The sequence below is a fragment of the Variovorax sp. MPBD4-3 genome, from assembly GCF_058809745.1.
Genome location: NZ_JBXASW010000018.1, coordinates 1 through 109,483, shown reverse-complemented (window position 1 = coordinate 109,483; position 109,483 = coordinate 1). Strand labels below are relative to the sequence as shown.

Below are 109,483 nucleotides of genomic sequence, written 5' to 3'. Positions count from 1 at the left end.
GAAAAGTTCCGGATAGAGCATCAATGTCTTTCTATGGCCGTCGATTTTAGTCGGCCCGTTTGGCGCGACCATGACAGACGCGCGATGATGCGTATACGCGCGCCCTCGCGGCGCGGATGCGCATTCCCCCTTTTTGACCAGGAGTCCGCCATGCGAACCCGTTCCCCATTGTCGGCTCTAGTCGGCCTCGTACCGGCTATCTCCCTGCTGGCGAGCCTGTTTACCGCCGTTCCGGCCAGTGCGCAGACACCGCCGGCAGCCATCGCCCCGGCGGAGGCTGCAGGATGCCCCGCCATCCTCCAGCACACCTTCCCGCGGCTGCAGGATGAAAAACCCCAGACCTTGTGCCAGTACTCCGGCAAGGTGGTCCTGGTGGTCAACACGGCCAGCTTCTGCGGATTCACGCCGCAATACAAGGGCCTGGAGGCGCTGGACATGAAATACCGCTCGCGCGGCCTCGTGGTGCTGGGCTTCCCATCGAACGACTTCTCCCAGGAATCGGGCTCGAACAAGGAAATCGCGGACTTCTGCGAGAGCACCTTCGGGGTGAAATTCCCGATGTTCGCCAAGTCGTCGGTGCGCGGCACCGAGGCCAATCCGCTGTTCAAGCAGCTCGCGCAGGCCTCGGGCACCACGCCCAAGTGGAATTTCTACAAGTATCTGATCGGGCGCGACGGCAAGGTCGTGCAGGCGTGGTCGAGCATGACCGCGCCGGACGAAAACGGTTTCGTGAGCGTCATCGAGAAGCAGCTCGGACCAAATTGAGACTGCACAGTTCACAGAAAGACGGATCGGTAATATTATTTACCGATGCGTCCAAATCAATGTGAACTGCGCGAAACAAACGTTTACCACTGCGGTGGGAACCGTCCCGCAGCCGCTTCGCTCCTAACTTGCGTGGGCAGTGATTGCCCACCAGTTTTCATGTTGCGAGGTCTTCCGGACGCCTGCCGTCCGGTCGAAATCCCGAGGCGATTCTTCTCCTCCTCCCTCCCTCCCTCCTTCGCGTCGGGGCGCCTCGCAGCATTTTTGTCTTCTGGCCGGGCGGGGGTTGTGCGATGACGCAGCCCACCCGCATCGCCGTCATCGGCGCCGGCATCTCGGGACTGGCCGCGGCGCATACGTTGCGTGACGCGGCCGCCGTCACCCTCTTCGAAGCCAGTGACTACTTCGGTGGCCACGCCCACACGGCGACGATCGAGCTTGCGCGCTCGCCCGCCGATGCCACCCGCGTCGCGCACGGCGTGGACACCGGCTTCCTGGTCTACAACGACCGCACCTATCCCCACCTGATCCGGCTTTTCTCCGATCTAGGCGTCGAGACCGCCGAGTCGGACATGTCGTTCTCGGTCCAGGCCACGCGCGACGACGGCCGCCCGCTCGAATGGAGCGGCAACAACCTCAACACCGTGTTCGCGCAACGCCGCAACCTGTTCGACGCCCGCTTCCTGGGCATGCTGCGCGACCTGCTGCGCTTCAACCGCCTGACCACCCGCATCGCCGAGGCCGGCACCGAGGGCGAGCTGGCCCAGCCGCTCGGCGAATTCCTCGATGCCAACCGCTTCGGCGCGGCGTTCCGCGACTGGTATTTCCTGCCGATGATGGGCTGCATCTGGAGCTGCTCGACCACGCAGATGCTGGCGTTCCCGGTGGCCACCATGATCCGGTTCTGCCATAACCACGGCCTGATCCAGATCGCCAACCGGCCGCAGTGGCGCACAGTGCGCGGCGGTTCGCGCAACTACGTCGAGAAAATCGTCGCCGGCCTGCCCGACAAGCGCCTGAACACCCCCGTGCGGCGCATCACCCGCACCGAGAACGGCGTGCTGCTGGCGACCGACGCCGGCACCGAGCGCTTCGACCACGTCGTGCTGGCCACCCATTCCGACCAGTCGCTGGCAATGCTGGGCGACGCCAGCCCGGCCGAGTCCGCCGTGCTCGGCGCGATCCGCTACCAGCCGAACCACGCCGTGCTCCACACCGACGCGGCCGTGCTGCCGCGGCACCGCTCGGCCTGGGCCGCCTGGAACTACGAGCGGGCCGCCGTCGGCGAGCGCGAATCGGGCCGGGTCTGCCTGCACTACCTGCTGAACAAGCTGCAGCCGCTGCCCTGGGAGCAGCCGGTCGTCGTTTCGTTGAATCCGGTTCGCGAGATCCAGCGTAGTCAGGTCATGGCGGAATACGACTACGACCACCCGGTGCTCGACCTTGCCGCGATCCGCGCGCAGGCCGAGGTGCCGGCCCTCCAAGGCCAGCGCAACACCTGGTTCGCGGGCGCCTGGATGGGCTACGGTTTCCACGAGGACGGCCTGAAGGCCGGCCTGGCCGCCGCCGCGGGCCTGCGCGCGCGGCTGTCCCCCGGCAGCGACGCGACCGCGAGGCGCGCAGCATGACACCGACGCAGGCCGTGCCGCTGATGGGCTTCGGGGAAGTCCGCCATGCACGCCTGCGCCCGGCGCGCAACGCCTTCGCCTATCCGACCTATTTCCTGATGCTGCCGATGCGCACGCTGCGCGCGCATGGCAGCGAGGCCGTGGCGCTCAATCGCCGGGCCGCGATTTCCTTCCACGACGTCGACCACGGCGACGGCCGAGCGCCGCAGCAAGGCGGCGCGCTGGCCTGGCTCGACGAACTGCTGGCCGCCCACCGCATCCACGACGCCACCGGCGAAGCCTGGCTGCACTGCTACCCACGCGTGTTCGGCTACACCTTCAAGCCGGTGAGCTTCTGGTATTGCCACACGCCTGAAGGCGTGCTGCGGGCGATCGTGGTCGAGGTGAACAACACCTTCGGCGAGCGCCACTGCTACCTGCTCGACCGCCCGGTGTACGGCGCCGAGCTCAAGGCCGCGAAGGCTTTCCACGTCTCGCCGTTCTGCCAGGTCAGCGGCGGCTACCGGTTCCGCTTCTTCGTCGATGCCGAGCTGACGCGGACCGTGGTGCGCATCGACCACGACGACGCCGAAGGCCCGCTGCTGCAGACCAGCGTGAGCGGCCAGCTCGCCCCCATGGACGCGGCCAGCGTGCGGCGCGCGCTGTGGCGCTACCCGGCGATGACCTTCGGGCTGATCGCGCGCATCCACTGGCAGGCCGCCAGGCTCTGGCTCAAGCGCGTGCCGTTCGTCGCCAAGCCGGCGCCGCCCACCCATTTCGTTTCACGCGACAACCAGCAGCAGGCGAATCCATGAGCGCCGCGCCGGGCCGCCCCAAGCAAGCTCGCACCGCAGTGCGCAGCATGAAGGTACTTCAATGACTTCCTCCCTCACCACTGCCTCCCGCTTCTCGCTGCCCCAGGATGCGCCCGGCGCCGCACGCACCGTGCTCGGCCTGCTGCAGCGGCTGGCTTACGGCTCGCTCACCGTGCGCCTGCCCGACGACTCCGTGCGGCACTTCGGCGCCACGCCCGGCAGCGGCCCCACCGCCTCGCTCACGCTGCGCAACTGGAACGTGTGCAAGGCCGCGCTCAAGTCGGGCGACATCGGCTTTGCCGAGAGCTACATCGCGGGCGACTGGACCACGCCCAACCTCACCGAGCTGATCAAGGTGTTCATCGCCAACCGCCGCGCGATCGAAGACGTGGTGTACGGCAACTGGTTCGGCCGCCTGGTGTACCGGGTGCGGCATCTCATGAACCGCAACAGCAAGGCCGGCAGCTCGCGCAACATCCATGCGCACTACGACCTGGGCAACGCGTTCTACAAGCTCTGGCTCGACGAGACGATGAACTACTCGTCGGCCTGGTTCGAGGGCGACCTCTCCAAGCCGATGCCCGGGGCGCAGCGCGCCAAGGTGCGCCGCGCGCTCGAACTCGCGGCCGTGAAACCCGGCGACCGCGTGCTCGAGATCGGCTGCGGCTGGGGCGCGCTGGCCGAGATGGCCGCCGTCGACTTCGGCGCCTCGGTGACGGGCGTGACGCTCTCGACCGAGCAACTGGCCTTCGCGCAGCAGCGCACCGCCGGCCTGCGCGCGGACCTGCGCCTGCAGGACTACCGCGACATCTCGGACGCGCCCTTCGACGCGGTCTGCTCCATCGAGATGGTGGAGGCCGTGGGCCGCGAGTACTGGCCGACCTACTTCCGCAGCGTGAGCCGGCTGCTCAAGCCGGGCGGCCGCGCCTGCGTGCAGAGCATCGTGATCGACGACGAACTGTTCGACCGCTACATCGACTCGACCGACTTCATCCAGCAGTACATCTTCCCGGGCGGCTGCCTGCCGTGCCCGCGCGAGTTCCGCCGCGAGGCCGAGGCCGCGGGGCTGGAGGTGGTGGACGAGTTCGCCTTCGGCGCCGACTACGCCGAGACGCTGCGCCGCTGGCGCGAGAGCTTCCTGGGACAGCGCGCGCAGATCCTGCAGCTGGGCTTCGACGAGCGTTTCATGCGCATCTGGGAGTTCTACCTGGCCTACTGCGAGGCCGCGTTCTCGCAGGCCAACATCGACGTGGTGCAGTACACGCTGCGCAAGCGCTAGATCGCGCGGACCTTGGTGTCGTCTTCCTTCGGACCCCTGGCCGGCTTGCGCTACGGCCTTCTCGGGCTGCCGCTCGCCTTTGTCGCGCTGCCGCTCTACGTGCTGCTGCCCAACCACTACGCGCGCGCCTTCGGCGTGCCGCTGGCCACGCTGGGCGCCGTGCTGCTGGGCGCGCGGCTGCTCGATGCGCTGATCGACCCGCTGCTCGGGCGGCTCAGCGACCGGCTGCACGCGCGCTCGGCGCACGCGGTGCTGGGCGGCGGCGCCGTCGCGGCCGGCGTGCTGCTGCTGGGCTTCGGGCTGCTGTTCTTTCCGCAGGCGCTGGTCGATCCGTCGAGCCATGGCGCGCTGCTGGTGGCGGCGGCCGTGCTGCTGGCGCTGACCTACGCGGGCTACAGCATGCTGAGCATCGCGCACCAGTCGTGGGGCGCGATGCTCGGCGGCGACGCCCTGCAGCGCGGGCGCATCGTCGGCTGGCGAGAAGGCCTGGGGCTGGTGGGCGTGGTGCTCGCCTCGGTGATCCCGACGCTGGCGGGGCTGCCCGCGATGGTGGCGCTGTTCGGCGTGCTGCTGGTGATCGGCTGGGTGCTCTGGACGCGGGCGCCACGGCCCGTGCGTGGCAGCGCTGCGCATCAAGAGGTCGACCTGCGGCTGCCGCTGCGCCGCCCGGCATTCCGCCGGCTGCTGGCGGTGTTCGTGCTCAACGGCATCGCGAGCGCGGTGCCGGCCACGCTGGTGCTGTTCTTCGTGCAGGACCGGCTGCGCGCCCCGGCCGCGCTGGAGCCGGCCTTCCTGGGCCTGTACTTCGTGATGGCGGCGGCGTCGATTCCGGCGTGGCTGCGCATCGTGAAACGCTTCGGGCTGGCGCGTTCGTGGCTCGGCGGCATGTGCATGTCGGTGGCGGTGTTCGCCTGGGCCGGCGCGATGGGCGCGGGCGACGCTGTGCCGTTCCTGGTGGTGTGCGCGCTGTCGGGCTTCGCGATCGGCTCCGACCTGGTGCTGCCGAGCGCCCTGCTGGCCGGGATCATTGCCGACGCCGGCGACCAGCCGCACGCCGGCGCCTACTTCGGCTGGTGGAATTTCGCGACCAAGCTCAACCTGGCGCTGGCGGCGGGACTGGCGCTGCCGCTGCTCGGACTGGCCGGCTACGTGCCCGGCGCGCGCGAGGCAGGCGCGCTGCAGGCGCTGTCGCTGGCCTATTGCCTGCTGCCCTGCGTACTCAAGGTGCTTGCGGGCGCCTCGCTGTGGGCACTGGTGATTCGCCCGGCGGCGGCGGCATCGCAGCAGCCCATGCCGGTCTCGAAGGCCGCGCCTTGAAGCCGCTGAATCCTCCGCTCGCCGACTGGCAGGGCAAGACCGCGTGGATCGTCGGCGCGTCCACGGGCATCGGCCGGGCGACGGTGCTGGCGCTGCTGGAGCGCGGCGCGCGGGTCGGGGTGTCGGCGCGCAACGTCGAGGCGCTCGAAGAACTGGCGCTGCTGCACAACCATGCCGGCCAGCCGCCGCGCGTGATCGTGCTGCCGCTCGACGTGCGCGACAGCGCCGCGGTGGCCGCCGCGCATGCGCAGCTGCTGGCGGCCGCGGGCGCCATCGATTTCGTGCTCTTCAACGCCGCCACCTATGGCGCGCTGCGCGCCGATGCGTTCTCGCTCGAGCAGATGCTGGCGCACCAGCAGGTCAACTATGTCGGCGCGCTCAATGTGCTGGCGGCGGTGCTGCCCGGCTTCGTGGCGGGCGGTGCGGGGCATGTGTCGATCACCGGCAGCGTGGCCGGCTTTCGCGGGCTGCCCAAGAGCCTGGCCTACGGTCCGACCAAGGCGGCGCTCACCAACCTGGCCGAGGTGCTGTACGTCGACCTGCATGCGCGCGGCATCGGCGTGAGCGTGGTGCAGCCGGGCTTCGTCGACACCCCGCTCACGGCGAAGAACGATTTCAGGATGCCGGCGCTGATCACCCCCGCCCAGGCGGCCGAGGCCATGCTGGAGGGCTGGCGCCGGGGCGATTTCGAGATCCACTTCCCGCGCCGCTTCACCTTCTGGATGAAGCTCATGCGGCTGTTGCCCTATCGGCTGTACTTCCCGGCGGTGGCGCGGTTCACCGGCTTGTGACGGTAGCGGAAGGATTCTTCGCGAGGCACCGTGGAACCGGCTTCGCCGGGCCACCGGTGTCGCCCCCGGCGAGGGGGAAGGAGAAGCGACACGCAGTGCGCGAAGCCTGGGGGAGAGTCAAGGCTTGGTGTCGATGAAGCTGGGGCGCAGCATCAGCTTGTCGTACAGCTTGGCGAGGTTGGCGTGGTCGGCGCGCCACTCGATCTCTGGGAAGCGCAGGTCCAGCCAGCCGAGCGTGCAGCCGACCGCGATGTCCGACAGGCTCAGGTGGATGCCGCTGCAGAAGGGCTTGTCGCCCAGCCCCTTGGCCATGGCCGCGACGCCGTCCAGCACCTTGGTGCGCTGGCGCTCGATCCATGCCGCGCTGCGTTCGCCGTCGTTGCGGCCGGACCAGGTGGCTTCCAGGCGCCAGAGCACGCCGGCGTCCATGACGCCGTCGGCCAGAGCTTCCCAGGTCTTGACCTCGGCGCGCTCGCGGCCTTGCTGGGGAATCAGCTTGCCGACCGGAGACAGGGTGTCGAGGTATTCGACGATCACGCGCGAGTCGAACATCGCCTCGCCGCCTTCCATGATCAGGCAGGGCACCTTCCCCAGGGGATTGGAGCTGGCGATGGTGGTTTCGGCAGCCCAGACGTCTTCGATCAGGAACTGGTAATCGAGCCGTTTCTCGGCCAGCACCACACGCACCTTGCGCACATACGGGCTGGCGGCCGATCCGATCAGTTTCATGAAGGCTCTCTCCCCAAACTATGACAACATTAGTTAATAGTCATTTTAGGTGAATGGGAAAACCGGAGGTCCGAATCGGCCCCGATGTGTCGGGCCGGCCCCACGGACCGCCGGCCGCCTAAAATTGAGGCATGAGCTTTTCCACCGTTTCCGCCCTTTCCCCCCTTGATGGCCGTTACGCGGCCAAACTCGCGGCGTTGCGCCCGCTGATGAGCGAACAGGGCTATATGCACCGGCGCGTGCAAGTCGAGGTGGCGTGGTTCATTGCGCTGTCCGACTGCGGCTTCGCCGAATTCAAGCCCCTGACGGGCGGCGCCCGCAAGTACCTGCTGGGCCTGGTGTCCCACTTTTCCGAAGCCGACGCGCTGGCCATCAAGGAAATCGAGAAAACCACCAACCACGACGTGAAGGCCGTCGAATACTGGATCAAGTCCAAATTCGAGGCCCGGCCCGAGCTGCTGGCCGCCGCCGAGTTCGTGCACTTCGCCTGCACCAGCGAAGACATCAACAACACCAGCCACGCCCTGCAGATCCAGGCCGCGCGCGACAAGGTCATGCTGCCGGCCATCGACGGGCTGATCGCCAAGCTGCGCGAAATGGCGCACCAGTTCGCCGATGTGTCGATGCTCTCGCGCACGCACGGCCAGACCGCCAGCCCGACCACCGTGGGCAAGGAAATCGCCAACGTGGCGGTGCGCCTGTCGAAGGCGCGCGCGCAGATCGCCTCGGTGCAGCTGCTGGGCAAGATGAACGGCGCCGTGGGCAACTACAACGCCCACCTCGCCGCCTGGCCGGAGTTCGACTGGGAAGCCTTCAGCCGCAAGGTCATCGAGACGCCCGCGCCGCTGGGCCTGGGCCTGAGCTTCCAGCCCTACAGCATCCAGATCGAGCCGCACGACTACATGGCCGAGCTGTTCGACGCGGTGGCGCGTGCCAACACCATCCTGATCGACTTCTCGCGCGACATCTGGGGCTACGTGAGCCTGGGTTACTTCAAGCAGCGCCTGAAGAAAGGCGAGATCGGCTCCTCGACCATGCCGCACAAGGTCAACCCGATCGACTTCGAGAACGCCGAAGGCAACCTGGGCCTGGCCAACGCGGTGCTGCGCCACCTGAGCGAGAAGCTGCCCATCAGCCGCTGGCAGCGCGACCTGACCGACAGCACGGTGCTGCGCAACATCGGCGTGGCCTTCGGCTACGCCACGCTGGCCTATGCCAGCCTGGCAACCGGCCTGGGCAAGCTCGAACTCAACGAGGAAGCGCTGGCCGAAGACCTCGATGCCTCGTGGGAAGTGCTGGCCGAGCCGATCCAGACCGTGATGCGCCGCTTCGGCGTGCAGGGCGCCTACGAGCAGCTCAAGGAAGTGACGCGCGGCAAGACCGTGACGGCCGAGGCGCTGCACGGGCTGATCCGCTCGCTGGAAATTCCGGAAGAGGAAAAGACCCGCCTGCTGGCGATGACGCCGGCCAGCTACGTCGGCAAGGCTGCCGAGCTGGCCAAGCGCATCTGATGGCACTCAAGTCCACCATCTTCAAGGCCACTCTCGCGGTGGCCGACATCGACCACGGCTACTACGCCGACCATGCGCTGACGCTGGCGCGCCACCCGAGCGAAACCGACGAGCGGATGATGATCCGGCTGGTAGCGCTCGCGCTCAACGCGCACCAGCTGCAGGACATCTGCAACGGCGACGGCACGCTGGCCTTCGGCGCCGGCCTGTCGAACGTCGACGAGCCCGACGTGTGGCTGCGCGACTTCACCGGCGAGGTGAAGATCTGGATCGAGGTCGGCCAGCCGGAAGACAAGCCCATCATCAAGGCCTGCGGCAAGGCGGACGAAGTGATCGTCTATTGCTTCAACCACGCGGCCGAGATCTGGTGGCGCGGCATAGAGAACAAGCTGACGCGGCCGCAGAACCTCAAGGTCTACCGCGTGCCGACCGCTGCCTCGCAGGCACTGGCCGCGCTCGCGCAGCGCAGCATGCAGCTGCAGGCGACGATCCAGGAAAACACGCTGACGCTGGGCGACGGCACGAACAGCATCGACGTCGAGCTGCTGCGCTGGAAGTAGCGCCGCGCGGCTAGACCGCCGGCATCATCTCGCCGCACTGCCAGCACTGCTCGAAGCCGCCTTCGACGTGCTCGCCGCACACGCACTGCCAGCTGCGCTGCGGACGATGCTGCAGCTCGTGCAGCAGGCGCCTGGCAAGGTCGAACTGGGTCTCGTCGTCGATCCAGATCTCGGGCAGGCACTGGTCGGGCGGCAGCTGGCCCATGACCGCGCCAAGGAACTCGCGCTGCACGGTGGCGGCCACGCCCTCTTCGCGCAATGCGTGCGCCCACACGGTCGCGATGGCGAGGTTGGGGGCTTGCGCGAGGCGGCGCATCGTCAGGGCGCCCAGTTCTGCTCGTTGTCGGGGTCGAACCCGGGCTCGGCGGCGGACGGCGGCGGATCTGCCTCGCGCGCGCGCTCCGCATAGCGGTTGAAGCGCCAGGCCGAGTCTTCCATGGTGATGCGGCGCCAGGTGGCGCGCTTCTCTACCGGCGTCATGGCGGGCCAGAGCTGCACTTCGTCGAAACTGCGGCCGCAGCCCTTGCATTCGTCGTCGCCCTGGCTGGTGGAGCAGATCGCGATGCAGGGGGTGTCGGGCGTGCTTTCGTACCAGGCCATCCATGCGGCCCAGGCCTTGGGCGGAAAGCCGACCTCGTCGACCTCCTCCTCGTGATGAAAGACCATGAGCGCGTAGACCTCGGCCAGCGCCCGCAGCTCGGGGCCCAGCGTGACCCCGTCGGGCGAGGGCGATTTCTCGCGCCAGTGATTGATGGCGGCCTCGATGTCGGTGATGTGTATGGCGGCCATGAAGAATGAAGAATCCAGCGAGCGGGGATCATAGACCGGCAATGCCCCGAGGCCGTGAAGGGCCATGATTGCTACAAAACAAGGAGCGTCGGAGCCCCTGTTCATGCGCATTTTCAGCGCATTCTTTTTAAACCCCTGAAAACTTTCGGTTGCGCCGCCGATGTCTTCGATGCTCTAATCCCGCCCACGAAGGGGAGTAGCTCCCGACCGCCGTCCACGACGGCGCGAATCGTCAGGTCGTCAATACGAAGCAAAACACTTCCGGCCTGCCGGGCAGCGTACGCGCATTGTTTTTTGCGCGCGCGCCGTCGAGCAAGACCTTCGATTTGAACCTGTGCAGGTTTGGTCGAAGCGTTCGCGAGTCCCCGGTATCACCCGGCCTTTCTTCCTCGCTTTCGACCATCCGCCCAGGATGAATCGAAACGCATCGCCATGCGCCTTCGTCGTCGCCCTTTGGGGGGCGAGGCTGGGGCGCGACAACCAAGAGGAACCTATGGAACTGTTCATGGCCCCGGAATTCTGGGTCGCTGTCGGTCAGATCATCATGATCGACATCCTGCTCGGCGGCGACAACGCCGTCGTGATCGCACTGGCCTGCCGCAAGCTGCCGCCGCACCAACGCACCAAGGGCATCCTCTGGGGCACCGCCGGCGCCATCATCCTGCGCGTCATCCTGATCTTCTTCGCGCTCACGCTGCTGGCCATTCCGTTCCTGAAGCTGGTCGGCGCCATCCTGCTGGTGTGGATCGGCGTGAAGCTGCTGGCACCCGAGCATGACGACGCGCACGGCAACATCACCGGCAGCGACAAGCTGTGGGGCGCGGTCAAGACCGTGATCATTGCCGACCTCGTGATGAGCGTGGACAACGTGATCGCCATCGCCGGCGCCGCGCAAGGCGCGGGCGAAGGCCACCAGATGCCGCTCGTGATCTTCGGCCTGCTCGTGAGCATCCCGATCATCGTCTGGGGCAGCCAGCTCGTCATCAAGCTGATGGACAAGTTCCCGATGATCATCACCGCCGGCGGCATGCTGCTCGGCTGGATCGCCGGCACGATGGCCGTGTCCGACCCCGCGCTCGCCAATGCCGCTGCCTGGACCTGGGTGCCGAAGGTGCCGCAGACCGACACCATCAAGTACGCGGCCGGCGTTGGCGGCGCACTGCTGGTGCTGGTGATCGGCAAGTGGATTGCCGCCCGCCAGGCCCGCAACAAGCCGCAGACCCCGGTGACCACCGGCTGAGCATCGCTCGCAGCCACCGGACATCGATACCGCGAACTTCCGTCACAAGCCAGCCTCTGTCACTCTAACTATCTGAAGGAGCACGCCATGGAAAAGATCATTCTTTATATCGACGACGTCACCTACGCATGTGAACAGTTCGCCGAACTCGCGCCCGACGCGAACAACGTCGTGGCGCGCCATTGGGTGCTGGTGGCCTGCGCGCCGCGCATGACGCATCGCATCAGCAAGTGGGTGAGCCACAGCGCGCGCGAGAACTGGCGCGCCAAGTGGTTCAGCAAGGTGCAGGCACAGATGCTGCCCCTGCTGGAGCGCAACGGCGGGCAGGTGACGCCGGTGCTGGCCAAGGGCCCGCTGGCCGAGCTGACCGCGCAGCTGAAGCGCGAGCACGGTGCCGCGCACGTGGTCGATGCGCGCCGTCCGAAGATCGGCGTCGACCTGGAGCCGGTGACGCCGGACCAGAAGCCGGCACACCAGTCGGGCTGGGCCTTCCCGGGCGCGGTGATGGGCATGGGCGCACTGCTGGTGCTGGCGAACGAGCTGGCCGAGTAAGCGGCTCGCGTTCTCTTCTTCCACGAGCCCCGGCGCGGCAACGCACCGGGGCTCGTTTGTTTTGTCCGGGCACCCTGGGGTATCCTGCGCCGCATGCGCATCATCATCAAATGGCTGCTCAGCGCCGTCGCGCTGCTGGCGGTGGCTTATCTCTACAGCGGCGTCCAGGTCAACAGCTTCGGCTCCGCGCTGATTGCCGCGGCCGTCATCGGACTGCTCAACATGATCGTGCGGCCGGTGCTGGTGGTGCTGACGCTTCCCGTCACCATCGTCACGCTCGGGCTGTTCCTGTTCGTGATCAACGCGCTGCTGTTCTGGGCCGCCTCGGGGCTGCTCGCCGGATTCCACGTGAACGGCTTCCTGGCCGCGCTGATCGGCTCGCTGCTTTACTCGCTGCTGGGCCTGCTGATCGAATCCGCGCTGGGCGGGCTGCTGTCCAGGCGCTGAAGCAACAGCCCTGCGCGGGCTACTTCAGCGGCGGCTCGGCCGCCTGTTCTTTCACCAGCACGTCCACCGCCCGCGCACGGGTGTCGATGATCGACGCCTCGTAGTGATCGACCGGCTTGCCGGACTGGCGGATCAGCTCCTGCGCTGCCTTGAAACGGTCTCGCGCGGCCGGATAGTCGAGGATCGCGACGTTGGCCTCGGCATCGGCGCGCACCGCGCGCAGCGTGTCGTTCTCCGCTCCGTAGAGGTTGGCCAGCGTGTGCCATGCCGTCGCATCGCGCGGGTTCGCCGCGACCCAGTCGCGCAGCACGGGAATCATCGGTGCGGGCTGGCGCAGGGCGGTCGCGGCTTCGGCGGCGAGCATCATCTCCGGCCGCTCCTTCGACTTGGCGTCGAGCAGCGCGGCGGCCTTGGCCGGGGCGCCCGCGGCGAGTTCGATCTCGGCGCCGAGCCAGCGCGCCTGCTTGGCTGCGGCAGGGTCATCGGCCGTGCGAGCCGTCAGCCGTTCGGACAGCGCGCGCGCCGCCTTGTAGTCCCGCAGCTCCTTCGCCGACAACGCCGCCGCGTAGAGCGTGCCGGCCTGCTGTGCCGGCGAGCTTTTCGCGAATTCGCCGGAGGACGCGGAATCGACCCACAGCCGCAGCACGTCGACACCCGGCCGCGTCAGCACGCGGGCGCGCGAAGCGATCATCGCGTGGTCCATGACGAGCGGCAGCGGCGGCGTGGCGTCCATGCGGAACTGGAAGCGGCCCTGCATGTCGGAGATGCGCTCCGTGGTCAACGGATGGCTGCGCAGGTAGGGGTACGAGCCGTTGTCGTTCAGGCGCGAGGCGTACTGCAGTTTCTCGAACATCGCGGCCGCGCCCTGTGGCGCGAAGCCCGCCTGCGTCATCACGCCGAAGCCGACGCGGTCGGCCTCGCGCTCCATGTCGCGCGAGAAGTTCAGCTGGTTCTGCGCAAAGAGCGCCTGGCTGCCCATCATCACGGCCTGGCCGGCATCGCCGTTGCGGCTCTTGCCGGCCGCGATCATCCCGAGGATCAGGCCCGCGATCATCAGCGGCATCTGCTTGCCTTGCTTGCTCATGATGCGCGAGATGTGGCGCTGCGTGACGTGCGAGAGCTCGTGCCCCAGCACCGTCGCCAGCTCGTCGCGGCTGCCGACCGCGGCGACGAGGCCCAGGTTCAGGCCCAGATAACCGCCGGGCAGCGCGAACGCGTTGATGTTGCGGTCGCGGCCCAGCAGGATGGTCCAGGCAAAGCGCTCGTCGAGCTCGGGCGTGAGTTCGCCGCGCGCGCGGGCCGCCGCCAGCAGGCGCTGCCAGATGTCCTGCACATAGGCCGCGACCACGGGGTCGTCGATGTAGTCGGTGTCGCGATAGAGCTCGCGGGCGATCTGGTCGCCGAGGTGGCGCTCGGCGCTGGCGGTCATCTCGCCGCCGTCGCCCAGGCCGGGCAGGACCTGCATCTGCATCTGCGCCAGCGCGGGGGCCGGCAGCAGGGCCTGGGACGCTATCAAGAAAGTAGCGCAGAACGTCCGCAGGGCGGGTGTCAGGCGGCGTCTTCTGAAGGGAGTGGGAGTCAAGCGCGGCATTCCTCGTCTGTGGCTCGGGCTCGTATGATGCATCTTCAAAACGAACGTTCACCATGAGCACTCTCACCCATTTTGACGCCCAGGGCCAGGCCCACATGGTCGACGTGGCCGGCAAGGCCTCCACCCACCGCGTGGCCGTGGCGACGGGCCGCATCGAGATGCAGGCGGCGACGCTGGCGCTGATCGAATCGGGAACGGCGAAAAAGGGCGACGTGCTGGGCATCGCCCGCATCGCGGGCATCCAGGCGGCGAAGAAGACGAGCGACCTGATTCCGCTGTGCCATCCGCTGGCGCTGACGCGGGTGGCGGTGGCGTTTGCCCTTGCCGAATCGGGCAACGCGCCGCAGGTGGCCTGCACGGCCACCGTCGAGACCGTGGGGCCGACCGGGGTGGAGATGGAGGCGCTGACGGCTGTGCAGGTGGCGCTACTGACGATCTACGACATGTGCAAGGCGGTGGACCGGGGAATGCGGATCACCGATGTGCATGTGCTGGAGAAGCATGGGGGGAAGTCGGGCAGTTGGGTGGCGGGGTAGCGCGGCTCAGTTCCAGCACGCGCTTGCAGCCGCCAGTGCCGCGCTGAAGCCCGTGTAGTTCTCGACGGATTTCCGGCCCGTGTGCGTGACGACATAGTCGCCGCAGCGGTCGCCTCCCATGGAACCCGTGCGCACTGCCTTCAGGGTGTAGCCGGTGCCCTTGTCGTTTGGCGTCAGCGCGATGTTGTAGTTCGCGGCGCCTTCGCCCGGCAAGGGTGAGGTGCTGAACTGGGTCTTGAACACGCCGCCGTTCGCGTTGATGTCCGTTCCGTCCGCCGTCTTGGCGTAGCTGTAGTTTTCGCTGTAGTGCCGCTCCAGCCATTGCTGGGCCTGCGCGAGCGAGGCCTTCGCCTGGGCGCGCTTGCCTCTGGCGATGTGCTCGCGGTAGTTCGGGTACGCGATGGCGCTGAGGATCGCGATGATGACCACGGTGATCATCATCTCTATCAACGTGAAGCCCCGCGCGCGTGCTTGTCCGGCGCTCATCGGTGCTTCTCCACGGTCGTCTTCAGGCCGGGGATCTCGCGCCAGAAGATGCGCGCCTGCACGGTGTTCTTCTTCATCGTGATGTCGGTGTTCGGCCCCACGATCCGGGCGCAGGACAGGCCGGCCGCGCACCGGGTGGTCGAGTCTTCCGGAATGGCGAAGCGCTGGTCGAGGCCGACGATGCCGATCACCTCGCCAGCGGCACCGGCAATGCCGAAGAGATTCGGTGTCGTGGCAACGCCCGCGACCCCGTCCACCTGCACGTCGGCCCCGGCGCCGCTGTCGGCGCACATGACCTCCGCCGCCGCCTTCTTGTAGACGATGGGAATATTGACGTCCTTGCCCATGGCCTTCGGATTGCCCAGCACCATGCCCGAAGCCAACGAACCCGGAATGTTCACGTACCAGCCCTTCTTGCGGCTCCAGTCGATCGCGCCGGTGGCGCTCTGGACGATCGCCTCGGGCTTGTTCGTGTCGAGGCTCCACGTGCGCTGCTCGAGTTCGGTCACGCCCGACGGAATGGTGGCGGGGTCTGCCGCATAGCTCGGCTTGTCCCAGATCCCGAAGACGCGATGCTGCCGCGCCTTGTCGGGAAAGTCGCCGGAAAAGATCGATTGCCCCGTCCCGAAGACCACGACCTGCCCGCCGCCGGGATGGAAGCGCGTGACCGGCGCTGTCGTGATCGGGAGCATGTTCGACAAGGCGTCCATGGCGACGTACAGCGGCTTGCCGTAGGCCTCTGCCCAGCGGCTCGCGTCATCACTGGAAACATCGAACTTCCACATGTTGCCCTTGAGGTCGCCGGCATATATGGCGTCCGCGATGCCGTCATCGTTCGTGTCGAGCCAGGTCGGCTGCATCAAGCCGCCGCCACCCGCCGTGCCGACTTCGATGCGCTTGTAGTGGGTGTTGTGCACCCATCTGCCGTCGGCGCCCGGCCCGTCGACGAAGAGGATGTAGAGCACGGTCTTGCCCGACGCGCTCGACACGCCGTTGCCGAACAGCACGGCGAACTTGCCGTTGGCCATTCGCGCGACCTGCGCGGCCTGGTTGCTTGCCGGGTGCACGCCGCCGTCCGAAATGACATGGCCCAGGTCGGCGTCGTCCGCGGTGGTGAACTGCCACTTGAAGACGCTGGCGGCATTGGCTTCGGTCAGCGTTGCCGGCGACGTCACGTCCAGCGCGAAGATCGCCTTGGCGCCGCGCCCCAGGCTGGAGAAAAGGTACGTGCGCCACGCGGCCGTGGCGGCGGAGGTTTTCACATCCGCGGTGAATGGAGAGCCGTCCATGTAGGCGCGCAGATCGGTGACCGTGGGATCCGGAATTTCCTTGAGGCGCGAGGAGAGCGCCTGCGGCACATAGGACATGACAGGCGTCAGCGCGTCTGCGGTGAACGCGTGCAGCATGCCGTCCGCGGCGCCCACCCATACCAGCCTGGCGCGCGACTTCTGGGCGGTCTTGAATGTGCCGTAGCCGCCGAAGACGGCGCCGAAGAAGTTGGCCGAGGGCCGGTCCTGCAGCCAGGGGTTGGCGTTCACCACGCCGCCCATGATCGAATCCGAGTTCCGGTCACGGAAGGTGCCGCCGTACAGCTTCTCGTGGGTGCGGGTGCCGCGCAGGTAGCCGATGACGTCCTGCTGCACGCTCGTGGAAGCGCCGAGGCCGGCCAGGTACGTGGCGCCCGCGGGGACGTTCAGGCCCGCATGTGTGAACGGCACCCCGGTGGTTCCGAGGTTCGTGATGATCGCGCGCGTCGCTGCGCTGGTCAGGTTGGCATGCCCCTTCGCGGAAGGCGTGGCGCCGAAATTGCCGGCCGCGTCGAGCCGGTAGGCCAGCAGTTCGCCGTGCAGGTCGGACGCGGAGAAGTTGGCGACGTACTTGTAGTCGCCGGCGCGCAGGTCGGGCCGCGACACCGCCGGCGCGGAGTTCGAAGTTCCGGTGATGTCCGCGAAGACCTGCCGCAGCGATTCCTCGAGCAGGTCCGGACGCCGTGCGAGGAAATAGTTGTCCGGAATGCCGTCGCTGCAGTCGGGCTGGCCGGCGGCCCCGCAGGCGGCACCGTCGGCCCGCCTGGTGTCCCACTTGGAAACGGCGTCGGGGAATCCGGTCGGGGTCTTCTCGGAGTCCTTGAAGCCGCCGTATTTGGCAACGTACCAGAGCGGGTCCTGGATCGCTGCCTCGCTGGAGCCGAGCATCTGGTAGTCGAGCCGGGTCTCGCCCTTGACGAAGACATTGCCGAACTTCACGCACAGGCGCGGCGCCACCTTGTGGTCCCACCCCTTCGGCTTGCTTCCGTTGTCGTTCAGGTAGCACTTGGCTGCGGTTGGCCGGTCTTCGCGCTGCACGTTCGATGCGGCATAGGACGCGGTCAACTCGCTGGAGGCGTAGTTGTTGATGCCGCTGTGGAAGTGGCTTCCATCCCTGTTGCTGCCCACCACCGTGTAGCCGAAGGCGAACGGCCCGGCGTTGCCGGTGTTCGACTCCAGGGTCTGCGTGAACACGCGCAATGTGGGCGGCGTGGTGCTCGCATCGGTCTCGTACCGGATGGAGCCGAGCATGTCCTGGTCCTGGTCTTCACCGAGCGCCTGGTGCTGCCAGAGCACGAGAAAGGTCCCGGATTCGCCGTTCGCTGCGCGCTTCAGGACCTTGAAGTCCACCATGTTGCCTGGAAGCGGAGTCGTGCCGTTCCAGTCGATGCTGGCGGGGGTGATGAAGACATAGCGCTTCGGGCTGGACCCCGGAACCGGAATGCGGATGGAGGCGGACCCGCCCGACATCGTTACCGCGTACTGGCGGACCTTCAGCACGTTGGCGTTCGCGTCCTTGGGCACGGTCAGTTTGGGGCGGATGCGGTTCACGTGGGCGTAGTAGGCGGCTCCGGCGCCGAGGTAGGTGCCCCGCATGTTCGGCGCCTCGGGGCACAGGCCCGACACCATGCTCAGGTCTCCGATGAGCTTGCCGGTGCAGATGCCCTTGGTGCCTTCGCCCTCGGTTGCGGCTCCCACGGACCCAGCCAGGCGGATCGTGTCCGAAATACCTTCATCCGCGGACTCGCCGATCAGCTTCGTGTAGTACGCCGCGCTGTGCGGAGCGCCAATGCCCAATTCGCTGTGGTCGAGAGCGCCCATGCTGTCGCCATCGAACGTGCCCACGCCGCTGGAGATGGTGACCATGTTGAGCGGTCGGCAGATGCTCTTTCCGTAGAGCGACTCGCGCGACTTTCCAGAACCCGCGTACTGCGGATTTGCCTCGAGCGGATCGATCCAGGCGGGGGACGGCAGGCCCAGCGTTGCGTCTTTTTCTCCGCCACGGTAGAGAGCCTTTTTGAAAGCGTAGTAACGCAGCCCCTCCAGAATGATTTCTCCGATGGGATTGCCCCATGACGGGCAATCTCCGTTCTTGATGGTGTCGGAAGTGCAGCTCGTCGAATATCTTCCCAAGGAAGGGTCGTATCCGAAAAGCCTCAGCCGATTCAGCGAATAGATGATGCCGCGATCGTTTGCATTGGAGAAAACCTTGAACACCCCCGTTTGCGCATCGATTTCATCGTTGATCTCGGACATGTTCTTGCGAAGCACGCCGCCATCGAGATTGGTGTCGAAGGAGCCGAGGAACATCGCAAATTCAGCCTTGGCTGCGCTGTGCCCGTAATTGCTGCTTTCTCCGAATTCATTCAGCAGGCCGATCGGCTTCAGATTTGAATTCGGATATTGCTTGCAACGCTCTTCCCCGATCAGATCTTTTCGGCAGACCTCCACTCGGGCCATGTATTCATTGGCCTTCGCCGGATTGCTGCCCTGGTGCGCCGATGCGCCACCAGCGCCCACATAATTCGCAGTCATGAATGCGACGGTCGAATCCTGCCAATCGTATTTTTCCTCGTTCAACCAGTTGCAGCTGCGGACTTCCGTCATGTTCCATAGAACGTAGTTGCCTTCGGCCGCACGAATCACCGGGTTCAGCTTCGATATCTGCGATTCTTCGGCATTGGTCGGATTCTCGTGCCGACGGCACAGCGTGAGCCCCGTGGCGTATGAAAACGGCGTGAGGCGAATCAGGTCGGGGCCGTTGTAGTACTTGGCGTAGGCCTGGCTGTTGCGCGGGACGAAAGCCATTTCGAGCACGGTTTTTCCAGGATTCTGCGAAGACCCGGCTTCATCGGTGGAGCGCAATCCACCGTAAAGAATCTTGCGAAGCACGTCCATGCGGGACATGGTGGCCCAATTCAGGAAATTGCCGCTCCAGAGGCTGGATGACCTGGCACCCGCTTCGGCGCAGTAGTATCTCGGCGAACCTGCCGGGTCTCCGGCCACAGTCACCTTTTCGGCCAATTTCTCCGGAACGAAATTGCCGGCTGCTCCGGTGCCGCCATAGCTGTAGCATTTCGTCGGATCGAAATATCCGTAGTATTTGAAATACGGCAGAAAATAGTAATCGATGCTGCCGTCGAAATTCAGATCCTCGTAATCCGTATAGGCGCGGCTGAACATGCTGTAGTCCTTGGACACATTCAACACCACCATGGGCAGATTCGGATCCGGATTCACGTTGGGCGGAACCGCCTGGATCTGGGCATTGGCAGCACCCGCCACGGCCAGAAACAACATTGCCGCAAATTCGATGATTGCTTTTTTCATTTTCAGCTTCGCTTGAAATAGCTTTGCAGCACGACTTCCGTATTCGGGTCGAGCCCCCAGCCGCGCGCGGTGTTCCTGAAATAGATTTCTTCGCCGCGCTGCATGTACTCGATCAGGTATTCAGGCTGGCGAGACACCCCCTTGACGCCCGGCGTACCGGTGAAGGTGCCCAGCGGGACGCCCCCGCTGAAAGCACAGCCGGAAGGCGGGCTCGCCTTCCAGCCGACGCCGCCGCTGTCCGCGGGCCACCACGGTTCGGGGTTGGTCTTCGACTTGGCGTTGCTGTCCGCGTAGTAGGAAGCGGGCGTCTGCTCGCCGAAGCGGCACTGCCCGCGGGGGCAGTCGGTGCCGAAGTTCGGCTCGCTGTAGGCCGACTTGATGGGGCGGTCGTCCCCGCGTGGGCAGGCGGCGCCCGTCACGTCGTCCGCCAGCGAAATGTCTCGCTCCGCATCGCGCAAGGCGGCCTCGGCGGCCTGCCTGGCAACTTCCATGTCGAGCACGTTGCGTGCGATGTGCTCGCCGAACATCACGCGCCGCACGGCAAAGGCGGCCACGCCGGACAGGATCACGATGAACACCAGCACGATGACCAATGCGAGTCCGCGCTGGGCGGCGGGGCGGTGCAAGCTGCTCAAAACGTCCTCGTGAGGTTGTTGCGGACGCCGAAGATGCGGGTCTGCTGCTTGTAGATCGCGCGATCGGCGCCGGAGAAGCTGCGGGAGACGCCGTCGCAGTCCACATAGCTGCCGCTCGAGGTCTGCCTCACCGATGCATCGAGCGTCTTGGTCACGATGCACACCTGCACGGCGACCACGCGCTGCCAGGCGGTCTTGCTCTGCCCGTCGATGGTGGCTGCCGGCTGTGCGCTGACTTCCGTTGCGGTGAAGAAGCGCGCGGGCGACTCGAGCGTGTTCGCCTCGGCGACCCCGTAGCGAAACCTCAGTTCGACGACGCCGGGGACGATGGGCTGGTGGGGCTTGGTGTTGGGCCCGTTCCCCGCGCAGCGAAAGCTGCGGGTGGTGATGGACCTGCCGTCCTGCGTGTAGGTGTAGCTGTCGCCCAGGCCGTAGACGTTGCTGATGAACAGCGGCAAGACCACGGTTCCGGTGCCTTTGTCGCCCGAGCCGGCGCGGTCCTTGTTGTATTCGGCGCCGCCGAAAGTGGCCAGTTCCACGTCCTGGCGCAGGCAATCCTTCCGCGTGCCGACGCCTTCTATCCCGAAGTTGTCCGCGGAAAAGTAATTGACCACGAGCGAATCAGGCGCCGAGGTGCCGGCTGCCGGGCAGGTGCCGCTGGCCACGTCGAACAGCGCCGCGCTGCAGCCGAAGATGCCCTGGTCGAACGCGTTCTTCGAGCTCGACACGATGTTCGAGTAGGCGCCGGGCAAGCGCGAAGAGCCGGCCGAGGCCGCGAAGCTGGCCGGATAGAAGCCCGCGTTCTTCAGGTCGCGGCCGATGATGTCCAGCACGATGTTGGCGGCTTCCTGCTGCTCTGCGCGGGCGTCGATGGCCCTTGCCACCCGGTTCGTCGAAACGAGCAGATAGCCGGCCACGGCCGCCAGCAGCAGCCCGAGCGCGATCGCAACCAGCAGCTCGACCAATGTGAGGCCGCGCGACCTGTGGGCACGCGCCTTCATGGCAGAACGCTCGTGGTGTAGCAACGCACGCCGGCAGGCGCCGAGGCTCCCTCAGGGCAGCAGAAGCGGGCCGACGCCGTCTGCCGGTCGTCGGCCTCGTCGGTGCAGACGGCCGGTTCGATCGCATCGCCGGCCTTGTCCGTCGCGCTCTTGTCGAACCACATCACGCTGACGACGAAGCCGGACGAGATGTTGCCGGTGATGTAGCCCGCCCCGCCCGGGAAAGCCGTGCGAAGAATGTTTTTCCAGGCCGCGAGGTCGTAGGCCGCCAGTTCCGCCGGGGTGCAGACCGCTGCCAGGCAATTCTTCGACGGTACGGTCACCGCCTCGGCGGCCTGCGTCGAATAGTCGTCGGTCAGCTGATAGCCCGACCCGGAAGCGGCGACACCGCCGACCAGGCCCGAATAGCCGTTTGCCCCGGGTACGTTGATGCGGATCCTTTCGGACAGGTCGTCGATGACCGCTGAAACATTCAGCCGGGCCTCGTTGCCGGTCTGGTATCTCGTCGCCGCGGCCATCAGGCCGGCGGTGCCCAGCAGCCCGAACGAGAAGATCAGTAGAGCCGCCAGCGCCTCGATCAGCGCCACACCCGATTGCCGAGCGCGATTCATCATTCGCCGTCCCGCCTAGTTTTGATTGCTGTCGTCGCAGCTGATGCCGCCGACGTTGCCGACGCGGGCGCGGCCCATCACGTCCAGGCACACCACCTTGGTGGCGGAGGCGCCCACAGGCGCGAGCCCCAGCGACTGCTGGGCGGTGAGGCTCGAGCGCCCGCGCGCGTCGAAGCGCAGCGCCGCGACCTTGCCGGTGGGCGCGGTCAGCGTGGGACCGTTGGCCTTGCCGATGTAGAACTTCAGCAGCCGCGCCGTGTCGTCGTCGGCAACGCTGTCGCACTTGGGGTTGGAGAACACGATCCACCCGCCGCTCCATTCGGCCCCTCTGCCGGCGCAGGTGGGATCGGCGACGGTGATGTCCGCCGGCACGCAGACGGTGACGCACTTGTTCGTCGCGATGGCTTTGGCACGCGCGAAGCCCACCGCCATGACGAACTCATTGCCGAGCGTCGCCGCCGCCGAGTTCCGCTGCATCGCGACAAAACCCGGCACGGCCAGCGCCAGCAGTATCCCGAGCATCGCGACGACGACCACCATTTCGACGAGCGTGAACCCGCCGCACCGCAATGCTTTGCGCCTCCAGGCCATGTGTGGCACCTCTCCCTTGCATCACTGTTTCTATATGTGTCCTGGATGCTAGGTGAGTTTGAAAGTACTCAATTGCCGTTTGTCGCCTGAATGTGACCGCTTGACGCTTTCGCATTACTTCCAACGCTACCGAGAAAAATCAGGTTGCAGTCCACGTGTCCTCGGAATTGGCCATCCTCAGCAAATGCCTTCGCAGTTGCTTGCCCTTCAAATGACCGGCAAAAGTTATTAACGCGATGCGGCAGTAGAGCAATGCAGCACAGGACATCAACCAGTCCCAGGTGCCGGGCGGTTTGCCGACGAATGGTCATCGACGGGGGACGAGAGGTTTTGCAGATGTAAACACTCAAGAACAACAATTAACAGAATTTGTTAATTGTTTACAACCTGTGTCCGGCGCTGCCGGTCAGGGGATGAAAGGCGTCTTCTGATGAAACAGCAATCTGCTCGAAGCCGGATCGTCCGCTCCCGGTCGCATGGCTTCACGCTGATCGAAGTGATGATTACGGTGGCGATCATCGGCGTGCTCGCAGCGATCGCCATTCCGAGCTATCAGGACTATGTGCGGCGCGGGTACGTGGTGGATGGCACAAATGGTCTGGCCACCATGCGCGCGAACATGGAGAGGTATTTTCAGGACAACCGCACGTACAAGAAGATCAGCGCCACCATCCTTCCGCCTTGCGACGCCGGCATCACTGCCAGCCAGCGCACTTTCGGCAACTTCGTGATCAGTTGCGCGACCGTTGTGCCGACCGATACGACGTTCACGCTTACCGCCACGGGGAGCGGACCAGCCAACGGTGTCGTCTACACCATCACCGAGCAGAACATCCGCGCCACGACAGGCATGCCTTCAGGGTGGTCGGGTTGGACAACGTCCTGTGCCACTGACTGGATCGTCAAGAAGGGGCAAGCATGCCCCTCGTCATGACCGGTCGCCGTCACCCTGCGCGGCACAAGGGATTCACACTGGTTGAAATGATCGTGGTGGTGGCGATCATGGCGCTGCTCGCCGCGCTCGCCACGCCATCCATGCTCGGCTGGGTACGCAACAACAAGATCCGCACGGTCAGCGATGCGCTGCAAAACGGGTTGCGGCAGGCGCAAACGGAAGCCACCCGGCGCAGCCGTCAAGTGGTTTTCTCCTTGACCGACGGCAGCCCTACCAATACCAGCTATACGGCCAAGGCCAACGGTAGCAACTGGGCCATCAGCACAGTGGTACCGGCCGACTCCGATGCGACAGCGGCGTTTGTCGAAGCAGGCATCCTGCGAGATGTCGGCTCCAACGTGGCGATCTCCGGCCCCATATCCATCTGCTTCAGTTCGATAGGCCGTCTCGTGGCAAACGACACGCCCGGCCCCACCAGCGCCAAATGCACGGCAGCAGCCGTCCAATACGACATCGCGATGAGCGACAGCAAGACTGGCGACCGACCACTGCGCGTGCTCGTCGCGCTCGGCGGGCAAGTCCGCATGTGCGACCCGGCGCGAACCCTTTCAGACACTCAGCCCGACGGCTGCCCCTAGTGATGAAAAACCCAAGCGAAATAACTCGCCGCCGCAACCAGGGCGGTATCGCTCTGCTTGAAGTCCTGGTGTCGGTGCTGCTCTTTTCCCTGGGCCTGTTGGGCCTGATCGGCCTGCAGGCACGTGCCGTGAGCTTCTCGGTGGACGCCGAAGACCGCAACCGTGCAGCGCTGCTTGCAAACGAAGTGGTCGCGTTGATGTGGCTCAACCAATCGACCACAGTTCCAGCTGCGGCGCTGGATGCCTGGAAGCTGCGTGTCGCCGCGCCGCAAACCGGCGGCTTGCCGAACGGAGTCGGAAAAGTGGCCGTTGCCGGAACAGGCAAGGCGGCCGACGTGACCATCACCTGGCAAGCCCCGTCGCGCAGCACGGGCAGTCAACTCACAACCCATGTGGAGCTGCCCTGATGAGCATTCAGCAAGCCCGCCGCGCGATGCGCGAACGCGGCCTCACCCTGATCGAGCTACTGGTTGCCATGGTCATCGCATTGGTGGTGACGCTGGCAGTGACCAGCGCCGTGATCTTCGGCGAATCGACAAAGCGAACGACCACGTCCGTCAACGACATCAATCAATCCGGGTCCTACGCCGCTTATCTGCTGGACCGTGCGGTGCGCAGCGCCGGCTCCGGCTTCATCCAATCGTGGGACCTGGGCGTGTTCGGGTGCAAGCTGCAGGCCAAGCGCAGCAACACAGCGATCCTGCCGCGCACCACGGTTTTCCCCGTGCCGTTCGAGAAATTCCTCGGCAACGCCACCGGGGTCGCCGATCTGCGTATCGCACCGCTGCTGATCGGCAAGGGGCAGTCGTCAGACGGCAAGTCCGACGTGCTGATGGTGATGGGCGGGAACGCCGCAGCTGGTGACGTACCACGCCCGATCATTTCGGCAGGTGCCAGCGACAACATCGTTCGACTGGACAACACCGTACAGTTGAAGAAGAACGACATCGCGCTGGTCAGCCAGGTCGGCAGCACGGACTGTCTGCTCGAGCAGGTCGACTCTTCATTCGTGGACAGTGCGAACAACGAACTCGCCACGCTCAACGGCACCTACTACACCGCAGGCGTCGGCACCACGCTGGCCTCGCTGGCGGCCAGCGGCAGCGCCTACCTCACGCCGCTGGGCAGCGGTACGGCCAACAACGTGCAGTTTCAGCTTTTCGGCATCGGTGCAAACAACACGCTGGTCAGCTACGACTTGCTGCGCAGCGATGGCACCGACACCCCTCAGACCCTGGCCGACGGCGTCATGGAAATGCATGCGCTCTATGGGCTGGACACCAACACGGACGGCATCATCGACACCTGGAAGGCACCTGACGCTACGGGCTTCGACATCAAGACCATGATGACGGACGGGAAGCTCAGCAGACAGGTGGTTGCCGTGCGCGTGGGACTGATCCTGCGCAGCGCGACCCTCGAACGCGATCCCGTATCGCAGACCATCCCTGAAATGTTCAGCGACACGGGCATCAAGCGCGACGCCGTGACCCTCACGAATGACGACCGCCGCTACCGCTACCGCGTCGTCGAATTCACCATCCCGCTGCGCAACACCCTGTTGCTGCCCAAATCATGATTACTTCCTTGCACCGGCAGCGCCGGGAGCGCGGCGTCGTGCTGCTGATCTGCCTGATCGTTCTCGTCATCCTGCTCGCAGGCGGCGTTGCCGTGATGCGCTCGATGAACACGACTCTCTCCAGTGCCGGCAATCTGGCTTTCAAGCGCGACCTCGTCAATCAGGGCGAGCAGGCGGCAGTCAAGGCACTGGCACTGTTCAACACCGGCGGCACCTTGTCCGCCGTTGGCGCCGACTACAACGACGCGACCGCATCGAACTACAGCGCGGTCAGGCTGGACACCAATGATCGCGGCATTCCGCTCGCGCTCCTGAAAGACGACCTCTACAACGCCAAGGCGGCCGACACCATCGTGCGGACGGACGCGGTAAAGATCCGCTACCTCATCGACCGCCTCTGCAACACCAGCGGTGCCGCGAGCAAGAGCACGTGCGTGTACGCCCCGTCCACCAGCGACGTGCGCGGTGGCAGCGTCCAGGAATCGGGGCGTCCACCGCCGCCCAAGGCGCTGGTCTACCGGTTGAGCGTGCGCGTCGACGGTCCTCGCGACACGCAGGTCTTTCTGCAATCCTCCTTCACGAAGCCCGAGTAACGCATCGCGGAAGAACAATGAACAACATATCCATCCTTGGCACGCGCGTGACCTGCGCGATAGCGCTCGTCGGCGCGCTCTTTGGCGTTCAGGCACCAGCCGATGCAGCCAGCCTCGCCGACCAGCCCGTCTTCGCCACGTCGAACGTGCCCGGCAACCTGGCGCTGACGCTGTCTGTGGAATGGCCCACAGCATCGCGCACCGCACACACCGCCGCCTACGCCAGCACCAGCACGTTTCTGGGCTACTTCGACCCCGGCAAGTGCTACTCGTACGTGGTGGATACCACGCCCAACGAGACCAACACCGGCGACAAGAGCTTCTTCAACCCTACAGCCGTAGCCACCAACCGCAAATGCGACGGCACGAAGTGGAGCGGCAACTTCCTGAACTGGGCTGCCACGGCGACCATCGACCCGTTCCGCTGGGCAATGACCGGCGGCCGGCGCGTGGTGGACACTGCGACCGACACCATCCTGGAGAAGGGCTATCACGCAGGACAAGGCCTGTTCGACGACCGCAACCTTCCCACCGCCGAGATTGCGGGCGCCACGCCATTCAGCAACGCAACAAGCCTCGGCATCTCCGTCAACGGCCGCAAATATGCAATGCGCATCACGGCCTCCGGCGCTTCACTCAAGGGCGAGTACTACAACAACGCCAACAAGACGCTCACCGGCTCGGCGACCGTCACGGTTGCACAGGACACCGTCGACCACGACTGGGGCTCCGGCGCGCCCGTGACGGGCATCGGCGCAGACAACTTCGCGGCGCGCTTCACGGGCAGCTTCGTCGCCCCCACGACCGGCACCTATACTTTCCGCGTCCGCGCGGACGACGGTGTGCGTCTGTGGATTTCCGGACTGCTGGTCATCGACAAGTGGATCGATCAGGGCCCGACCAACTACGACGCCACGGTCGTCTTGGTCGCGGGGCAAAGCTTCGACGTGAAGATCGAGTACTACGAGAACTCGGGTGGTGCCGTGATGCAGTTCCTGTGGAAAAAACCCACGGACAGCGGCTTCAGCACCTTCACCAGCGACATCGGTGCCGCGGTCACCAACGACTACACGATGCGCAACAGGGTGTGCAACCCCAATGCTCCCGGCGGCGTGGAAAGCAACTGCAAACAGTACGGCAACAACTGGAAGCCCGAGGGCCTGATCCAGCAGTATGCGCGCCGCATGCGCTTCAGCGCCTTCGGCTACCTCAACGAGGACGGCAACGGCCGCGATGGCGGCGTGATGCGCGCACGCCAGAAGTTCGTGGGACCACAGCAACCGGTGCCCGGGCTTCCCGACACCACCAATTCCAACAAGGAGTGGGACGAAAACACCGGCGTGTTCGTTCGCAACCCCAACCCGGCCGACGCCACGGCCACCTCCGCCAACGGCGTGACCATTGCCGACAGCGGAGTGATCAACTACCTCAACAAGTTCGGCCAGATCATTCCCGGCAACTACAAGTCCAACGACCCGGTCAGCGAGCTCTACTACGCGGCGCTTCGCTACTACCGTAACCTGGGCAACGTGCCGGAATGGAGCAACCTCAACACCACCGACACCAACACGACGGCGAAACGCCTCGATGGCTTTCCGGTCATCACCAATTGGGACGACCCCATCCAGTACTCGTGCCAACGCAACTTCGTGCTCGGTATCGGCGACATCTATACGCACGCCGACAAGAACGTGCCCGGCAACACGAACAACGCCAACGAACCCGCGATGCCGGCGGCGGTCACGGCCGACAAGACAGTCAATGCGGTGACGGCAACCAACAAGGTCGGCCAGCTTCAGGGGATGGGAAACGACCTCGGCACGCGCACCAACATCTCGAACGGCTGCTGCAGCAACAACTCGGCGCTCATGGCCGGCCTAGCCTACGACGCCAACACCAAGGACATCCGGCCCGACGACGCAAACAAGCCGAACTCCATCGGCAAGCAGACCGTGCAGACCTATTGGGTCGACGTGCTCGAACAGGCTTTCCAGGCCAATAACCAGTTCTACCTGGCCGCAAAGTTCGGTGGTCTCAAGATACCCGCCGGCATGCAGAGCACATTCGACCCGTACACGTTCACCGGCACCATCCCGCAAACCTGGTGGGCGACCAGCGGCGACATGCTCACCGACACGCGCAATGGCGGCACGACCCAGCCACGGCCCGACAACTACTTCACCGCGGGCCGGCCCGACTCGATGGTGGATGGCCTGACGAAGGCATTCGCGAGCATTGCCAACGCCATCAAGTCGTTCACCACGTCGTTCTCGCTGTCCAGCCCGCAGGTGTCGTCCTCCGGCGCGGCGTCTTACGCGTCGCAGTACGACTCGAACGGATGGACCGGCGTGCTCTCCGGCAGCCAGCTCACGTTCCCGGCCGGCGTACCGACCCTCGCGGAGATGTGGAACACTTCCACCACGCTGGAAAACCAACTTGCCGGTACCGGCTGGGATACCTCACGCCGAGTGGTTACCTGGAACGGGACCGCAGGCGTGCCCTTCCGCAAGGCAAACCTGACCTCGGACCAAGTCACCGCCCTCGATACGCCATGGGTGACAGGCGATGACAGCAGCGATTTCCTGAACTACCTGCGTGGTGACCGGAGCAAGGAAAAGACGACCACCGACGACACCAAGCCTTATCGCCGCCGTGCCTTGCTGCTCGGCGACATCGTGAATGCGAAAGTCACACCGGTAGGCCCTCCCTCGGGCCAGTTCTCGAACACGGTCAACCCCGGCTATGCGAAGTTCAAGACGGACTACGCCTCCCGACCGACCATCGTCTACGCGGGTGCCAACGACGGCATGATGCACGCATTCAACGGCGCATTGACCGGAACCACCGCCGGCCAGGAACTGTTCGCGTACGTGCCGAGCATGCTGTTCTCGGGCCCCAGCAGCCCCGCCACACCGGCGCTCAACGGCCTGGGACAACTCGGCAACCCGGACTACGAACACCGGTACTACGTCGACGCATCGCCCAAGACCTTCGACATCGACTTCAATACTGCCGGCGGCGTCTTCACCACTACCGCCACCGGCAACAACTCGGACTGGCACACCGTGCTGATCGGTGGCCTTGGCAAGGGTGGCAAGGGCTTCTACGCCATCGACGTCACCGACCCCGCGAACATGACCACCGAGGCCAACATCAAGGGCAAGGTGCTTTGGGAATTCTCCAGCGCTACCACAGGCGTCGGCAATACCCTGGGCTACAGCTTTGGTGCGCCGGTCGTTCTGAAGACCAAGAAATACGGCTGGGTCGTGGTCCTCACCTCGGGCTACAACAACACCGATGGCTACGGCTATGTGTACTTCGTGAACCCGAAAACCGGAGCGCTGCTGGAGAAAGTGCAAACGGGCAACGCGTCGGCAGGCCTGACGCAACTGACCGCCTACATAACCGACTTCACGGATGGCACAGCCGACGCGCTCTACGCTGGCGACCTGAACGGGCAGCTCTGGCGCTTCGACGTGACGGCGGCGAAGGGCAGCACCGGCTCTTACCCTGCCCCGTTGAAGCTTGCGACCCTGGCGGATGCCAGCGGTACAGCCCAACCGATCACCACGCAGCCGCTGATTGAAATCGATCCCAAGAGCAAGAAGCGCTATGTGCTGTTCGGCACAGGCCAGCTGCTCGACACCGTGGACATCAATTCGACAGCGGGTCAGTCGTTCTACGCGATCATCGACGGCAACGCGACGAGCTTCGGCACCGGCGGCACTTATCCGATCACTCGCAGCAACCTGGGTGCGCTCACCGAGGCCAACCTGACAGGCACCAACGCGTTCAACCTGGGAACCCAGCTGGGCTGGTATCTCGACCTGGGCAAGGATGCGACTTCGGGGATCACTTGGCGCGTGACGCTGGGGGCGACCTCTTTCAACGGGATCGTGGTGTTCTCCACGCTGCTGACTACCGGCGATGCTTGCAGCCCCTCCGGTCAAAGCCGCATCTACGCCGTGAACTACGGGTCCGGCACGACGGCGCTGACGACGGGGGCGGCATACGTCAGCTACAGCAGCGCGATCACGGACATTCAGATCATCAACAACAACGGCCGAATGCAGGGCATCGCGGGCAACGTGAAGGGTGAAGTGAACCAACCGCCGATCGATTTCGGCAAGGGGACGGGAGTGAGGTTGTTGAACTGGCGGGAAGTGCCGACGATTGATTGAGCGCGCGTTCCCTGTTCGGAAATCCGATTCAGATAGCTCGCAAAGCTATGAGTGGGCGGCAAATTCAGATCTTGGAAAATGATTGCCGCCGCTCAGGCTTGTCGTGAGACAAGTTTCATCGTCTCCGGCCCATCCGACCTGCAGATCGAGGCCCAACGATTACTCGTTGGGCACGCCGCAGTTTGGGCTATGGCTTGATCTCACATGAATCTCGTGCGGCGGACTTGTCGAAGTCGGTCCATCCTTGTGCAGAGTAGACCTTTCGAGGTCCATGCTCTTGATCAAACCAACTGGGCGTTCTCGCCTCTGAGGGCGTTGCCACCCCGACGAGATCGAGCAGTGTCTGGGGCACGCTATTGGCAACCTTGGGCTGGGTTCGCGAATCGGAGAGCGCGGACAGTCGGTCACCAATCCGCTGCCTGGCTTTGGCGCTCGACCAGATCAATGCTGGCACGATGAACGAATGACTTGATGCTCGCGTGATGCTCTTCGCCTTGCATTGCTCGTCGAACACATCCTGCCCGTGATCAGAGATGTACATCACCACTGCCGCATCCCCCTTGTGATCGACGGCTTCGATGACTTGCGACAGAAGCGAGTCTGTGTACTGGATGCTGTTGTCGTAGGCGTTGCTGATCTGTGCCGCGAGCGAGGTGTTTTGCTTGATGCCGTCCTGTGCGGGAACGGTCGTCAACGAGGGGCGGTAAATGTCGAAGGAAGACGGGTAGCGATGCGAAAAATCAAAATGGCTGCCAAGCGTATGCAACACGATGAATTTTCTACCCTCGGTATCCAGCCTTCGGCGCAATGGCGCAAGCAACGCTTCGTCGTAGGTTCCACGAGCGTCGTAGCTTGTCGGGTTGAGGTAGATCGCCTCGTCCGCATCGCCAGCGTACATCGCGATAGGGCTCTCGTAGAAGCCTCCCACACCTTGATTCGACAACCAGGAGGTTCGGTAGCCTACCTGTTTCATCGCCGCCAGGATAGACGGCTCCACAATGAGAGCAACTTTGCCATCGCTCGTCAGCAACGGCCGCCGTGAGATGAGGTTAGGCACGGCATATCGTGTAGCCACCGATTGCGTAGCCACATCGGGAAAAAGGATCAGGTCGCTCATCGCGGACAGCCTTGGCGTGGTCCTGCGCCCGTAGCCGAAAAGCCGCCATCGATCAGAGCGTGAGGACTCTCCAATCACTAGAACAACCGTATCCGGATGCACATCGGAAAGCTTCGCCTTGAAGTTGAAGTCTCTCAGTTCTGCTCTAAGCTGCCGAATGACCGAAGCATCCTGATGTATCCAGATTGCCGAGAGCGGCAGGTCAAGCGGGTAGACCGTTGCCAAGACTGCCGCCATGCTGCCAGCCCTGTTTGCGAAAGGTTCCCCCGCAGCGCTTGCATCGCCTATATCTACATGAGACAGCATCAATGTGGTCAAGATAGTCGGAACAGCGAACAAGACCCATCGGCGCGAACGGTGTGTCCATTTAGAGCTCCTGCGATACAGATGACGTCCCAAGACAAAGGCAACGCTGACAAACAGTACGGCCGGAAGCAAAGCTGTCCATCCTGCCGACACCAAGAACTCAGACGCTTCACGTACGTCCGTATCCAGTGCCATGCCGACGAAAGTCGGCGTCACTGGCTGCGCAAAGTTCAAGCGCAAAAAGACTTCGGCCGGCCACCAAAGCGAACATACAGCCGCCACGACAAGGCCCATCCAAAGGCGGGGCACGACAGCGAAAACCAGCGCCCAGAAGCAGATTGCATAGGCAATGCTCTCTGCGTAAGACGCTTCCAGGATGTTGGCGGCGCTAAGTACCGCGATGAAGTTCGGGGCGATCAGAGCCAGTGCAAACAAAAGAAGAAGCGAGTGCGCAACCCACTTCCCACTTTTTAATTCCACTGGCTTTGTAAGCCATCGCGATCGCCAACTCATCGTCTCATCGTGGGGATGCAGCGCTCACAGACTTGGGCTCAATTTGGACGACGCGCAAATCCAAGCTTTCGTTGGTCTGCTTAGTCCAAGTGAACGCGCTGGGATTTTGCGCGTACAAAGGCCGAAGTGCGCCATTGCCAAAGGTTGTTGCGATGTTGGTCGGGCCAGTTGGGGAACGTGCGGCTTGGGAACGTTCATGCCGGCGGAATTCCAAATTGTTGAGATAGACGGCGCGGCGGTTCCGCTCATGGCCTGCAGATCTAGCCCGATTGTCTGCGGGTCGAAATTTCTGGTATGGATCAGTTGCCAGCGGAGGCCTGGTGCTCTCGAAAAAAATTTCACGGCGGGTGAAAAATTAATGGCCTCGCCAAACATGAGCCTGCTTTTTGATAAAAATCTGATTCTCATAGATGGAATTGCGATAGCCGCAAGTATTCCAATGATTGCAGCAAAGATCGCTAACCCAATCAGTGTGAAGCCCAAACACTGAGCGCGGCATAGCCTTTTGCCACCAAATAAAAAAGCCGCCCGCAGGCGGCTTCGATCAGCAGATCTATTTAAGAAGTGGAGCTGGTCGGGCAAGCGACTTGCTCGTACTTCTTCAGGACGTCCGATGCGCAGGTCCAGGTGCCATCAGTAGTACGGGTCCAAACGATCTTTTTCCCTGCAATAACTGCTGCAGCGTTGTTTCCAAACGCCGAAGTGAGAGTTGCCGAGCCGTCTGTCTTGCCGCCAAAAGAGAGAATAGGTGCACCCAGACCCGTACCCGGAGCACCACCGTTGACGGTGTTACTGCCCGTCGTAACGATAAGGTTCGAGCCAGTGGCCGTACCAGCGCAGCCCGTTGCACCTTCCGTCATCTTTCCATTGTTGACGCAATCTTCAACAGCAGTCTTTTGTGAACCCGTTTCGCCGATCACGCGCGAAACTTGCGACTTTGCAATGTAAGTTTGGTATTGCGGGATCGCAATAGCAGCCAAGATACCAATGATCGCCACAACGATCATCAATTCGATAAGGGTAAAGCCGGCCTGTGCGCGGCGGGCGAGAGTACGACGGTTCATTGAACTAACTCCAGGTTGGTTGGTTGTCACGCCCGGGAACCTGCCCGGAGCGGGAGAACTTCCGCAGCATCTGTGCCACCCTCCAAACCAACCTTCTGTCGACCGAACACGTCACCTTTGTTTACCAACGTGTAACACGATGCGACACATTTTGTGTCCAGATGCTTCTTGCATGACAAATATGTCAACCGGCACAGGCTGCCGATGCATCAGAAAGTCAACACCCCATCCGCCTTCAACCACCGGATATCCCGCTGCGCCACCCCCGCCACCTGATGCTCTCCCAGCGCCTCGATCTGGTTCATGATCTCGTCGGTTTCCGCCGGCTTGGTATGGGTGATGTAGATCGGAAACTGCTTCGCCGGGTCGATCCGCGCCAGCTCGCCCGCCAGCATCACCGGTGACAAATGCAAGCTGCGCTCGGCCAGCGCCTGCTCCCTGTTGCTGAAGGCCGTCTCTATCACCAGCATCGCCACATCCAGCGCGTTGACCCGGTCCCAGAACGGCGGGTTGCGCTCGGTGTCACCGCTGAAAACCCAGTTCGCTCCGCCGGAAGCTCGCCGCACGGCAAAGCCGCAGGCCGGCACGGTGTGCACGGCCGGCAGCACCTCGATCGACTTGGGCGCACAGCTGCCCAGCTGCAGCATCTGCCCCACCTCGATGTCGTGAAAGCTCACGAACGGCGCTTCAGGGCTGGGAATGCTCTCGAAATCGGGCCAGATGACGTTGTTGAACACGTGAGCGCGCAGCGCCTCGATGGTGGCGCGCAGCGCATGCACGCGCAGCGGTCTGGAGCGGCGGCTGCCGATGGCGTCGAGCATCAGGGGCAGGGCGGCGATGTGGTCGAGGTGGCAGTGCGTCAGAACCACGTCGTCGATGGCGGCCATTTCTTCGAGCGAGAGGTCGCCCACGCCGGTGCCCGCATCGACGAGCAGGTCGGTGTCGACCAGGAACGAGGTGGTGCGGCAGTCTTTGGCAATGGCGCCTGAGCAACCCAGCACACGAACCTGCATTGTGAAAGACCCCTTGTGTGTGTCTGTCGTCATTTGGTTTCGAACCGGGTTGCGCCGTCCCAGTTCGGATCCTGGGGTCGCAACGCCATGGAGGCTAAACGCTGGGCGTAGAGCTGGTAAAGGACTTTTTTGGCATCCGCGGCGAGCAAGGGGGCCAGCAAGTTCCGGCCCACGGCCCAGTCCTGGCGGCGGTAGGCGGCGAGCACGGCGCCCCAGCGCTCAAGCATCGGCTGGGCCTGTTTTTCGGCTTCGGGCGTGCGCTCGGCCAGGGGGGTGAACACGGCCACGGCCTGCGCCTTGCCCTTGACGCGCACGCTGTCGAGCTCCTGCCAGACGTAGCCGGGCGCCAGTTCCTGGGTGGCGCCGCTGGCGACGATCTCCACCCCGTAGTGGCCGCTCAGGCCTTCGAGGCGCGACGCGAGATTGACCGCGTCGCCGACGACGGTGTAGCTGCGCCGCGCGGCCGAGCCCATGTCGCCCACGCTCATGACGCCGCTGTTGATGCCGATGCCCACGCTGATCTCCGGGCGGCCGCCGGCGCGGTTGGCGCTGTTGATGTCGCGCACGGCGTCGGCCATGCCGAGCGCGGCGCGCACGGCCAATGCGGCGTGGTCGGGCGCGTCGATGGGCGCGCCCCAGAAGGCCATGACGCAGTCGCCCATGTATTTGTCGACGGTGCCGCGGTGCGCGCTGATCACGTCGGTGAGCCGGCTGAACACGGTGTTGAGGAAGGCCTGGAGCTGCGCCGGGGTCATCTGCTCCGACAGGCGGGTGAAGTCGCGCATGTCGCAGAACATCACGGTCATCTGCTTGCTTTCGGCGCGCATGCTGTAGCGGTCCGGCTGGACCAGCATTTCGTCGACCAGCTGCGGCGGAACATAGGTGCCGAAGAGCCGCACCAGCCCGCGCCGCGCGCGCGATTCGACGAAGTAGCCCCAGCTCATGCTGAGCACGAAAGCGAGCGTGGTCATGGCAAGGGCCGACGCCAGCGGCAGCACGAGGCCGTACCCCACGAAGAGCCAGGAATTGAGCCCGACCAGCCCGGCGATGGTTGCCGCGACCAGCAGCACCGCGCGCGGCGCCGACAGCAGCGACAGGCCGAAGGCCAGCAGCAGCCCCGTCACCAGCACGCTCAGCACTTCGTAGCCCGGAGCATAGTCCGGCACGCTGAACAGCCGCTGGTCGAGCAGGCCGGAGACGACGTTGGCGTGCACTTCCACGCCCGGGAACGCGGCTTCGACGGGGGTGGCGCGCAGGTCCTGCAGGCCCGGCGCGGTGGCGCCGACGAGCACGATCTTTCCTTTCAGCTCGCCGGGGGCGAGGCGTCCTTCGAGCACATCGGCGGCCGGGATGTAGCGGAACGATCCGCCGCCAGCGCCGCCCGGGCCACGAAACGGCACCTCCATGCTTGCGCTCTGGTCGACCGGCACGCGCAACTGGCCGATCCGCAGCGATTCGAGCCGCGGCACGGCGCCGCCGGAGGCAAAGGCCGGACGCACGGGCGGCAAGCCGTTCGCCAGCCGGTAGACCGCGAGCGCGAGCGACTCGTAGTAGCCGGGCTGGGCCTGGTCGCCCTGATAGCGGGCAATGAGGGGCACGCTGCGGATCACGCCGTCGCCTTGTGCGCCGACCAGTGTGTTCAGGAAGCCCGCGGTGGGTGCGGCCTTGGCGAGCGCCGGCAGGCTGGCGCCGAAGCCGTTCCAGCTGGAAGCGTAGATGCCGCCGGCGGGAAACGCGTCGGCCGGCAGCAGGGGCGCGTCGGGCAATTGCCCCTTGGTGCCGGGCTTGCCGGTCCGCGTGAAGTAGTAGCCGAGCGCCACCGGCCGGCCTTCCAGCGACCTGGCGAGGGTGGCGTCGTGATCCAGCGCGGGGGCGAGCCGCTCGATCTCGTCAGCGAGCCCCTGCATGCCGCGAAGGGGGCCGGCTGCCATTGCCCGCAGCCTATCGAGGCCGGAACTCCGGTCGGGCTCGAGGAACATGACGTCGAAGCCCAGCACCGCCGCCTGCTGGCGGTCCAGCAGCTCGGTGGTGAGGCCGGCGATCTTGTCGCGCGCCCAGGGCCACTGCCCCTGGCGCGCGAGGCTGGCGTCGTCGACATCGACGATCACCACGCGCGGGTCGAGCGTGCGCGGCATGGTCGCGCGCAGGCGGATGTCGTAGATCAGGCGGTCGAGGCGCTCGAGCGCGCTGAGCGGCCAGGCGCCGGTGGCGTGCGCCAGCGCCAGCAGCACCGGCAGCAGGCTGATGACGATGCGCGGCCAATGCCGCCGCAGCACGCTCACGGCGCGCCGTCCGTACGGTTCACGCCGCCACGAAACCCGGGGGGAAAGGAATCAGACCCGCACGAACTGCATGCGCGCGGTGCCGCCAAGCTCGAGCACGTCGCGCTCCTGCAGGGCGACTGCCTCGGTGCCCAGTTGCAGGCCGTTGAGCGTGACGTTGCCTTCGACGCCCGCCGCCACGTAGCCTTGCCGCCGGCGCGTGACGACGGCCACCGCGACACCGGGCTTGCCGATGGTGGTGACGACCTTTTGCAGTGCGACGTCCTGGCCTTCGTTGGGACCGGCCAGCACCCGCAGCACCGGGATGCCAAGCTCGACGAGCGCGCCCGATTCCGTGGGCGCCGAAGAAAGCGGCGTGGCCGGCGAATATTCACCCACGGGATTGCGCACGGAACCGGGGCCGACGGCCAGGTTGCTGCGGGCACGGAAATGGATGCGGCAGCCTCCGACCTCGATGACGTCGTTGTCCTTGAGCGCCTGCTTCTGGATGGCGAGCGCATTGACGTAGGTGCCGTTGGTGCTGTTGAGATCTTCAATTTCGACGTCGCCATCGCTCATGTGCAGCACGGCGTGCTCGCCGCTGACTGCCAGGTTGTCGATCACGATGTCGTTGTAGGCGCGACGTCCCAGCGTCGTGCGTTCCTTGGCGAGCGCCACTTGCCCGATGACAACGCCATCGACCGAAATGATCATCTTCGGCATTGCCGACTCCCCGATTGCAAAGCTTGAATGACTGCAAGCGCAGCGGTGGGGTACCGCTGGGGCCTGCTACTTGGCTGCGCGAGGCGCTTGCGCAACGCCTGCTCTTGCCAGAACAACCGAAATATTGTCCCTGCCGCCATTCTCGTTGGCAATTGCAACCAAAAGCGAAGCTTTTTTCTGAAGCCCGACATCGTGTTCTAGAAGCGTGAAAAGCTGCTCATCGGAAATCATCTCGCTCAGTCCGTCGGAGCAAAGCATATAGAGATCGCCCGGCCTTGCGCTGTGCTCATGCATTTCCAGCAGGACCTGGGCCTCCACGCCGACCGCCCGGGTCACGAGATTGCGGGTTGGCGAATTGAGCGCTTCCTCGGGGGTGATGGCACCCGCGTCGAGCTGCTGCTGGCGCAGCGAATGGTCACGCGTGAGCAGTTCGAGCTTGTTGTTGCGCACCCGGTAGCAGCGCGAATCTCCGATGTGCCCGACCACCACGCGCTGCGGCCGGAAGGCCGCCAGCACCAGCGTCGTTCCCATGCCCTGCAGCTCGGGGTTGGTGGTGCCGGCTTGCAGGATGGCGCTGTTGGCCTCGTCGGTGGCGGCCTGCAGCGCACGCCGGACCACTCGGGCCGGCGCCTGCATGCCGGCCTGGGCGAACCAGCGGCCGAAGCTGGCGTGCAGCAGCGAGACAGCCATGGCGCTCGCCACCTCGCCGCCCTTGTAACCGCCCATGCCATCGGCCAGCAGGGCCAGCCCCAGCGCGGAATCCACATGTACGGCGTCTTCGTTGTGGGCGCGCAGCCTGCCGACATCGGTCAGTGCTGCGAACTCCCAAGTCAGCGGTGGACGGGTGGAGAACAGGGAGACGCCGACACTCGCCATGGTTTGTCAGCGCAGACTTCGCGAAATCAGTGAGCAGCGGCGTGCGCGCGCCGTTGCATCAAGCGGCCCGCGGCCACGACAAACACCGCACCGGCCGCAGCCGCTGCATAGTGCAACCAGGGATTGGCCGCCAGCACGTCGCGCAGGGCGACGTCGCTCACGATGGTCTCGCCGCCGACCCAGCCGATCAGCGCGGCGCCCAGCATGACGATGATCGGGAAGCGTTCCATGAGCTTGATCATGAGGGTACTGCCGAAAATCACCAACGGAATGCTGATGGCCAGGCCCAGGATCAGCAGGACCATGCTGCCCTGCGCGGCGGCCGCGACGGCAATCACGTTGTCCAGGCTCATCACCAGGTCGGCCAGGAGGATGGTGCGCACGGCCGCCATCATGCTGCCGTATTCCTTGGACTCGCCGTCGTCCTCGTCGTCCTCGCTGAGCAGCTGCATGCCGATCCACAGCAGCAGCATGCCGCCGATGATCTGCAGGTAAGGCAGCGCCAGCAGCTTGGCCGCCACCACCGTCAGCACGATGCGCAGCACAACGGCCGCTCCCGAACCGAACAGGACGGCCTTTTTCTGCTGCGCGGGCGGCAACGAGCGCGCCGCCATCGCAATCACCACCGCGTTGTCGCCCGACAAGATGATGTTGATCCAGACGATCTTGAGCAGACCTAACCAGAAGTCCGTGCTTTGAAGAATTTCCATGTCTCTGATCCCACTGTGTTTTATTGAAAAAAGCGCCCGCAATCCAGTGCGGGCGCTTTTTAATTTCTGCGTGGTCCTCGCATGACCCGGCTCTGCGGCCGGTGTCTAGGGGCCGTTTCTTACAGCTTGGCCTTGAGCAGCTTGGCCAGTTCCGAGAAGTTGCGCGTCACGGTGAAGCCGCATTCTTCCATGATGGAGAGCTTGGCATCGGCCGTGTCGGCGCCGCCGGAGATCAGCGCGCCGGCGTGGCCCATGCGCTTGCCGGGAGGGGCGGTGACACCGGCGATGAAGCCGACGACCGGCTTCTTCATGTTGTCCTTGCACCAGCGGGCTGCGTCTGCCTCGTCCGGGCCGCCGATTTCGCCGATCATGATGACCGCGTCGGTGTCCGGATCGTCGTTGAAAGCCTTCATCACGTCGATGTGCTTCAGGCCGTTGATCGGGTCGCCGCCGATGCCGACTGCCGACGATTGGCCCAGGCCGATTTCCGTCAGTTGAGCCACGGCTTCGTACGTCAGCGTGCCCGAGCGCGAGACCACGCCGATGCGGCCCTTGCGGTGGATGTGGCCGGGCATGATGCCGATCTTGATTTCGTCGGGCGTGATCAGGCCGGGGCAGTTCGGGCCCAGCAGCAGCGTCTTCTTGCCGCCGGCCGCTTCCTTGGCCTTCATCTTGTTGCGCACTTCGAGCATGTCGCGGACCGGAATGCCTTCGGTGATGCAGATCGCCAGGTCCAGGTCGGCTTCGACGGCCTCCCAGATGGCGGCCGCGGCGCCTGCCGGCGGCACGTAGATCACCGACACGGTGGCGCCGGTCTGCGTGGCGGCTTCCTTGACCGAGCCGAAGATCGGGATGTTGAAGATCGACTCGCCGGCCTTCTTCGGGTTCACGCCGGCCACGAAGGCGTTCTTGCCGTTCGCGTATTCCTGGCACTTCTCGGTGTGGAATTGACCGGTCTTGCCGGTGATGCCTTGCGTGATGACTTTGGTGTCTTTGTTGATATAGATCGACATGACTTGTTCCTTAGGCCTTCTTGACTGCTGCCACGACCTTCTGGGCCGCTTCCGCCATGGTGTCGGCGCTGATGATCGGCAGGCCCGAATCGGCCAGCAGCTTCTTGCCTTCGACTTCGTTGGTGCCCTTCATGCGCACGACCAGCGGCACTTGCAGGTTCACGGCCTTGCAGGCTGCGATCACGCCGGTGGCGATGGTGTCGCACTTCATGATGCCGCCGAAGATGTTCACGAGGATGGCTTCCACGTTCTTGTTCTTCAGCATGATCTTGAAGGCTTCGGTGACCTTCTCGGGGGTGGCGCCGCCGCCCACGTCCAGGAAGTTGGCCGGCTCGCCGCCGAACAGCTTGATGGTGTCCATGGTGGCCATGGCCAGGCCGGCACCGTTCACCAGGCAGCCGATGTTGCCGTCCAGCGAGATGTAGGCGAGGTCGAACTTCGAGGCTTCGACTTCGGCCGCGTCTTCTTCGTCGAGGTCGCGCAGGGCCACGATTTCGGGGTGGCGGAACAGCGCGTTGCTGTCGAAGTTGAACTTGGCGTCCAGGGCGACGATGTTGCCCTTGCTGTCACGGTTGAGCGGGTTGATCTCGACCAGCGAGGCGTCCGTCTCCATGTAGCAGGTGTAGAGCTTCTTGAAGATGTCCACGGCTTGCGCGGTGGAGTCGGCCGGAATGCCGATGCCGTCGGCGATCTGCTTGGCCTGCTCGTCGGTCAGGCCCAGGGCCGGGTCCGCGAACACGGTGATGATCTTCTCGGGCGAGGAGTGGGCCACTTCCTCGATGTCCATGCCGCCTTCGCTCGAAGCGATGAAGGCCACCTTCTGGGTGGCGCGGTCGGTCACTGCCGAGACGTAGTATTCCTTCTGGATGTCGGCGCCGTCTTCGATGTAGAGGCGGCGGACCTTCTGGCCTTCGGGGCCGGTCTGGTGCGTCTTGAGCTGCATGCCGAGGATCTCGCCGGCGAGCTTCTTGACGTCTTCGATGGTCTTGGCGACCTTGACGCCACCGCCCTTGCCGCGGCCACCCGCGTGGATCTGGGCCTTGACGACCCACACCGGGCCTCCAAGTTTCTGGGCGGCTTCCACCGCCTCCTGGACCGTATAGGCCGGGATGCCGCGCGGCACCGGCACGCCGAACTTGGCAAGGATTTCCTTGCCTTGGTACTCGTGAATCTTCATGAGGGATGTCTCTCGGAAGGAGGAGGTTGAGAACGGGAGATCTGGGGTGAGAGTGTTTCTGCTCTGTTGCTCGCGGGCGACGGCAGCCTGACGGCTGGGGGCGGCGAACAACCGCGGACTGTATCATGGTGCGCCGCACCAATACTGTACGTGGGGTTGCGGTCAATACGTACTTTCTTCTAGCTACCCCGGGCAAACTCCATCATGGCCAAGGTTTTCATCGACGGCGAAGCCGGTACCACCGGCCTGCAAATCCGCGAACGGCTCCAGACGATGCCGCAGGTCGAACTCGTGAGCATCGCTCCCGAACTGCGAAAAGACGCCAATGCCAAGCGAGACCTGATGGCAGGCGTCGACCTGGTGGTGCTGTGCCTGCACGACGACGCGGCGCGCGAATCGGTTGCGCTGATCGACCAGCTGCCGGGCAGGAAGCCCAAGATCATCGACGCCTCCACGGCGCACCGCATCGCTCCCGGCTGGGTGTTCGGCTTTCCCGAACTCACCGAAGGCCACTGGCAGGCCGTGGCGAAGGCCGATCGCGTCGGCAACCCCGGCTGCTACGCCACCGGCGCCATCGCGATGGTGCGCCCCCTGGTAGACGCTGGCCTGCTGCCCGCCGATTTCCCGATTTCGCTGCCCTCCGTGAGCGGCTACTCGGGCGGCGGCCGGACCATGATCGAGGCCTACGAAAAGGGCGAGGCCCCGCTGTTCGAGATCTACGCGCTGGGCCTGAAGCACAAGCACATCCCCGAAATCATGACCTACACCGGCCTCACCCGCCGGCCGGTGTTCATCCCGTCGGTGGGCAATTTCAAGCAGGGCATGCTGGTGCAGCTGCCGTTGCACCTCGACCTGCTGCCCGGCAAGCCGAAGGCCGGCGACCTGCAGGACGCCCTGGCCGCGCACTATGCCCGGAGCAACACGCCCGAGCAGTTCGTGAAGGTGCTGCCGCCCACGGAAGACGGCAAGCTCGAAGCGCTGGCGCTCAACGACACCAACAACCTCGAGATCCGCGTGTTCCCGAATGAAGATCACCGTCACGCCGTGGTCATCGCGCGCCTGGACAACCTCGGCAAGGGCGCCAGCGGCGCCGCGGTGCAGAACCTGAAGCTGATGCTGGCGCTCTGAGCGCCAGCCGCGCGCTCGTCAGTTCACCAGCCAGAGCCCCACGCCCAGCAGGGCCGCGTGCGCGCCCAGCGCGATGTAAAGCGGCTTGCGCGAGGGCGTCGCCATGTCCTGCAGCGTCTCGTTGATGCGGCGCGTGAGCAGAGCGCGCAGCGCGGGGTCTTCGCCCGCGGCAGGGGCGCCATGCTCGGCGCGGCTCTGCTGCCATTCGGCCAGCATCTCGCTCATCGGCAGGCGGTTCAGCACGAAGGCCACCACCGAGCGCACCGCCCTGCCCTCGCCCAGCACCGGCGCGAGCTGCTTGCTCAAGGCATCGACCGACAGCCAGTCGGCCGCGCGATGCAGGACGCCCTGCGTGCGCGGCATCGCCTCGATGCGACCGGCGATGCCGCCGGCCAGCCGCTGCGACACGGCCTCCCCGCGCGCCGCGACCAGATGCTGCATCGCACGCGCGCGCCCCTGGTGCACGCCCAGCATCACGTAGACGACCACGAACAGCAGCAGCAACAGCGCCACCAGCAGCGGCGGCGAGGTGACGAGCGCCACCAGCGCGCCGACGCCGCCCGCACGCGCGGCCACGTTGCCCGGCCCCTGCAGCTGGCTCAGATAGAAGAAGAAAACGCCGCCGCCCAGCACGACGCCGAGCAGGCCGCCCTTGATGACGGAGCCGGCAAAGGACAGCCCGGCCTTGGCGCCGGTGCGCACCAGAGACTGCTGGCCGACGGGATCAGATGACATGGAAGGCTCCTCCGTAGTTTTGCCACGGATGATGCCATCGCCCCGCCCTGCCTTGCCCTCGCGCTACTCGTTGTCGTTGTAGCCGCTGGCCCCCATCAGCGCCGACAGCCGCCCGGCGATGTTGCCCACGATGCCGCGCACCTGCACCGCGTCAGGTGCCGACTTCTGGTCGATGCGCTCGATGTACGGCACGTTGATCGACGCGATGACATGGTCGGCGGCCCCCATCACCGGGAACGCGATGTTGGTGATGCCGCGCGTCTGCTTGCTCGGCATGGCCGAGTAGCCGCGCTCGCGCACGTCCTGCAGGATGGCGAAGAGCTCGCCCGGATCCATCTCCAGCTCGCCTTCCACGCCGATGTGGGCGCGCAGCATGCGGGCGCGGTCGATCTCGTCGCGGAACGCCAGCAGCACGTGGCCCGAGGAGGTGTCCGTCAGCCCCATCACCACGCCCACCTTGAGCCCGAAGGACCAGCGCTCCGGGCTCTCGACCTGCGCGATGACCACCACGCGCCCGCCCTGGTACATGGCGAGGTGGCACGACTGGCGCGAGCGGTTGGCCAGTTCGCGCAGCAGCGGCAGCGCCACGCTCACCAGGCTCTTGAGCGGCTGCTGGCGATGCGCCAGCTCGAACATGCGCAGCGTGAGCGTGTAGCGGTCGTTCTCGTCGACCTGCACGAAGCCGCGCCGCTGCAGGGTCACCGCCATGCGGAAGATCTCGCTGACCTTGCGCCCGACCTTCTGCGCCAGCTCATTGAGCGTGTAGCCGGAGACGCTGTCGGCCAGCGCTTCCAGGATGTCCAGCCCCTTCTCCAGGGCCGGCGCGGCGTAGCGCAGCGCGCCCTCGCCTTCCGGCGCGGCCTCTTCGTGGCCTTCCCGGCCCTGTTGCTCTTGCGGCGCTGGTGCTGCTTGCTTCATCGTTCCCCGTTCAGTTCGACCATCCACCGTCGATCATATGGATGGCGCCGGTCGTGAAGCCCGACTCGTCGGAAGCCAGGTACACCACCAGCGCGGCGATTTCCTCGGGCTTGCCGACGCGCCCCAGCGGCTGGCGCGCCACGAAGGCGGCGCGCACCGCGGCCTCGTCCGTGCCGGCCTGCTGGGCCTGCGCGGAGATCCGGTCGCGCAGCGAGGGCGACTCCACCGTGCCCGGGCAGATCGCGTTGCAGCGCACGCCCTGCTGGATGAAATCGGCCGCCACCGCCTTGGTCAGGCCGATGACAGCGGCCTTCGAGGCGCCGTACACGAACCGGTTGGGCACGCCCTTCACGCTCGATGCGGCCGAAGCCATGTTGATGATCGAGCCGCCGCGCTCCAGCATCGCCGGCAGGAAGGCGCGGATCGTGCGGTACATGGACTTCGCGTTGAGGTCCATGCTGAAGTCCCAGTCGGCTTCCTCGCAGGCCAGGATGTTGCCGCTGTGCACGAAGCCGGCGCAGTTGAAGAGCACGTCCAGCCGCCCCGTGGTCTGCGCGAAGGCCTGCACCGCGGCGTTGTCGCGCACGTTGAGCGTGGCGGTCTTCAGCCCCGCTAGCCCTTCTTCGCGGGCCAGCGCGGCGAGTTCGGCCAGCGCGGCTTCGTCCACGTCGGTGGCCCACACGGTGCCGCCCTCGCGCGCCAGCGCCAGCGCGCTGGCCCGGCCTATGCCCTTGCCGGCGGCGGTGACGAGGATGTTCTTTCCCTGAACGCGAGAAGTCATTGGCGGTGTCCTTTGAGTGATGGTTGCAGCACAAGTGAAATACAAATTTCACTGATGAAATCAAATATACGCGACCGGCAAGCCTTCAAGCCTCCTCAAAAACCCGATCCGACTCGCCGATTCATTGGTAAATACCCTCGAATAGGCGCAAACCCCAGCGTCAGGCGAGGACCCCGCTGCTAACCTCATTAATGAAATCTAGTTTTACCTAAGAAAACGAGACATATCCATGGCCCACGCTTCCGATGCCCCGGCTACTTCGCTGCTTCCGCGCCTGCAGGCTTGCTACACGGGCATCCTCCACGACGTGATGCGCGCCGCGGGCCTGCGCGACTTCACGCTGCCGCCCACGCTGCGCCCGCTGATCGCCGGCCAGAAGATGTGCGGCCCGGCCTTCACGGTGAACGGCCGCGTCGACCCCACGGCCGATCCCCACGAGACGCTGATGGCCTGGACCGGGTTTCTCTCGCGCGCCAAGCCGGGCCACATCGCCGTGATCCAGCCGAACGACTCGACCGTCTCGCACATGGGCGAGCTCTCGGCCGAGACGCTGGGCCGCAAGGGCGTGCTGGGCGTGATTGCCGACGGCGGCGTGCGCGACGCCGAATTCATCCTGCAGCAGGGCTTCCAGGTGTGGCACCGCTACTTCACGCCGCGCGACATCGTCGGATACTGGCTGCCCGACGCGATGGACGTGCCGGTGCGCATCGGTGACGTCACGGTGAACCCCGGCGACCTGCTGCTGGCCGACACCGACGGCGTGATCTGCCTGCCGCTCGCGCAGGCCGAGGCCGTCATCACCGAGGCCGAGCACATGATGGGCCGCGAGAACCTCGTGCGCACCGCCATCCTCGCGGGCACCGACCCGCAAGAGGCCTACCTGAAGTACCGCAAGTTCTGAGCGACGGATGCCGACCCCGCAATCCATCGACGCCCGGCTGGTGCTGCTCTCGCCCGGCGACAACTGCCTGATCGCCTGTACCCACCTCGCCGCCGGCTCCGCCGTGCAACTCGAGGGCGGCACCGTCGTGCTGGCCAGGGACATCGGCCTGAGCCACAAGCTCGCGCGCCATGCCATCGCCGCCGGAGAGAAGGTGCTGAAGTACGGCGCCGTCATCGGCAGCCTGCACGCGCCGGTCGCGGCGGGCGAGCACATCCACACGCACAACCTCGACAGCGACTACACGCCGACGTACACGCTGGACGAGGGCAAGACCTTCGTCGGCCACGCCTGAGGCGCCCTCCCCGCATGAACGCTCCCGAATTCCAGATCCGCGGCTTCCCGCGCGCCGACGGCCGCAAGGGCATCCGCAACGTCGTGGTCGTGGCCTACCTGGTCGAATGCGCGCATCACGTGGCGCGCGAGATCACGCTCGACTTCCGCCAGCAGGACGGCGAATCCGAAGTGCATCTCGTCGGCTTCCCCGGCTGCTATCCGAACGAGTACGCCGAACGCATGATGCAGGCGATTGCCACGCACCCCAACGTGGGCGCGGCGCTGCTGATCTCGCTGGGCTGCGAGAGCATGAACAAGCGCAAGCTGGAAGAGGCGGTCGCGGCCTCGGGCCGGCCGGTGCACACGCTCACCATCCAGCAGGAAGGCGGCACGCGCAGCACCATCCGCGAAGGCACGCAGTGGGTGCAGTGGGCGCTGGCCGAACTGGCGCAGCAGCAGCGCGTGCCCATGGACCTGAGCGAGCTCGTGGTGGGCACCATCTGCGGCGGCTCCGACGGCACCAGCGGCATCAGCGCCAACCCGGCCGTGGGCCGCGCCTTCGACCTGCTGATCGCGCGGGACGCGCGCTGCATCTTCGAGGAAACCGGCGAGCTGATCGGCTGCGAGTTCCACATGCAGCGGCGCGCCGCCACGCCGGAACTCGGCCAGGCCATCGTCGAATGCGTGAACAAGGCCGCGCGCTACTACAGCACCATGGGCCACGGCAGCTTCGCGCCGGGCAACGCCGACGGCGGGCTCTCGACCATCGAGGAGAAATCGCTGGGTGCGTACGCCAAGAGCGGCGCCTCGCCGATCAACGGCATCGTCAAGCCCGGCGATGTACCACCGCAGGGCGGCCTCTACCTGCTGGACGTGGTGCCCGACGGCGAGCCGCGCTTCGGCTTTCCGAACATCAGCGACAACGCCGAGATCGTCGAGCTCATCGCCTGCGGCGCACACGTCATTCTTTTCACCACCGGGCGCGGCTCGGTGGTGGGTTCGGCGGTGTCGCCGGTCATCAAGGTCTGCGCGAATCCCGACACCTACCGCCGGCTGCACGAGGACATGGACGTCGACGCCGGCCGCATCCTCGAAGGGCGCGGCACGCTGCAGGAAGTGGGCGAGGAGATCTTCGACGCGGTGCGCCGCGTGGCCGATGGCGCCGCCACCAAGTCCGAAGCGCTGGGGCACCGCGAATTCATCCTGACCTACAAGGCCTTCGAGCCGCTCGGGCCTTCGTGCCTGCCGCTCGCGCGCGCCGCTTAGCCGCGCCTTTTCCTTCCTGTCTTTCTTCAATGGACTTACGGAGCCCGACGCATTGAACTACCAGTTCGACTTCATGCCCGTGCTCGAGCAGTGGCCGCTGCTGCTCGAAGGCGCGTGGACGACCGTGCAGCTGTCCTTCCTGGCCACCGTGCTGGGGTTCGCGCTGGGCACCGTCTGCGCGCTGGGCCGCAACAGCCGGCACGGCTGGCTGCGCGGGCTGACGGGCGGCTACGTGGAGGCGATCCGCAACACGCCGCTGCTGATCCAGAGCTATTTCTTGATCTTCGGCCTGTCGAGCGCGGGCGTGACGATGCCGATCATGGTGGGCGCGGTGCTGGCGCTGGTGGTGAACATCGGCGCGTACAGCTGCGAGATCATCCGCGCGGGCATCGAGTCGATCCACAAGGGCCAGCTCGAGGCGGCCGAGTGCCTGGGGCTTTCGAAGGCGCAGGTGTTCTGGCACGTGATCCTGCGCCCGGCGGTGGAGCGCGTGTACCCGGCGCTCGCCAGCCAGTTCGTGCTGCTGATGCTGGCCTCCAGCATCATGTCGTCGATAGGCGCGGAAGAGCTCTTCGGCGTGGCCAACCGCATCCAGTCGGACACCTTCCGCAACTTCGAGATCTTCATCGTGCTGTGGGTGGTGTGCCTGGCGCTGTCGTACGCCATGCGCCTGGGCTTCTGGCTGCTCGGCATGGTCGTGTTCCCGCGCCGGCGCAAGCTCGGCACGCCGCTGTGAAGAAGAGGCCCGCGCCATGACATTCATGCCGGCCGAGCACTTCGGCTTTCTCCTGATGGGCGCGTGGGGCACGCTGCAGCTCTCGGCGCTCGCATTCATCGGCGGCGGGCTCATCGGGCTCGCGGTGGCGCTGGCGCGCGTGTCGCCGGTGAAGGCGGTGCGCGTGGCGGCCGCGGGCTACATCCAGATCATTCAGGGCACGCCGCTGCTGGTGCTGATGGGCGTGTGCTTCTTCGGACCCAACATCGCGGGCATCGGCTCCGTGCCCGCGCTGGCGGCGGCGGCGCTGGCCATCACCGTGTACGCCAGCGCCTTCCTCGGCGAAATCTGGCGCGGCTGCATCCAGGCCGTGCCGCGCAGCCAGTGGGAAGCGGCCGAATGCCTGGCGCTCACGCGCATCGAGCGCATGCGCCGCGTGATCCTGCCGCAGGCGCTGCGCATCGCGACGCCACCCACGGTGGGCTTCCTGGTGCAGATCATCAAGAACACGTCGATCGCGTCGCTGGTGGTCGGCTATGCCGAGCTTTCCTACAACGCCAAGGTGCTGAACAACTCGACCTTCCAGCCCTTCCTGTACTTCGGGTGCGCGGTGGTTCTGTATTTCATTCTTTGCTACCCGCTCTCGCGATGGAGTCGCGCCCTTGAAAGGAAGCTCAATGCAGCCCGTGGTTGAACTCAACGACGTCCACAAGCACTTCGGCAAGCTGCATGTGCTCAAGGGCGTGTCGTTCTCGGTCCAGCGCGGGCAGGTGGTGGCGATCATCGGCCAGAGCGGCTCGGGCAAGAGCACGGCGCTGCGCTGCATCGACCGGCTGGAGACCATCGACAGCGGCACCATCCGGTGCTGCGGCCACGCGGTGCACGACCCCGCCCTGAACCTGCGCGCGCTGCGCAAGGACGTGGGGATCGTGTTCCAGAGCTACAACCTGTTCCCGCATCTCACGGTGAAGCAGAACATCACGCTCGCGCCGCAGTCGGTGAAGAAGATGAGCGGCTCGGAAGCCGGCGCCATCGCCATGGAAGTGCTCGAGCGCGTGGGCCTGGCCGAGAAGGCCGATGCCTACCCCGAGCAGCTCTCCGGCGGCCAGCAGCAGCGCGTGGCCATCGCGCGCTCGCTCGCGATGAAGCCGCAGCTCATGCTGTTCGACGAAGTCACCTCCGCGCTCGACCCGCAGCTCACCGGCGAGGTGCTCAAGGTGATGGAGAAGCTCGCCTCCGAAGGCATGACCATGATCCTCGTCACGCACGAGATGGCTTTCGCGCGCGGCGTGGCCGACAAGGTCATCTACATGCACCAGGGGCTGGTGTGGGAGGAGGGCGACGCCAGCATCCTCGGCAATCCGCAGACGCCGGAGCTGCGCCAGTTCATCGGCACCGGGCTTTGAGCCGCGCGCCACCGACACCCGCTTTCATCAACAACTCCAGGAGACCATCGATGACCCGCTCTTTCCTCGCCCGGCGCCGCGGCGCACTGCTTTCCACGCTCGCACTGGCACTGCCGCTCGCCTTCGCGGGCGCATCGGCGCACGCCGACCAGCTCGACACCATCACGGCCGCCAAGAAGATCCGCGTGGCCATCGACCTGGCCGTACCGCCCTACGGCCTGAAGGACGAAAAGCTCAACGCCACCGGCTCCGACGTCGAAACCGCGCGCCTGCTGGCCAAAAGCCTGGGCCTCGAACTGGAGATCGTGCCGACCACCGGCGCCAACCGCATTCCCTTCCTGCAGACCGACAAGGCGGACATCGTGATCTCCAGCATGTCGGTCACGCCCGAGCGCGAGAAGGTGGTCGACTTCTCGGTGCCCTACGCCGCCATCCTGGCCGTGGTGGGCGCGCCCAAGAGCATGAACATCACCGGCCCGGCCGACCTCGCGGGCAAGAAAGTGATCGCCACGCGCGGCACCACCAACGACCAGGAAGTGACGAAGATCCTGCCGGCCGGCGCGCAGATCGTTCGCTTCGACGACGACGCCACCTCCATCACCGCCGTGGTGAGCGGGCAGGCCGACATCTTCGCCACCGCGCCGCCGCTGCTGAAGACCATCAACGACAAGAACCCGGCCAAGCAGATGGAGCCCAAGTTCACCATGAAGGTCAACATGATGGCCATCGGCATGCGCAAGAACGAACCGCGCCTGAAGGCCAGGCTAGACGAGTTCGTGAAGGCGCAGCTCAAGAGCGGCGAGCTCAACACCATCTACAAGAAGTTCCACGGCGCCGACCTGCCGGCCGACGTGACGCGCAACGCGGGCTGATCGCGATGGCGAAGATCGACCGGGTCGAGATCGCGCAGATCGACATCGCGCCGAAGGTCAGGCGCACCGACGCCATCCAGTCCTTCGTGACGCAGGAAACCGTGATGGTCACGGTGCGCTGCGACGACGGCTCGTCGGGCACCGGTTACACATACACCATCGGCACGGGCGGCTCGTCCATCGTGGCGCTGCTGAACGACCACCTGGCGCCGCGGCTGATCGGGCGCGACCCGCAGCAGTACGAGGCCATCTGGCGCGACCTGTTCTTCCACACGCACGCCACCGCCGTGGGCGCGATCACCAGCCTGTCGCTGGCGGCGATCGACACCGCGCTGTGGGACCGCAACGCGCGGGCGGCAGGCTTGCCGCTTTGGAAGCTGGCCGGCGGCGCGCAGCAGCGCGTGCCGGTCTACACCACCGAAGGCGGCTGGCTGCACATCGAGCCCGCGCAGCTGGTGGAGCAGACACTGGCCGCCAAGGCCGACGGCTTCCTGGGCGCGAAGATCAAGGTCGGCAAGCCGCATGTGGCGCAGGACATCGCGCGCCTGTCGGCCGTGCGCGAAGCGGTCGGCGCGGATTTCGAGCTGATGGTGGATGCCAACCAGAGCTTCACCGTGGCCGAGGCCATACGCCGTGCGCGCCAGTACGCGCCGCTCGACCTCGCGTGGTTCGAGGAGCCGATGCCGGCCGAGCATGTGCGCGCGCATGCGCAGCTGCTGGCCAGCACCTCGGTGCCGATCGCGGTGGGCGAATCGATGTACCACCCGTCGCAGTTCGCGGAATACATCCAGCAGGGCGCCTGCTCCATCGTTCAGGCCGACGTGGCGCGGGTGGGCGGCATCACGCCGTGGCTGAAGATCGCGCACCTCGCGGAGGCGCACAACATCGCGATGTGCCCGCACTTCCTGATGGAGCTGCATGTGAGCCTGTGCGCCGCCGTGCCGAATGCGCGCTGGGTCGAATACATCCCGCAGCTCGACGACCTGACGACAAGCCGCCTGCGCATCGAGGACGGGCATGCGGTGGCGCCGGAAACGCCCGGGCTGGGCATCGAGTGGGACGCCGACCAGCTGAAGGCGCGGCGCAAGTTCACGCCGCTGGTGCTGCGCGGCTGAGCCGGCCGGTCAGTCGGCTTCGATCAGGCTGCGCAGCGACTGCAGGTCGCGCGCGATCCAGCCGGCGTCGCGCTCGAAGGCCGCATCGTCCATGTGCGGCTGCCGCAGCAGCGTGAACTGCAGCTCGCAGGCGTCGGGCCCGACGCCGATCACGCGGAACGGCAGGTAGACCTCGGGCACGCCTTCGGGCGTGACCCAATGGTCGAGCACGCCGAAGTCGTTGCGCGGCGCGAAGCGCATGCGGGCGTCGCCGCTCTCGGGCGTGCGCACGATCCAGTGGTCGCCGTGCGGCACCAGCGCGCTCTTCGCAAGGCCGCTGGCCCAGTCGGGCAGGCGCTTCGGATCGGCAGCCAGCACATAGGCGCGGCGCCATTCGCAGGCCACGCGCTGCGTAATGACGCGGGACTGGACGGCAGCACTGCCTTCATTCGTCGTCGATTTCATCGAAGTCGCTCCTGAGTACCTTGGCCACGACGGCGCCCGAGAAACCGCGCGCCATCAGGAATCGCATCTGCTTGGCCCGTTCCTTCGCGTCGGCGGGCGCGGCGTCGAAGCGGCGGCGCCAGAGGGCGGTGGCGCGCTCCACCTCGGTTTCCTGCAGGCTGGCCACCGCTTCGGCGATGGCCTCGGGCGCGATGCCCTTGGCCTGCAGTTCCTGCTTCACCCGCAGCGCGCCGGAGCGGGCCGCGCGCTGGTTGAGCACCGAGGCCACCACGCGCGGCTCGCTGATGAAGTCCTTGGCGGCCAGTTCGTCGAGCGCCTTGGCCAGCGTGCCGGGCTCTTCCTCATGCTTGGCGAGCTTGCGCTCCAGCTCCAGGCGCGAATGCTCGCGCTGGCTCAGCAGGCGCAGTGCGCGGCCTTTGAGGGACGGGGCGTCGAATGCCATGCGCGAACCGCTCGCGCGGCCCGGCAGGGGACCGCGCTGGGGGCTTGTTACTCGCCCTTGTCCGCCTTCTCGGCCTTGGCGGCCTTCTGCGGCTTCTCGGGCGTGGAGCCGGCATCGGCGGCCAGCAGCGGAATGCCCAGCGACTCGCGCACCTTGTTCTCGATCTCGCGCGACAGCTCGGGGTTCTCGCGCAGGAACTCGCGGGCGTTGTCGCGGCCCTGGCCGATCTTCTCGCCGTTGTAGGCGTACCAGGCGCCCGACTTGTCGACGATCTTGGCGGTCACGCCCATGTCGATGATCTCGCCTTCGCGGCTGATGCCTTCGCCAAACAGGATGTCGAACTCCGCCGTCTTGAACGGAGGCGAGACCTTGTTCTTCACCACCTTCACCTTGGTTTCGTTGCCGATGGCCTCGTCGCCCTTCTTGATGGTGCCGATGCGGCGGATATCCAGGCGCACCGAGGCGTAGAACTTCAGCGCGTTGCCGCCGGTGGTGGTTTCGGGCGAACCGAACATCACGCCGATCTTCATGCGGATCTGGTTGATGAAGATGACCATGCAGTTGGTCTTCTTGATGGTGGCGGTGAGCTTGCGCAGCGCCTGGCTCATCAGGCGGGCCTGCAGGCCGGGCAGCGAGTCGCCCATTTCGCCTTCGATTTCGGCCTTGGGCGTGAGCGCGGCGACCGAGTCGACCACGATCAGGTCCACCGCGCCCGAGCGCACCAGCGAATCGACGATTTCGAGGGCCTGCTCGCCGGTGTCGGGCTGGCTGATCAGCAGGTCGGACAGGTTGACGCCGAGCTTCTGGGCGTATTGCACGTCGAGGGCGTGTTCTGCGTCGACGAAGGCGCAGGTGCCGGCCTGCTTCTGCATGGCGGCGATGACCTGCAGCGTGAGCGTGGTCTTGCCCGAGGATTCAGGGCCGTAGATTTCGATGACGCGGCCGCGCGGCAGGCCGCCGACGCCCAGCGCGATGTCCAGGCCCAGCGAACCGGTGGAGACCACCTGGATGTCTTCCAGCGCCTCGCCTTCGCCGAGCCGCATGATCGTGCCCTTGCCGAACTGCTTTTCGATCTGGGCCAGCGCGGCTTGCAGCGCCTTGGCTTTTTCACTGTTGGCGACCGAGATGCTTGCGCCCTTGACGACTGCGTCCATGTGGAAACTCCTTGAATATCAACGGTTTGTGTCTGGTTTCACCCATCTGATTTTAACCACAGGCTGGATGCTTGAACAGTAGTGTAGGGGCTGATGCCGCTGCGTAAACCTGTTTTTTGGTCAGTTTGCTTTACCATTTGGCGCATGAGCGAAACCGCCTTTCCGACCGATCCCGACGCCTGGCGGCAGACCCACCTGGGCCGCCTGCTGGGCCACGCCATGCGCCGTTTCGACGAGCGCGTGCTGGAGCTGATGGCGCACGACGTCGACGTGCCGCTGGCGTTGTCGAACCTCGCGGCGCGTGCGCAGGTGAGCGCGGCGCACATCCACATCACCCGGCACCTGGCGCGCGAGGGCTCGCGCCTCACCGAGCTGGCCGAGCGCGCCGGCATGACCAAGCAGGCGATGGGCGCCCTGGTGGACCAATGCGAGGCCTGGGGCCTGGTCACGCGCGGCCCCGATCCGCTCGACGCGCGGGCCCGGCGGGTGCTGTTCACGGCCGACGGGCTGGCCTGGCTCGACGCCTTCCACGGCGCGGTGACGCAGGCCGAGCGCGAGTTCCGCAGCAGCGTGGGCGACGACATCGCCACCGTGGTAACCATCGGACTGGAAGCCTATACAGCGGGCTAGACTTCGAGGCAGAGACAAACGTCGACGGCGCCGCCGGGCGCCCGACACCCAAACAGGCCGGAGGTGGCGCATATGCGGATTCTGATTGCCGAAGACGACCAGGTGCTGGCCGATGCCCTGCTGCGCAGCCTGCGCACCTCGGGCGCGGCGGTCGACCACGTGGCCAACGGCTCGCAGGCTGACACCGCGCTCATGACCCATGACGAATTCGACCTGCTGATCCTCGACCTCGGGCTGCCCAGCCTGCACGGCATCGAGATCCTCAAGCGCCTGCGCGCGCGCGGTTCGCAGCTGCCGGTGCTGGTGCTGACAGCGGCCGACAGCGTGGAAGAGCGCGTCAAGGGCCTGGACAACGGCGCCGACGACTACATGGCCAAGCCCTTCAGCCTGCAGGAACTCGAGGCCCGCGTGCGCGCCCTCACGCGCCGCGGCATGGGCACCACCAGCAACGCGATCCGCCACGGCCCGCTGGTGTACGACCAGGCCGGCCGCGTGGCCACCATCGACGGCAAGATGATCGAGCTGTCGGCGCGCGAACTCGGCCTGCTCGAAGTGCTGCTGCAGCGCGCCGGCCGGCTGGTGAGCAAGGACCAGCTGGTCGACCGCCTCTGCGAATGGGGCGAGGAGGTGAGCCTCAACGCGATCGAGGTGTACATCCACCGGCTGCGCAAGAAGATCGAGAAGGGCCCGGTGCGCATCGCCACGGTGCGCGGGCTGGGCTACTGCCTCGAGAAGATCCAGAACTGATGCCCCTTTTCATGCGCGAAGCCTGGGAGCGAGCCCGGTGAAGCTTTTCCAGCGCGCGCAGCGCTCGCTGTTCGGCGAGATCCTCGACTGGATGCTCACGCCGCTGCTGCTGCTGGTGCCGGTGAGCATCGGCGTCACCTGGCTGGTGGCGCAGGGCATCGCCAACGCGCCCTTCGACCGCGCGCTCGAGCACAACGTGAAGGCGCTGGCCGAACTGGTGACGGTGAAGGAAGGGCACACGCAGTTCGTGCTCTCGCAGTCGGCGCGCGAGATCCTGCGGGCCGACGATGCAGGCCACGTCTACTACCAGCTGCTCGACGGCCATGGCACGCTGCTGAGCGGCGAGCGCGACATTCCCCAGCCCGGCCTCGACGAGCCGCTGCCGCCCAACCAGGTGTTCCTGCACAACAGCGACGTGCACGGCCAGCCGGTGCGCGTGGCATCGATGTGGCTGGCCAGCGGCAGCGACGACGTGCCGCCCTCGCTGCTGCAGCTGGCCGAGACGCGCGAGAAGCAGTCGGTGCTGGCGGCCGAGATCATCAAGGGCGTGCTGCTGCCGCAGTTCGCGATCCTGCCGCTGGCGGTGCTGCTGATCTGGCTGGCGCTGGTGCGCGGCATCAAGCCGCTGTCGGTGGTGGAGGCGCGCATCCGCGAGCGGCGCCCCGGCGACCTGAGCCCGCTCGACGAATCGTCGGTGCCGCTCGAAGTGGTGCCGCTGGTGTCTTCGGTGAACGAGCTGCTGGACAAGCTCAACGATTCCATCGGCACGCAGAAGCGCTTCCTGGCCGACGCGGCGCACCAGCTCAAGACGCCGCTGGCGGGCCTGCGCATGCAGGCCGACCTGGCGCAGCGCGAAGGCGCCAACGCCGACGAGCTGAAGCAGTCGCTCAAGCAGATCGGCCGCGCCAGCAAGCGCGCCACGCACACGGTGAACCAGCTGCTGTCGCTGGCGCGCGCCGAAGGCAACAGCGCCAACGTGCACCACCAGCCCTGCGACCTGGCGCGGCTCACCATCGAGGTGGTGCGCGAGGCGGTGCCGCGGGCCATCGAGAAGCGCATCGACCTGGGCTACGACGGCGCCGAGGCGGGCGCGCCCGGCGTGATGTTCGACGGCAACCAGACGCTGCTGAAGGAGCTGGTGCGCAACCTCGTCGACAACGCGCTGAACTACACGCCATCGACGCCGGAGCGCCCGGGCCTGATCACCGTGCGCGTGCTGGCCGACCCCTTCGGCCACGTGCTGCTGCTGCAGGTGGAGGACAACGGCCCCGGCATCGCCGAGGCCGACCGCGAGCTGGTGTTCGAGCCTTTCTACCGTGTGCTCGGCAACGAGGCCGATGGCTCCGGGCTGGGGCTGCCGATCGTGCGCGAGATCGCGAACCAGCACCGCGCGCAGGTGAGGCTGGAGGATGCGCATCCCGGCAAGCATCCGCCGGGGGCGCTCTTCACGGTGCGCTTCGAGGCCGAGGCGCCTGTCTGAGCCTGATGGTCAGGGGGAGGGCGCGGGCGCGGCAGCTGCGGGGGCCGGGGTCGGAGCCGGAGCCGGCGCGGCAGGCTTCGCGTCGTTGCGGATCTGCAGCCACTCGGGCCGGATCTGCCGCGCGAGACGCTGCGGCTCGCGCTCGTTGAGCCCCGCCGGCGCCAGGCCGAAGCCGGCGAGATCGCCGCGCGCCCACAGGAAGTAGCCGGCGTTGGCCAGCAGCAATACGACGAGCAGGAGACGCAGCTTCATGCGGATCGGCCGGTCAGAACGCCATGCCGCGAGGGCGCACGCTCACTTCGTCGCTCGATATGAGCTGCAGCCCCGCGTCGGTGCGCACTTGCAGTTCGCCGCCCCAGGCCACGCCTTCGCACAGGCCGGTGGTGCCGTCGCTGAGCGCCACTTCACGGCCGCGCAGCACGTCGCGCGCGGCAAAGCGTTCGGCAAAAGGCGCGAAGCCGCGCGCCTCGAAATCCAGCACGGCCTGCACGAGCGGCGGGGCCAGCTCGCCCAGCACCTCGGGCGCGCTGGCATCGGGGCGCCACTGGCGCAGCCAGGCCGGCGGGGTGCGCATGCCGTCGGCATCGCGCGCGCCGATGTTCACGCCGATGCCGATCACGAGGTAGCGCGACGCATCGGGCCGGCCGCTGGACGGCAGTGCGGTCTCGATGAGGATGCCGACCAGCTTGCTGTCGTTGACCCACACGTCGTTGGGCCACTTGAGGCCGACCTTGTGTGCGCCGGAGGGGTCGAGGCTCTCGGCCACGCTGACACCCACGGCCAGCGACAGGCCGGACCAGTCGGCGGGCGCCAGCGGCAGGCCCAGCGAGAACAGCAGGGAGGCCGATGCTTCCTGCCGCGGTGCGCTCTGCCAGGGCCGGCCCAGCCGGCCGCGGCCGGCCGTCTGGTGCTCGGCCACGAGCAGCACGGGCTCGACACGCCCGGCGCGCGCACGGCGCATCAGCTCGGTGTTGGTGGAATCGATCTCGGCCACGGCCTCGACGGTGAAGCCGGGCAGCAGCGGGGCGACCGCCGCGGCGATCCGGTCTTCGAACCAGTCGGCGGTGGTGCTGCCCATGTTCAGTCCTTCCCGGACTTGTCCTTCCTGGCGGATTTTTTCTTTTCAGCCTTCTTGCCGGCCTTCTTTTCGGCCTTCTTGGCTTCTTTCTTTTCGGCCTCTTTTTTCTCGGCCTTCTTCTTCTCGGCTTTCTTTTTGTCTTTCTTCTTCTTTTTCTTTTCTTCGTCCTCATCCTTGGGCGTCAGCAGCGTGCCGCGGCACTGCTCGGAGCCGCACCAGCAAGGGAATTCGGACAGAAGCTTCGGCGTGTACGGCTCGTCGATGATCAGGCCGTAGTCGTAGTTGAGCTCTTCGCCTGCAGCGATGTTGCGCAGCGCCTTGATATAAACGCGCCCATCGACCTCGTCCGCCTCGCAGTTCGGTTCGCACGAGTGGTTGATCCAGCGCGCGTCGTTGCCCTTGACGTTGCCGTCGATCACACGCCCGTCGTCGATGTGGAAGTAGAAGGTGTGGTTGGGCTGGGCCGGGTCGTGCGGATGGCGGCGCAGCGCTTCCTTCCAGCTGATGATCTCGCCCTTGTATTCGATCAGCGTTTCGCCTTCGGCCAGGTCCTGCACCGCGAACACGCCGTTGCCGTGGACATCGGAGCGCCGCATCTGGATTCGGCGACCGGCGGAAAGTGGGGTTTTGGAAGGCATCGCCGAAGTCTGTTAGTTTGAATATGCACACATGCGCGTGTGCGCGTGCGCACGCGGGAAGCCGCAGATTGTATGTGGCCCCCACGCTCCCGCACTGCGTGTCGTCGCTGCCCCCCGAGGGGGCCGCAGGCCGCCTTGAGGCGGCTCGGCGGCGGCCTGAGAACTTTTTAGGAATTGTTGATGAAGACCTTGGTAATCGCAGAAAAGCCGTCGGTGGCGCAGGACATCGTCCGCGCCCTCACGCCGGTGGCCGGCAAATTCGACAAACATGACGAGCATTTCGAGAACGACAGCTATGTCGTGACCAGCGCTGTCGGTCACCTGGTCGAAATCCAGGCGCCCGAGGAATTCGACGTCAAGCGGGGCAAGTGGAGTTTTGCCAACCTGCCCGTGATTCCGCCGCACTTCGACCTGAAGCCGGTCGACAAGACCAAGACGCGCCTGAACGCGGTGGTCAAGCAGGCCAAGCGCAAGGACGTGACGCAGCTCATCAACGCATGCGACGCGGGGCGCGAGGGCGAGCTGATCTTCCGCCTGATCGAGCAGTACGCCGGCGGCAAGTCGGGGCTGAACAAGCCGGTCAAGCGGCTGTGGCTGCAGTCGATGACGCCGCAGGCCATCCGCGACGGCTTCGACGCGCTGCGCACCGAAAAGCAGATGCAGGGCCTGGCCGACGCCGCGCGCTCGCGCTCCGAGGCCGACTGGCTGGTGGGCATCAACGGCACGCGCGCCATGACCGCATTCAATTCGCGCGACGGCGGCTTCTTCCTCACGACCGTGGGCCGCGTGCAGACGCCGACGCTCTCCGTCGTGGTGGAGCGCGAGGAACAGATCCGCAAGTTCGTCTCGCGCGACTACTGGGAAGTCCACGGCAGCTTCGCGGCCGAGGCCGGCGAGTACCCCGGCAAGTGGTTCAACCCCGACTGGAAGAAGGCCAACGCGCCGCTCCTGGCCAACGGCGAACCCGACCCCGAACAGCGCGCCGACCGCGTGTGGAACGAGCAGGAAGCCCGCGCCATCGCCGACGCCTCGCGCGGCAAGCCCGCCACCGTCACCGAAGAAAGCAAGCCCACCACGCAGGCTTCGCCGATGCTGTTCGACCTGACCTCGCTGCAGCGCGAGGCCAACGGCCGCTTCGGCTTCAGCGCCAAGACCACGCTGGCGCTGGCGCAGAGCCTGTACGAGCGCCACAAGGCGCTGACCTACCCGCGTACCGATTCGCGTGCGCTGCCGGAAGACTATCTTCCCGTCGTCAAGCAGACCATGGGCATGCTCGCCAACAGCGGCATGAAGCACCTGGCGCCGTTCGCCAAGCAGGCGGTCGACGGCAACTACGTGAAGCCCAACAAGCGCATCTTCGACAACGCCAAGGTGTCGGATCACTTCGCCATCATCCCGACGCTGCAGGCCCCCAGCGGCCTGAGCGAGGCCGAGCAGAAGCTGTACGACTTCGTGGTGCGCCGCTTCCTGTCGGTGTTCTTCCCGAGCGCCGAATACCAGGTCACCACGCGCATCAGCACGGTGGAGCAGGGCGGCAGGAAGTACCCCTTCCGCACCGACGGCAAGGTGCTGGTGAAGCCGGGCTGGCTCGCCATCTACGGCAAGGAAGCCCAGGACGACGAGAAGGAAGACGACAAGGACGGCAAGCGCCTCGTGCCGGTGAAGCCGGGCGAGATCGTGAAGACCGAGTCCGCCGACATCAAGGGCCTGAAGACGCGCCCGCCGGCGCGCTACTCCGAAGCCACGCTGCTCGGCGCGATGGAAGGCGCGGGCAAGACCATCGACGACGACGAGCTGCGCGAAGCCATGCAGGAGAAGGGCCTGGGCACGCCAGCCACGCGCGCGGCCACCATCGAAGGCCTGATCACCGAGAAATACATGCTGCGCGAAGGCCGCGAGCTGATTCCCACGGCCAAGGCCTTCCAGCTCATGACGCTGCTGCGCGGCCTGGGCGTGGAAGAACTCTCCAAGGCCGAGCTCACCGGCGAGTGGGAATACAAGCTCGCGCAGATGGAGAAGGGCGCGCTCAGCCGCGACGCCTTCATGCGCGAGATCGCCGAGATGACGGAGCACATCGTCAAGAAGGCGAAGGAATACGACCGCGACACCGTGCCGGGCGACTACGCCACCCTGCAGACGCCGTGCCCCAACTGCGGCGGCATCGTGCGCGAGAACTACCGCCGCTACGCCTGCACCGGCAAGAGCGGCACCGGGGAGGACGCCTGCGGCTTCTCGTTCGGCAAGTCGCCGGCCGGGCGCACCTTCGAGGTGGCCGAGGCCGAGGCGCTGCTGCGCGACAAGCACATCGGCCCGCTGGAGGGCTTCCGCTCCAAGGCCGGCTGGCCCTTCACTTCCGAGATCGTCATCAAGTTCGACGACGAGGCCAAGAACTGGAAGCTGGAGTTCGACTTCGGCGACGACAAGAACGCCGACACCGGCGAGATCGTCGACTTCAGCGACCAGGACACCGTGGGCCCGTGCCCGGTGTGCGGCGCGCCGGTGTTCGAGCACGGCAGCAACTACGTCTGCGAGAAGTCGGTGCCCACCAATGCGCAACCCACGCCAACCTGCACCTTCAAGACCGGCAAGATCATCCTGCAGCAGCCGGTGGAGCGCGCGCAGATGGAAAAGCTGCTGGCCACCGGCAAGACCGACCTGCTCGACAAGTTCGTGAGCATGCGCACGCGCCGCGCCTTCAAGGCCTTCCTAACCTGGAACGCCGAAGAGGGCAAGGTGACCTTCGAGTTCGCGCCGCGCGAAGGGGGCAGCAAGTTCCCGCCGCGCAAGACCTTCGGCAAGGCCGCGCCTGCGGGCAAGACGGCGGCAGCCAAGAAGGTGGCGGCGAAGAAGACGCCCGCCGCCAAGAAGGCACCGGCCGCGAAGAAGGCCGCCGCGCCGCGCAAGCCTGGCGCGGGCCTGAAGCCCAGCGAGTCGCTGGCCGCGGTGATCGGCGCCGAACCGGTGGCGCGCACCGAGGTCATCAAGAAGCTGTGGGACTACATCAAGGCCAACGGCCTGCAGGACGCGACCAACAAGCGCGCGATCAATGCCGACGCCAAGCTCAAGCCGGTGTTCGGCAAGGACCAGGTGACGATGTTCGAACTCGCGGGCATCGTGGGCAAGCACCTCTCGGCGACCTGAGCCATGCGGCGCAGACACTTCGCAGCGAGCGTGGCCCTGGCGGCCGTCGCGACGCTGGGCGGCGCCGGCATGGCGCATGCCGCCGCGTGGCCCGACAGGCCGGTCAAGCTGGTGGTGCCGTTCCCGCCGGGACAGGCCACCGACATCTTCGCCCGCGCGATGGCCGAGCAGCTCGGCAGGCGGCTGGGCCAGCCGGTGATCGTCGACAACAAGGCCGGCGCCGGCAGCAACATCGGCACCGAGTTCGTGGTGCGCTCGCAGCCTGACGGCTACACGCTGGTGGTGGCGGGCAGCGCGATGGCGGTGAACCAGACGCTCTACGCCAAGCCGGGCTTCGATCCGCGCAAGGACCTTGTCGGCATCTCGCTCATCGCGAAGGTGCCGCTGGTGTTCCTGGCCACGCCGGAGAGCGGCATCCGCACGCTGGCCGAGCTCACCGCGCGCGCCAAGGCGGAACCCGGCCGGCTGAGCTACGCGAGCGCCGGCATCGGCGGCACGCAGCATCTGTCGGGCGAGATGTACAAGTCGGCCGCGCATGTGTTCATCACGCACATTCCGTACCGCGGCAGCGGCCCGGCGCAGTCGGACTTCCTGGGCAACCAGGTGCCGCTGATGATCGACTCGGTGACGGCCGCGCTGCCGCACATCAAGTCGGGCAAGGCGGTAACGCTGGCGGTCACGTCGGCCACGCGCTCGTCGCAGCTGCCCGAGGTGCCCACGGTGGCCGAAAGCGGCGTGGCCGGCACGAAGAACTTCGAGGCGGTGGGCTGGCTCGGCCTGATGGCGCCGCGCGGCACGCCGCCCGAAATCGTCGAGCGCCTCAACCACGAGGTGACGGACATCCTCAAGAGCGAGCAGATGGCGCGCTTCATCCGCGAGCGCGGCTCCGAGCCGGCGCCCACCACGCCGGCGGAGTTCGACCGCTTCGTGGCGAGCGAGATCCGCCTGTGGGGCGCCGCGGTGAAGGCTTCGGGCGCCAAGCCCGAATGAGCCGTTCGACCTAGCAGGGCTCAGGCGGGCGCCTGCGCCTCTTTGGCGCGGTCGACCTCCGCCAGCAGCCAGCTGCGGAAATGATCGAGCGTGGCCAGCTGGCCGCGCCCTTCCGGATAGCAGAACCAGTAGCCCTCGTTGCCCCGGTAGCCGCCGCCCGGCAGCGGCTCGTCCACCAGCCCCGAGGAAATTTCGTCCTGCACCAGGCAGCGCGGCACCAGCGCCACGCCCATGCCGACCATCACCGCGCGGATCATGGTCTGGAACTGGTCGAACTGCGGGCCGGCCAGCGGGTCGAGCCCGCGCACGCCGTGCGTCTCGCTCCAGTGCAGCCACGACTGCGGCACCGTGACGTGGCGCAGCAGCGTGCAGCGTGCCACGTCCTGCGGCGTGCGGATGGCGACTTCGGCCTGCGCGGCGCGCGGCGCGATCAGCGCCACGTCACGCCCCGCGAGGTAGTGCGATTGCGCGCCGGGCCAGTGGCCGTCGCCGAAAAGAATGGCGCAGTCGAGCTCGGGCCGCTCGAAGTCGTAGCCGTGCACGAAGGGCACGAAATGCAGCGTGATCTGCGGATGGGCGCGCTGGAAGTCGGGCAGCCGCGGAATCAGCCACTTGGCGCCGAAGGTGGGCAGGGTGGACAGGTGCAGCGCGCCGCCGCCGTCGCCGCTGGTGATGAGCTCCAGCGTGGCCGCCTCCAGCTGCGCGAGCAGCGAGCGCACCGTCTTCTCGTAGCGCTCGCCGGCCGGCGTGAGCGCCAGTCGCTTGCGGTTGCGCTCGAACAGCGGCGCGCCGATCCAGCGCTCGAGCTCCTGCACCTGCTTGCTGACCGCGCCCTGCGTGAGGTGCAGCGCCTCGGCCGCGCGCGAGACGCCGCCGAAGCGCACCACGGTGGAAAAGGCCCGCAGCAGGTTCAGCGGAGGATTGAGACGGCGCAGCGACATGGCAGGATGCCCATTAAAACATTCCAGATCAGAATGTTAGCTGGTCTATCCTTTGCTTCTGAAGTGAGGCGAAATCGCTCCTTCTCACTCAATGCACATTGGAATCCACCCCATGCAACGTCGTCATTTCATCTCCGCGCTGGCCGCTGCTTCCATCCTTCCAGGAATATCCTTTGCCCAGGGCAAGCCCATTCGCCTGGTCGTTCCGTTCCCGCCCGGCGGCGCCACCGACATCACGGCGCGCGTGCTCGGCGAGCCCGTGGCCAAGATCCTTCAGCAGCCGGTGGTCATCGACAACCGCGCCGGTGCCGGCGGCTCCATCGGCATGGCCGAGCTGGCCCGCGCCACGCCGGACGGCCTGACCTTCGGCATCGCCACCCTGTCCACGCACGGCGTGAACCCGGCCGTGTACCAGAAGCTGCCGTACGACCCGATCAAGGGCTTTGCCGCCGTGACCGAGATCGTCAAGGCGCCGGGCGTGATCGTCATCAACCCGGCGAAGCTGCCGGTGGCCAGCTTCGCCGAGCTGGTGAAGTACCTCAAGGCCAATCCGGGCAAGGTGTCTTACGCCTCGCCGGGCAACGGCACCATCGGCCACATGTGGGGCGAGCTGTTCAAGAGCAGCACCGGAACCTCGATGGTGCACATCCCCTACCGCGGTGCGGGCCCGGCCATCAACGACGTGCTCGCGGGCGAAGTGCCGGTGTACTTCGACCAGGTGGCTTCCTCGCTGCCGCACGTGAAGGCGGGCAAGCTGAAGGCGCTGGCCGTGTCGTGGAACGGCCGCCTCGACGTGCTGCCCGACGTGCCCACCTACGGCGAGCTGGGCTATCCGGCCAACAACGACCCGTCGTGGTTCGGCATGATCGCGCCCGCCGGCACGCCGGCCGAGCTGGTGCTGCGCATGCAGCAGGCCGTGGCCACCGCGCTGAAGGACGCCTCGGTGCGCGAGCGCCTGGCGCTGCAGGGCCTGTACGCATCGGGCACCACGCCGGCGCAGTTCACCAAGCAGATCGCCAGCGAGATCGACAAGATGAAGAAGGTGGCCGAATTCGCACGCGTGCGATTGGACTGAGCCCGGCCTGCCTATGCATCCAGTCCTGAAACTGATTCAAACCCGCGCCCAGGTGACGAGCGTTGCCGGGAACACGCCGCTGGTGCTGGACTCCCCGCACAGCGGCACCGTCTACCCCGAGGACTTCGGCACGGTGCGCGACCTCGCGACGCTGCGCCGCGCCGAGGACACGCACGTGGAAAAGCTCTACGCCTTCGCCCCGCCGATGGGCGTGGCCTGGGTGGAAGCGCACTTTCCGCGCAGCTACCTGGACGCCAACCGCGACACCACCGAGATCGACACCACGATGCTGCAGGGCGAGTGGACCGACCCGGTCTCCACCGACCCGCGCGTGCTGTCGAAGGTGCGCCTGGGCAAGGGGCTGATCTGGAAGCTCACCGACGAAGGCCTGCCCATCTACGACCGGCAATTGCCGGTGGAAGAGGTGCGCCAGCGCATCGACACCTGCTGGCGCCCGTATCACGCGGCGGTGGCGCAGGCCATCGACGAGGCGCATGCGCGCCACGGCTACAGCATCCACATCAACTGCCACTCGATGCCGGCCATCGCGGCCAGCCATGCCACCGACTTCCCGGGCCTGGCGCATGCCGACTTCGTGATCGGCGACCGCGACGGCAGCACCGCCGACCCGGCGCTGTCGCGCAAGATCTGCGAGCACCTGCGCGGCTTCGGCTACAGCGTGGACTACAACCACCCCTACAAGGGCGTGGAGCTGGTGCGCCGCAACGGCGACCCGGCAGGCCACCGGCACAGCATCCAGGTGGAGATCAACCGCAAGCTCTACATGGACGAGACCACGCTGGCGCTGGACGAGGCCGGCGCCGCGCGGCTGCAGGGGCACCTGCGCTCGCTGGTCGAGATGCTGCTGGCGACGGACCCGCGCTGAGCGGCCCGCCGCAGGCCAACAACCCTGCCGGCCCCGGTGTGTTGTTACACGAGGGGCCGGGCCGGCGGCCTATAGTGGAAACGGTCATGACCCACCACACCTCTTGGAGTTTCCAGTGAAGCCATTCATTGCAGCCGTTCTTGCCGTCGCGATGGGCGCGCTCGTCGCGGGTTGCGCGGGCACCGGCTCGGCCGGCAGCGCCAATGCATCGAGCGCCGCCACACCCACGGGCGGCAGCGGCGTCACCGTGTTCGGCACCATCGACGCCGGCGTCTCCGGCACGAAGAACAGCTCGCGCTGATTCAGCGCGCCACGTCCCTTCTTCGGGCCGTCCATCGGCCGCCACGTCCGAGGCGGCCTCGAGCACGCCCACCCACTCGGCCAGGAAACGGTCGTACATCTCGCGGTGCGCCTCGACCTGCGCGTCGATCACCGCATCGACGATCTCCCGCAGCGGCCACGGTCTCGCGGATGGTGATGGGAGCGCGGCCTCAGCGCCGCAGCAGTGCCTGCTTCAGCAGGCGCGCGGCGCGGTTGCGGATGCGCCCGGGCATGCCGCGCATGCTGCTCGTGCGCGGCGCCACGCGCGCGGTGGCGCAGGCCCAGAGGAAGTCGTGCAGGATGGGCGTGTCGTCGACCGTCTCGGTACTGCCGTACTTGTGGAACTCGGGGTGCCACTGGGTCGCGGCGATGTAGCTGCGGCCGCGATCGGCCCGGCGCCGGATGGCCTCGGGCACGCGGTCGGGCAGGCTCCAGGCCTCGATGTCGAAGCCGGGCGCGATGTCCTTCACGCCCTGGTGGTGGATGCTGTTCACCCGCGCGGTCTTCAGGTCGGGGTAGAGCTTCGACAGCCGGGTGCCCTGCACCAGCTCGATCTGGTGGAAGTTCTGGTCGTAGGTGACCGGGTCGCGGTGCTTGAGCGTCTCGGGGTGCCCGTGCTGCGCCTCGATGTCCTGGTAGAGCGTGCCGCCGAAGGCCACGTTGATGAGCTGCAGCCCGCGGCACACGCCGAAGATGGGCTTGCCGGCCTGCTCGAAGGCTTCGACCAGCGCCAGGTCGTAGAGGTCGCGGATGCGGTCGCCGATCCATGCGTCCTTCAGCGGCACCTCGCCGTAGCTGCCGGGCCAGACGTCGGCGCCGCCGTGCATCACCACGCCGTCGAGCCATTCGGCGTAGTGCGACAGCTTGGTGTCGCCGCGCGCGGTTTCGCCCGTGGGGCAGGGCACCATCACCACCATGGCGCCGGCGGACATGAGCCAGTGCGCGATCGATTGCTCGACGTACTGCAGCGTCTTGTTGGTGAAGAGCGATCGGGCGGGGTCGGCATGCGAGAAGCAGGCGGACAGGCCGATCTTGAGCCGGGCGGAAACAGGTTGTGTCATCGCGGGACTGTCGACGGAGCGAACCGGACGGGTGATGCGAAAAGGAAAATCCATTGTGGCTCGTTGGCCTCTCGCACGGGGTCGGACGACACGCCAAGTATGCTTTCAACGCGACGCCCACGAACAAGGAAGACAAACCGATGAAGACAATCAAGGGTCCGGCCATTTTTCTCGCCCAGTTTGCGGGCGACACGGCACCGTTCAACACGCTCGACGGCATTGCGGGCTGGGCCGCCGGGCTTGGCTACAAGGGCGTGCAGATTCCCAGCTGGGACGCCCGCCTGTTCGACCTGAAGAAGGCGGCCGAAAGCAGGACCTACTGCGACGAAGTGAAAGGCACGCTGGCGAAGCACGGCCTGGAGATCACCGAGCTCTCGACCCACCTGCAGGGCCAGCTGGTGGCTGTGCACCCGGCCTACGACGCGGGCTTCGACGGCTTCGCGGCGCCCGAGGTGCGCGGCGATCCGGCCAGGCGCCAGCAATGGGCGGTGCAGCAGCTGCACTTGGCGGCCAAGGCATCGGCCAACCTGGGCCTCACGGCGCATGCGACCTTCTCGGGCGCGCTGGCCTGGCCGTATCTCTATTCGTGGCCGCCGCGCCCGCCGGGACTCATCGAGGAAGCCTTCGACGAGCTCGCGCGCCGCTGGCGGCCGATCCTCGATGCCTTCGACGCGGCGGGCGTGGACGTGGGCTACGAGATCCACCCCGGCGAAGACCTGCACGACGGCGTGAGCTACGAGATGTTCCTGGAGCGCGTGAACAACCATCCGCGCGCCTGCCTGCTGTACGACCCGAGCCACTTCATGCTGCAGCAGCTCGACTACCTGGCCTACATCGACCACTACCACGAGCGCATCAAGATCTTTCACGTGAAGGACGCCGAGTTCAACCCGACCGGCAAGCAGGGCGTGTACGGGGGCTTCCAGAGCTGGATCAACCGCGCCGGGCGCTTCCGCTCGCTGGGCGACGGGCAGGTGAACTTCAAGGCCATCTTCTCGAAGATGGCGCAGTACGACTTCCCGGGCTGGGCGGTACTGGAATGGGAGTGCTGCATCAAGCACCCCGAAGACGGCGCACGCGAGGGTGCGAAGTTCATTGCCGACCACATCATCCGCGTGGCCGACCGGGCCTTCGACGACTTCGCCGCGGGCGGCGTGGACGTGGCGGCCAACCGGCGGATGCTCGGGCTGGGCTGAAATCTTCAGCGGTGCAGCGGGCAACCGTTGCGCTCGCTGCGGTAGTCCGACGAAGCCGCATACGCCGCCTTGCGCGCGCGCATCACGTTGCCCAGCGGCCGATGCGCGGCCAGCGCATGCCAGGGGTTGAAGGCCATGCCGTCGTCGATCTCGCGCGCCAGCGCCTCGCTCCAGCCTTCCTGCGGATCGGCCGTGATGCGCGCGACGGCAATGAACGGGCTGAGCGCCTGCGGCCATTCGACCGATGCGTCTTCGACCGGCATGCGTTCCAGGTCCACGCACAGCTGCACGCGCAGTTCCCACACGGCGGGGTTCGCGCGGATGAAATCGGCCACCGCCTCGCGCGTGCCGTCGGGCTTGCCGGCGAGGTCGAGCGGCGCGTTCTCCAGCGCCAGCAGCGCCGGGGAAACAGGCGCCAGCTGCAGCTTGGCGATATAGGCGCCATAGCGGATCGGCACCTGCGTGAAGAAGGTGGCGCCGAGCGGGTGCGTCTCCGCATGGCCGCCGAGTGCGATCAGCGTGCCGCTCTGGCCGCCGAAAGTCTCGACCGCCTTCTCGACGCCCTGCAGCACGCCAGACAGCACGCGCTTGGCGTTCGGCGCCTTGTCGGTGGTGCCCGCGAGCAGCTTCAGGGTGCGCAGGAAGCCCTTGGCGTCGGGCGCGGAGAACACCGGTCCGTCGACGAACAGGAAGTCCTGCGTGGAGCCGCCTTCGGCACCGTCGACGCGCGGACCTTCCACGCCGAGGACCTTCAGGGCCATGCCGCGCGGCAGCGAGACGCGGTCGTCGAGCACCTCGGCGGGCGGCGTCGACAGCCGCATGACGACCGGGTAGCGGCGCGCCGACGCGAAGAGGCCCTGCGCCAGCGTTTCGGGCAGGCCGTCGAGCACGCTCAGTTCGCCGCGCAGCAGGCCGTGGCTCTTGGCGTGCACCGCGCGCATGGCATGGCCGGTGTGGTCGGCCATGGTTTTCTCCATGTCGACGAGCGTGGCCACCAGGTCGGTCTGCGTCTGCGCCTCGTCGTCGCGGAAGGTTTCCACGGCGGGGTCGTAGCGCACGGGGGTTGCTGAAGAGAGTGCGGTCGTGTTCATGCCTCGATTGAGCGCAGTGGCCCGCGCAACGGCTGTAGGAGCGCGACGCCATCGCGTGCGCTCGAATGCCTGCGTGGGCGGGCTTACAGCAGTTGCACCAGGCGCTGGATGGCGCCGTCGATCTGCGCTTCGCCGATCAGCCCGTAGCCGAACGACAGCCCGTTGGGCACGTCGGGCGCGTGCGGATCGAGCGCGAAGCGCGAGAGCGGCGGCAGCACGATGCCGGCCGCCGCGGCGCGCTCGACCACCACGTCGGCCCGCGTCGGGCCGTGCAGCCAGGCCGACAGGTGCAGCCCGGCGTTGGATGGAATCGCCTCAAGCCGCCCGCCGCCGTGCCGCGCCAGTGCTTCGAGCAGGGCGGTGCGCCGCGCGCCGTACAGCTTGCGCATCTTGCGGATGTGCCGGGCCAGGTGCCCCTCGGCAATGAAGGCCGCGAGTGCTTCCTGCCCCAGCACCGGGCCGTGCCAGTCGGCGAGTTCGCGCGCCCGCACCAGCGCCGCGCGGGCCCATGGCGGCGCGACCACGAAGCCCAGGCGCAGCGCGGGAAAGAGGCTCTTGGAAAAAGTGCCGACGTAGAACACCGACTCGGCGCGGTCCAGCGTCTGCAGTGCATCGAGCGGCCGGCCGGCGAAGCGGAATTCGCTGTCGTAGTCGTCTTCCACCACGACCGCATTGCGTGCCCGCGCAAAGGCCAGCAGTGCGGCGCGCCGCTGCGGCGACATCGCCACGCCGGTGGGGAACTGGTGCGACGGCGTCACGCAGATCACGCGCGCCTCGGGCGGAATGCGCTCGACGCACAGGCCCTCGGTGTCGGTCGGCACGGTGACCACTTTCGCGCCCGCGGCCAGCATCGCTTCGCGCAGCGAGGGATAGAACAACTGCTCGACCGCGACCACGGTGCGCCCCGGCACGACCAGGATGCGCGCAAGCAGCCCGAAGGCCTGCTGCGCGCCGGCCGTGACGACGATGTCGCCGGCTGTGCAGCCCACCGCGCGGGTGAACGACACATGCCGCGCGATCGCCTCGCGCAGTGCCTGCTGGCCCTGCGGGTCGGCGTAGTCGGCGGTCTGCCGCGCAACGCGGCGCAGCGCTCGGTCGGACAGGCGGCGCCAGATGTCGAAAGGGAAGGCGCTCACGTCGGGCAGGCCGACGCGGAAGTCGTCGCGCGCGGCTTGCGGCTGCAGCGTCGGCGCGAGATCGGCGCCGGGCACGTGCAGCGGCACCAGCCGGGAATCGCGCCCGGCCGCCATGCCCCGGGCCGGGCGGGCGGGACGGCCGCGTCGCGAGTCCGGCAGGATGTCGGCCACGTAGGTACCCGCGCCGGGACGCGCCAGCAGGTAGCCCTCGCTCAGCAGCAGGTCGTAGGCCGCGAGCACGGTGTTGCGCGACACGCCGAGCCGCTCGGCCAGCGCGCGCGTGGCGGGCAGGCGCGCGCCGGGCTGCAGCCGGCCGTCGAGGATGGCGCCGCGCAATTGCCGGTGCACTTCGCGCAGCAGTTCGCGCGAGCCGGCGCCCGGCAGGCGGATGGCGAGTTCGAAAAGTGGTTCCATGAACTTCGCCGATTGTGGTTCTTTCAAGGAGCCAATCGCAATCCTATTCTGAAGGCCTCGGAACACCTTTGAACGGAGCCTTCCATGCCAACCAACCCCACTGCCGCGCCCTTGCCCGAACGGTTGCCCATGAGCCTCGGCTGGCTCGCGCTGGGCGCCTTCGCCATCGGCACCGAAAGCTTCATGGTCGCGGGACTGCTGCCGGTGCTGGCGGCCGACCTGCAGGTCAGCGCCGCGCGGGCCGGGCAATTGGTGCTGCTGTTCGCGCTGAGCTACGCCGTCGGCTCCCCGCTGATGGCGGCGTTGTTCGCGCGCTTCGGGCGGAGGCCGCTGCTGATCGCCAGCCTCGCCGCGTTCTCGGGCCTCGCACTGGCGGCGGGACTGGCGCACGGCTTCGCGCTACTGGCGCTGGCGCGCATCGCGCTGGGACTGGCAGCCGGCGTGTTCCTGCCGACCGCAAGCGCCGTGGCGGCGGCGATGGTGTCGCCCGCGCTGCGCGGCCGGGCGCTGGCCATCGTGAGCGGCGGCGGCACCGTGGCGGTGGCGCTCGGCGTGCCGCTGGGCGCATGGATCGCGAGCTGGGGCGGCTGGCGCACGGCCTACTTGCTGATCGCGGCGGTGGCGGCGCTGGCCGCCTGGGGCCTGGCCCTGGGATTGCCGCGCGCCCTGGCGCAAGCCCCCGCCGCCGCGAAGCAGGCACCGGCCTTCGAGGCGGCGCGCGCACCCGGCGTGCTGCCGGCGCTGCTCGTCACCCTGCTGTGGGCCACCGGCGGCTTCAGCTTCTACACCTACATCGCGCTGTTCCTGTCGGGCACGCTGGGCTTCGGGGCCGAAGGCGCGAGCGCGGTGTTCTGCGCCATCGGCGTGGCGGCGGCCCTTGGCACCGCGGCCGGCGGCTGGGCCACCGACTGCTTCGGCGCCGACCGCGTGGCGCAGGGTTTTGCACTGATGCTGGTGGTGATTCTGGGCGGCCTGTCGTTCGCGGCGCAGATGCTGCCGCGCGGGCTGGCGTTGCCGCTGATCGTGGGGCTGTCGGCGCTGTGGGGCTTTGCCGGCTGGGGCTTCGGGCCGGCGCAGGCGGTGCGGCTGATCCGGCTGGCGCCAGACCGCGCGCCGATGACGCTGTCGCTCAATGCATCGGCGACGTACCTCGGCATCGCGGCAGGCTCGGCGCTGGGCGGCGCGGCCATCGAGCTGTTCGGCGTGAGCGCGGTGGGATGGGCGGGCGCGGCGATGCAACTCGCGGGGCTGGCGCTGCTGCTTAGGGCGGCTCGCAGGGCACGGAGGGCCTGTTCCGCCCCGGCATCGCTATGTTTTTAGTAGCTGAAAACCTCTGATCGCTGGCCCCTCGGGGCCTTTTTCATGGAGGCGTTGTAATTAAGACAAGCGGTCGTCATGCCCTGCGGGCTATAATGTCGGGTTCGTTTCGATACCACGACGAAGAATTTCGTCAATACCGCCGGCTGACCTGCACTGTCCTTGGATTCTTCAGGCCCCTCATTCCCAAGCCGGCTCATACAGTGTGTTGGAGCGCCAGACCGGGCGCCCATGATTGCCACCACTGCCTTCGTTCCTGTTGAAGCGAATAGCGCGTCCGCCGCGCCATTCCGGCCGGCCCACGCCCGTTTTCAATTATTTTTCAGGCTCTTCGCGCTTCGTATCCGCGCGCCGAGCCAAGGCTTCATGGACATCATTCAACACAGTATCGCGGTGGGCAAGTACCTTGTTTCGCCGCTCATCCGACACCAGGACGACGGCAATTTCGCCGCTTCCGTCTCCATCCGCTCCGGCAGCGGCAGCGGCATGCACGACCGCGTGATGCGTTTCACGCCGCGCTTCGCCAGCCACGCCGCGGCGGTCCGCTATGCCGTCGACGAGGGCCTTGGCTGGGTGCGCGAACGCGCGCCCCTCGCACTCCCGTGCGCGGCCTGAAACAATTACGCCCGATTCCATCTCCAACACACATCGAACGATTCAGAGGTAATCACACATGCCCAAGGAAGAACTGATCGAAATGAACGGCGCGGTGACCGAAGTCCTGCCCGACTCGCGCTACCGCGTCACGCTCGACAACGGCCATCAGCTGATCGCCTACAGCGGCGGCAAGATGCGCAAGCACCACATCCGCATCCTGGCGGGTGACAAGGTGTCGCTCGAACTCTCGCCCTACGACCTGACCAAGGGCCGTATCACCTTCCGTCACCTGGAACGTCGCGGCCCGCCGCCGACCAACTCCGGCAACAACAACGCACCCCGCCGCTGATCCGCGACTGACGCAAGGCCTTGCGGCGCCCCGCCAAGGGTGCCGGCAAGGCTTTTGTTTTTTTGCGCTCCCCGGCTGCTGAACGATGACCACAACCAATCCCACAGCCGGCGGCACCCCAGCCGACAACGGCTTTGCCACGCTGGCGCTCACGCCCCAGACGCTGGCCAACCTCACCCAGCTCGGCTACACGCAGATGACGCCGATCCAGGCGGCCGCGCTGCCGCCCGCGCTGCTCGGCAAGGACCTGATCGCGCAAGCCAAGACCGGCAGCGGCAAGACCGCCGCCTTCGCACTGGCGCTGCTCGCCAACCTCAACCCCCGGCGCTTCGCCATCCAGGCGATGGTGCTGTGCCCGACGCGCGAGCTGGCCGACCAGGTCACGACCGAAATCCGCCGCCTGGCGCGCGCCGAGGAAAACATCAAGGTCGTCACGCTCTGCGGCGGCGTCGCGCTGCGCGGGCAGGTCGCCAGCCTGGAGCATGGCGCCCACATCGTGGTGGGCACGCCGGGGCGCATCATGGACCACCTCGAGCGCGAAAACCTCGACCTGTCCGCGCTCAACACGCTGGTGCTCGACGAAGCCGACCGCATGCTGGACATGGGCTTCTTCGACGACATCGTGACGGTGGCGCGCCAGTGCCCTTCGGCCCGCCAGACGCTGCTGTTCTCGGCCACGTACCCCGAAGGCATCGCCAAGCTCGCGCAGCAGTTCATGAAGAACCCCGAGCAGATCACGGTGCAGGCGCAGCATGAAAGCAGCAAGATCCGCCAGCGCTGGTACCAGGTCAAGGACAGCGAGCGGCTGCACGCCGTGAGCCTGCTGCTCGACCATTTCCGCCCCGTGAGCACGCTTGCCTTCTGCAACACCAAGCAGCAGTGCCGCGACCTCGTCGACGTGCTGCAGGCCCAGGGCTTCAGCGCGCTGGCGCTGTTCGGCGAGCTGGAGCAGCGCGAGCGCGACCAGGTGCTGGTGCAGTTCGCCAACCGCAGCTGCTCGGTGCTGGTGGCCACCGACGTGGCCGCGCGCGGGCTCGACATCTCGCATCTCGAGGCGGTGATCAACGTCGACGTGACGCCAGACTCCGAAATCCACATCCACCGCGTCGGCCGCACCGGCCGGGTGGGCCAGCAGGGCGGCTCGGAAGGCCTGGCACTGAACCTGGCCAGCATGAACGAGATGGGCAGCGTCGGAAAAATCGAGCTGCTGCAGGGCCGCGAATCGGAATGGCACGAGCTGTCCGAACTCACGCCCGCCAAGGGCACGCCGCTGAAGCCGCCGATGGCCACGCTGCAGATCGTGGGCGGGCGCAAGGAAAAGATCCGCGCCGGCGACGTGCTGGGCGCGCTCACCGGCGACTGCGGCTACACGAAGGAGCAGGTCGGCAAGATCAACGTGAACGAATTTTCGACCTACGTGGCGGTGGACCGCGCCATCGCGGCCGAGGCGGCGCGCAAGCTGTCCGCCGGCCGCGTCAAGGGCAAGTCGGTCAAGGTGCGGCTGCTGGAGCAGTAACGCCCGCCTGCGGCGTGGCCAGCGCCGATGCAGGCGCCACCGGTGCGTCGAGCACCGGGGCCGGTGCCGCGTCGGGCGCCTCCTGCCGCGCCAGCTTCGCGGCCAGCCTGAACGCCACCACCACCGCGAGCAGCCCGAAGATCGACGAGCCCACGGCCTGCCCGATCAGCACGCCGGCCGCCCCGTGGTGCGAGCCCCACCAGGCGAACGGAATCGTGCCCAGCGTGGCGCGCCCCCAGTTGAACGCGGTCGACAGCAGCGGATGCCCGAGGTTGTTGAACGAGGCGTTCGCCACGAACAGCCCGCCCGCGAAGAAGAAGCTCGCGGCCAGCCAGCTGCAGAACAGCGAGATCAGCTCCGCCGCCTGCCCTTCGGCCGAGAACGCGCGAATGAGCACGCCTTGCCCCAGCGCCAGCAGCAGCCACGCCGCGGCCACCGACGCCACCATGAACAGCAGGCTGTCGCGCAGGCCTTCCTGCACCCTTCGGTACTGCCCCGCGCCCAGGTTCTGCGCCAGGATCGGCCCGACCGCGCCGCTTAGCGCGTAGACCAGCCCGAAGGCCACCGGCGTGAGCCGGTCGATGGTGGCCGCGCCCGCCACCGCCGAGGGACCGAACTGCGCCACCGCATGCGTGACGAAGGCCGCGCCCACGGGCGTGGCCAGGTTCGTCAGCACCGCCGGCCCGGCCACCGAGCCCAGCGCGCGCGCATCGGCGCCGAGCCGCGAAGCCTGGAAGGGACCGAGCATGCGGTGCTTCACCACCACGCCGTGCAGGCCGATGGCCGCCAGCACCGTGCGCGAGACCACCGCGCTGATGGCCGCGCCGTCGAGCCCCAGGCCCAGGCCGAAGATCAATATCGGGTCGAGCACCGCCGTCACGAAGGCGCCCGCCAGCGTGACCGTCATCGAGCGGCGCGCATCGCCCACCGAGCGCAGCAGCGCCGACGTCGCCATGCCGATGCCCAGCAGCGGCAGCGTGTGCACCGTCACCGAGAGGTAGCGATGCGCGAGCCGCGCCGTCTCGCCCTGGGCGCCCAGTGCCTGCAGCGCCGGGTGCAGGAAGAAGGCGGTGCCCGAGCCCGCCAGCACCGACAGCGCCACCATCAGCACGAGGCTCGAGGTGCCGATGCGGCGCGCGTCTTCCATGCGCCCCGCGCCCACCGTGCGCGACACCACCGCCGCGATGCCGATGGTCAGCCCGATGCACAGCGACGCATGGAAGAAGCCCACCACGCCCGCGAAACCGACCGCCGCCGCAGTCTCCTTTTCGCCGAGCAGCGAGATGTAGAACAGGTTGATCAGGTCGACCGCGAACACCGCGATCAGCCCGATGGCGCCCGTGCCCGCCATGACGCAGACATGGCGCATCAGCGAGCCCGAAACGAAGCGCGGACGCCCGGCGCCGGCGGTTGTTTCGGTTATTGGCATATGAAATCCTCGATGTGGCCTAATTGCGGGTTCGAACATTACTTTTACCCGAGCTTTTCATGCCCAAGACATTCCGTACCGAAGCCGAACGCGTTGCCACCCCGAAGCCGACGCCGCTGCCCGGCTACACCGTGCCTCGCTCCGGTGGCGGCCAGAAGGTCAGCCTCGAGCGCGGCACCGCAACGCGCAGCAAGAAGAACCCTGGCAAGCGCGCCAAGAAGGGCGGCTGATCCAGCCTTCGCCGGCTCCACGGAGCCACGACGACGAACGCGCCCCCGGGCGCGTTTTGTCGTTGGGACGACGGCCTTCCTGAGCGATTCGCGATGTCCGACGACAACCAGATCTACATCCCGCCCTCGTTCTTCGCGGTCTACAGCGACGCGCGCCAGCGCCTGAGCGAGCCGATCGGCGTGGTGCGCGCGCGCTACGAGATCTGCGAAGACCTGGCGAACCATCTCGTGGGCCACGCGCAGATCCAGCACCACACCGAAGTACCGGTCGAGAGCGAGATCCTGCGGCGCATCCACGCCGGGCTGGCGACGCCCGAGGCGGGCGTGTCGGCGGCGGAAGCCGCCTGGATCGTCCAGCGGCTGGCCGAGCTGCTGGGCTGGCAGGGCCCGGAACCGGCGCCAGACGCCGACTGAGCGCGCCGCTCCGGAGCGATCAGCGCGCCGAAAACCGCTCGGCCAGGAAGTCGACGAAAGCGCGCGTCTTCGCCGCGAGGTGACGCGAGGGGTAGACCGCGTACACCGGCGTCTTGTCGGCCTCCCAGTCTTCGAGCACCGCCTGCAGGCGGCCCGAGGCCAGCTCGTTCTCGACGTAGATGCGCGGGATCAGGCTCAGGCCGAAGCCCGCGAGCAGCGCGTCGCGCACGGCGATGCTGGAGCTGACCTTGTAGCGTCCGTCGACGGGCACCGCCACGCTGCGGCCGGCGCGCTTGAAGGTCCATTTGTTCGCATGCCCGGAGAGCGTGAACTGCACGCACTCGTGGGCCTTCAGGTCTTCGGGCTGCGCGGGGCGGCCGAACGCGGCGAAGTAACCGGGAGCGCCGCACAGCACGTGGTCCATGGTCATGAGGCGGCGCGCGACGAGGCTGGAATCCTCGAGCCGGTCGCTGCCGCGGATGGCCAGGTCGTAGCCCTCGCCGATGATGTCCGAGCGGCTGTCCTGCAGGTTCAGCTCCAGCCGCAGCTTGGGGTAGCGGGCCATGAACTCGGGAATGACGGGCGACAGCGAGGTGAGCGCAAAAGTGAGCGGCGCGCTCACGCGCAGCACGCCGCCGGGGCTGCTGCCCATGGGCGCGAGGGCGGCGTCGGCCTCGGAAAGCTCGTCGAGGATGCGCGACAGGCGCTCGTGGTACGCGGCGCCGGCTTCGGTCAGGCTCATCTGCCGCGTGGTGCGGTTGATGAGCCGCACCTTCAGGTGCGCCTCCAGCTGCGCGATGTTCTTGCTGACGGCCGCGGCCGAGAGCCCCAGTTGCCGCGCGGCACCGGCGAAGCTGCCCGTGGCGGCGGTGGTGCGGAACACCTTGAGGGCCGTGAGATGGTCCATGCTGGAAACGCTGCGAATTGACGACTGGCGGTAAAGAATCAATTCATTATTCGAACATTCTCAACCGGCGGTCAATTCCATAGATTCGACCCATGACAAGCCGCACCACCGACGTCCTCCTCACCGCGTCAGCACCCGCGATCTGGGGCAGCACCTACATCGTCACGACCGAGCTGCTGCCGCCCGGCTACCCGCTGACGGTGGCGCTGCTGCGCGCGCTGCCGGCCGGGCTGCTGTTGCTGCTGATCGTGCGCAAGCTGCCGGAGCGCGCATGGTGGGGCCGCATCTTCGTGCTCGGCGCGCTGAATTTCTCGATGCTGTGGGCGATGCTGTTCCTGGCGGCGTACCGGCTGCCGGGCGGCGTGGCGGCCACCATCACGTCGGTGCAGCCGCTGCTGGTGGTGTTCCTGGCCGGCGCCTTTTTGGGCGCGCCGGTGCGCGCGCTGTCGGTGGCGGCGGCGGTGGTGGGCATCGGCGGGGTCGCGCTGCTGGTGCTCACGCCGAACGCGGCACTCGACGCCGTCGGCATCGCCGCAGCGATTGCAGCCGCGGTGTCGATGGCCTTTGGCACGGTGCTGAGCCGGCGCTGGCAGCCGCCGGTGTCGGCCCTCACCTTCACGGCGTGGCAGCTCACGGCGGGCGGCCTGCTGCTGTTGCCGGTGGCGCTGCTTCTGGAGCCGCCGCTGCCCTCGCTCACGCTGCACAACTGGATCGGCTTCGGCTGGCTCGGCCTGGTGGGCGCCGCGCTGACCTACATCGTGTGGTTCCGCGGCGTGGCCCGGCTGGAGCCCTCGGCGATCGCGCCGCTGGCCTTCCTGAGCCCGGTGACGGCCGTGATATTGGGCTGGGCGCTGCTGGGGCAGAGCCTCTCTGCATGGCAGGTGCTGGGCATCGGCATCGTGATCGCGAGCATCTGGCTCAGCCAGCGTGCGCAGCGCGGCGGGCAGCGTTGGCAGAATCGCGCAGCCACGCCCCCTGGAGGAATCCGCTCATGCCCCTCGTCACCATCCGCCTCGCTCGCCGCGAGCAACCCGCCACCCGCGAGCAGAAGGCCGCGCTGATCGACGGCGCCACCAGGCTGCTGCAGGAGGTGCTGGGCAAGCGGCCCGAAGACGTGACGGTGCTGATCGACGAGATCGACCCCGACAACTGGGGCCAGGGCGGCGAGAGCGCGACGGTGCTGCGGCAGCGGCGGCGCGCGGCGGTCGGCTGACCGGCGGGGCCTACCTGTCGATGATCTTGCGCGCGAACACTTCGAGGTAGTCCATCAGCCGGTCGGCGCCGGCAATGGCGGCGGCCTCGTCGCCGGTGGCGATGCCCTGCGCCAGTTCGAGGTGCGCGTTCGCGCCCTCGACGATCTCGCCCTCGTGCTGGTAGGCGTACCAGAAGCGCCGGCACTGCACGATCAGCGGCACCACGGCCTTCACCGCCGAATCGTTGTGGCTCGCCTGGTGGTTGACGAGGTCGAGCGCGCGGTCGGCCTTCATGTAGTCGTTGAGGTCGCCGCGGCCCGCGGCCTCGACCATCATCTCGGCGCAATGCACGATGGCCGTGCGCTGCTGCGCGGTGGCGCGGCGCGCGGAGCACGCGGCAATCAGCCGCTCGAGCACGCGCCGCGTGAGGATCACGTCGAGGTGGTCGGCAAGGTCGATGGTCGACACCAGCAGGCCCCGGCGCGGCTGCTGCACGATCAGGCCGATCGACACCATGCGCATCAGCGCCTCGCGCACCGGCGTGCGGCCGAGCCCGGTGCGTTCGGCCAGGTCGGCCTCGGCGATCTGGCTGCCCGGCTCCAGCTGCACGGTGGACAGCAGCGTTTCGATGGCGTCGTAGGCGAGGTCGGCGGCGCGGCGCTTGGGCGGGGGGCGGGAATCGGTCTTCGGGGCGGCCATGGTGTTCTTGTGCGGATGCTGCGGCGTCATTGTCGGGCGTCCACCGGGTCCGCTGTGTCCACCAGGCCCGCCAGCGTCGCGATGCGGACCGGCGACAGCGGCGGCCTGGGCGCGGGCGGCGTCCAGCCGAAGAGGAACTGCGCCGCATCGCCGCAGACACGGCCCTGGCAGGCGCCCATGCCGCAGCGGCGGTGCAGCTTGGCGTCGGTCCAACCGGTGCAGCCGTCCAGTGCGGAGAACTGAACGTCCTCGCAGCGGCAGACGAGCGTGTCGGCCTGCGGCATTCGCCTGATGGCGTCGGCCAGCGCGAAAGTCCGGTGCAGCTGCGCCGCGAAGGCGTTCCAGCGGGCGCGCTCGCTTTCGAGGGCTTTCGCCGCGCGCTCGTTGCCCACGGCGGCGTGGCCGGCAATGGCGCCTTGCACCAGCGCGCGCTCGCTGCCGCCGAAGCCGGTGCATTCGCCGGCGGCGTAGATGCCGTGGACGCTGGTGGCCTGCCTTGCATCGACCGACAGGGCCTGCGTGCCGCCGCCGGCGGGCGCGAGTGCGCAGCCGAGCAGCTGCCCGAGCTGCGTGTTGGGCGTGAGGCCGAAGCCGCAGGCCACGCGGTCGCAGGCGATGTCGACTTCCTTGCCGCCTTGCAGCAGCCGGACCGATTCGACCTGCGTCGCGCCATGCACGGAGACGATGCGCGACGAGGTTCGATAGCCGGCGTCGGCCAGCGTCACGGCCTGCGCGGCCTTGCCCGGCCAGCGCGCCAGGCTGGCGCCGAAGCGCGCGACCGCTGCGAACGACGCCTGCTCGGCAATGCGCAGCACCTTCGCGCCTGCCGCGCGTGCGGTTGCTGCGGCGGCAAGAAGCAGCGGCCCGCTGCCCGCGATGACGATGCGTTCACCCTCGACAGGCATGCCCGCCTTGACGAGCGCCTGCAGGCCGCCCGCGCCCGTCACGCCGGGCAGCGTCCAGCCGGGGAAGGGCAGCAGCAGCTCGCGCGCGCCGGTGCAGAGAATGAGCTTGCGCCACGCCATGCGCGTCGCGCCGCCGGCGTCTTCGAGCAGCAGTTCGCAGGGCGCGGCAATGGCGACGATGCGCGTGCCGCTGCGCACGCGGATGTTCGCGTGCGCGGCGAGCGCGTCGCGCCACTTGCGCGCCGCCGGCGGCAGGGCGGCGCCGGGGCCGTCGCGCCAGATCTGCCCGCCGGGCGCGGGGTTGTCGTCGATCACGACGATGGATGCGCCGCTCGGCGCGGCCGCCACGGCCGCCGCCATGCCGGCCGGCCCGGCGCCGACGACCAGCAGGTCGCAGCTGTCCGTCGCGATGCCGGTCATTCCGTCGTCTCCACGCGCATGCCCTCGGCGCACACGGTCTGGCAGGCGAGCCTGCGGCGGCCGTCGACCAGCACGCGGCATTCCTGGCACACGCCCATGCCGCAGAACGGCGCGCGCGGCTGCCCCGTGACCGAGGTGCGCGCGGCGCCCATGCCGCCGCCATCGGCCACGCGCAATGCCGCGGCCACCGAGCTGCCCGTTTTCACGCGCACCAGATGCCCGTCGATGTGCAGCAGGGTGTGGGCGCTCATGCCATGCCTCGCAGGCCGCGCGGCGCGTAGGGCGCCGGGTCGAAATCGGGCCTGGCGCCGGTCATCAGCGCGGCGAGCAGATGCGCGCTGCCCGGCGCGGTCGTCACGCCGAGGCCTTCATGGCCGACCGCGAGCCAGAGCTTGTCGCGCCACGGATGCCTGCCCAGCAGCGGCAGGCCGTCGGGCGACGCGGCGCGCATGCCGGTCCATGAACGCACGGCGTTGAGGTTGGCGAGCCCCGGGAGGTAGTCGAGCGTGCGCTGGAGCATGCGCGCCAGCATCGGCGCTTCGACCGCCGGATCGGTGGTGTCGAACTGGCGCGACGAGCCCACCAGCAGTTGCCCGGTGGGGCGCGGCTGCACGTTGAAGGCGACCGAATCGCCGTCGCTGTGGTGCGCGCTGGTCACATAGCCGAGCTCGACGAGCTGGTGGTGCACGGTGCCCGGATAGCGGTCGGTGATCAGCAGGTGGCCCTTCTTCGGGCGGATCGGGAGCTCGGGGCACAGCGCCGTGGCCTCGATGCCGTTGGCCAGCACGATCTGCGGCGCGCGGCGACTGCTGCCGTCGGCGAGCCGCAGGGCGCCGTCGTCCTGGATGGCGGCGACCTTTTCATGCTCGACGCGCACCGAATCCGCGGCCTGCGCGAGCAGCCAGCGCGCCGCGTTGGGCGCATAGAGGATGCCGTCGCCAGGCACTTCGAGCGCACCGGCCAGGCCCTTGCGCAAGGCGGGCTCCGCGCTCGCCAGTTCGCCAGCAGTCAGCAGGCGGCTGTCGATGCCATTCGCATGCAGATGCTGGCGCTTGCGTTCGGCCTCGGCCATTTCTTCGTCGTTGGCCGCGATCCAGAGCGTGCCGCAGGGGCTGTAGGCGCAGTCTTCGCTCATGCGCGGCGCCAGCGCGCGCCATTGCGCGACCGAACGCCGGCTCAGTTCCAGTTCGGCCGCGTTGTCGTCCATCACCACGAGGTGGCCCATGCCCGCGCCGGTGGCGCCGCCGGTGCGCGCATCGAGCACCAGCACCTGCAGCCCCGCCTGCGCGAGCGCATGCGCGCACGCCGCGCCGACGATGCCGGCGCCGATGACGATGACATCCGCGTCCATGCCGCCCGGCGTCAGAGCCGGATGCCCCAGCCGAAGGGATCGCCGTCTTCGATCAGCAGCGTGGCCTCCGCGCTGATGTGCGCGCGGCCGCGCAGCGTAGGAATGACCTTGTCGCCGTCCATCGCGTAGCTGGCCTCGAAGCGGCTGCCGATCACGCTGGCCTGCGTCCACACCGCGCCCGGCGCGAGCTTGCCGTCGGCCGCGAGGCAGGCGATCTTGGCGCTGGTGCCGGTGCCGCAGGGCGAGCGGTCGTAGGCGTTGCCGGGGCACAGCACGAAGTTGCGGCTGTCGGCGCCTTCGCTGTCGTCGGCGAAGAGTTCGATGTGGTCGATCTCCGCGCCGTCCGCGCCGGTGATGCCCTGCGCCGCCAGTGCGCGGCGCAAAGCGGCGGTGTAGTCGGTCAGCGCCGCGAGGTTGTCGCTGGCCACGCGCTGGCCGTGTTCGCTCACCAGGAAGAACCAGTTGCCGCCCCAGGCCACGTCGCCGCGCACGACGCCGTGGCCCGGCAGCTCGACCGCCGCCTGCCGCAGGTGCCGGTAGGCCGGCACGTTGCGCACGCTCACCGAGCCGTCTTCGTGCAGCGTGGTCGTGACCGTGCCCACGGGCGTCTCGATGCGGTGCTCGCCCACGCCGATGCGCCCCATGTGCGCCAGGCTCGCGACCAGCCCGATGGTGCCGTGGCCGCACATGCCGAGGTAGCCGGCGTTGTTGAAGAAGATCACGCCGGCGGCGGCGTCGGGCGACACGGGCTCGCACAGCAGCGCGCCCACCACCACGTCGCTGCCGCGCGGCTCCAGCACGGCGGCGGCGCGCCATTTGTCGTGCCGCTCGGCCAGCAGCGCGCGGCGCTCGGCCATGCTGCCGCCGCCCAGATCGGGGAACCCGCCGATCACAAGGCGCGTGGGCTCGCCGCCCGTGTGCGAGTCGATGACCTGGATGCGTTGCATGCGGCCGGGCCCCATCAGTAGCTGGCCAGGGGAACGGGCGCGGCGTTCTTGAAGGTGAACACCGTGATCGGCGCCTGCTTCATGTTGCCCTTGTCGTCGTAGGCGTAGGTAGCGGCCACGCCCTTGTAGGTGGTCTTGTAGAGCTCGGCGCCGACCTTGTCGGGGTCGATGGAGTTGGCCTTCTTCATCGACTCGCCGATGAACATCACCTGGTCGTAGTACGAGGCGGCGTAGGCGTCGGCATCGATGTTGAAGCGCTTCTTGAATTTCTCCTTGAACGCCGGGCCGCTCTGCGCCTTCTCGAGGATGGAGCCGCCCTGCGCGCAGAACACCACGTCGTTGACCGCGTCGCCGCCGAGCTTGCCGGTGGCGGGGCTGCAGACGGTGTCGCCGCCCAGCAGCTTGCCGGCCACGGCCAGCTGCTTCATCTGGCGGGCCATGGGCGCGGCCTGCGGCGCATAGCCGCCGAAGAAGATGGCCTCGGGCGCCTTGGCCTTCATGTTGGTGAGGATGGCGGTGAAGTCGACGGCCTTGTCGGTGGTGAACTCCTGGCCGACCACGCTCAGGCCCTGCGCCTTGGCTTCCTTGGTGAACTCTTCCGCCAGGCCCTGGCCGAAGGCGGTGCGGTCGTCGATCACGCCGACCTTCTTGACCTTGAGCACCTTGGCCGCATAGACCGCCATCGCGCCGCCGATCTGGTTGTCGCTGGCGATGATGCGGTAGAGGTTCCTGTAGCCGCCCTGCGTGACCTTGGGGTTGGTGCCCACGGTGGAGAGCAGCACGCCGCCGTCGCTGTAGATGCGCGAGGCCGGAATGGCCACGCCGGAGCAATACGGGCCCATGACGAACTTCACGCCGTCGTCCACGAACTTCTGCGCCACGCTCACGCCGGTCTTGGCGTCGCACTGGTCGTCTTCGGAGACCAGCTCGAACTTGAGCGCCTTGCCGCCGACCACGAGCTTCTTCGCGTTGAGCTCCTCGACGGCCAGGCGCACGCCGTTTTCATTGTCCTTGCCCGCGAAGGCGTTGGGGCCGGAAAGCGGGCCGCTGTGGCCGATCTTGACCACCTGCTCCTGCGCATGCGCCTGGCCTGCAAGGGCGAGGGCCGCGAGTCCGAGAAACGAAACCATGCTTGCTTTTGTCTTCATGCTTCTTCCTGCTGGGTTGGGGACGATGAAAAACGCGAGGCCGTGCGGTTATTACATGACCGACTGGTATTGAACAGGCCGGCTCGCGAGCGCCTTCTTCACGATGCCTTCGATGAACTCGCGCTCGGCGCCGATGAGCGGCAGGCGCGGACGGCGCATGTGCTCGGTGCCCACGCCCACCAGCACGTCGATGAGCTTGAGGTTCTGCACCAGCTTGGTCGACACGTCGAGGTGCAGCATGGGCGTCATCCACTGGTAGAGCTTGAGCGCTTCGGCGAACTTGCCGGCCTTCATCAGGTCGTACAGCGCCACGGTCTCGCGCGGGAAGGCGCAGCCGACGCCGGCCAGCAGCCCGTCGCAGCCGAGTGCGAGGCCTTCGTAGGCGAGGTCGTCCACGCCCAGGAACAGCTGGTAGCGGTCGCCCACGGTGTTGCGCAGGTCGGTGATGCGGCGGATGTCGTCGGTGCTTTCCTTGATGGCCGCGATCCATTCGCAGTCGGCCAGCTCGACCATGTGCTGCGGCTTCAGGTCGACGCGGTAGGCCACCGGGTTGTTGTAGACCATGATGGGTTTCTGCGCCGCGTTGGCGATCGTGCGCACGTTGAGCATGGCCTCTCGCGCGTCGGCCACGTAGATCACCGAGGGCATCACCATGAAGCCGGCCACGCCGAGCTTGTTGGCGCCGTCCACGTAGCGCAGCGCCTCCCGGGTGCTGGTTTCCGACACGTTGGCAAGCACCGGGATGCGGCCGTCGGCGGCTTCGAGCGCGATCTTCGCAACCTGCAGCTTTTCTTCCAGCGCGAGCGTGCTGGCTTCGCCGAGCGAGCCGCAGGTGACGAGGCCGTGGATGCCGTTGCGGATCTGGAAGTCGATGTGCCGGGCGGTGCCTTCGGCGTCGATGCTCTCGTCGGCGTGGAACTTGGTGGTGACGGCGGGGAAGATGCCTTGCCAGCGGGGATTGCTCACTTGGTCGCTCCTTGTGGATGTGCGGTGTGGAAGCGTCGCACTTTAAATATATTAACGATATACCGTCAAGATATTCGTGGGGCAAGCGCTCTTCCGGGCACGGAGCTTGTGTGATATCGCGGCCCGGGGGCGGGCCGCCGCCGTGCGCTACTTGCGGCCGTCGGCCGGGCGCAGCACGCCGCGCCTGAGCGTGACCGGCTTGCCGATGGGCGGCGCGCTCTTGGTCTCCACCGTACGCAGCGAGCCGTTGTCCATGCGCACGCCGACCTCGTAGACGGTGACGGTGCGCACGTGCTTCTCGATGGCATTGCCCGCGAAGCCGCCGCCGACCGCGCCGAGCACGGTGGTCGCGGCACGGCCGTTGCCGTGGCCGAACTGGTTGCCCACAAGGCCACCCACCACGCCGCCCGCGACCGCGCCGACACCGGTGGTGCGCTGGGCACGCTGCACCGGTCGGACCGATTCGACCCGGCCGCAGACTGCGCAAGGCGGCGGTGCGGGCTGGGCGGCGGCCACCATCGGTGCATTCGAGCCGGGAGCGGGGGCAGGCTGGACGGCTTGCGCCGGCAGCGGGGCCGGAACAGGCGTGGACATGGGCGCCGCGGCCATGGCCTGCGGTGCCGGGCCCGCGCCGGTAGGTGGCACGGCGGGGGCGGGCGGCATGAGCTCGGGCTTGAAGTCGTCCGGCGCCTTGGGCGCCATCGCGGTGGACACGGGCGGCGAGGCTGCGGCGGCCGCCGTCGTGTCCTGCGACTGCTTGTGCAACAGCACGCCGCCCAGCGCCACCACGGCCACGGCCAGGGCGCCGATCACTGCCCACAGTGCCTTTGGCGACCTGGTGGCGCCCGGCGCGCCGGAGGGTTGATCGAGGGGCGATGTCGAGTTCATGGGGAATCCTTTTCTCTTTCCCTCGCAGCATGCGGGGAACCCACCCCGGAGCATGGGCGCCGACGCCGCGTTGTCAATCCAGCGGCGTCCTACACGCAGCGTTTGCCACGCCGCTGCGGAAAAGGGCGTCAGCCGGAGCGCGCCATCTCGGCGATGGGGTCGAGCGCGAGCAAGGTCAGGTGCCCATAGCCGACGTGCAGCCAGCCCCGAGCCTGCATGTGCTGCAGTGCCAGGTTGCAGCGCTGGCGCGAAACAGCGGCGATGGCGGCCAGTTCGTCCTGCGCGATGGGCAGGTGGACGAGGCCGAGCGGGTTGTTCAGCACATGCGCCAGTCCGCACAGCGCATTCGCCACTCGCGCGGGGCCGCGCATCAGCCGCACGTCGCCCACATGGTCCATGAAGTAGTGCAGGCGCTCGTTGATCTGCGAGTACACGAAGTCCTTGAACACCGGCTGCTCCTGCAGCAGACGGGCGAAATCGTCCAGCGGCAGCAGTACGACGCGGCTGTCGCGCAGCGCCACGTAGTCGGCATGGCGCGGCTTGCCGCGCAGCAGCGCGCCTTCGCCGAACCAGCAACCCGGCAGGATGCCGCCGAGCGTGGAACTGCGTCCGTCCGCGGCGAGCACGGAGGTCTTGAGCAGCCCCTGCGCGAGTCCGAACCAGGCTGTCGGTATCTCGCCCCGCCGGGCCAGCAGCTGGCCCTGCGAGACCCGGTGTTCGCGGGCACGTTTCAGGATCCAGCCCTGTGCCGGGGCCGGGAGCACCGCGTACCAGGGCGAAAGGCGCAACAGCTCGTTCAGCCGGTAGCCGGCAGGTTCGCCCACGTTCAGGCGCCGAGGCGGCAGGCGGGTGGCCGGTGCCGCGTGCGGCACCGGGCCAGGCGGAATCGGCAGATCGTCCGGCTTCGTTTTCAACGGGTAAACCCTTCCTCCAAATGTCCCCGTTTCAACAGTAGCGCTTCGACGCAGACCGAACAATCCGGCCCAACCCGCCCGCACCCTGGATTCATCGGCCACGACATGCACACCTCGACCCCCTCCGAAGCTCAAGCCCCACTGCTGTGGTCGCCTTCGGCCGAACAGATTCGCGCCAGCCGCCTGCACGACTACCAGCAATGGCTGGCCGACCGCCACGGCGTGCCCGCGGGCGGCTACGAAGCGCTCTGGCAGTGGTCGGTGGAGGAACTGGACGCCTTCTGGCAATCGGTGCGGGAGTACTTCGGCGTGGTCGGCCACGGCGATCCGCAACCGGCACTGGGCCGCCGCGAGATGCCCGGTGCGCAGTGGTTCCCGGGCATGCGGCTGAACTATGCCGAGAACCTGTTTCGCCGGGCGCCCATGGACCCGGCAAGTCCGGCGATCATCGCGCGCAGGGAAGGCGCGCCGCTGCGCACCGTGTCGTGGGCCGGGCTCGAACGCGACGCCGCCGCGCTGGCCGGGCAGATGCGCGCCTGGGGCATCGGCCCCGGCGACCGGGTGGCCGGCTACCTGCCCAACTGGCCGGAGACCGTCGTCGCTTTCCTGGCTTGCGCCAGCATCGGCGCCATATGGTCCAGCTGCGCGCCGGACATGGGCCCGGGCGTGGTCCTGGACCGGTTGCGCCAGATCGAGCCCTGCCTGCTGCTGGCCACCGACAGCTACCGCTACAACGGCAAGCGCCACGATCGCATCGCCCAGGTCAGGGAGTTGCTGGCCGAGCTGCCCAGCGTGAAGCGCGTAGTCCACGTGCCGGGCGCCGCGGACGAAGCGCCTGTGCCCGACTGGCGCGACCGCGTCGACTGGGCCGAGGCGCTGCGCAACGACGCGCCGCCGCACTACGAGCGCCTGCCTTTCGACCACCCGCTGTGGATCGTCTATTCCTCCGGCACCACCGGCCTGCCCAAGGCGATGGTGCACGGCCACGGCGGCATCGTGCTCACGCACCTGAAGACCATGGCGCTGCAGCACGACCTGCGCGAGGGCGACCGGCTGCTGTTCCTGGGCAGCACCGGATGGATCGTGTGGAACCTGCAGGTGGGCGCGCTGTTGACCGGCGCGAGCATCGTGATGTTCGACGGCAACCCCAGCTGGCCGGATGCCGAGGCGTTGTGGCGCTTCATCGACGAGCAGGGCGTCACGCTGTTCGGCTGCGGCGCGGCCTACCTGGTCAATTGCATGAAGGAAGGCTTGCGCCCGCGCGACATCGCGAAGCTGGACCGCCTGCGCGCCATCAACGCGACCGGCTCGCCGCTGCCCGTCGACGCCTACCTGTGGGTCTACGAGGCCGTCAAGCCGGACCTCTGGCTGGCTTCCATCAGCGGCGGCACCGACATCGCCTCGGGCTTCGTGGCTTGCGCTCCCAGCCTGCCGGTGCATGCCGGCGAGATCCAGTGCCCCGAGCTGGGCGTGGCGGCCTACGCCTTCGACGACGCCGGCCGGCCGGTGGTCGATGAAGTGGGCGAACTGGTCATCACCAAGCCGATGCCCTCGATGCCGCTCTACTTCTGGAACGATCCCGATGACCAGCGCTACCGCGAGAGCTACTTCACGACCTTTCCCCGCGTCTGGCGGCACGGCGACTGGATTCGCTTCACGCCGCGGCGCAGCGCGGTGATCTACGGCCGCTCCGACAGCACCATCAACCGGTTCGGCATCCGCATGGGCACGGCCGAGATCTACCGGGTGGTGGAGCAACTGCCCGAGGTGCGCGACAGCCTGGTGGTCGACCTGGAGTACCTGGGCCGGCCGTCGTTCATGCCCCTGTTCGTCGTGCTGCAGCCGGGCGCGACGCTCGACGCATCGCTCAAGGAGCGCATCTGCGCCGACATCCGGGCCAAGGCCTCGGCGCGCCATGTGCCCGACGACGTCGTCCAGGTCGACGAGATTCCGCGCACGCTCAGCGGCAAGAAGATGGAAGTGCCGGTGCGCAGGCTGTTGCTGGGCGCCCCGGCCGACAAGGTGGCCAGCCCCGACAGCATGCAGAACCCTGGCAGCCTCGCCTTCTTCATCGACTACGCCCGACAGCGCACGGCCGCCTGACGCCGGCGCTCCCCAGTTTTTCCCCGCACGCATACACACACACTCAAGGAGACAGAACCATGCAACGACGTCACTTCCTGAACACCATGGCCGGCGCCGCCACCGCGGGGGCGCTGATGCCCTTCTCGGCCATCGCGCAGGCACTGGACCAGGTGAAGGTCATCTACGGCTTTCCCGCCGGCAGCGCCGGCGACAGCGTGGCGCGCCGCGTGTCCGAAAAGCTGGGCGGCACGGCCTACAGCAAGAACCCGGGCTATGTGGAGAACAAGCCCGGCGCGGGCGGGCGCATCGCGCTGGAGACGCTCAAGGCCGCGCCGGCCGATGGCTCCGTGCTGGCACTGGCCCCCGTGTCGGCGTTGGCGGTCTACCCGTACATCTATCCGAAGCTCGCGTACAAGCCGGAAGACGTGACGGCCGTGTCCATCGGCGCGATCATGTTCCATGGCCTGGCCGTGGGGCCCGCCGTGCCCGCCGAGGTCAAGACGCTCAAGGACTTCCTGGCCTGGGCCAAGGCCCACCCCGAGAAGGCCAGCTACGGCTCGCCCGGCGCCGGCTCCATGCCGCACCTGCTGGGCGCGCTGCTGGGCATGCGCGCGGGCGTGGAGATCAAGCACGTTCCCTACCGCGGCACCGTGCCCAGCATCACCGACCTCGTGGGCGGGCAGATCGCCGCCGCCATGAACCCGAGCGGCGACTATCTGCAGTACATGAAGACCGGCCGCATCCGCGTGCTGGCGACTTCCGGCAAGAAGCGCTCGCCCTTCCTGCCCGACGTGCCGACATTCACCGAGCTGGGCTACCCCGACGTGACCTCCGAGGAATGGTTCGGCTTCTACGCGCCCGCCAGGACGCCCGCCGCCACCATCGCCGCCGCCAATGCCGCCATCACCCAGGCGCTGAAAGACAAGGCCGTGGTTGACGCGCTGGCCCTGGTCGGCCTGGTCGCGAACGCCAGCACGCCGCAGGACATGGCCGCCGACCAGAAGGCCGAGTACGAGCGCTGGGGGCCGCTGGTGAAGCAGATCGGCTTCACCTCCGAGTCCTGAGCGGCTTCTACGCAGCGATGCCGTCGAGGCCCGCGAGGAATCGCTTCGCCTCGCCCCGCATGCCCTGCGAAATGGTCTGCCAGGTCCGCGCGGGAAAGCCAGGCGGCAGCAGTGCCTCGACCTCGTCCAGCGCGGCGTCCACCGACGCCACCAGGCCGAGCATGGCGTTCCATACGTCGATGCCGCCGTTCTTCATGGCCAGGCCATGCCAGTGGCGCGCCTGGATGGTCTGGAACACGTAGTGCGTGTTCCGCGAGCGCACGGCCATCGCCAGCCCCGCCTTGCGCGGCTGGAACTGATTGGCGCCATCGCCTAAGTACGGCCACATCGAGATGACGTCGTACAGCGGCGTCATCTCGTAGGCGTCGCCGCGCTGGAGATGGATCGAGAAGTTCTTGGCGTGCCCGTCCGTGGCCGCGAGCAGAAAGAAAGCCAGCTGCGCGAGCAGGAAGCGCATGCCGTCGTCCGCGCTCCGGCTGCCTTGCAGAAGCTGCAGGCACTTCGGCATGCCGGGGCCGCCGTGCTGCTCGTACTTCTTGTCTGACGGCAGGCCCAGGGCCTGGCAGAAGTCTTCCTGCGGCAGCCGCGCGATCCAGGTGCCGCCGTCCATCCATTCGCGGTCGAAGCGCTCCACCATCAGCACCGTCTGCCCGCCGAAGGTGGCCATGGAGGTCGGCGCCACCGGCAGGCCCAGGGCCTCGACGATCTGCGCGCACAGCCATTCGTTCTGCACCGAGTCGGAGGCGTCCACGCGCCTGGAGCCGCCGATCAGCCCGAGCGGCAGCTTCACGATGTGCGTGGTGGGCGTGGCGCCGTGCGGCCGGCACCACGCGCCATTCCATCGGGTCAGTGCCGTCTTTTCCTGCGCGCCGGCCAGCGAGATGCGAAACAGGTCTTCGTCGCGCATGCCTTGCGGGGCGTCTTCGGACGGCACGGCCTGCAGCAGTTCGGCGATCTGCGCGTCGTCCAGCGGCTCGCAGTTAATGGCGTTCCAGCCTTCCGGCACAGCCCCTTCGGGCAGCAGCTGCACGGCACCGACGCAGTCGCGGCCGATGGCTTCGAGCAGGCCGAAGGTCGTGGCATCCTTGAGCCGGAAGCGGTTGCGCAGCCGCGCGCGAATGCGGTCGTTGTCGGGCAGCAGGTTGTCGAAGTAGTTGCGGACCACATCGCCGCGAACCTCGAGCGTGCTGTTGAGCGGAATCGACAGCGACAGCGAGCGCCGCCGGGGCGATTCCAGCCAGGCCGGGTCGTAGCGGAAAGCGTGGGCGCCACGGTCGGCGAACCAGGTGCCTACGCGCTCTCCGTTCATCCAGGCGTCCAGGGCCTGCGTCACCAGGATTCCCTCTTCGGCCGCACGACGAAGCTCCGGCGCGACGTGGGCTTGACCTCCTTGCCGGGATTCAGCGCCTGGAGCGCCCGAAGCGATTCGCCCGGTGCGCCCGGCGATTCGGTTTCCAGGCGCACCAGCACAGACTGATCGCTCATCTGCGTGGCGGTCCATGGGCCGGGCGGGAGCTTCACTGCGTCGTATTGCGCGGCCTCTTCAGCGGCCACGAGCACGCGGCTTGGCGCAGCCTCGTCGCGCAGGCAAAAGGAGGCCCCCAGCGCCGACAGCAGTTTCATCAACTGCTCGAAGCTGACCGCGCCGGGGTTGGCCTCGATTTCCGCAACGCGGGCCTGGCTGACGCCGATGAGCGCGCCGGCCTGCGCTTGCGTCAGCCCGCGCTGCTTCCGCAGGGCCTTGAGGTGCGGCCGGAGCTGGTCGACGAAGCGCAGGGGATAGTCCATGGCGGACTCAGAATATCGGCCCTGTCTTGTTTTGTCAAAATATCGGCTTTGACGTATTTTTACGAATTATCAGGCTGAGCCTGTATTTCTCCGGCCATTCAATCGATCTTCGCGCCCGACGCCTTCACCACCGCGCCCATCGCATCCCAGTCCGAGCGCAGCAGCTTCTGGAATTCTTCCGCGCTCTGGCTGCGCGGCTCCACGCCCAGGCGCTTGAAGCGCTCCTGGATCGCCGGGTCGGCCAGCACCTTGTTGGCCGCAGCGTTGATGCGCTCGACCTCCGCCTTGGGCGTGGCGGCCGGCGCGAGCAGGCCGATCCACGAGTCGAAGGCATAGCCGGGCAGGCCGCTTTCGGCCACGGTCGGCAACTTGGGCAGGAAGGGGCTGCGCGACTGGCCGGTGGACGCCAGCAGCTTGATGCGCGCGTCGTCCTGGAAGCCGATCACGCCGATGCTCGACGAGATCACCGCCTGCACCCGGCCCGCCAGCACTTCGTTGACGGCCTCGCCGGTCGACTTGGTCGGGATGTGCGTCATCTGCAGCCCCGCCTTCGCCAGGAAAGAAGCCATCGCGAGGTGCGTGGCACTGCCGTTGCCGGCCGAGGCGTAGTTGTACTTGCCGGGATGCGCCTTGACCTCCTTGATGAAGTCGGCCGTATTCGACACGCCCATGCCGCCCGCCACCGCCAGCACGTAGCCCGCGTTGCCGACGTTGGCCACGCCGACGAAGTCCTTCAGCGGGTCGTAGCTCAGCTTGTTGTAGAGGAAGCCCGCGATGTTGTGGCTCGCGGCCGCCAGGATGAGCGTGTTGCCGTCGGCCGGCGCGCGCGCCACCAGGGCCGCGCCCACGGTGCCGCCCGCGCCCGCGCGGTTCTCGACGATGGCACTGGCGCCCAGCGCAGCGCCCAGCTCGTTGTTGAAGGCGCGCGCCACCGTGTCCTGCACCGCGCCGGTGCCGAAGGGCACGACGATGTGGATCACGCGCTGCTGCGCATGCACCGGTGCGAAGGCACAGAGCGCGGCAGCCGCGGCAAGCGCGCCTAAGGCACGCCGGGAGAACAGGGTCGAAGGCATCGTGGGGGCCGCTTTCTTTTTGATCGTCATCAACACAGGGGAGGAATCTCAGGCGCCCGACGGCAGCCAGCGCTGCACCAGCTTCACGAAGTAGCTGGCACCGATCGGGATGATCTCGTCGTTGAAGTCGAACGAGGTGTTGTGGATGATGCAAGGGCCGGGCCCGTGGCCGTCGAGCCGGTGGTCGCCGTCGCCGTTGCCCAGGAAGGCGTAGCAGCCGGGCCGCGCGAGCAGCATGTGCGCGAAGTCTTCGGCGCCCATCACGGCGGGGAAGTTGTCGGTGACCATGTCGTCGCCCACCACCTCGCGCATCACGCCGGCGGCAAAGCGCGCCTCCGCCGCGTGGTTCACCGTCGGCGGCGACGAGCGGTTGAAATACACCTCGGCCGTGCAGCCGTGCGCCGCCGCCACGCCCGCGGCCACTTCGCGCAGGCGCGCCTCGATCTTGTCGATGGCCTCGATGGAGAAAGTGCGGATGGTGCCGCCCACCGTGGCCACGTCGGGAATCACGTTGGGCGCGTCGGAGCCCTGCAGCTGCGTGACGGCCAGCAGCGCGCGCTCGGTGCTGGGAATGGTGCGTGCCACGATGGTCTGCAGCTGCTGCGCAAGGTTGACCACCGCCGCCACGGGGTCGATGCCCGTGTGCGGCATCGAGGCGTGCGTGCCGCGCCCGCGCACGGTGATCTTGTACGTGTTGCTCGAGGCCATGAGGGCGCCTTCGTTGAGCGCGAAGCGGCCCACGTCGCCGACCGGAAAGTTGTGCAGCCCGAAGACCGCGTCGCACGGGAAGCGCTCGAACAGGCCCTCGTCGATCATCTTCTTGGCGCCGGCCTTGCCCATCTCCTCGGCCGGCTGGAAGATGAAATGCACCGTGCCGTCGAAGTCGTCCGGCCCCTGCTGCGACAGGTGCCACGCGGCGGCCAGCAGCATGGTGGTGTGGCCGTCGTGGCCGCAGGCGTGCATGCGCCCGGGGTTGGTCGACTTGTGGGCGAACTCGTTGGCCTCGTGCAGCGGCAGCGCGTCCATGTCGGCGCGCAGGCCGATGGTGCGGCTGCCGTTGCCCTTGCGCAGCACGCCGACGAGGCCGGTGCCGGCAATGCCTCGGTGCACCTCGATGCCCCATTCGGCGAGCAGCTTCGCGACCTTCTCGGAGGTGCGGTGTTCCTCGAAACCGAGTTCGGGGTGGGCGTGGATGTCGCGCCGGATCTCGACGAAGCGCGAGATGTCGGCAAAGGAATCGGCAATGTTCATGGCGGGGCGTGGGCTGCGAGTCGGTCGTTCGACCGGAAGCGAACGATTCTGGCGCAGCCGCGCGCCACGCGCATGCAGGCTTACGAGAGTCGGCCCTGCTGCCTCAGCGCCGCGCCGATGCGGCGGATCTCGGCCTCGCCCTGGTCGAGCGCCGCCCGGCTGGTGTGCACCGAGTAATGGCCCATCACCAGCTCGTGCGGATGCTTCACCGCCGAGCCCAGCACGAAGGCCGTGTCGCCATGCGCGATGAAATCGATGGCGTCGTTCGACTCCTCGAACACCGCCAGCTCGCCAGCGCCGATCGGCCCGCCGCGCGCGTCGCCCGTGCCGAGCCCGCCCTCGTTGACCGCGACCCAGCCCACCGTGTGGCCGGCAGGCGGCGTGTAGCGCCAGCGCTCGCCGTCTTTCAGCTCCACGGCCAGGTAGTTCATCGACGCGGGCGCGGCAATGGCGCTGCGCGCCGCGCCGTGGCGCCCGAGCAGCACGCGCGCCGGACCTTCGCGCGGCACCTGCGCGGGTGCGAGGTACATGCTTTGCGCAGGCGCGTTTTCTTCCGAAGGCGGCAGGGCCACCCACAGCTGGAAGCCGCGCACGCGCTTCACGCCCGGCGCGGGCGCGCCGGTGTGCCACACGCCGTTGCCGGCGCGCATCCACTCCACACCGCCGCCGCGCAGCGTGCCTTGTTCGCCGGTCGTGTCTTCGTACAGCGTGTCGCCTTCGATCAGGTAGGTCAGCGTGGCAATGCCCGAGTGCGGATGCAGGCCGAAGCCCTTGTGGCCGCCTTCGGTGTTGAAGCCGAAGAGGTCGAGGAAAACGAAGGGCTTCAGGAATTCGCCCAGGTCCCCGGGGCTCACCAGCCGCGTGATCGAGCCGTGCGAACTGCCGCGCGTGCGGTAGACCACGGCGCGGGCCTGCGTATCGACGGCGGCGGTCATGCGGCCTCCCTTGCGGTCTTCAGCGCCTTGGCCCACCAGGCGATGTCGTCGAGCATGCCGTTTGCGGACTGCGCGAGATGCGGGAAGTCGCCGAAGCTCTTGCCCTGCTGCCATATGCCCATGAACTCGACCATGCCGATGTGCACCGCATGGCGCACCGGCGCCATCTGCATCTCGACCGCCACCAGCCGCAGCTGCTCGACCGCGCGCGCCGCGCCCACGCCGCCGTAGCCCACGAAGCCGATCGGCTTGCGGATGAACTCCTTGTACGCCCAGTCGATCGCGTTCTTCAGCACCGCGCTGGGGCCGTGGTTGTATTCGGGCGTGACGACGATCAGGCCGTCGAAGGTGCCCAGCCTGGCTTGCCAGCGCTGCGCGGCCTCGTTCTTCACCGGCCCCCAGGCGGGCGCGGACGCCTCGTTGAAGAAGGGCAGCGGATGGTCGCGCAGGTCGACCAGCTCGAAGGCGAGGTCGGTGCGCTGCTGCGCGATCTCGTGGATCCATTGCGCGGGCTTTTCGCCGAAGCGGCCCTCGCGGGTCGAGGCGATGACGATGCCGATACGGGGTTGCTGCTGTGAGGTCATGGGGTGCTCCTGGACGGTTGGATGAAGGCCGCGAGGCCATGGACAGAAGCTTAGGTACGCACCCATTGATCGACTAGACGGTAGAGTCGGATTGCACTCGTCCATGAAACGAAGGAATCAACCCGCCATGCTCGACCTCAACGACGTTGCCATGTTTGTGCAGGTGGTGCGCCACGGCAGCTTTGCCGAAGCGGCCCGCAGGCTGGGCCTGCCGCCCAACACCGTGAGCCGGCGCATCCAGCAGCTCGAGTCGCAGCTGGGCACGCGGCTAATGCAGCGCTCGACGCGCAAGCTGACGCTGACGAGCGCCGGGCAGGCTTTTCATGACCAATGCGCGGGGCTGGTCGACGGGCTGGCCGCCGCCGGGCAGGCGCTGGCGGCCGGAGGCCAGGAGCCCAGCGGCCTCGTGCGCGTGGCGGCGCCGGCGGATTTCTTCGATTTCTTCCCGATGGAATGGGTCGCCGATTTCCTGGCCGGGCATCCGCTGGTACGGCTCGACTTCGTGCTCAGCGACGCGGCCGCCGACCTCATCGCCGAGCAGATCGACGTGGCGTTCCGCGGCGGCGTGCTGCGCGATTCGGGCTACATCGGGCGCCGGCTGATGACGCGAAGCGGCGGCCTGCTGGCGAGCCCCGGCTACATCGCGCGGCGCGGCCAGCCCACCACCCTGCAGGAGCTGGCGGACCACGACTGCGTGACGCCGCCGCACCCCACCGGCCACACCATCTGGCGCCTCGCGGGCCCTGGCGGCGCTGAAGAGGAAGTGCAGGTCAGCGGCCGGTTCACCGGCAACACCGCGCAGGCGCTGCGCAGGGCCGCATTGGCCGGACTGGGCATCGCCCAGTTGCCGCCGGCAATGGCGACGCGCGACGAGCAGGAAGGACGGCTGGTGCGGGTGCTGCCGCAGTACGAGTACACCGGCCGGGGGCTCAACGTGGTCTACCCGAGCCGCAAGCACCTGCCGCTGGCGGTGTCTGCGTTCATCGAGCTGGTGATGGCCAAGCTCGACCAGATGGACGTGCTGCACGAGCCCGCGTCGCAGGGGAAAGCCTAGGCGACGGGTTCCTTTTGTTTTCCACTGAAAATGCCTCCCCATGAAAATCGAAAAAGACACCGTCGTCACCATCAAGTACAAGGTCTCCGACGCCCAGGGCAAGCTCATCGAGGCGAGCCCCGAGCCGATGGCCTATCTGCATGGCGGCTACGAGAACACGCTGCCGAAGATCGAGGAAGCGCTCGACGGCAAGGAAAAGGGCTACCAGACCGTGCTGAACCTCTCGCCCGAAGACGCCTTCGGCCAACGCGACGAGACGCTGGTGCGCAGCATTCCCAAGACCGACTTTCCACCGGGCGTGAAGGTGGGCGGCCAACTGCAGGGGCGCCTGGACGACGGCCGCGAGCACGTCTTCACCGTGATGAAGATCAAGGGCCCGGTCGTGCTGCTCGACGGCAACCATCCGTGGGCGGGCAAGGCGCTGAAGTTCAGCCTGCAGGTGACGGACGTGCGCGCGGCGCTGCCGGTGGAAATCGAGCACCGGCATGTGCATGGCGCCCACGGGCACCATCACTGATCTGCTTCTTCTAGCCGCTGCTGCGCGGCACCGGCGTGACGGGGCTCAGTGCCAGCAGCCGCTGCAGGCCGGCCTCGTAGGCCGCAGCGTCCATTTCGCTGCTGTGCCTTGCCACCAGGTAGCTGAGTCCGAAGCGCTCGGTGGCCTGGGTGTAGAGCCGGTAGAAGCGCTCGCCTTCTTCGATGCGCGTCAGCTTCTGCCACGGCACGACGGCGGCCTTGCTGCTTTGGGGCGCCATGAGGCTCAGGCCTTGCGCGCTGATCGTCACCTCATGGATGCCGACGGCCCTGATCGCGGAGCGCGTGACCGATCGATGCAGTGCGCGGGCCACGCGGTCCCGCCTGGCGGGCTGGGTCCTCGCCCTTCGGCGCGAGCCCAGGGCGGCGATTCGCTCGACGAGACGTGCGCGAAAGAGCCACAGCAGCAGCCCCGACAGCACGACTGCCACGGCCGAGCTGATCCAGAACTCGGCACGCACGGGCCGGGGTTCGAGCGCGTACAGAAGCCCGATGGCGAGCACGGGCGCGGCCACCATCAGCGCCGAGAGCGCCCGTGGCACCAGCCGCTGGACAGCCGCATGAAGGCGTTCCGACTGCCGGTCATGTTCCGCGAGGCGGCGTTCCAGGGCCGCTTCTCCAAGCAGCTCCGCGTCTTCCGGCGCCAGCCTGAATCGCAGTTGCAGTGGCTCATCCATCCGGTTTCCTATTTCTTCTTCCAGAACCTGGCGGCCTCGTCGATCTTGCCCAGCGCCTTGGCGCAGGCCCTTGCGCCCGCCGCGTGGCGCGCGCTGAACCAGCCCACGGCGAACCACGCGCGGGAATCGCGTTCGGCCGCTTCGCGGTAGAGCGCGAGCGCGACGGCTTCGTCGTTGAACTCACCCAGCGCATCCTGCGCGGGACGCAAGGCCTTGAGGTAGCGCTCGGCACCGCCCTTGTCCGCCGCATCGAACAGCGGCGCGACGAATTCGGCGAGGTAGCGCAGGCGCTTGAGCCGCTTGCGCACGCGGTGCTGGCTTTCGGTGTCCAGCGATTCGAAGCGTTCACCGTCGCGCATCACCTGCTTGTGCAGGCGTTGCAGCCGCTTGCGCAGCATGTGTCGGGCGGCGTCGGCATCCAGGGGCGCTGGGCTGGCCGGTGGCGTCTCTCCTCCTTCTTCGCTTTCCGACGCAGCCTTGGCGGGGCCGGCCGCGGTAAAGCCGATCAGCGACACCAGCACGTTCTGGAACGCCGAAGCGCGCACGGCGTCTCCGGCCGAAGGCGCGCTTTTGGCCGCCGCATCGCCGGCCAGCGGATCGAACTCCGGCGCGCCTGCCTCGCGCAGCCGGGGCTGCGCCAGCTTCACCACCTGCTCGCGGTCACGCAACTCGCCGAGCGCGCGGAAGGCTTCGACCAGGGGCGGCTCCCATGCAGCGGCATCGAACAGGCCCGAGGTAGTGTCGAGTTCGGCCAACTCACGCAGCGCGGTGCGCAACCGCCGGATGCCGATGCGCAACTGGTGCACCTGCTCCTCGTCTTCGCTGCCCGCGGCGATCTCGCTCGCGTTCGGCAGCATCTGCGCCAGGCATGAGGCGACCACCGCCTGCTGGATGGCAAGTCCGTCCGGGTGCTGGCTGCCGAAGCGCGGCGCCTCGGCCTTCACGGCTTCCACCGTTTCCTGCGCCGCCAGCAGGCGCGCGCCGCGCTCGGCCTTCGACACGGTGCTGAACCACAGGCCGTGCTGCTGCGACCAGCGCCGCGCGAGCGACACCAGGCCATGCACGTCGCCGTGCTTGAGTTCCAGTTCCAGTTCGCACACCGGCGATGCGCGTTGCTCCGGCGTGCCGGCGTGGGCGACGACCTTGCCGACGTCGAGCGCCATCTCGACCACCGCGCCGCCGGGCCCGGTGACGCGCACGTCGCGCGTGAGCCGCACGATGTCGGTCGATTGCCGCTCGACCAGCGGCACGCCGCCGTCGCTGCCGTCCGCCAGCAGCAGCTTCGCGAGCCTGTCGCCCACCGGCGTGCCCTGGTGGCGCTGCGGGTCGATGGCCGGCGCGGCACCGGCCGTGCCCAGGTCGACGTTGTGCTCCAGCCGGTGCAGGGCGTTGTCGCCGGTGGCTTTCACGGTCTGCACCCAGCGCCGGCCTTCCTTGCGCAGCCGAAGCACCATGCCGTCGGCGGCCAGCCGCTGGTCGGCGGTGTCGAAATAGCGGGCCTGCAGGCGGGTGCGCACGACGGTGCCGCGTTTCAGGGCGGCTTCGACGGCCTTCAGGCGGCCGGCGGGAATGCAGAACTTGAACTCGATTTCCATAGGGCGCCATGATGCCCGCGCCGCCACGCAGGGCCGCCAAATCCCCTGCCTGGAAAATCATGTGGACGCCGTCCATTTTCTTTGGTATCTTTTGTGGACGGCGTACACAAGGCGCCGTTGAACATCCACATCACCCCTTCACCGACACAGGACGACACCATGGCCACCAAGCAGATCTTCGTGAACCTCCCCGTCAAGGACCTCGACAAGAGCAAGGCATTCTTCGCCGCGCTGGGCTACACCTTCAATGCACAGTTCACCGACGCGAATGCCGCATGCATGGTCATCCAGGAAGGCAGCATCCACGCCATGCTGCTGGTGGAAGATTTCTTCAAGACCTTCACGAGCAAGAGCATCGCCGACACCAGCAAGAGCACCGAGGTGCTGCTGTGCCTCTCGTGCGAAAGCCGCGCCGAGGTCGACGAGCTGGTGGCCAAGGCCAAGGCCGCGGGCGGCACCATCCCGGGCGAACCGAAGGACTACGGCTTCATGTACGGCCACGGCTTCCAGGACATCGACGGCCACCTCTGGGAGCTGATGTACATGGACCCGAACGCCGTCGTCACGCACCAGAACCAGTGACCTGACGCCACACCGTTGAAGAAGCAGAACGATGCCGATCGTTCCATACGCGCTCTTCACTGTTGCACGGAAGGCCCCTACCGGACGGGGGCGCCGCCCCGATATTCCTGTCACCGGCACGGCATCATCGGCCGAGCCCCCCATGAAAAGGAATAGCCCCATGCCCGAACAAGACAACAGCCCCGTCGTGCGGGTCGCGCCCCTCGGTTTCCCGTGGCAGACGATCGACCCGTTCCTGTTCTGCGTCTACCACGACGATGCCTATCCGCAGGGCAACGGGCGCATGGGGCCGGCCGCGTCGCTGGCCGGGCGCGACATCGGCCAGGACTTCAGCCGCAAGGACGGCTGGAGCATGTACCACGGCGACAAGGTGCCGGGCTTTCCCTCGCACCCGCACCGCGGCTTCGAGACCGTGACCATCGTGCGCAAGGGCCTGGTCGATCACTCCGACTCGCTGGGCGCCACCGCGCGCTTCGGCGGCGGCGACGTGCAGTGGCTCACGGCCGGCAAGGGCATCGTGCACTCCGAGATGTTCCCGCTGCTCGACGCCGGCGCGCCCAACCCGCTGGAGCTGTTCCAGATCTGGCTGAACCTGCCGGCGCGCAGCAAGATGGCCGAGCCGCATTTCACGATGTTCTGGTCCGACGCCATTCCGCGTTTCGCTTCCGACGACGCGAAGGGCGGCCGCACCGAGGTCGCCGTGATCGCCGGCCGGCTGGGCGACGCCGTCAACGGACAGGACCCGATCCAGCCGCTGGCGCCGCCGCCCGACTCGTGGGCCTCGCAGGCCGACGCCGACGTGGCCATCTGGACGCTCAAGATGACGCCCGGCGCGCAATGGACGCTGCCGGCCGCCAGCGGCGAGGGCACGCGGCGCATGCTGTATTTCTTCAAGGGCGCGGCGGCTTTCGTCGCGGGCCGGCGCGTGGAGGGCCCGGCGGCCATCGAACTGCGCGGCGATGCCGCGGTGGAGATTGCCAACGGCGACAGCGAGAGCGAGTTCCTGGTGCTGCAGGGCCGCCCGATCGCCGAGCCGGTGGTGCAGTACGGCCCCTTCGTGATGAACACGCAGGCCGAGATCAGCCAGACCATGGCCGACTACCGCCGCACCCAGTTCGGCGGCTGGCCCTGGAAAGACTCCGCGCCGGTGCACGGCCAAGAGGCCGCGCGCTTCGCAAGGCACCCGGGCGGGCGAGAGGAAGTGCCCGAAGCCTGAGCCCCGGCTCAGATCGTCTTCAGGACTTCGGCGCCCGGCGCCGTCATGCTGGGCACGAACTCGATAACGTCGGTGCGCGCGACGCCGTTCTGCACGAACGGATCGCGCGCCAGCAAGGCTTCCAGCGCCGCGCGGTCGCCCGAACGCGCCAGGATCACGCCGCCCTTGCGCGGCACCTGCCGGCCCGAGGCCACGAACAGGCCGCTTTCGTAGTGCGTCTTGAGCCAGCTGACATGCGCGTCCATCAGCGCATCGAGTTCTTCGAGCGGGCGGATGTAGGTAAGGGTGACGATGAACATGGATGAGGGCAGAGAGTGAACGAGGAAGCCGCCATCCTATGAGTTCGGTGGTTCGGCCGCCTCCTCACTCGATTGCCACGCCGCCTTCCTTCACCAGCTTCGCGAACTTGGCCGTCTCCTCGCGGATGCGGCGCGCCATCTCTTCCTGCGTGCCGCCCAGCGGCTCGGCACCGATGGCCTGCATGCGTTGCGCGAAGTCGGGCGAATGGATGATCTTCACCATCTCGGCGTTCAGGCGCGCGACGATCTCCTTCGGCGTGGCCGCCGGCGACAGCACGCCGAACCAGGTGCCGATGTCGAAGCCCTTGAGGCCCGCCTCTTCCATCGTCGGCACGTCGGGCAGCACCGTCGAGCGGCGCGCCGTGGTCACGGCCAGCGCGCGCAACTTGCCGCTCTTGATGTGCTGCAGCACCGGCGTGATGGTGTCGAAGGACATCGCCACCTGGCCGCCGAGCAGGTCGGTGGTGAGCGGCCCGCTGCCCTTGTAGGGCACATGCAGCAACGTGGTGCCGGTGCTGGCCTGGAACTGCGTGCCGATCAGGTGCTGCGCCGTGCCGTTCCCGTTGGAGCCGTAGGCCAGCTTCTCGGGCGCGGCCTTGGCCAGCGCGACCAGTTCGGCGACGTTCTTCGCGGGCGTGCTGGCGGCGTTGACGACCAGCACGTTCGGCACCATGGCCACCAGGGTGACAGGCGCCAGGTCTTTCTGGAAGTCGTAGGGCAGCTTCTTGTAGACGCTGGTGGCGATGGTGTGGTGCACCGCGCCCATCAGCAGCGTGTAGCCGTCAGGTTTGGCCTTGGCCACGTAGTCGGCGCCGAGCGTGGCGCCGGCACCGGGCCTGCTCTCGACCACCACGGGCTGGCCGAGCGACTGCGAGAGCTTGTCGGCCAGCGCGCGCGCCAGCACGTCGGTGGTGCCGCCGGCGGGGAAGGGCACGATGAGGCTGATGGGCTTGGCCGGCCAGCCGGCCGGTGACTGCGCGAAGGCCAGCGCAGCGGCGCCAAGGCCCAGTGCGAGCGTCGCGGCCCGAAGCAGGGCGCGCCTGCCGCTGCTGCGGCGGCGCGCGTTGGAAGAAGCGTTCATGGTTTGTCTCCGGCTCGTTGTCGTGGTGCGCGCATCGAGGCGCGCGGATACCGTCGTGTCTGTCGCTGGCGGCCGTTCAGGCCATTGCGTGTGTCACGCCGCAAGCCGCATCGGCTCGCCCGCGATGTGCGCGCACACCGCCTGCGTGACCTGCTCGGTGGTCGCGCTGCCGCCCAGGTCGCGTGTGTGCAGCGCCGGGTTGGCCGTGACGTGCTCCACCGCCTGCATCACGCGCCGCGCCGCCTCGGCCTCGCCCAGGTGCTCGAGCAGCATCACCACCGACCAGAAAGTGCCGACCGGGTTGGCCAGCCCCTTGCCCATGATGTCGAAGGCCGACCCGTGGATGGGCTCGAACATCGACGGATAGCGCCGCTCCGGGTCGATGTTGCCGGTGGGCGCGATGCCCAGGCTGCCCGCCAGCGCGGCGGCCAGGTCGCTGAGGATGTCGGCGTGCAGGTTGGTGGCGACGATGGTGTCGAGCGTGGCCGGGCGGTTGACCATGCGTGCGGTGCAGGCGTCGACCAGTTCCTTGTCCCACGTCACGTCGGGGAACTCCTTGGAGATCTGCAGCGCGATCTCGTCCCACATCACCATCGCATGGCGCTGCGCGTTGCTCTTGGTCACCACGGTGAGCAGCTTGCGCGGCCGCGAACCGGCCAGCTTGAAGGCGAAACGCATGATGCGCTCCACGCCCGCGCGGGTCATCATGCTCACGTCGGTCGCGGCCTCGATGGGGTGGCCCTGGTGCACGCGGCCGCCGACGCCGGCGTACTCGCCCTCGGAGTTCTCGCGCACGATCACCCAGTCGAGCTGGCCGGGCGCGCAGCGCTTGAGCGGGCCGTCGATGCCCGGCAGGATGCGCGTGGGCCGCACGTTGGCGTACTGGTCGAAGCCCTGGCAGATCTTCAGGCGCAGGCCCCAGAGCGTGACGTGGTCGGGAATGTGCGGATCGCCCGCGGAGCCGAAAAGAATGGCGTCCTTGCCGCGCAGCGCGTCGAGGCCGTCGGCCGGCATCATCTCGCCGTGCGCGCGGTACCAGTCGCCGCCCCAACCGAAGTCCTCGAAGCTGAATTGCAGCGCGCCGCCGGAGGCCTCGGCCAGCGCCTCCATCACCCGGCGCCCCGCCGGAACCACTTCCTTGCCGATGCCGTCGCCGGGAATGGTGGCAATGCTGTAGCGGGTCATCGATGTCCTTTTGTGTGTGTGCTCTTTGGAAGGCGCACTGTAGGATCCGGCGCGCTGAACAATTCATGCCCGAAGTGAATCCATCCTTAACTTCAATTCAACAATGAGGCTGCCATGACGTCGCCTGTACAGCCCGCCGACCTCGGCTTCTTCTCCGCGCTCGCGGCCTGCGGCAGCCTGAGCGCCGCGGCGCGCGAACTCGGCATCAGCACGCCGGCCGTGAGCAAGCGGCTCTCGCAGATGGAAACGCGCCTGGGGGTGACGCTGGTGAACCGCACCACGCGGCGCATGAGCCTCACGCCCGAGGGCGAGCTCTACGTGGCGCATGCGCGCCGCATCCTCGGCGAGATCGACGACATGGCGCAGTTGTTGGGCGGCGCCAAGGGCGAGGCGCAGGGCCTGCTGCGCGTGAACGCCACGCTGGGCTTCGGGCGCAGCCACGTGGCGCCGCTGATCTCGAAGTTCGTGCGCAAGCATCCGCAGGTCGAGGTGCAGCTGCAGCTGTCGGTCAACCCGCCGCCGCTGACCGACGACGCCTTCGACGTCTGCATCCGCTTCGGCGCGCCGCCCGAGGCCCGCGTGATCGCCCGGCGCATCGCGTCGAACCGGCGGCTGCTGTGCGCATCGCCGGCCTACCTGGCGCGCGCCGGGCAGCCCAGGGTGCCCAACGACCTCGCGCACCACCGCTGCATCGGCATCCGCCAGGGCGACGAGGCCTACGGCATGTGGCGCCTGAGCACCGGCCGGGGCACGGCGCAGCGCACCGAGGCGGTGAAGACGCGCGGCGCGCTGAGCACCAACGACGGCGAGATCGCGGTCAACTGGGCGCTCGACGGCCACGGCATCCTGATGCGCGCCGAGTGGGACATCGCGCGCTACCTGCGCAGCGGCCGGCTGGTGCAGGTGCTCGCGAACTACCGAACGCCCGACGCCGACATCTACGCCGTGTACCCGCAGCGCCACCAGTTGTCGGCGCGCGTGCGGACCTTCGTCGACTTCATCGCGGCCGCGCTCGGCAAGGACGCGGCCGAGCCTTCGCTCAACCGCCGCTGAGCACCGAGGCCACCAGCCATACGTTGGCGGCGCTGATCACGCCGAACAGGCCCCATGCGAGCGACTTGAGCACCGGCCCGTTGGCAAAGCCGCCCATCATGGCGCGGCTGCTGGTGAAGCGAATCAAGGGCCACATCGCGAACGGAAGCTGGAAGCTCAGCACCACCTGGCTGAGCACCAGCATCTTGCCCACGCCGCCGTCGCCGAACCACCAGACGCCGAGGAAGGCCGGGCCGAGCGCGAGCGCGCGCGTGATCAGCCGGCGCTGCCAGCACGGGATCTTCATGTCGAGAAAGCCCTCCATGATGATCTGGCCCGCGATGGTGCCGGTGAAGGTCGAACTCTGCCCCGAGGCCAGCAGCGCGATGCCGAACAGCGTGGCCGCGAAGGCGCTGCCGACGACGGGCTCGAGCAGGCGGTAGGCGTCGTCGATCTCCGCCACTTCGCGGTGGCCGGTGGCATGGAAGGCGCTGGCCGCCAGCACCATGATGGCCGCGTTGACCAGCAGCGCGAGCGACAGCGACACCACCGCGTCGAGCGTGCAGAAGCGCACCGCCTCGCGCCGCGCCGGTTCGGTATCGGCCACGAGGCGGGTCTGCACGATGGACGAATGCAGGTACAGGTTGTGCGGCATCACGGTGGCGCCGACGATGCCGATGGCCAGGTACAGCGCGCCCGGCTGGTGCAACCGCTCCAGGCTCGGCGCGAAGCCCATCGCCACGCCGAACCAGTTGGGCGGCGCCATCATCAGCTCGACCGCGAAGCAGCCCGCGATGGTGCCGACCAGCCCGAGCACGATGGCCTCCACCCGGCGAAAGCCCGCGCCCTGCAGGCCCAGCACCAGCAGCGTGTCGAAGGCCGTGATGGCGATGCCCACCGGAATCGACACGCCGAACAGCAGGTGCAGCGCGAGCGCGCTGCCCAGCACCTCGGCGAGGTCGCAGGCCACGATGGCCAGCTCGGCGCCCAGCCACAGCAAGCGGTTGACGCGCGGCGAGTAGTGCTCGCGGCAGGCGCGCGCCAGGTCTTTCTGCGCCACCAGCCCCAGGCGCACGCACAGGGTCTGCAGCAGCATTGCCGCCAGGCTCGCCAGCAGCACCACGAACAGCAGGCCGTAGCCGAAGCGCGAGCCGGCCTCGATGTCGGTGGCCCAATTGCCCGGGTCCATGTAGCCGACCGACACCAGCAGGCCCGGGCCCGCGTAGCGCATCAGCTTCCTGAAGAAAGGCAGGTCCTGGGGAACGGCCACGCTGCCCTTCACTTCGGAAGGACAGAAAGGCGCGGTGGCCGTGCGGGGGAGCGGAAAGAACATCCGGGCGATGATAGGGACAAGGCCGCGGCGTTGTCGCGGACCTGACCGGCGCGGCGATGCCGGATCTCTTAGATTCGGCGTTCGCACCCCGGTGCGTCATCCCTCACATCAATCCTCGGAGACCTTTTCAATGATCCACGTCGTCGCAGTCATCACCGCCAAGCCGGGCCAGCGCGCCGCGCTGCTCGAAGCCTTCGCCGCCAACCGCGCGGCCGTGCTGGCCGAAGAGGGCTGCATCGAATACGGCGCGACGATCGACGCGCAAGGCATCCCGACGTCGAAGGCCAGCTTCGGCGACGACACCTTCGTCGTGATCGAGAAATGGGAAACGCTGGCCCACCTGCAGGCCCACGCCGTCGCGCCGCACATGAAGGCGCACAGCGAGAAGACCAAGGAGCTGACGGCGGGCAAGCTGATTCACGTGCTCGAGCCGGTTTGAGTTTTCGCACGCGCAGCGAAATCCGCAGGAACGAGAAGCTGCGCTGCACCCCGCGGCTGCTGCCTGCCGCCTCGCCATGAAAAAACGCGCCCTCGGGCGCGTTTTTTCATGGAAGCGTCGAAGCCTTACTTCGACACGACCTTCACCATCTCCAGGCACTTGTTCGAGTAGCCCCACTCGTTGTCGTACCAGCTCACGAGCTTGACGAAGGTGCCGTCCAGCGCAATGCCGGCTTCGGCGTCGAAGATCGAGGTGCGCGGGTCGCCGCGGAAGTCGGTGGCGACGACCTTGTCTTCGGTGTAGCCCAGCACGCCCTTGAGCGCGCCTTCGCTCTGTGCCTTCATCTCGGCGCAGATTTCCTTGTACGTGGCTTCCTTCACCAGCTCGACCGTCAGGTCGACCACCGACACGTCGGAGGTCGGCACGCGGAAGCTCATGCCGGTGAGCTTCTTGTTGAGCTCGGGGATCACCACGCCCACGGCCTTGGCGGCGCCGGTGCTCGAGGGAATGATGTTTTCCAGGATGCCGCGGCCGCCGCGCCAATCCTTGTTGCTCGGGCCGTCCACGGTCTTCTGCGTGGCGGTGGCCGCGTGCACGGTGGTCATCAGGCCGCGCTTGATGCCCCACTTGTCGTTCAGCACCTTGGCCAGCGGCGCCAGGCAGTTGGTGGTGCAGCTGGCGTTGCTGACGATGGCTTCGCCGGCGTACTTCTTGTCGTTCACGCCGTAGACGAACATGGGGGTGTCGTCCTTCGACGGTGCCGACAGGATGACCTTCTTGGCGCCCGCGTCGATGTGCTTCTGCGCGGTTTCCTTGGTGAGGAACAGGCCGGTCGATTCGAGCACGACGTCGGCGCCGACTTCGTTCCACTTCAGTTGCGCAGGGTCGCGCTCCTGGGTCAGGCGGATCCTCTTGCCGTTCACGATCAGCGTGTTGCCGTCAACCGTGACCTCACCCTTGAAGCGGCCATGCACCGAGTCGTACTGGAGCATGTAGGCGAGGTAGTCGGGCTCGAGCAAGTCGTTGATGGCAACGATTTCGATGTCGTTCTTGAAGTTCTGCACTGCTGCGCGCAGCACGTTGCGACCGATGCGGCCGAAGCCGTTGATACCGAGTTTGATAGCCATCTGACTTGCTCCTAAGGTTGAAAAACTTGTTGTCTGTCGTGAACCGTGCGAAGGGACTCAGTCGCGCAGCGCTGCTTCCACCGTGGCGGCCACGTTCTCCGCCGTGAATCCGAAGTGCTTGAACAGCACCGGCGCGGGCGCCGATTCGCCGTACGTGTCGATGCCCACGACGGCGGCGCAGCCGTACTTCCACCAGCCGCCGGTGCAGCCCATTTCAACGGCGATGCGCGGCAGCTTCTTGGGCAGCACGGCCTTCTTGTAGGCCAGGTCCTGGCGGTCGAAGGTGGTGGTCGAGGGCATCGACACCACGCGCACGGCGATCTTCTTCTCGGCCAGCAGCTTCTGCGCGGCCAGTGCGAGCTGCACTTCGGAACCCGTGGCGATGATGACGGCGGCGGTCTTCTTGCTCTTCAGGCCGACGGCTTCCGGCTCGGACAGCACGTAGGCACCGCGGCTGATGTCGCCGAGTTCGCTCTTGGGCGCGTAGGCGATGTTCTGGCGGCTCAGCAGCAGCGCGGTCGGGCGCGACTGGTTCTGCAGCGCCACGGCCCAGGCCACGGCGGTTTCGGCCGTGTCGCCCGGGCGCCAGACGTCCAGGTTCGGAATCAGGCGCAGCGAGGCGGCGTGCTCGATCGACTGGTGGGTCGGGCCGTCTTCGCCCAGGCCGATGGAGTCGTGGGTGAACACGTGGATCACGCGGCGCTTCATCAGCGCGGCCATGCGGATGGCGTTGCGGCTGTAGTCGCTGAACGTGAGGAAGGTGCCGCCGTAGGGGATGTAGCCGCCATGCAGCGCCACGCCGTTCATGATGGCCGCCATGCCGAACTCGCGCACGCCGTAGTTGATGTGGCGGCCGATGGTGCCGTGGGGCGTTTCGGCCGGGGCCGCGGACTTGGTTTCGTCTTCGGCGCCTTGCTTGGCCTCGACGGCCGGCACGTTCATGACCACGGCGCCGGTCTTGGCATCGAAGCGCAGCGCGGCGGTGCTCTTGGTGTTGGTGAGGTTGGAGCCGGTCAGGTCGGCGCTGCCGCCGAGCATTTCAGGCAGTGCGGCGGTGAAGGCTTCCAGCGCGAGCTGGCTGGCCTTGCGGCTGGCCACGGTCTCGGCCTTGGTGTGGGCGGCGACCACGGTGTCGAACGCGACCTGGTGGAAGTCCTTGGGCAGCTCGCCCTTCATGCGGCGGGTGAAGTCGGCGGCCAGCTCGGGGTAGGCGGCGGCGTAGGCGGCGAACCTGGCGTTCCACTCGGCTTCGATGTTGGCGCCCGCTTCCTTGTGGTCCCAGTCGGCGTACACCTCGGCCGGAATCTCGAAGGGCGGGTAGTGCCAGTCGATGGCGTCGCGCGTGAGCTTGATTTCTTCGGCGCCCAGTGCTTCGCCGTGGGCCTTGGCGGTGCCGGCGCGGTTCGGGCTGCCCTTGCCGATGACGGTCTTGCAGTTGATGAGCGTGGGCTTGTCGGTCGATTGCTTGGCCTTGGCGATGGCCTTCGACACTTCGGCGGCGTCGTTGCCGTCGATCGGGCCGATCACGTGCCAGCCATAGGCGTGGAAGCGCTCGGCCACGTTGTCGATGTACCAGGGCTTGACCTGGCCGTCGATGCTGATGCCGTTGTCGTCGTACAGCGCGATCAGCTTGTTCAGGTGCCAGGCGCCGGCGAGTGCGCAGGCTTCATGGCTGATGCCTTCCATCATGCAACCGTCGCCCAGGAAGGCGTAGGTGTGGTGGTCGACGATGGCGTGGTCCTTGCGGTTGAACTCGGCCGACAGGAGCTTCTCGGCCAGCGCGAAGCCCACGGCGTTGGTGATGCCCTGGCCCAGCGGGCCGGTGGTGGTTTCCACGCCGGGGGTCACGTCGACTTCAGGGTGGCCGGCGGTCTTGCTGTGCAGCTGGCGGAAGTTCTTGAGCTCGCCGATGGGCAGGTCGTAGCCGGTGAGGTGCAGCACCGAGTACAGCAGCATCGAGGCGTGGCCGTTCGAGAGCACGAAGCGGTCGCGGTCGAACCAGTGCGGGTTCGCGGGGTTGTAGCGCAGGTGTTCGCCCCAGAGTGCGACGGCCATGTCGGCCATGCCCATCGGTGCACCCGGATGTCCGGAATTCGCTTGTTGAACGGCATCCATAGCCAGCGCGCGGATCGCGTTGGCCATCAGGGCTTGGTTTGCCATGGGCATGGGACTTTCGGGGGAAAAGGGTGGGTG

111 protein-coding genes (1 of these 111 cut by a window edge) are annotated in these 109,483 nt (G+C 67.3%); 53 read left to right on the top strand and 58 right to left on the bottom strand.

Translation table 11 applies throughout. The features are described 5' to 3' along the window. Nucleotides 1-21 carry the 5' end (the start) of a ferritin family protein gene (locus tag AC1RVW_RS13940; RefSeq protein WP_081268747.1) on the bottom strand. It extends 837 nt beyond the left edge of the window, so the window shows 21 of its 858 coding nt (coding positions 1-21); its start codon is at nt 19-21; its stop codon lies off the left edge, out of view. A gap of 129 nt (nt 22-150) precedes the next feature. Here AC1RVW_RS13940 and AC1RVW_RS13935 point away from each other — a divergent pair, with 129 nt between their 5' ends. The 6 genes from AC1RVW_RS13935 (at nt 151) to AC1RVW_RS13910 (ending at nt 6,574) form a co-directional block, all read left to right on the top strand. Next, nucleotides 151-765, top strand: a complete 615-nt coding sequence (locus AC1RVW_RS13935) for a glutathione peroxidase (protein WP_081268746.1) — start codon at nt 151-153, stop codon at nt 763-765. A gap of 293 nt (nt 766-1,058) precedes the next feature. Beyond that, the gene (locus AC1RVW_RS13930; protein ID WP_493200546.1) at nt 1,059-2,393 is read left to right on the top strand and encodes an NAD(P)/FAD-dependent oxidoreductase; all 1,335 of its coding nucleotides are present in this window, start codon (nt 1,059-1,061) and stop codon (nt 2,391-2,393) included. Beyond that, a complete protein-coding gene (locus AC1RVW_RS13925; protein WP_081268744.1) occupies nt 2,390-3,187 on the top strand; it encodes a DUF1365 domain-containing protein in 798 nt (265 codons plus the stop codon). The genes AC1RVW_RS13930 and AC1RVW_RS13925 overlap by 4 nt, the downstream gene beginning before the upstream one ends. A gap of 61 nt (nt 3,188-3,248) precedes the next feature. Further along, entirely contained in the window at nt 3,249-4,466 is a 1,218-nt protein-coding gene (locus AC1RVW_RS13920) for an SAM-dependent methyltransferase (protein WP_081268743.1), read from the top strand. Between the two features lie 12 nt (nt 4,467-4,478). Then, nucleotides 4,479-5,783 carry an MFS transporter gene (locus AC1RVW_RS13915; protein WP_172839867.1) on the top strand — a complete coding sequence of 435 codons (1,305 nt, stop codon included), beginning with the start codon at nt 4,479-4,481 and terminating at the stop codon, nt 5,781-5,783. Next, nucleotides 5,780-6,574, top strand: coding sequence for an SDR family NAD(P)-dependent oxidoreductase (locus tag AC1RVW_RS13910; protein ID WP_081268742.1), 795 nt, complete (start codon nt 5,780-5,782; stop codon nt 6,572-6,574). The genes AC1RVW_RS13915 and AC1RVW_RS13910 overlap by 4 nt, the downstream gene beginning before the upstream one ends. A 117-nt stretch (nt 6,575-6,691) precedes the next feature. On the opposite strand, the gene AC1RVW_RS13905 is transcribed toward AC1RVW_RS13910, so the two are convergent. Further along, the gene (locus tag AC1RVW_RS13905; protein ID WP_081268741.1) at nt 6,692-7,303 is read right to left on the bottom strand and encodes a glutathione S-transferase N-terminal domain-containing protein; all 612 of its coding nucleotides are present in this window, start codon (nt 7,301-7,303) and stop codon (nt 6,692-6,694) included. A 131-nt stretch (nt 7,304-7,434) separates the two neighbouring features. Between AC1RVW_RS13905 and purB the strand changes: the two genes are divergently transcribed. Further along, entirely contained in the window at nt 7,435-8,814 is a 1,380-nt protein-coding gene (gene purB / locus AC1RVW_RS13900; protein ID WP_493200544.1) for an adenylosuccinate lyase, read from the top strand. Next, entirely contained in the window at nt 8,814-9,374 is a 561-nt protein-coding gene (locus tag AC1RVW_RS13895) for a YaeQ family protein (RefSeq protein WP_106936385.1), read from the top strand. The genes purB and AC1RVW_RS13895 overlap by 1 nt, the downstream gene beginning before the upstream one ends. Nucleotides 9,375-9,384: 10 nt before the next feature. Here the strand turns inward: AC1RVW_RS13895 and AC1RVW_RS13890 are convergent, their stop codons facing one another. Together AC1RVW_RS13890 and AC1RVW_RS13885 are read right to left on the bottom strand one after the other, a co-directional pair. After that, entirely contained in the window at nt 9,385-9,690 is a 306-nt protein-coding gene (locus AC1RVW_RS13890; RefSeq protein ID WP_081268738.1) for a putative signal transducing protein, read from the bottom strand. A 2-nt stretch (nt 9,691-9,692) separates the two neighbouring features. Further along, entirely contained in the window at nt 9,693-10,163 is a 471-nt protein-coding gene (locus AC1RVW_RS13885) for a DUF3717 domain-containing protein (protein WP_493200541.1), read from the bottom strand. Between the two features lie 493 nt (nt 10,164-10,656). On the opposite strand from AC1RVW_RS13885, the gene AC1RVW_RS13880 reads away from it, so the two are divergent. The 3 genes from AC1RVW_RS13880 to AC1RVW_RS13870 all read left to right on the top strand — a co-directional run bounded on the left by AC1RVW_RS13880 (nt 10,657) and on the right by AC1RVW_RS13870 (nt 12,402). After that, on the top strand, nt 10,657-11,403 hold the full coding sequence (locus AC1RVW_RS13880) for a TerC family protein (protein WP_081268822.1): 747 nt from the start codon (nt 10,657-10,659) through the stop codon (nt 11,401-11,403). Nucleotides 11,404-11,490: 87 nt separating this feature from the next. Beyond that, complete coding sequence (locus tag AC1RVW_RS13875; protein WP_081268736.1) at nt 11,491-11,955, top strand: hypothetical protein; 465 nt, start codon at nt 11,491-11,493, stop codon at nt 11,953-11,955. 93 nt (nt 11,956-12,048) lie between these two features. After that, nucleotides 12,049-12,402, top strand: coding sequence for a phage holin family protein (locus AC1RVW_RS13870; RefSeq protein ID WP_081268735.1), 354 nt, complete (start codon nt 12,049-12,051; stop codon nt 12,400-12,402). 19 nt (nt 12,403-12,421) lie between these two features. Here the strand turns inward: AC1RVW_RS13870 and AC1RVW_RS13865 are convergent, their stop codons facing one another. Beyond that, nucleotides 12,422-13,993 (bottom strand): M48 family metalloprotease, encoded by a 1,572-nt coding sequence (locus AC1RVW_RS13865; RefSeq protein ID WP_493200539.1) that lies wholly within the window; start codon nt 13,991-13,993, stop codon nt 12,422-12,424. Nucleotides 13,994-14,046: 53 nt separating this feature from the next. On the opposite strand from AC1RVW_RS13865, the gene moaC reads away from it, so the two are divergent. Then, nucleotides 14,047-14,529 (top strand): cyclic pyranopterin monophosphate synthase MoaC, encoded by a 483-nt coding sequence (gene moaC, locus AC1RVW_RS13860; RefSeq protein ID WP_493200537.1) that lies wholly within the window; start codon nt 14,047-14,049, stop codon nt 14,527-14,529. A 6-nt stretch (nt 14,530-14,535) separates the two neighbouring features. Here the strand turns inward: moaC and AC1RVW_RS13855 are convergent, their stop codons facing one another. Genes AC1RVW_RS13855 through AC1RVW_RS13830 form a run of 6 tightly spaced genes read right to left on the bottom strand, consistent with a single transcriptional unit; the run spans nt 14,536 to nt 22,490 of the window. Beyond that, a complete protein-coding gene (locus tag AC1RVW_RS13855) occupies nt 14,536-15,015 on the bottom strand; it encodes a type IV pilin protein (protein WP_081268821.1) in 480 nt (159 codons plus the stop codon). Continuing rightward, nucleotides 15,012-19,652, bottom strand: coding sequence for a pilus assembly protein (locus tag AC1RVW_RS13850; RefSeq protein WP_493200535.1), 4,641 nt, complete (start codon nt 19,650-19,652; stop codon nt 15,012-15,014). The genes AC1RVW_RS13855 and AC1RVW_RS13850 overlap by 4 nt, the downstream gene beginning before the upstream one ends. Nucleotides 19,653-19,654: 2 nt before the next feature. Beyond that, complete coding sequence (locus AC1RVW_RS13845) at nt 19,655-20,287, bottom strand: pilus assembly PilX family protein (protein WP_493200533.1); 633 nt, start codon at nt 20,285-20,287, stop codon at nt 19,655-19,657. Beyond that, entirely contained in the window at nt 20,284-21,288 is a 1,005-nt protein-coding gene (locus tag AC1RVW_RS13840; RefSeq protein WP_493200532.1) for a PilW family protein, read from the bottom strand. Before AC1RVW_RS13840 ends, AC1RVW_RS13845 begins: the two co-directional genes overlap by 4 nt. After that, nucleotides 21,285-21,902 carry a type IV pilus modification protein PilV gene (pilV, locus tag AC1RVW_RS13835; protein ID WP_493200530.1) on the bottom strand — a complete coding sequence of 206 codons (618 nt, stop codon included), beginning with the start codon at nt 21,900-21,902 and terminating at the stop codon, nt 21,285-21,287. The genes AC1RVW_RS13840 and pilV overlap by 4 nt, the downstream gene beginning before the upstream one ends. Before the next feature lie 12 nt (nt 21,903-21,914). After that, entirely contained in the window at nt 21,915-22,490 is a 576-nt protein-coding gene (locus AC1RVW_RS13830) for a GspH/FimT family pseudopilin (protein WP_493200528.1), read from the bottom strand. A 430-nt stretch (nt 22,491-22,920) separates the two neighbouring features. On the opposite strand from AC1RVW_RS13830, the gene AC1RVW_RS13825 reads away from it, so the two are divergent. From AC1RVW_RS13825 to AC1RVW_RS13800, 6 genes are read left to right on the top strand one after another with little or no spacing between them, the layout of a single operon-like run. Continuing rightward, nucleotides 22,921-23,424, top strand: a complete 504-nt coding sequence (locus AC1RVW_RS13825) for a type IV pilin protein (RefSeq protein WP_106936379.1) — start codon at nt 22,921-22,923, stop codon at nt 23,422-23,424. Next, a complete protein-coding gene (locus AC1RVW_RS13820) occupies nt 23,409-24,023 on the top strand; it encodes a pilus assembly FimT family protein (protein ID WP_106936378.1) in 615 nt (204 codons plus the stop codon). Before AC1RVW_RS13825 ends, AC1RVW_RS13820 begins: the two co-directional genes overlap by 16 nt. A 2-nt stretch (nt 24,024-24,025) precedes the next feature. Beyond that, nucleotides 24,026-24,430: a prepilin-type N-terminal cleavage/methylation domain-containing protein gene (locus AC1RVW_RS13815; RefSeq protein WP_106936377.1), complete on the top strand. Its 405-nt coding sequence runs from the start codon at nt 24,026-24,028 to the stop codon at nt 24,428-24,430. Beyond that, on the top strand, nt 24,430-25,602 hold the full coding sequence (locus AC1RVW_RS13810; RefSeq protein ID WP_493200525.1) for a PilW family protein: 1,173 nt from the start codon (nt 24,430-24,432) through the stop codon (nt 25,600-25,602). The genes AC1RVW_RS13815 and AC1RVW_RS13810 overlap by 1 nt, the downstream gene beginning before the upstream one ends. Next, a complete protein-coding gene (locus tag AC1RVW_RS13805; protein WP_205367689.1) occupies nt 25,599-26,195 on the top strand; it encodes a pilus assembly PilX family protein in 597 nt (198 codons plus the stop codon). Before AC1RVW_RS13810 ends, AC1RVW_RS13805 begins: the two co-directional genes overlap by 4 nt. A gap of 17 nt (nt 26,196-26,212) precedes the next feature. Next, on the top strand, nt 26,213-30,376 hold the full coding sequence (locus tag AC1RVW_RS13800) for a PilC/PilY family type IV pilus protein (protein ID WP_493200523.1): 4,164 nt from the start codon (nt 26,213-26,215) through the stop codon (nt 30,374-30,376). A 187-nt stretch (nt 30,377-30,563) separates the two neighbouring features. Here the strand turns inward: AC1RVW_RS13800 and AC1RVW_RS13795 are convergent, their stop codons facing one another. Next, complete coding sequence (locus AC1RVW_RS13795) at nt 30,564-32,312, bottom strand: phosphoethanolamine transferase (RefSeq protein WP_493200521.1); 1,749 nt, start codon at nt 32,310-32,312, stop codon at nt 30,564-30,566. Nucleotides 32,313-32,508: 196 nt separating this feature from the next. Here AC1RVW_RS13795 and AC1RVW_RS13790 point away from each other — a divergent pair, with 196 nt between their 5' ends. Next, nucleotides 32,509-32,802, top strand: coding sequence for a hypothetical protein (locus AC1RVW_RS13790; protein ID WP_493200519.1), 294 nt, complete (start codon nt 32,509-32,511; stop codon nt 32,800-32,802). A gap of 67 nt (nt 32,803-32,869) precedes the next feature. Here AC1RVW_RS13790 and AC1RVW_RS13785 read toward each other — a convergent pair whose 3' ends face one another. From AC1RVW_RS13785 to sucC, 8 genes are all read right to left on the bottom strand, one after another. Continuing rightward, nucleotides 32,870-33,376, bottom strand: coding sequence for a pilin (locus AC1RVW_RS13785; protein WP_493200517.1), 507 nt, complete (start codon nt 33,374-33,376; stop codon nt 32,870-32,872). A 209-nt stretch (nt 33,377-33,585) separates the two neighbouring features. Further along, nucleotides 33,586-34,389, bottom strand: a complete 804-nt coding sequence (locus AC1RVW_RS13780) for a 3',5'-cyclic-nucleotide phosphodiesterase (protein WP_493200516.1) — start codon at nt 34,387-34,389, stop codon at nt 33,586-33,588. Nucleotides 34,390-34,418: 29 nt separating this feature from the next. Beyond that, complete coding sequence (locus AC1RVW_RS13775; RefSeq protein ID WP_493200514.1) at nt 34,419-36,671, bottom strand: CHASE2 domain-containing protein; 2,253 nt, start codon at nt 36,669-36,671, stop codon at nt 34,419-34,421. A 51-nt stretch (nt 36,672-36,722) separates the two neighbouring features. After that, on the bottom strand, nt 36,723-37,373 hold the full coding sequence (locus AC1RVW_RS13770; protein ID WP_081268722.1) for an FHA domain-containing protein: 651 nt from the start codon (nt 37,371-37,373) through the stop codon (nt 36,723-36,725). Between the two features lie 66 nt (nt 37,374-37,439). Further along, nucleotides 37,440-38,249 (bottom strand): Stp1/IreP family PP2C-type Ser/Thr phosphatase, encoded by an 810-nt coding sequence (locus AC1RVW_RS13765; protein WP_081268721.1) that lies wholly within the window; start codon nt 38,247-38,249, stop codon nt 37,440-37,442. A 26-nt stretch (nt 38,250-38,275) separates the two neighbouring features. Continuing rightward, entirely contained in the window at nt 38,276-38,959 is a 684-nt protein-coding gene (locus tag AC1RVW_RS13760) for a TerC family protein (protein ID WP_081268720.1), read from the bottom strand. 119 nt (nt 38,960-39,078) lie between these two features. Continuing rightward, the gene (gene sucD / locus AC1RVW_RS13755) at nt 39,079-39,972 is read right to left on the bottom strand and encodes a succinate--CoA ligase subunit alpha (protein WP_081268719.1); all 894 of its coding nucleotides are present in this window, start codon (nt 39,970-39,972) and stop codon (nt 39,079-39,081) included. Between the two features lie 10 nt (nt 39,973-39,982). Continuing rightward, a complete protein-coding gene (sucC, locus tag AC1RVW_RS13750) occupies nt 39,983-41,149 on the bottom strand; it encodes an ADP-forming succinate--CoA ligase subunit beta (RefSeq protein WP_081268718.1) in 1,167 nt (388 codons plus the stop codon). A gap of 204 nt (nt 41,150-41,353) precedes the next feature. Between sucC and argC the strand changes: the two genes are divergently transcribed. Beyond that, nucleotides 41,354-42,277, top strand: coding sequence for an N-acetyl-gamma-glutamyl-phosphate reductase (gene argC, locus AC1RVW_RS13745; RefSeq protein ID WP_285413911.1), 924 nt, complete (start codon nt 41,354-41,356; stop codon nt 42,275-42,277). Between the two features lie 18 nt (nt 42,278-42,295). Here the strand turns inward: argC and AC1RVW_RS13740 are convergent, their stop codons facing one another. From AC1RVW_RS13740 to AC1RVW_RS13730, 3 genes are all read right to left on the bottom strand, one after another. Further along, entirely contained in the window at nt 42,296-43,012 is a 717-nt protein-coding gene (locus tag AC1RVW_RS13740) for a hypothetical protein (protein WP_285413910.1), read from the bottom strand. 63 nt (nt 43,013-43,075) lie between these two features. Next, on the bottom strand, nt 43,076-43,930 hold the full coding sequence (locus AC1RVW_RS13735; protein ID WP_081268715.1) for an IclR family transcriptional regulator: 855 nt from the start codon (nt 43,928-43,930) through the stop codon (nt 43,076-43,078). 10 nt (nt 43,931-43,940) lie between these two features. Then, nucleotides 43,941-44,711 (bottom strand): SDR family oxidoreductase, encoded by a 771-nt coding sequence (locus AC1RVW_RS13730; RefSeq protein ID WP_081268714.1) that lies wholly within the window; start codon nt 44,709-44,711, stop codon nt 43,941-43,943. Between the two features lie 229 nt (nt 44,712-44,940). Here AC1RVW_RS13730 and AC1RVW_RS13725 point away from each other — a divergent pair, with 229 nt between their 5' ends. From AC1RVW_RS13725 to AC1RVW_RS13690, 8 genes are read left to right on the top strand one after another with little or no spacing between them, the layout of a single operon-like run. Continuing rightward, complete coding sequence (locus tag AC1RVW_RS13725) at nt 44,941-45,612, top strand: RraA family protein (RefSeq protein ID WP_493200509.1); 672 nt, start codon at nt 44,941-44,943, stop codon at nt 45,610-45,612. A gap of 7 nt (nt 45,613-45,619) precedes the next feature. Continuing rightward, nucleotides 45,620-45,946 (top strand): UxaA family hydrolase, encoded by a 327-nt coding sequence (locus AC1RVW_RS13720; protein ID WP_493200507.1) that lies wholly within the window; start codon nt 45,620-45,622, stop codon nt 45,944-45,946. A gap of 14 nt (nt 45,947-45,960) precedes the next feature. After that, nucleotides 45,961-47,193: a UxaA family hydrolase gene (locus tag AC1RVW_RS13715; protein WP_493200505.1), complete on the top strand. Its 1,233-nt coding sequence runs from the start codon at nt 45,961-45,963 to the stop codon at nt 47,191-47,193. Between the two features lie 52 nt (nt 47,194-47,245). After that, nucleotides 47,246-47,929 carry an amino acid ABC transporter permease gene (locus AC1RVW_RS13710; protein WP_493200503.1) on the top strand — a complete coding sequence of 228 codons (684 nt, stop codon included), beginning with the start codon at nt 47,246-47,248 and terminating at the stop codon, nt 47,927-47,929. 25 nt (nt 47,930-47,954) lie between these two features. Further along, nucleotides 47,955-48,602 (top strand): amino acid ABC transporter permease, encoded by a 648-nt coding sequence (locus AC1RVW_RS13705; protein WP_493200551.1) that lies wholly within the window; start codon nt 47,955-47,957, stop codon nt 48,600-48,602. Next, on the top strand, nt 48,586-49,314 hold the full coding sequence (locus tag AC1RVW_RS13700) for an amino acid ABC transporter ATP-binding protein (protein ID WP_081268709.1): 729 nt from the start codon (nt 48,586-48,588) through the stop codon (nt 49,312-49,314). The genes AC1RVW_RS13705 and AC1RVW_RS13700 overlap by 17 nt, the downstream gene beginning before the upstream one ends. Nucleotides 49,315-49,364: 50 nt before the next feature. Continuing rightward, on the top strand, nt 49,365-50,186 hold the full coding sequence (locus AC1RVW_RS13695) for a transporter substrate-binding domain-containing protein (RefSeq protein ID WP_493200500.1): 822 nt from the start codon (nt 49,365-49,367) through the stop codon (nt 50,184-50,186). A gap of 5 nt (nt 50,187-50,191) precedes the next feature. After that, on the top strand, nt 50,192-51,301 hold the full coding sequence (locus AC1RVW_RS13690; protein ID WP_493200498.1) for a mandelate racemase/muconate lactonizing enzyme family protein: 1,110 nt from the start codon (nt 50,192-50,194) through the stop codon (nt 51,299-51,301). A gap of 9 nt (nt 51,302-51,310) precedes the next feature. Here the strand turns inward: AC1RVW_RS13690 and AC1RVW_RS13685 are convergent, their stop codons facing one another. Genes AC1RVW_RS13685 through recA form a run of 3 tightly spaced genes read right to left on the bottom strand, consistent with a single transcriptional unit; the run spans nt 51,311 to nt 53,341 of the window. Continuing rightward, entirely contained in the window at nt 51,311-51,745 is a 435-nt protein-coding gene (locus AC1RVW_RS13685) for an SRPBCC family protein (protein ID WP_285413903.1), read from the bottom strand. Then, nucleotides 51,726-52,187, bottom strand: a complete 462-nt coding sequence (gene recX, locus AC1RVW_RS13680) for a recombination regulator RecX (RefSeq protein ID WP_493200496.1) — start codon at nt 52,185-52,187, stop codon at nt 51,726-51,728. Before recX ends, AC1RVW_RS13685 begins: the two co-directional genes overlap by 20 nt. Nucleotides 52,188-52,234: 47 nt before the next feature. Then, on the bottom strand, nt 52,235-53,341 hold the full coding sequence (gene recA, locus AC1RVW_RS13675; protein ID WP_081268704.1) for a recombinase RecA: 1,107 nt from the start codon (nt 53,339-53,341) through the stop codon (nt 52,235-52,237). 144 nt (nt 53,342-53,485) lie between these two features. On the opposite strand from recA, the gene AC1RVW_RS13670 reads away from it, so the two are divergent. From AC1RVW_RS13670 to AC1RVW_RS13660, 3 genes are all read left to right on the top strand, one after another. Continuing rightward, nucleotides 53,486-53,971 carry a MarR family winged helix-turn-helix transcriptional regulator gene (locus tag AC1RVW_RS13670; protein WP_106936359.1) on the top strand — a complete coding sequence of 162 codons (486 nt, stop codon included), beginning with the start codon at nt 53,486-53,488 and terminating at the stop codon, nt 53,969-53,971. Between the two features lie 72 nt (nt 53,972-54,043). Further along, nucleotides 54,044-54,718, top strand: coding sequence for a response regulator transcription factor (locus AC1RVW_RS13665; protein ID WP_081268702.1), 675 nt, complete (start codon nt 54,044-54,046; stop codon nt 54,716-54,718). A gap of 37 nt (nt 54,719-54,755) precedes the next feature. Further along, on the top strand, nt 54,756-56,198 hold the full coding sequence (locus AC1RVW_RS13660) for a sensor histidine kinase (protein WP_081268700.1): 1,443 nt from the start codon (nt 54,756-54,758) through the stop codon (nt 56,196-56,198). 9 nt (nt 56,199-56,207) lie between these two features. On the opposite strand, the gene AC1RVW_RS13655 is transcribed toward AC1RVW_RS13660, so the two are convergent. Genes AC1RVW_RS13655 through AC1RVW_RS13645 form a run of 3 tightly spaced genes read right to left on the bottom strand, consistent with a single transcriptional unit; the run spans nt 56,208 to nt 57,914 of the window. Further along, nucleotides 56,208-56,450, bottom strand: coding sequence for a sporulation protein (locus tag AC1RVW_RS13655; RefSeq protein ID WP_106936358.1), 243 nt, complete (start codon nt 56,448-56,450; stop codon nt 56,208-56,210). 13 nt (nt 56,451-56,463) lie between these two features. Further along, complete coding sequence (locus AC1RVW_RS13650) at nt 56,464-57,276, bottom strand: biotin--[acetyl-CoA-carboxylase] ligase (RefSeq protein WP_285413898.1); 813 nt, start codon at nt 57,274-57,276, stop codon at nt 56,464-56,466. 2 nt (nt 57,277-57,278) lie between these two features. Continuing rightward, entirely contained in the window at nt 57,279-57,914 is a 636-nt protein-coding gene (locus AC1RVW_RS13645; RefSeq protein WP_493200492.1) for an SET domain-containing protein, read from the bottom strand. Nucleotides 57,915-58,094: 180 nt separating this feature from the next. Here AC1RVW_RS13645 and AC1RVW_RS13640 point away from each other — a divergent pair, with 180 nt between their 5' ends. Both AC1RVW_RS13640 and AC1RVW_RS13635 read left to right on the top strand, forming a co-directional pair. Then, a complete protein-coding gene (locus AC1RVW_RS13640) occupies nt 58,095-61,055 on the top strand; it encodes a DNA topoisomerase III (protein ID WP_493200490.1) in 2,961 nt (986 codons plus the stop codon). 3 nt (nt 61,056-61,058) lie between these two features. Then, a complete protein-coding gene (locus AC1RVW_RS13635) occupies nt 61,059-62,045 on the top strand; it encodes a tripartite tricarboxylate transporter substrate binding protein (protein ID WP_493200488.1) in 987 nt (328 codons plus the stop codon). Between the two features lie 20 nt (nt 62,046-62,065). Here AC1RVW_RS13635 and AC1RVW_RS13630 read toward each other — a convergent pair whose 3' ends face one another. After that, entirely contained in the window at nt 62,066-62,986 is a 921-nt protein-coding gene (locus tag AC1RVW_RS13630; RefSeq protein WP_081268695.1) for a LysR substrate-binding domain-containing protein, read from the bottom strand. A 112-nt stretch (nt 62,987-63,098) separates the two neighbouring features. On the opposite strand from AC1RVW_RS13630, the gene AC1RVW_RS13625 reads away from it, so the two are divergent. The 3 genes from AC1RVW_RS13625 (at nt 63,099) to AC1RVW_RS13615 (ending at nt 65,248) form a co-directional block, all read left to right on the top strand. Further along, nucleotides 63,099-64,061, top strand: coding sequence for a tripartite tricarboxylate transporter substrate binding protein BugE (locus AC1RVW_RS13625; RefSeq protein WP_493200486.1), 963 nt, complete (start codon nt 63,099-63,101; stop codon nt 64,059-64,061). Between the two features lie 13 nt (nt 64,062-64,074). Beyond that, on the top strand, nt 64,075-64,947 hold the full coding sequence (locus AC1RVW_RS13620; RefSeq protein ID WP_493200484.1) for an N-formylglutamate amidohydrolase: 873 nt from the start codon (nt 64,075-64,077) through the stop codon (nt 64,945-64,947). Nucleotides 64,948-65,062: 115 nt separating this feature from the next. Beyond that, nucleotides 65,063-65,248, top strand: a complete 186-nt coding sequence (locus AC1RVW_RS13615; RefSeq protein WP_081268692.1) for a hypothetical protein — start codon at nt 65,063-65,065, stop codon at nt 65,246-65,248. A 190-nt stretch (nt 65,249-65,438) separates the two neighbouring features. Here the strand turns inward: AC1RVW_RS13615 and AC1RVW_RS13610 are convergent, their stop codons facing one another. Then, entirely contained in the window at nt 65,439-66,329 is an 891-nt protein-coding gene (locus AC1RVW_RS13610; protein WP_081268691.1) for a gamma-glutamyl-gamma-aminobutyrate hydrolase family protein, read from the bottom strand. A 140-nt stretch (nt 66,330-66,469) separates the two neighbouring features. Here AC1RVW_RS13610 and AC1RVW_RS13605 point away from each other — a divergent pair, with 140 nt between their 5' ends. Then, nucleotides 66,470-67,525 (top strand): sugar phosphate isomerase/epimerase family protein, encoded by a 1,056-nt coding sequence (locus AC1RVW_RS13605; protein WP_493200481.1) that lies wholly within the window; start codon nt 66,470-66,472, stop codon nt 67,523-67,525. 5 nt (nt 67,526-67,530) lie between these two features. Here the strand turns inward: AC1RVW_RS13605 and AC1RVW_RS13600 are convergent, their stop codons facing one another. Next, nucleotides 67,531-68,616: a catalase family protein gene (locus AC1RVW_RS13600; protein WP_409194544.1), complete on the bottom strand. Its 1,086-nt coding sequence runs from the start codon at nt 68,614-68,616 to the stop codon at nt 67,531-67,533. Between the two features lie 83 nt (nt 68,617-68,699). After that, nucleotides 68,700-70,166: a MocR-like pyridoxine biosynthesis transcription factor PdxR gene (gene pdxR / locus AC1RVW_RS13595; RefSeq protein ID WP_493200478.1), complete on the bottom strand. Its 1,467-nt coding sequence runs from the start codon at nt 70,164-70,166 to the stop codon at nt 68,700-68,702. A gap of 84 nt (nt 70,167-70,250) precedes the next feature. Between pdxR and AC1RVW_RS13590 the strand changes: the two genes are divergently transcribed. From AC1RVW_RS13590 to dbpA, 4 genes are all read left to right on the top strand, one after another. Next, entirely contained in the window at nt 70,251-71,486 is a 1,236-nt protein-coding gene (locus tag AC1RVW_RS13590; RefSeq protein ID WP_493200476.1) for an MFS transporter, read from the top strand. Between the two features lie 363 nt (nt 71,487-71,849). Next, entirely contained in the window at nt 71,850-72,098 is a 249-nt protein-coding gene (locus AC1RVW_RS13585) for a hypothetical protein (RefSeq protein ID WP_081271150.1), read from the top strand. Between the two features lie 58 nt (nt 72,099-72,156). Next, nucleotides 72,157-72,429 carry a translation initiation factor IF-1 gene (gene infA / locus AC1RVW_RS13580; RefSeq protein ID WP_015867950.1) on the top strand — a complete coding sequence of 91 codons (273 nt, stop codon included), beginning with the start codon at nt 72,157-72,159 and terminating at the stop codon, nt 72,427-72,429. Between the two features lie 85 nt (nt 72,430-72,514). After that, on the top strand, nt 72,515-73,945 hold the full coding sequence (dbpA, locus tag AC1RVW_RS13575; RefSeq protein ID WP_493200474.1) for an ATP-dependent RNA helicase DbpA: 1,431 nt from the start codon (nt 72,515-72,517) through the stop codon (nt 73,943-73,945). On the opposite strand, the gene AC1RVW_RS13570 is transcribed toward dbpA, so the two are convergent. Continuing rightward, nucleotides 73,920-75,374, bottom strand: coding sequence for an MATE family efflux transporter (locus AC1RVW_RS13570; protein ID WP_493200472.1), 1,455 nt, complete (start codon nt 75,372-75,374; stop codon nt 73,920-73,922). The two genes, dbpA and AC1RVW_RS13570, sit on opposite strands and share 26 nt — an antisense overlap. Before the next feature lie 59 nt (nt 75,375-75,433). Here AC1RVW_RS13570 and AC1RVW_RS13565 point away from each other — a divergent pair, with 59 nt between their 5' ends. Both AC1RVW_RS13565 and AC1RVW_RS13560 read left to right on the top strand, forming a co-directional pair. Next, nucleotides 75,434-75,604, top strand: a complete 171-nt coding sequence (locus tag AC1RVW_RS13565; RefSeq protein ID WP_164546861.1) for a hypothetical protein — start codon at nt 75,434-75,436, stop codon at nt 75,602-75,604. Nucleotides 75,605-75,697: 93 nt separating this feature from the next. Then, nucleotides 75,698-76,018 (top strand): hypothetical protein, encoded by a 321-nt coding sequence (locus AC1RVW_RS13560; protein WP_409194549.1) that lies wholly within the window; start codon nt 75,698-75,700, stop codon nt 76,016-76,018. A gap of 19 nt (nt 76,019-76,037) precedes the next feature. Here AC1RVW_RS13560 and AC1RVW_RS13555 read toward each other — a convergent pair whose 3' ends face one another. Beyond that, nucleotides 76,038-76,925, bottom strand: a complete 888-nt coding sequence (locus AC1RVW_RS13555; RefSeq protein WP_493200469.1) for a LysR family transcriptional regulator — start codon at nt 76,923-76,925, stop codon at nt 76,038-76,040. Nucleotides 76,926-77,017: 92 nt separating this feature from the next. On the opposite strand from AC1RVW_RS13555, the gene AC1RVW_RS13550 reads away from it, so the two are divergent. After that, complete coding sequence (locus tag AC1RVW_RS13550) at nt 77,018-77,986, top strand: DMT family transporter (RefSeq protein ID WP_493200467.1); 969 nt, start codon at nt 77,018-77,020, stop codon at nt 77,984-77,986. Further along, complete coding sequence (locus AC1RVW_RS13545; RefSeq protein ID WP_493200465.1) at nt 77,917-78,138, top strand: tautomerase family protein; 222 nt, start codon at nt 77,917-77,919, stop codon at nt 78,136-78,138. Before AC1RVW_RS13550 ends, AC1RVW_RS13545 begins: the two co-directional genes overlap by 70 nt. A gap of 10 nt (nt 78,139-78,148) precedes the next feature. Here AC1RVW_RS13545 and AC1RVW_RS13540 read toward each other — a convergent pair whose 3' ends face one another. The 9 genes from AC1RVW_RS13540 to AC1RVW_RS13500 form a co-directional block, all read right to left on the bottom strand. Then, nucleotides 78,149-78,817, bottom strand: coding sequence for a GntR family transcriptional regulator (locus tag AC1RVW_RS13540; protein WP_234382226.1), 669 nt, complete (start codon nt 78,815-78,817; stop codon nt 78,149-78,151). Nucleotides 78,818-78,843: 26 nt separating this feature from the next. Further along, nucleotides 78,844-80,142 carry an FAD-dependent oxidoreductase gene (locus AC1RVW_RS13535; protein ID WP_493200463.1) on the bottom strand — a complete coding sequence of 433 codons (1,299 nt, stop codon included), beginning with the start codon at nt 80,140-80,142 and terminating at the stop codon, nt 78,844-78,846. Next, nucleotides 80,139-80,393, bottom strand: coding sequence for a (2Fe-2S)-binding protein (locus AC1RVW_RS13530; protein ID WP_081268263.1), 255 nt, complete (start codon nt 80,391-80,393; stop codon nt 80,139-80,141). The genes AC1RVW_RS13535 and AC1RVW_RS13530 overlap by 4 nt, the downstream gene beginning before the upstream one ends. Then, the gene (locus tag AC1RVW_RS13525) at nt 80,390-81,493 is read right to left on the bottom strand and encodes an NAD(P)/FAD-dependent oxidoreductase (protein WP_493200461.1); all 1,104 of its coding nucleotides are present in this window, start codon (nt 81,491-81,493) and stop codon (nt 80,390-80,392) included. The genes AC1RVW_RS13530 and AC1RVW_RS13525 overlap by 4 nt, the downstream gene beginning before the upstream one ends. Before the next feature lie 11 nt (nt 81,494-81,504). Next, the gene (locus tag AC1RVW_RS13520) at nt 81,505-82,440 is read right to left on the bottom strand and encodes a 4-hydroxyproline epimerase (protein ID WP_493200459.1); all 936 of its coding nucleotides are present in this window, start codon (nt 82,438-82,440) and stop codon (nt 81,505-81,507) included. Nucleotides 82,441-82,454: 14 nt separating this feature from the next. Further along, the gene (locus AC1RVW_RS13515) at nt 82,455-83,588 is read right to left on the bottom strand and encodes a branched-chain amino acid ABC transporter substrate-binding protein (RefSeq protein WP_493200457.1); all 1,134 of its coding nucleotides are present in this window, start codon (nt 83,586-83,588) and stop codon (nt 82,455-82,457) included. Nucleotides 83,589-83,639: 51 nt separating this feature from the next. After that, entirely contained in the window at nt 83,640-84,554 is a 915-nt protein-coding gene (locus AC1RVW_RS13510) for a dihydrodipicolinate synthase family protein (RefSeq protein WP_493200456.1), read from the bottom strand. 147 nt (nt 84,555-84,701) lie between these two features. Further along, nucleotides 84,702-85,442, bottom strand: a complete 741-nt coding sequence (locus AC1RVW_RS13505; protein WP_493200454.1) for an outer membrane lipoprotein — start codon at nt 85,440-85,442, stop codon at nt 84,702-84,704. 128 nt (nt 85,443-85,570) lie between these two features. Next, nucleotides 85,571-86,356 (bottom strand): Crp/Fnr family transcriptional regulator, encoded by a 786-nt coding sequence (locus tag AC1RVW_RS13500; RefSeq protein WP_493200452.1) that lies wholly within the window; start codon nt 86,354-86,356, stop codon nt 85,571-85,573. Nucleotides 86,357-86,461: 105 nt separating this feature from the next. Between AC1RVW_RS13500 and AC1RVW_RS13495 the strand changes: the two genes are divergently transcribed. Together AC1RVW_RS13495 and AC1RVW_RS13490 are read left to right on the top strand one after the other, a co-directional pair. After that, the gene (locus AC1RVW_RS13495) at nt 86,462-88,459 is read left to right on the top strand and encodes an acetoacetate--CoA ligase (protein WP_493200450.1); all 1,998 of its coding nucleotides are present in this window, start codon (nt 86,462-86,464) and stop codon (nt 88,457-88,459) included. Nucleotides 88,460-88,518: 59 nt separating this feature from the next. Further along, entirely contained in the window at nt 88,519-89,505 is a 987-nt protein-coding gene (locus tag AC1RVW_RS13490) for a tripartite tricarboxylate transporter substrate-binding protein (protein ID WP_081268257.1), read from the top strand. A 7-nt stretch (nt 89,506-89,512) separates the two neighbouring features. On the opposite strand, the gene AC1RVW_RS13485 is transcribed toward AC1RVW_RS13490, so the two are convergent. From AC1RVW_RS13485 to AC1RVW_RS13460, 6 genes are all read right to left on the bottom strand, one after another. Beyond that, nucleotides 89,513-90,814 carry a HipA domain-containing protein gene (locus AC1RVW_RS13485; protein WP_285414054.1) on the bottom strand — a complete coding sequence of 434 codons (1,302 nt, stop codon included), beginning with the start codon at nt 90,812-90,814 and terminating at the stop codon, nt 89,513-89,515. Between the two features lie 20 nt (nt 90,815-90,834). Continuing rightward, entirely contained in the window at nt 90,835-91,293 is a 459-nt protein-coding gene (locus AC1RVW_RS13480) for a helix-turn-helix domain-containing protein (RefSeq protein WP_493200448.1), read from the bottom strand. A 98-nt stretch (nt 91,294-91,391) separates the two neighbouring features. Continuing rightward, nucleotides 91,392-92,366, bottom strand: coding sequence for a tripartite tricarboxylate transporter substrate-binding protein (locus AC1RVW_RS13475; protein ID WP_172839853.1), 975 nt, complete (start codon nt 92,364-92,366; stop codon nt 91,392-91,394). A 48-nt stretch (nt 92,367-92,414) separates the two neighbouring features. After that, nucleotides 92,415-93,617, bottom strand: coding sequence for a M20 aminoacylase family protein (locus AC1RVW_RS13470; RefSeq protein WP_106936330.1), 1,203 nt, complete (start codon nt 93,615-93,617; stop codon nt 92,415-92,417). An 80-nt stretch (nt 93,618-93,697) separates the two neighbouring features. Next, complete coding sequence (locus tag AC1RVW_RS13465; RefSeq protein WP_493200445.1) at nt 93,698-94,552, bottom strand: pirin family protein; 855 nt, start codon at nt 94,550-94,552, stop codon at nt 93,698-93,700. Continuing rightward, nucleotides 94,549-95,136 (bottom strand): NADPH-dependent FMN reductase, encoded by a 588-nt coding sequence (locus tag AC1RVW_RS13460; protein WP_106936328.1) that lies wholly within the window; start codon nt 95,134-95,136, stop codon nt 94,549-94,551. Before AC1RVW_RS13460 ends, AC1RVW_RS13465 begins: the two co-directional genes overlap by 4 nt. A 127-nt stretch (nt 95,137-95,263) precedes the next feature. Here AC1RVW_RS13460 and AC1RVW_RS13455 point away from each other — a divergent pair, with 127 nt between their 5' ends. Continuing rightward, the gene (locus tag AC1RVW_RS13455; protein ID WP_493200442.1) at nt 95,264-96,190 is read left to right on the top strand and encodes a LysR family transcriptional regulator; all 927 of its coding nucleotides are present in this window, start codon (nt 95,264-95,266) and stop codon (nt 96,188-96,190) included. A gap of 40 nt (nt 96,191-96,230) precedes the next feature. Beyond that, the gene (locus tag AC1RVW_RS13450; RefSeq protein ID WP_106936326.1) at nt 96,231-96,707 is read left to right on the top strand and encodes an FKBP-type peptidyl-prolyl cis-trans isomerase; all 477 of its coding nucleotides are present in this window, start codon (nt 96,231-96,233) and stop codon (nt 96,705-96,707) included. A gap of 10 nt (nt 96,708-96,717) precedes the next feature. Here AC1RVW_RS13450 and AC1RVW_RS13445 read toward each other — a convergent pair whose 3' ends face one another. After that, complete coding sequence (locus AC1RVW_RS13445) at nt 96,718-97,401, bottom strand: hypothetical protein (RefSeq protein ID WP_493200439.1); 684 nt, start codon at nt 97,399-97,401, stop codon at nt 96,718-96,720. Nucleotides 97,402-97,409: 8 nt separating this feature from the next. Further along, the gene (locus AC1RVW_RS13440; RefSeq protein WP_493200437.1) at nt 97,410-98,996 is read right to left on the bottom strand and encodes a CYTH and CHAD domain-containing protein; all 1,587 of its coding nucleotides are present in this window, start codon (nt 98,994-98,996) and stop codon (nt 97,410-97,412) included. Between the two features lie 159 nt (nt 98,997-99,155). On the opposite strand from AC1RVW_RS13440, the gene AC1RVW_RS13435 reads away from it, so the two are divergent. Together AC1RVW_RS13435 and AC1RVW_RS13430 are read left to right on the top strand one after the other, a co-directional pair. Then, entirely contained in the window at nt 99,156-99,578 is a 423-nt protein-coding gene (locus AC1RVW_RS13435; RefSeq protein WP_081268247.1) for a VOC family protein, read from the top strand. 142 nt (nt 99,579-99,720) lie between these two features. Further along, nucleotides 99,721-100,794, top strand: coding sequence for a pirin family protein (locus tag AC1RVW_RS13430; RefSeq protein ID WP_493200435.1), 1,074 nt, complete (start codon nt 99,721-99,723; stop codon nt 100,792-100,794). Between the two features lie 8 nt (nt 100,795-100,802). On the opposite strand, the gene AC1RVW_RS13425 is transcribed toward AC1RVW_RS13430, so the two are convergent. From AC1RVW_RS13425 to AC1RVW_RS13415, 3 genes are all read right to left on the bottom strand, one after another. After that, entirely contained in the window at nt 100,803-101,093 is a 291-nt protein-coding gene (locus tag AC1RVW_RS13425; protein WP_081268245.1) for a YciI family protein, read from the bottom strand. 64 nt (nt 101,094-101,157) lie between these two features. Beyond that, the gene (locus AC1RVW_RS13420; RefSeq protein ID WP_493200432.1) at nt 101,158-102,174 is read right to left on the bottom strand and encodes a tripartite tricarboxylate transporter substrate binding protein; all 1,017 of its coding nucleotides are present in this window, start codon (nt 102,172-102,174) and stop codon (nt 101,158-101,160) included. Between the two features lie 93 nt (nt 102,175-102,267). Next, nucleotides 102,268-103,359, bottom strand: coding sequence for a tartrate dehydrogenase (locus AC1RVW_RS13415; protein ID WP_493200430.1), 1,092 nt, complete (start codon nt 103,357-103,359; stop codon nt 102,268-102,270). A gap of 114 nt (nt 103,360-103,473) precedes the next feature. On the opposite strand from AC1RVW_RS13415, the gene AC1RVW_RS13410 reads away from it, so the two are divergent. Continuing rightward, the gene (locus AC1RVW_RS13410; RefSeq protein ID WP_285413858.1) at nt 103,474-104,412 is read left to right on the top strand and encodes a LysR family transcriptional regulator; all 939 of its coding nucleotides are present in this window, start codon (nt 103,474-103,476) and stop codon (nt 104,410-104,412) included. Here AC1RVW_RS13410 and AC1RVW_RS13405 read toward each other — a convergent pair. Continuing rightward, nucleotides 104,399-105,724 carry an Nramp family divalent metal transporter gene (locus AC1RVW_RS13405; protein WP_106936317.1) on the bottom strand — a complete coding sequence of 442 codons (1,326 nt, stop codon included), beginning with the start codon at nt 105,722-105,724 and terminating at the stop codon, nt 104,399-104,401. The two genes, AC1RVW_RS13410 and AC1RVW_RS13405, sit on opposite strands and share 14 nt — an antisense overlap. 130 nt (nt 105,725-105,854) lie before the next feature. On the opposite strand from AC1RVW_RS13405, the gene AC1RVW_RS13400 reads away from it, so the two are divergent. Continuing rightward, on the top strand, nt 105,855-106,163 hold the full coding sequence (locus tag AC1RVW_RS13400; RefSeq protein ID WP_285413857.1) for a putative quinol monooxygenase: 309 nt from the start codon (nt 105,855-105,857) through the stop codon (nt 106,161-106,163). Nucleotides 106,164-106,288: 125 nt separating this feature from the next. Here AC1RVW_RS13400 and gap read toward each other — a convergent pair whose 3' ends face one another. Further along, nucleotides 106,289-107,290, bottom strand: a complete 1,002-nt coding sequence (gap, locus tag AC1RVW_RS13395) for a type I glyceraldehyde-3-phosphate dehydrogenase (RefSeq protein ID WP_081268239.1) — start codon at nt 107,288-107,290, stop codon at nt 106,289-106,291. Between the two features lie 57 nt (nt 107,291-107,347). Beyond that, on the bottom strand, nt 107,348-109,450 hold the full coding sequence (tkt, locus tag AC1RVW_RS13390; RefSeq protein ID WP_081268268.1) for a transketolase: 2,103 nt from the start codon (nt 109,448-109,450) through the stop codon (nt 107,348-107,350). Nucleotides 109,451-109,483 lie beyond the last annotated feature (33 nt).

Bases quoted from the DNA above. Each gene is read 5' to 3' on its own strand.
- AC1RVW_RS13935 (WP_081268746.1), top strand. From the start codon at position 151: ATGCGAACCCGTTCCCCATTGTCGGCTCTAGTCGGCCTCGTACCGGCT.
- AC1RVW_RS13930 (WP_493200546.1), top strand. From the start codon at position 1,059: ATGACGCAGCCCACCCGCATCGCCGTCATCGGCGCCGGCATCTCGGGA.
- AC1RVW_RS13925 (WP_081268744.1), top strand. From the start codon at position 2,390: ATGACACCGACGCAGGCCGTGCCGCTGATGGGCTTCGGGGAAGTCCGC.
- AC1RVW_RS13920 (WP_081268743.1), top strand. From the start codon at position 3,249: ATGACTTCCTCCCTCACCACTGCCTCCCGCTTCTCGCTGCCCCAGGAT.
- AC1RVW_RS13905 (WP_081268741.1), bottom strand. From the start codon at position 7,303: ATGAAACTGATCGGATCGGCCGCCAGCCCGTATGTGCGCAAGGTGCGT.
- purB (WP_493200544.1), top strand. From the start codon at position 7,435: ATGAGCTTTTCCACCGTTTCCGCCCTTTCCCCCCTTGATGGCCGTTAC.
- AC1RVW_RS13895 (WP_106936385.1), top strand. From the start codon at position 8,814: ATGGCACTCAAGTCCACCATCTTCAAGGCCACTCTCGCGGTGGCCGAC.
- AC1RVW_RS13890 (WP_081268738.1), bottom strand. From the start codon at position 9,690: ATGCGCCGCCTCGCGCAAGCCCCCAACCTCGCCATCGCGACCGTGTGG.
- AC1RVW_RS13885 (WP_493200541.1), bottom strand. From the start codon at position 10,163: ATGGCCGCCATACACATCACCGACATCGAGGCCGCCATCAATCACTGG.
- AC1RVW_RS13880 (WP_081268822.1), top strand. From the start codon at position 10,657: ATGGAACTGTTCATGGCCCCGGAATTCTGGGTCGCTGTCGGTCAGATC.
- AC1RVW_RS13875 (WP_081268736.1), top strand. From the start codon at position 11,491: ATGGAAAAGATCATTCTTTATATCGACGACGTCACCTACGCATGTGAA.
- AC1RVW_RS13870 (WP_081268735.1), top strand. From the start codon at position 12,049: ATGCGCATCATCATCAAATGGCTGCTCAGCGCCGTCGCGCTGCTGGCG.
- AC1RVW_RS13865 (WP_493200539.1), bottom strand. From the start codon at position 13,993: ATGCCGCGCTTGACTCCCACTCCCTTCAGAAGACGCCGCCTGACACCC.
- moaC (WP_493200537.1), top strand. From the start codon at position 14,047: ATGAGCACTCTCACCCATTTTGACGCCCAGGGCCAGGCCCACATGGTC.
- AC1RVW_RS13855 (WP_081268821.1), bottom strand. From the start codon at position 15,015: ATGAGCGCCGGACAAGCACGCGCGCGGGGCTTCACGTTGATAGAGATG.
- AC1RVW_RS13850 (WP_493200535.1), bottom strand. From the start codon at position 19,652: ATGAAAAAAGCAATCATCGAATTTGCGGCAATGTTGTTTCTGGCCGTG.
- AC1RVW_RS13840 (WP_493200532.1), bottom strand. From the start codon at position 21,288: ATGAAGGCGCGTGCCCACAGGTCGCGCGGCCTCACATTGGTCGAGCTG.
- pilV (WP_493200530.1), bottom strand. From the start codon at position 21,902: ATGATGAATCGCGCTCGGCAATCGGGTGTGGCGCTGATCGAGGCGCTG.
- AC1RVW_RS13830 (WP_493200528.1), bottom strand. From the start codon at position 22,490: ATGGCCTGGAGGCGCAAAGCATTGCGGTGCGGCGGGTTCACGCTCGTC.
- AC1RVW_RS13825 (WP_106936379.1), top strand. From the start codon at position 22,921: ATGAAACAGCAATCTGCTCGAAGCCGGATCGTCCGCTCCCGGTCGCAT.
- AC1RVW_RS13820 (WP_106936378.1), top strand. From the start codon at position 23,409: ATGCCCCTCGTCATGACCGGTCGCCGTCACCCTGCGCGGCACAAGGGA.
- AC1RVW_RS13815 (WP_106936377.1), top strand. From the start codon at position 24,026: ATGAAAAACCCAAGCGAAATAACTCGCCGCCGCAACCAGGGCGGTATC.
- AC1RVW_RS13810 (WP_493200525.1), top strand. From the start codon at position 24,430: ATGAGCATTCAGCAAGCCCGCCGCGCGATGCGCGAACGCGGCCTCACC.
- AC1RVW_RS13805 (WP_205367689.1), top strand. From the start codon at position 25,599: ATGATTACTTCCTTGCACCGGCAGCGCCGGGAGCGCGGCGTCGTGCTG.
- AC1RVW_RS13800 (WP_493200523.1), top strand. From the start codon at position 26,213: ATGAACAACATATCCATCCTTGGCACGCGCGTGACCTGCGCGATAGCG.
- AC1RVW_RS13795 (WP_493200521.1), bottom strand. From the start codon at position 32,312: ATGAGTTGGCGATCGCGATGGCTTACAAAGCCAGTGGAATTAAAAAGT.
- AC1RVW_RS13790 (WP_493200519.1), top strand. From the start codon at position 32,509: ATGCCGGCGGAATTCCAAATTGTTGAGATAGACGGCGCGGCGGTTCCG.
- AC1RVW_RS13785 (WP_493200517.1), bottom strand. From the start codon at position 33,376: ATGAACCGTCGTACTCTCGCCCGCCGCGCACAGGCCGGCTTTACCCTT.
- AC1RVW_RS13780 (WP_493200516.1), bottom strand. From the start codon at position 34,389: ATGCAGGTTCGTGTGCTGGGTTGCTCAGGCGCCATTGCCAAAGACTGC.
- AC1RVW_RS13770 (WP_081268722.1), bottom strand. From the start codon at position 37,373: ATGCCGAAGATGATCATTTCGGTCGATGGCGTTGTCATCGGGCAAGTG.
- AC1RVW_RS13765 (WP_081268721.1), bottom strand. From the start codon at position 38,249: ATGGCGAGTGTCGGCGTCTCCCTGTTCTCCACCCGTCCACCGCTGACT.
- AC1RVW_RS13760 (WP_081268720.1), bottom strand. From the start codon at position 38,959: ATGGAAATTCTTCAAAGCACGGACTTCTGGTTAGGTCTGCTCAAGATC.
- sucD (WP_081268719.1), bottom strand. From the start codon at position 39,972: ATGTCGATCTATATCAACAAAGACACCAAAGTCATCACGCAAGGCATC.
- sucC (WP_081268718.1), bottom strand. From the start codon at position 41,149: ATGAAGATTCACGAGTACCAAGGCAAGGAAATCCTTGCCAAGTTCGGC.
- argC (WP_285413911.1), top strand. From the start codon at position 41,354: ATGGCCAAGGTTTTCATCGACGGCGAAGCCGGTACCACCGGCCTGCAA.
- AC1RVW_RS13740 (WP_285413910.1), bottom strand. From the start codon at position 43,012: ATGTCATCTGATCCCGTCGGCCAGCAGTCTCTGGTGCGCACCGGCGCC.
- AC1RVW_RS13735 (WP_081268715.1), bottom strand. From the start codon at position 43,930: ATGAAGCAAGCAGCACCAGCGCCGCAAGAGCAACAGGGCCGGGAAGGC.
- AC1RVW_RS13730 (WP_081268714.1), bottom strand. From the start codon at position 44,711: ATGACTTCTCGCGTTCAGGGAAAGAACATCCTCGTCACCGCCGCCGGC.
- AC1RVW_RS13725 (WP_493200509.1), top strand. From the start codon at position 44,941: ATGGCCCACGCTTCCGATGCCCCGGCTACTTCGCTGCTTCCGCGCCTG.
- AC1RVW_RS13720 (WP_493200507.1), top strand. From the start codon at position 45,620: ATGCCGACCCCGCAATCCATCGACGCCCGGCTGGTGCTGCTCTCGCCC.
- AC1RVW_RS13715 (WP_493200505.1), top strand. From the start codon at position 45,961: ATGAACGCTCCCGAATTCCAGATCCGCGGCTTCCCGCGCGCCGACGGC.
- AC1RVW_RS13705 (WP_493200551.1), top strand. From the start codon at position 47,955: ATGCCGGCCGAGCACTTCGGCTTTCTCCTGATGGGCGCGTGGGGCACG.
- AC1RVW_RS13700 (WP_081268709.1), top strand. From the start codon at position 48,586: ATGCAGCCCGTGGTTGAACTCAACGACGTCCACAAGCACTTCGGCAAG.
- AC1RVW_RS13695 (WP_493200500.1), top strand. From the start codon at position 49,365: ATGACCCGCTCTTTCCTCGCCCGGCGCCGCGGCGCACTGCTTTCCACG.
- AC1RVW_RS13690 (WP_493200498.1), top strand. From the start codon at position 50,192: ATGGCGAAGATCGACCGGGTCGAGATCGCGCAGATCGACATCGCGCCG.
- AC1RVW_RS13685 (WP_285413903.1), bottom strand. From the start codon at position 51,745: ATGAAATCGACGACGAATGAAGGCAGTGCTGCCGTCCAGTCCCGCGTC.
- recX (WP_493200496.1), bottom strand. From the start codon at position 52,187: ATGGCATTCGACGCCCCGTCCCTCAAAGGCCGCGCACTGCGCCTGCTG.
- recA (WP_081268704.1), bottom strand. From the start codon at position 53,341: ATGGACGCAGTCGTCAAGGGCGCAAGCATCTCGGTCGCCAACAGTGAA.
- AC1RVW_RS13670 (WP_106936359.1), top strand. From the start codon at position 53,486: ATGAGCGAAACCGCCTTTCCGACCGATCCCGACGCCTGGCGGCAGACC.
- AC1RVW_RS13665 (WP_081268702.1), top strand. From the start codon at position 54,044: ATGCGGATTCTGATTGCCGAAGACGACCAGGTGCTGGCCGATGCCCTG.
- AC1RVW_RS13655 (WP_106936358.1), bottom strand. From the start codon at position 56,450: ATGAAGCTGCGTCTCCTGCTCGTCGTATTGCTGCTGGCCAACGCCGGC.
- AC1RVW_RS13650 (WP_285413898.1), bottom strand. From the start codon at position 57,276: ATGGGCAGCACCACCGCCGACTGGTTCGAAGACCGGATCGCCGCGGCG.
- AC1RVW_RS13645 (WP_493200492.1), bottom strand. From the start codon at position 57,914: ATGCCTTCCAAAACCCCACTTTCCGCCGGTCGCCGAATCCAGATGCGG.
- AC1RVW_RS13640 (WP_493200490.1), top strand. From the start codon at position 58,095: ATGAAGACCTTGGTAATCGCAGAAAAGCCGTCGGTGGCGCAGGACATC.
- AC1RVW_RS13635 (WP_493200488.1), top strand. From the start codon at position 61,059: ATGCGGCGCAGACACTTCGCAGCGAGCGTGGCCCTGGCGGCCGTCGCG.
- AC1RVW_RS13630 (WP_081268695.1), bottom strand. From the start codon at position 62,986: ATGTCGCTGCGCCGTCTCAATCCTCCGCTGAACCTGCTGCGGGCCTTT.
- AC1RVW_RS13625 (WP_493200486.1), top strand. From the start codon at position 63,099: ATGCAACGTCGTCATTTCATCTCCGCGCTGGCCGCTGCTTCCATCCTT.
- AC1RVW_RS13620 (WP_493200484.1), top strand. From the start codon at position 64,075: ATGCATCCAGTCCTGAAACTGATTCAAACCCGCGCCCAGGTGACGAGC.
- AC1RVW_RS13610 (WP_081268691.1), bottom strand. From the start codon at position 66,329: ATGACACAACCTGTTTCCGCCCGGCTCAAGATCGGCCTGTCCGCCTGC.
- AC1RVW_RS13605 (WP_493200481.1), top strand. From the start codon at position 66,470: ATGAAGACAATCAAGGGTCCGGCCATTTTTCTCGCCCAGTTTGCGGGC.
- AC1RVW_RS13600 (WP_409194544.1), bottom strand. From the start codon at position 68,616: ATGAACACGACCGCACTCTCTTCAGCAACCCCCGTGCGCTACGACCCC.
- pdxR (WP_493200478.1), bottom strand. From the start codon at position 70,166: ATGGAACCACTTTTCGAACTCGCCATCCGCCTGCCGGGCGCCGGCTCG.
- AC1RVW_RS13590 (WP_493200476.1), top strand. From the start codon at position 70,251: ATGCCAACCAACCCCACTGCCGCGCCCTTGCCCGAACGGTTGCCCATG.
- AC1RVW_RS13585 (WP_081271150.1), top strand. From the start codon at position 71,850: ATGGACATCATTCAACACAGTATCGCGGTGGGCAAGTACCTTGTTTCG.
- infA (WP_015867950.1), top strand. From the start codon at position 72,157: ATGCCCAAGGAAGAACTGATCGAAATGAACGGCGCGGTGACCGAAGTC.
- dbpA (WP_493200474.1), top strand. From the start codon at position 72,515: ATGACCACAACCAATCCCACAGCCGGCGGCACCCCAGCCGACAACGGC.
- AC1RVW_RS13570 (WP_493200472.1), bottom strand. From the start codon at position 75,374: ATGCCAATAACCGAAACAACCGCCGGCGCCGGGCGTCCGCGCTTCGTT.
- AC1RVW_RS13565 (WP_164546861.1), top strand. From the start codon at position 75,434: ATGCCCAAGACATTCCGTACCGAAGCCGAACGCGTTGCCACCCCGAAG.
- AC1RVW_RS13560 (WP_409194549.1), top strand. From the start codon at position 75,698: ATGTCCGACGACAACCAGATCTACATCCCGCCCTCGTTCTTCGCGGTC.
- AC1RVW_RS13555 (WP_493200469.1), bottom strand. From the start codon at position 76,925: ATGGACCATCTCACGGCCCTCAAGGTGTTCCGCACCACCGCCGCCACG.
- AC1RVW_RS13550 (WP_493200467.1), top strand. From the start codon at position 77,018: ATGACAAGCCGCACCACCGACGTCCTCCTCACCGCGTCAGCACCCGCG.
- AC1RVW_RS13545 (WP_493200465.1), top strand. From the start codon at position 77,917: ATGCCCCTCGTCACCATCCGCCTCGCTCGCCGCGAGCAACCCGCCACC.
- AC1RVW_RS13540 (WP_234382226.1), bottom strand. From the start codon at position 78,817: ATGGCCGCCCCGAAGACCGATTCCCGCCCCCCGCCCAAGCGCCGCGCC.
- AC1RVW_RS13535 (WP_493200463.1), bottom strand. From the start codon at position 80,142: ATGACCGGCATCGCGACGGACAGCTGCGACCTGCTGGTCGTCGGCGCC.
- AC1RVW_RS13530 (WP_081268263.1), bottom strand. From the start codon at position 80,393: ATGAGCGCCCACACCCTGCTGCACATCGACGGGCATCTGGTGCGCGTG.
- AC1RVW_RS13525 (WP_493200461.1), bottom strand. From the start codon at position 81,493: ATGGACGCGGATGTCATCGTCATCGGCGCCGGCATCGTCGGCGCGGCG.
- AC1RVW_RS13520 (WP_493200459.1), bottom strand. From the start codon at position 82,440: ATGCAACGCATCCAGGTCATCGACTCGCACACGGGCGGCGAGCCCACG.
- AC1RVW_RS13515 (WP_493200457.1), bottom strand. From the start codon at position 83,588: ATGAAGACAAAAGCAAGCATGGTTTCGTTTCTCGGACTCGCGGCCCTC.
- AC1RVW_RS13505 (WP_493200454.1), bottom strand. From the start codon at position 85,442: ATGAACTCGACATCGCCCCTCGATCAACCCTCCGGCGCGCCGGGCGCC.
- AC1RVW_RS13495 (WP_493200450.1), top strand. From the start codon at position 86,462: ATGCACACCTCGACCCCCTCCGAAGCTCAAGCCCCACTGCTGTGGTCG.
- AC1RVW_RS13490 (WP_081268257.1), top strand. From the start codon at position 88,519: ATGCAACGACGTCACTTCCTGAACACCATGGCCGGCGCCGCCACCGCG.
- AC1RVW_RS13485 (WP_285414054.1), bottom strand. From the start codon at position 90,814: ATGAACGGAGAGCGCGTAGGCACCTGGTTCGCCGACCGTGGCGCCCAC.
- AC1RVW_RS13480 (WP_493200448.1), bottom strand. From the start codon at position 91,293: ATGGACTATCCCCTGCGCTTCGTCGACCAGCTCCGGCCGCACCTCAAG.
- AC1RVW_RS13475 (WP_172839853.1), bottom strand. From the start codon at position 92,366: ATGCCTTCGACCCTGTTCTCCCGGCGTGCCTTAGGCGCGCTTGCCGCG.
- AC1RVW_RS13470 (WP_106936330.1), bottom strand. From the start codon at position 93,617: ATGAACATTGCCGATTCCTTTGCCGACATCTCGCGCTTCGTCGAGATC.
- AC1RVW_RS13465 (WP_493200445.1), bottom strand. From the start codon at position 94,552: ATGACCGCCGCCGTCGATACGCAGGCCCGCGCCGTGGTCTACCGCACG.
- AC1RVW_RS13460 (WP_106936328.1), bottom strand. From the start codon at position 95,136: ATGACCTCACAGCAGCAACCCCGTATCGGCATCGTCATCGCCTCGACC.
- AC1RVW_RS13455 (WP_493200442.1), top strand. From the start codon at position 95,264: ATGCTCGACCTCAACGACGTTGCCATGTTTGTGCAGGTGGTGCGCCAC.
- AC1RVW_RS13450 (WP_106936326.1), top strand. From the start codon at position 96,231: ATGAAAATCGAAAAAGACACCGTCGTCACCATCAAGTACAAGGTCTCC.
- AC1RVW_RS13445 (WP_493200439.1), bottom strand. From the start codon at position 97,401: ATGGATGAGCCACTGCAACTGCGATTCAGGCTGGCGCCGGAAGACGCG.
- AC1RVW_RS13440 (WP_493200437.1), bottom strand. From the start codon at position 98,996: ATGGAAATCGAGTTCAAGTTCTGCATTCCCGCCGGCCGCCTGAAGGCC.
- AC1RVW_RS13435 (WP_081268247.1), top strand. From the start codon at position 99,156: ATGGCCACCAAGCAGATCTTCGTGAACCTCCCCGTCAAGGACCTCGAC.
- AC1RVW_RS13430 (WP_493200435.1), top strand. From the start codon at position 99,721: ATGAAAAGGAATAGCCCCATGCCCGAACAAGACAACAGCCCCGTCGTG.
- AC1RVW_RS13425 (WP_081268245.1), bottom strand. From the start codon at position 101,093: ATGTTCATCGTCACCCTTACCTACATCCGCCCGCTCGAAGAACTCGAT.
- AC1RVW_RS13420 (WP_493200432.1), bottom strand. From the start codon at position 102,174: ATGAACGCTTCTTCCAACGCGCGCCGCCGCAGCAGCGGCAGGCGCGCC.
- AC1RVW_RS13415 (WP_493200430.1), bottom strand. From the start codon at position 103,359: ATGACCCGCTACAGCATTGCCACCATTCCCGGCGACGGCATCGGCAAG.
- AC1RVW_RS13410 (WP_285413858.1), top strand. From the start codon at position 103,474: ATGACGTCGCCTGTACAGCCCGCCGACCTCGGCTTCTTCTCCGCGCTC.
- AC1RVW_RS13405 (WP_106936317.1), bottom strand. From the start codon at position 105,724: ATGTTCTTTCCGCTCCCCCGCACGGCCACCGCGCCTTTCTGTCCTTCC.
- AC1RVW_RS13400 (WP_285413857.1), top strand. From the start codon at position 105,855: ATGATCCACGTCGTCGCAGTCATCACCGCCAAGCCGGGCCAGCGCGCC.
- gap (WP_081268239.1), bottom strand. From the start codon at position 107,290: ATGGCTATCAAACTCGGTATCAACGGCTTCGGCCGCATCGGTCGCAAC.
- tkt (WP_081268268.1), bottom strand. From the start codon at position 109,450: ATGGCAAACCAAGCCCTGATGGCCAACGCGATCCGCGCGCTGGCTATG.